This is a genomic window from Spongiibacter taiwanensis, from assembly GCF_023702635.1.
GTDB classification, from domain to species: domain Bacteria; phylum Pseudomonadota; class Gammaproteobacteria; order Pseudomonadales; family Spongiibacteraceae; genus Spongiibacter; species Spongiibacter taiwanensis.
Genome location: NZ_CP098455.1, coordinates 2,698,556 through 2,813,898, shown reverse-complemented (window position 1 = coordinate 2,813,898; position 115,343 = coordinate 2,698,556). Strand labels below are relative to the sequence as shown.

Here is a 115,343-nt window from a genome sequence, read left to right as displayed (position 1 = left end):
CCATTTCCCTTAGCGCAAAATGGGCGCCAATCTTACATAAAGTTATATGCACATACAAGACACTTTAGCCTTGCTCTGCAAGTCGACTAACGTGATCTGCAAGACGCTGGCAAAGCTGCTCAACCTGCTCGGCATGCTCGCCCTCGACCATGACGCGAACCAGAGGCTCAGTACCGGAAGGCCGTAGCAAAACACGGCCTTTTTCACCAAGCTCGGACTCCACTTCAGCCACTGCCGCGAGCAATTCATCGGACTGAAGATTCAGGCTTTGCGCAATGCGAACGTTCTTCATTATCTGGGGAAGTTTGGTAAGCCCGCTGCGCATTTCTGCCAGGCTCTGACCGCTGGTGGACAACGCTTGCAAGACCTTCAAAGCCGCCACGATACCATCGCCAGTCGTACTGACATCGGCACAAATGATATGCCCGGAGTTTTCACCGCCAAGCTGCCAACCCTGCTCGCACATTAGCTCTTTCACATAGCGGTCGCCAACCTTGGCCCGGCCAAAGGGAATACCCAGCTCTTTCAGTGCAAGCTCAAATCCCAGATTGGACATCAATGTGCCTGCCACGCCCTTGCAACCGCCAATCTGACGATGCTGCTCAGCAGCAATAATGTAGAGCAGCTCGTCGCCATCTACCAACTCACCGGAGGCGTCAACAAACAGCACCCGGTCGCCATCGCCATCAAAGGCGATACCCAGGTCGGCCTGGTCGGCTATCACGCGATTTTGTAATTCCTGCGGAGACGTCGACCCGCAACCCGCGTTTATATTCAGGCCATCTGGCCCGCCGCCAATCACCGTGACCTGCGCACCGAGCTCGGCAAACACCGAGGGAGCAACGTGGTAGGTGGCTCCATTGGCACAATCGAGCACAACGCGCATGCCCTCAAGACTGAAACCGCTGCTGACGGTGGACTTGCAGTATTCAATGTAGCGACCGGCAGCATCATCGATACGCCGCACCTTACCCAACAGAGCTGACTCTACGGTTTCCATGGGCTCGTCCAGCATCGCCTCAATGGCGAGCTCGACCTCGTCCGGCAGCTTGCTGCCCTCAGCCGAGAAAAACTTGATGCCGTTGTCGTAGTAAGGGTTATGACTCGCACTGATCACGATGCCCGCCCGCGCTTTAAAGGTACGGGTCAAGTAGGCGATGGCAGGGGTCGGCATTGGCCCCAACAATCGAACATCCACCCCGGCAGCTACTAGGCCAGCCTCCAACGCGGACTCAAACATATAACCGGAAATGCGCGTGTCCTTGCCGATAAGCACCGAGCTCCGCCCGCCCTCCTGGGCGAAAACCTTACCAACCGCCCAGCCCAGCTTCAGAACAAAGTCGGGTGTAATGGGCGCCTTCCCCACCCTGCCGCGCACACCGTCCGTACCAAAATATCGCCTTGTCATGGTCTCTCCATCAATCCGTTTAGCGCTGAGACGACTGCAAGGGCATCGGCCGTTTCAGCCACATCGTGGACTCGCACAATTTTTGCCCCCCGCTCCACCGCAAGCGCCGCCGCAACCACACTGGCGGGCATGCGGTCGCCGACTTCGCGGCCGGTTATCGCACCCAACATTGACTTTCGAGATACACCGACAAGCACGGGAAACCCAAGTTCAGCAAATTGTGACAATGACCGAAACAAGGTCAGGTTATGGTTTAGGCTCTTGCCAAAGCCAAATCCTGGATCCAGCAACACCTGGTCCCGAGCAATGCCTGCCGCCTCGCATGTCGCCGCCCGAGCTAACAGAAAATCGCGGACCTCAGCAACAATATCGCGATAGCGGGGGTCTGCCTGCATGGAGTCAGGCTCCCCCTGCATATGCATCAGACAGACGGGCAAGCCGGTTTGAGCCGCAGCAGCAAGTGCGCCGGGACGTTGCAAGGCACGGACATCATTGATGAGCCCTGCACCGAGGTCAGCCGATCCGCGAATGACCGCAGCCGTGCTGGTGTCGACCGAAATCACCACGTCAAATCGCGCCGCGATGGCCTCGACGGCAGGCAACACCCGATCGCACTCCTCTTGTTCGCTAACCGGTGCCGCGCCAGGGCGGGTGGACTCCCCGCCGATATCGATGAGCGTTGCGCCTTGTTCAATAAAGGCTTCAACCCTCTCGCACAGCACATCCAGAGCAATAGCGCCGCCCCAGTGCAGTTGGCCACCGTCGGAAAAGGAGTCGGGGGTGACATTGACCACCGCCATCACATGGGGATTACGAAGGTCTAAAACACGACCGCCACAGCGCAGCTGTGGCGGACATAGGGAAGTAGCAAGTGTCATGGGTTTAATTGTCGCGAACAGATCCCGCGAAAGGGTCTTCCGGACGGTTACCCTGATCCTCAGGTGACTCAGCCTGATCAGCATCACCATCACCGACGGGAGCAGAGTGCCCGCCATGACGACTATCGTCATCCCAGCCGGCCGGCTTGCGCGGTTTGCGACCCGCCATGATGTCATCGATCTGATGGGCATCAATGGTTTCGTAGGTCATCAACGCGCTGGCCATCATATCCAGCTTATCCCGGTTATCTTCCAGAATCTTGCTGGCGGTGGCGTAACATTCATTGATAATCCGGCGCACTTCTTCATCGATCTGGCGCGCCGTTTCACCCGACACCGACTTACCGCCTGTTGCTGCAGCGCGACCCAGGAAGACCTCTTCCTCGCCGTCGTCATACATCAGCGGCCCCATTTTTTCAGACAGCCCCCACTTGGTAACCATCTTCCGGGCAATATCGGTCGCCCGTTGAATATCGTTCGAGGCGCCGGTGGTGACCCCCTCCGCGCCCAGGGTCATTTCCTCAGCAATCCGCCCACCAAACAGCGAGCAAATCTGACTGGTGATATGGCGACGACTGAGGCTATAGCGATCCTCTTCAGGCAGGAACATGGTCACACCGAGTGCCCGGCCTCGCGGGATAATACTGACCTTGTAAACCGGATCATGCTCGGGCACCAAGCGGCCAACAATCGCATGCCCTGCCTCGTGATAAGCCGTATTTTGCTTTTCCTTGTCTGACATCACCATGGACTTGCGCTCGGCACCCATCATGATTTTGTCTTTCGCCAGATCGAACTGCTCCATCCCCACCAGGCGGGAATTGGCACGGGCGGCAAACAGGGCCGCTTCGTTGGCGAGGTTGGCAAGGTCGGCCCCAGAGAAACCGGGCGTACCACGGGCAATTACTGCGGGATCAACGTCATCGGCCAACGGCAGTTTGCGCATGTGCACTTTGATGATTTGTTCACGACCGCGAATATCCGGCAGTCCCACCACGACCTGGCGGTCAAAGCGGCCGGGGCGCAGTAGCGCCGGGTCAAGCACGTCAGGGCGGTTGGTGGCGGCGATTACAATCACGCCGTCATTCACTTCAAAACCGTCCATTTCCACCAGCAGCTGGTTCAGGGTCTGCTCACGCTCATCGTGACCACCGCCCATACCGGCACCGCGGTGGCGACCCACCGCATCAATTTCGTCGATAAAGATAATGCAGGGCGCCTGCTTCTTGGCCTGCTCGAACATGTCCCGCACCCGAGACGCGCCCACCCCAACAAACATCTCTACGAAATCTGAACCGGAGATGGAGAAGAACGGTACTTTCGCTTCGCCGGCAATCGCCTTGGCGAGCAGGGTTTTACCGGTACCCGGCGGCCCCACCATCAACACACCTCGGGGAATACGGCCACCGAGACGCTGGAATTTGCCCGGATCACGCAGAAACTCGACCAGTTCCTGCACGTCCTCTTTGGCTTCATCCACCCCCGCCACATCGGCAAAGGTGGTTTTAATCTGATCTTCGCTCAGCAGGCGGGCCTTGCTCTTGCCAAAGGCCATCGGGCCACCGCGACTACCGCCGCCACCGCCCTGCATCTGGCGCATAAAGAACATGAAAATGGCGAGAATGATCAGAATCGGGAAACTGGCTACAAGCAGCTGGGTCCAGAGGCTTTGCCGCTCTGGTTTCTTCCCTTCAATGACCACGTTGTGCTGGAGCAGGTCATCGATCAGCTTGGGATCGTCCACCATCGGCCGAACGGTCTCAAACTGGCTGTTATCCTTGCGCTGGCCACTGATCACCAGACCGTCGATCACCACCTTATTCACCCGCTCATTCTGAACCTCAGAAATAAACTGGGAATAATTCAGCTGCTCGGTTGGCGACTGAACACTGAAGTTGTTGAAGACGGTGAGCAGCACCGCAGCGATCACCAGCCACAACAATAAATTTTTAGCCATATCGTTCAAAAACCGATCCTCTCACTACACACAAATCAGGAATTGCAGCCAGTCCCGCGCGACAAAAACCCCTGCCACACTCTACACCAAACCTGCCCACCCTTCATGCAATTTAGCCCCGGTAGCCCCGGGCTACCAGATAGACCTCGCGGGAGCGCGGGCGAGACGCAGAGGGCTTGCGCGTCACCACCTTGTCAAAACTGTCACGAAGCAGTCTGAAGTAGTCATCAAAGCCCTCGCCCTGGAAAATTTTGGTCACAAAATCGCCACCGGGCCGCAATACTTGCCCGGCCATATCCAGCGCCAGCTCACACAGGTACATGGATTTGGGCTGATCTACATCCCTCATACCACTCATATTGGGGGCCATATCGGAAATAACAAGGTCCACCGGCTGCTCGGCGATCACTTCAAGTATCTGAGCGAGCACCTGGTCATCAGTGAAATCGCCGCAAACAAACTCGACACCGGCCAGGCTGTCCATCTCCAGAATATCCGAGGCAACCACTCGGCCGTGATGCCCCACCAGGTCCACCGCCACCTGGGACCAGCCACCGGGCGCCGCCCCCAGATCTACGACGCACATGCCCGGCTTGATCAGCCGATCCTTCTGCTGGATTTCCAACAATTTGTAACAGGCCCGGGAGCGATAGCCCTCCTTTTGCGCCAACTTCACATAATGATCGTCGAAGTGCTCCCTCAACCAGGCGCCACTCGAGGCAGAACGTTTAGCCAATGGATTCTCCTTTTCGAATTCGGGCGTTGGCACAAGTTGCCAGAATGCCGGAGGTCATCAAACCGACCAGCCGCCAGCATCTCCCCAACAGTATACCTTTCCCGTACAATACCGCCCCATTTTGCGAAAACGGTTCACCGACATGCCCCAGCTCAGCGCCAGCGACAAAAAACACCTTCGCGGTATCGGCCACAAACTCAACCCGGTGGTGATGATTGGCGACAAGGGAATCAGTGAGGGAGTCGAAGCAGAGCTCGAACGGGCGCTGAACGACCACGAGCTCATCAAAATCAAAGTGAATGCGGATGCGGACGTTCGTGGCGAGCTGATTGAGCAACTGTGTCAGTCGCATAGCGCGATGCTAGTACAGGCCGTTGGCAAAATCGCCCTGCTCTACCGCCCCGCCAAAAAGCCCAACCCCAAACTGTCCAACCTGCTCCGCTAGAATGCGAATAGGGCCGCTAACCGGCCTTATTCTGCGATGTGCTCTACTTTATCAATTTCGTATTCAATGCTGCCGCCGGGAGCGGCAACCACAACCACGTCGCCCTCTTCCTTGCCAATCAGTGCACGGGCAATAGGTGAGGTCACCGAGATCTTACCCACTTTGACATTGGCCTCATCTTCGCCAACGATCCGGTAGGTCAGCTCTTCGTCCGTGTCACAGTTGATCACCGTCACCGTGGCACCAAATACCACGCGCCCAGTGTAGGGAATCTGGGCGATATCAATCACCCGCACCACGGCCAGTTTGCCTTCGATCTCCTGAATGCGACCCTCGCAAAAGCCCTGCTGCTCGCGGGCAGCATGATATTCGGCATTTTCCTTCAGGTCGCCGTGCTCCCGGGCCTCAGCAATGGCCTTGGTAATGCGGGGACGCTCAACGCTTTTCAGGTGTTTGAGCTCTTCACGCAGGGCGCGCTCCCCTGCCACTGTCATCGGCACTTGACTCATTTTACCAACTCCTCATGCACGTCTTGCAGGCGACGTACCGTTTTTTCCTCACCAAAAGCCAGCGCAACGCAGATGGCCTCGGCACCCGCGAGGGTAGTGGTATAACTCACTTTATTGGCCAATGCGCTGCGGCGGATCAACGACGAATCCGCGATGGCTTGCTTGCCTTCAGTGGTGTTAATGATCAGATCAACTTCCCGGTTCTTCACCATATCAACAATATGGGGGCGACCCTCAAGCACTTTGTTGACGCGCTTACACTTCAGGCCGGCCGCCGTCAGAATACGGTGGGTACCGCGGGTAGCGCACAGCGAGAAGCCCAGATCGCTCAGCTGCTGGGCCACACCCACCACACCGTCTTTGTCCGGGTCACGCACACTCAAGAAGGCCATACCGCCGGTAGGGAACACTTCTCCCGCTCCACGGGCCGCCTTCGAGAACGCCTCGGCAAAGGTTTCACCCAAGCCCATGACTTCACCGGTAGATTTCATTTCAGGTCCCAAAATGGGATCCACGCCCGGGAACTTGTTGAAGGGGAATACCGCCTCCTTCACCGAGAAATACTCTGGCACCAGCTCACTGGTAAAGTTCTGCTCTGCCAGGCTGGTTCCGGCCATACACCGGGCCGCGATCTTCGCCAGCGACACACCGATACACTTGGAAACGAAGGGTACCGTTCGGGAGGCGCGGGGATTGACCTCGATAACGTAAATTTCGCCATCCTGAACCGCCAGCTGGACGTTCATCAGGCCAACCACACCCAACTCCAGGGCCATGCGCTTGACCATGTCCCGCATCTCGTCCTGGACTTTTTCATCCAGGGAGTATGGCGGCAGCGAACATGCCGAATCACCGGAGTGAACGCCAGCCTGCTCGATATGCTGCATGATTGCGCCGATCACCACATCTTTGCCGTCGGAGACCGCATCAAGATCCACCTCGACCGCCGCATTGAGGAAGTGATCCAGCAGCACCGGTGACTCATTGGACACCTTCACTGCCTCGCGCATGTAGCGCTCCAGCTCTTCCTCTTTGTAAACGATCTCCATGGCGCGACCACCGAGCACGTACGAGGGGCGCACCACCAGCGGGTAGCCAATTTTGTTGGCCGCCGCAATGGCGGCTTCTTCCGAGCGCACTGTGGTGTTGGGCGGCTGCTTCAGATTCAGCCGCTGAATCATTTGCTGGAAGCGCTCCCGGTCCTCGGCCCGGTCGATGGCCTCCGGGCTGGTGCCGATAATGGGCACGCCAGCCGCTTCCAGGTCCCGGGCGAGTTTCAGCGGGGTTTGACCACCAAACTGCACGATCACCCCTTTGGGTTTCTCTTTGCCGACGATTTCCAGCACATCCTCAAGGGTCACCGGCTCAAAGTAGAGGCGGTCGGAGGTGTCATAGTCCGTCGAGACCGTCTCGGGATTACAGTTAACCATAATGGTCTCGTAACCGTCTTCACGCATGGCCAGGGCCGCGTGCACACAGCAATAATCAAACTCGATGCCCTGACCAATCCGGTTGGGGCCACCGCCAATGACCAGAATCTTGTCACGCTCAGAGGGGCTTGCTTCGCACTCCTCCTCGTAAGTCGAGTACATATATGCGGTCGAGGTGGCGAACTCAGCCGCACAGGTATCCACGCGCTTGTAGACCGGGCGAATGCCAAGTTCATGACGGCGCTTGCGCAGCTGCCGCTCACTTACCGCCAGCAATACCGCCAGACGCTGATCGGAAAAGCCTTTGCGCTTCAGGCGCCACATATCGTCCCGGGTCAGGTCGGACAGGGCCACTTTCTTCAGGCCATTTTCCGCTTTGACGATGTCCTCGATTTGCACCAGGAACCAGGGGTCGATCCGGCAGTAATCGTAAACCTCCGCCACTGTCATGCCGTAGCGGAAGGCATCCGCCACATACCAGATGCGCTCGGGGCCGGGGTTGCTCAGCTCGGCAATCAAAATATCCTTGGCGCCGTCCCGGTCGGTATCGATTTTGTGCTCGAAACCTGCCGAACCCACCTCCAGACCGCGCAAGGCTTTCTGAACTGACTCCTGGAAGGTACGACCAATCGCCATGACCTCACCCACTGATTTCATCTGGGTGTGCAGGCGATCCTGAGCCTCGCCGAATTTCTCAAAGGTAAAGCGGGGAATTTTGGTGACAACGTAGTCAATGGCCGGCTCAAAGGAGGCCGGCGTTGCGCCACCGGTAATGTCGTTTTGCAACTCGTCCAGGGTATAACCCACCGCCAGCTTGGCCGCCACCTTGGCAATCGGGAAGCCGGTCGCCTTGGACGCCAGTGCCGACGAGCGGCTCACCCGGGGGTTCATCTCAATGACCACCAGGCGCCCGGTTTCGGGGTCCATACCAAACTGCACGTTAGAACCGCCGGTTTCAACACCGATTTCCCGCAGTACGGCGCAGGAGGCGTTACGCATGATCTGGTATTCTTTGTCGGTCAGGGTTTGCGCCGGCGCAACGGTGATGGAGTCGCCGGTGTGCACTCCCATCGGGTCAAAGTTCTCGATCGCGCAGATAATGATGCAGTTATCGTTCTTGTCCCGCACCACTTCCATTTCGAACTCTTTCCAGCCGATCAGGCTTTGATCGATCAGCAGTTCTTTAGTGGGCGACAAATCCAGGCCGCGGGTACAAATTTCGACAAATTCTTCTTTGTTGTACGCAATACCGCCACCGGAGCCACCCATGGTGAAGGAGGGCCGGATAATGGCGGGAAAGCCAATCGTGTCGAGAACCTGAAGCGCCTCTTCCATGCTGTGGGCAATCGCTGAATTCGGCGTTTCCAGGCCGATGCGTTTCATCGCCTGGTCAAACAGCTCCCGGTCCTCAGCTTTATCGATGGCTTCCTTGGTGGCGCCGATCATTTCGACACCAAATTTCTCCAACACCCCTTCGCGATCCAAGTCCAAGGCGCAGTTAAGCGCTGTCTGACCGCCCATCGTCGGCAACAGGGCATCGGGGCGCTCTTTCTCAATAATTTTGGCTACGGTCTGCCAGACCACCGGCTCAATGTAAGTTGCATCAGCCATGGACGGGTCGGTCATGATCGTCGCGGGGTTGGAATTCACCAGAATGACCCGGAAACCCTCCTCGCGCAGGGCTTTACAAGCCTGGGCACCGGAGTAGTCAAACTCACAAGCCTGGCCGATGACGATGGGGCCAGCGCCCAGGATGAGGATGGATTGGATGTCGGTTCTTTTAGGCATGGTGTCTCCGCGAGACGCTTGATGGGAGACCGGAGACGCTAACACTCCGCAGCTTGGCTGCGCCTGCTTTTGCGTCTCCGGTCTTCCGTCCAGCGTTAAGCATTCATCTCAACTTGTTTACAGCAATCCGGCAATCAGCCGCGCTTCCGAGCCTCAATCAGCTCGACAAAATGATCAAACAAAGGCGCAATGTCGTGGGGCCCTGGGCTTGCTTCAGGGTGACCCTGGAAGCTGAAAGCGGGCTTATCTGTCAGCTCAATGCCCTGCAGCGAGCCGTCGAACAGCGATTTGTGGGTCACCGCCACATTGGCAGGTAAACTCGCCTCATCCACCGCAAAGCCGTGGTTCTGGCTAGTAATATGCACAACCTTGCTGCGCAGATCCTGAACCGGGTGGTTGGCGCCGTGATGGCCAAATTTCATTTTCAGGGTCTTGGCGCCGGAGGCCAACGCCAACAACTGATGCCCCAGGCAAATGCCGAACACCGGCAGGCCCGAGGTCAAAATCTCGGCAATGGCGGCAATCGCGTAGTCACAGGGCTCCGGATCGCCGGGGCCATTCGACAGAAACACGCCGTCGGGATTCATCGCCAGAACCTCGGCAGCCGGTGTTTTGGCCGGCACCACGGTCAGTCGACAGCCCCGGTCAGCGAGCATCCGCAAAATATTGCGCTTCACGCCAAAATCATAGGCCACAATGTGGTGAGGCAGCTGCTCGTCATCGAGGTAACGATGCCCCTGTTCCAGTGACCAGGTGCTCTCGCGCCACTCGTAGGTCTCTGCGGTGGTCACTTCTTTGGCCAGGTCGAGCCCCTTCAGGCCACCAAATCCCCGAGCCAGCTCCAGCGCCTTGGCCTCGTCAATATCACCAGCCATCAGACAGCCATTCTGGGCGCCTTTGTCACGCAGAATACGTGTCAGGCGGCGGGTATCGATATCGGCAATACCGACCACGTTGCGCGATTTCAGATAGGAGGAAAGATCCTGTTCGCTGCGAAAGCTACTGGCGATCATGGGCAAGTCGCGGATCACCAGGCCGGCAGACCAGATTTCAGCGGCCTCCTCGTCCTCGGCATTCACACCGGTATTGCCAATATGGGGGTAAGTTAAGGTAACGATCTGCCGGGCGTAAGAGGGATCAGTCAAGATTTCCTGATACCCCGTCATCGCGGTGTTGAACACCACTTCACCGACAGAGTGCCCCTCCGCGCCAATTGCTAGGCCCCGAAAAATGCTGCCGTCTTCTAAGGCAAGTATGGCTGGAACGGTCAAAGACACCTCCTGGATCAGATTTGCGGCCGAGAGTCACCGCCGACAATAAGACCATCGGAGCGACGACTGAAAGACCACAGAGGAAAACACGCGTGCAAAAAAGCGAGATGAAGTTGCTTCACCTCGCTTGGTTGCCGATGGCGCGGCGAACATGACCGGCCACCCAAATCTGAGGCGGGATTTTACGCGAAAGTTTGACGGCAAGTCCACCGAAACGACCCGCAGAAGCCACAAACTACCGAAGGCAGCCCACTATCGCAAAGGATCGAAATAGCCTTCCGGCTCAGATACCGCCCGCCGCGTCTCTGAGCTGATCAATAAGTGGGCCGTTTTCGCTACGCTCACCAGGCGACCAGAGTCCCGCTCCTCGGTTTTATACACCAGATCAAAGCCGCAGCGATGGAAGGCCATCGCTGCCACCGAAATTCGCAGGGTGTCGCCATAAAAGGCCTCGGAGCGGTAGCTGACTGCCATATCGGCATTCACAAAGGCCAGGCCGCGGCGGGTATCGACTTCCCACAGCCCGCGGCTGATCAAAAACCGGGCACGGGCTTCATTGATCAGCTGCACCGCCGCATCATTACCGAAGTGACCACCGGCATTGATATGATCCATCAGCAAGGGAATCTCTGTGCTGAAGGCAAAGGCCGCTGGCAGGGCAATCTCTACTCGACTCATCTAAGGCCCTGCTATTTGAGTCCGAGGACGTCTTGCATATCGTATTTGCCGGGGTGTTGGCTCGCCAGCCAAACTGCGGCCCGCACTGCCCCTCTGGCAAAGGACATCCGCGAGCTGGCTTTGTGAGTGATCTCAACCCGCTCGCCCTCGGCACAAAACATCACCGTGTGATCGCCGACAATGTCACCGGCCCGCACCGTGGCGAAACCAATCGTCTGCCGGTCACGGGCGCCGGTCTGGCCTTCACGGCCGTATACCGCCACCTCGTCCAGGTCGCGACCCAGCGCATCGGCAACGACCTGCCCCATACTCAGGGCGGTGCCGGAGGGCGCATCCACCTTGTGGCGGTGATGGGCCTCATACACCTCGATATCCACATCGTCACCCAGTACCCGAGCTGCCATATCCAGCAACTTGAAGCACAGGTTCACCCCGGTAGAAAAATTACTGGCCTGACACACCGCAATGGAGCCAATGGCATCGGCCAAGACCTGCTTTTGGGTGGCATCAAAGCCGGTTGTACCAATCACCATGCCCTTGCCCGCACCGCCGCAGACTCTCGCATTGTTGAGCGTAGCGACCGGGGCGGTAAAATCGATCAGCACGTCAAAGTGGTCTGTAACATCGGCGATATCACCCACAATTGCGATGCCATTCTTACCAATACCGACCAGTTCGCCCGCGTCTGCGCCAACCAGCGAACTATCTGGCCGCTCTATCGCTGCACCCAGCTCACAACCCTCTGCCAATGCGACGGCTTCAATTAACGTTTTACCCATCCGACCGGCGGCGCCAGTCACTGCTACACGTACTGTCATTCATCCTTCCGTATTTCTGCTATCAACGTTCCGGCAGTGGTTGACCCACACCGGCCGACCTCAATTGTCTGCTGCTGCCGGTTTTTGCGGTGCCTCGGCGACCAGCTTCGGTGTCAGACCATCTATTGCCATGTCTTTAATGGAGATCGCCGAGAGGCTCAGATCGAGCGCCTCTTCAATGGCATCGCCAACTTCCGCCACGCCATGCACCGGTCTTCGCGGCACCCGCAGCGCCACCGGCGGCATACCGCCGTCGTCGCGAACCACGTCCAACACCCGCTTGATAGAAGTATTCTCCAGCGGCACATTGGGCAGATAGCGTGGCGGCTCTTCACTGTTTTCGGTAATCAATCCCGCCGTTTGCAGGGCCCTTAACACCCGGGTAACTCCCTGAATCTGAACCCGCAGGCGCAGGACAAAGTCGGTGGCACTAAAGGGCCGGTGAGAGGCGTAATAACGCTGGGCAATAATGGCCATCACTTCAAGCGCCAAGCGTTCCTGCTGCCGCAGGCTCATATTGCCGGTGCGGCGACTGGGGACGACATATTCGGGATGTTGTACATAAAAAGCAATACTGCTGCCGACCAGCAGGGTCAACCAGCTGATGTACATCCAGATCATAAACAGAATCACGATGGCGAAACCGGAATATATCGCGTAAGGCCCGCTGTCACTGGCAGACACCACCACACTGCCAAAGCCCCAGCCCAAACTTTGAAACAGCACACCCGAAACCACACCGGCGACCAGACCCGATTTCAATTTCACCCGGGTGTTGGGAATAAACATGTAAAAGAAGGTGAATGCGCCGATAATCATCACGTAAGGCATCGCTGCCGTCACAAAGGCCAGCAGCTCAGCGACAAAGGGAATGTAATTACTCAGGCTTTGCGCCACATCACCGCTCAGCACCTTGGCGGAAAGACCCAGCGCTGAAAATACCAGCAGCGGGCCAATCAACATCACACTGCCGTAGTCCGCAAAGCGGCGACCAATGGAGCGATGCTGCTCCAGCCGCCAAATGTAATTAAACGTCGCTTCGATTTTCTGGATTAGTGAGATGGCCGTGTAAAACAACAGCGCAATACCAAAGGTGCCAAGGACGCCGATTTTTACATTGTCGATAAACCCGATAATCTGATCGGTGATCTCCACCCCCTTTTCTCCCAGGGGCGCAAGAAATTGCAGCAGAATCGGCTCCAGCTGCTTATTGTGCATACCGAAGGCTTTGAGCACCGAAAAGCTCACCGCCATCAGCGGCACGAGCGACAGCAAGGTGGTGTACACCAGGCTCATGGCACGCAGCGTCAACTCACCCTTGGCCAGATCATCCACGACCACGTAGAGATAACGCAGGGCGCTAAAGCATTGCCGGTGCCAGTAGGGTTTGCTTTCGTGCTCATCCCGCCAAAGGTAGTCGGCGAGGAAGCGGTTGAGGGTTTTATCCATGCCAAGCGCTCATCGGTGATTCAATGGGGCAAAGCATGGAGAAAAAAGTGAGGCAAGTCGAGGGGAAAGGCCGCAAAGCGCCTTTCCCCTGAGCAATTTCGCCTAGAGCTTCATATCGTCGAAGAAGGATTTCACACCATCGAACCAGCTCTTTTTACGCGGTGACTGCTTGTCGTCCCCTTCCAGGCTGGCTTGTAATTCCTGAATCAATTCCTTCTGCCGTTTGGTCAACGACACCGGTGTCTCGATGATCACCTTGCAAATCAGGTCACCAGTGCTGCCACCGCGAACCGGCGCAATGCCCTTGCCACGCAAGCGGAAGGAGCGACCTGTTTGGGTTTCGGCGGGAATCTTCAACTTCACCCGACCATCGAGAGTGGGTACATCAAGCTCACCACCGAGGGCGGCATCGGCAAAACTGATCGGCACTTCGCAGAACAGGTTCTTGCCGTCGCGCTGGAAGATGGGGTGCGGCCGCACCGACATCTGCACGTACAGATCCCCGGCCGGACCGCCATCGGGGCTGGCCTCACCCTCGCCACTCAGGCGGATGCGATCGCCAGTATCCACGCCAGGGGGAACCTTCACCGACAGAGTTTTGGTCTCTTCCTTACGACCCTGGCCACCACAGCTATTACAGGGGTCGGAAATAACCTTGCCCGAGCCGCGGCAGGTAGGACAGGTCTGCTGCACAGCAAAAAAGCCCTGCTGCATCCGAACCTGCCCCATACCATTACAGGTACCGCAGGTCAGCGGCGTGCTGCCTTTCTTGGCGCCGCTGCCATCACAGGTGTCACAGCTGACCAGGGTGGGGATACGAATCTTGGCCGTGGTGCCTTTAACCGCCTGCTCCAGGTCAATTTCCAGGGTGTAACGCAAATCCGAACCGCGCTGGGGCCCACGCTGACGACCGCCGCCACCGAAGATATCGCCAAAAACATCACCAAAGATATCGCTGAAGCCCGCGCCACCACCGCCGCCAAAGCCGCCGGCTCCTGCGCCCACACCTTCGTGACCAAAACGATCATAGGCCTCGCGCTTTTCCTTATCAGAAAGCACTTCGTAGGCTTCGGTGGCTTCTTTGAAGATATCAATAGCCTTGGGGTCATCCGGATTACGGTCGGGATGATTCTTCATCGCAATCCGGCGATAGGCCTTTTTGATTTCCTTCTCGTCGGAATCTCGGGAAACACCGAGGATTTCGTAATAATCTCGTTTTGACATGGGCTCGCTACACGCTTGACGGGAGACGGGAAACGCTCAAGGACGCAACCTGCTCACCGGTAAAAATCCGCTTTTCCAACATGCCAAACGGGAGAACGCAAAACACACTGACCTCGGCCTTTGCGTCTTCCGTCTCCCGTCTAGCGTCTTGCCAAGCGGGGCAATACCCCGCTCAAGGTCTTACTTCTTGTCGTCGTCTTTAACTTCTTCAAACTCCGCATCAACGACGTCATCGCCAGCTTCCTTGGCGCCACCCTCGGCCTGAGCACCTTCCGCCTGGGCTGCCTGTTCGGCATACATTTTTTGGGCCAAGCTGCCGGAAGCTTCGGTCAACTTCTTGGTCGCCGCTTCAATGGCGTCCACATCGTCACCTTTGATGGCCTCGTCCACTTCAGCCAGCGCCGCCTCAATAGCAGACTTCTCTTCCTCAGTCGCTTTGTCGCCCGCTTCCTCAAGGGTTTTGCGAGTGGCATTAGCCAGACCTTCGGCAGTATTGCGCGCCGTGACCAGAGCTTCGAACTTCTTATCCGCTTCCGCATTGGCTTCCGCGTCGCGAACCATCTTCTCAATTTCGGCCTCGTCCAGGCCGCTGGAAGCGGTGATGCGAATCGACTGCTCTTTGCCGGTGGCCTTGTCTTTGGCAGACACATGCAGGATACCGTTGGCGTCGATATCAAAGGTAACCTCAATTTGCGGCAGACCGCGGGGCGCCGGCGGAATATCGGCCAAATCGAAACGACCCAGCGACTTGTTGCCGGAAGCCTGCTTGCGCTCACCCTGCACCACATGGATGGTCACGGCGGTCTGGTTGTCTTCGGCGGTGGAGAACACCTGCGACTTTTTGGTCGGAATGGTGGTGTTCTTCTCGATCAGCGGAGTGGCCACACCGCCCATGGTTTCAATACCCAGGGTCAGCGGGGTCACGTCCAACAGCAGCACGTCTTTCACGTCGCCAGACAGCACCGCACCCTGCAGGGCCGCACCCATGGCTACCGCTTCGTCAGGGTTCACGTCTTTGCGCGCATCTTTGCCGAAGAATTCAGATACCTTGGCCTGCACCAGCGGCATCCGGGTCTGACCACCGACCAGAATCACTTCGTCAACTTCACTGGCAGACAGACCAGCGTCTTTCAGGGCGATCTTCATCGGCTCCAGCGAACGCTTGACCAGATCCTCAACCAAAGACTCCAGCTTGGCCCGGCTCAGCTTGACCACCAAGTGCTTGGGACCAGTGGCATCGGCAGTGATGTAGGGCAGGTTCACTTCAGTCTGCTGACTGGAAGACAGCTCAATCTTGGCCTTTTCAGCGGCTTCTTTCAGGCGCTGCACAGCCAGGGAATCGCCTTTCAGGTCGATACCGTTTTCTTTCTTGAACTCTTCCGCCAGGTAATCAATCAGGCGCATGTCGAAATCTTCACCGCCCAGGAAGGTGTCGCCGTTGGTGGACAACACTTCGAACTGGTGCTCACCGTCGACTTCAGCAATTTCGATGATGGAAATATCGAAGGTACCGCCACCGAGGTCATATACCGCCACGGTGCGATCACCCTTGGCCTTGTCCATACCATAGGCCAGGGCCGCCGCAGTGGGCTCGTTGATGATCCGCTTCACTTCCAGGCCCGCGATGCGACCGGCATCTTTGGTCGCCTGACGCTGGGAGTCATTGAAGTAGGCCGGCACGGTGATAACCGCTTCGGTGATTTTCTCACCCAAGTAGTCTTCCGCGGTCTTCTTCATTTTCTTCAGCACTTCGGCAGAAATTTGCGGGGGCGCCATTTTCTCGCCCTTTACTTCTACCCAAGCGTCGCCATTGTCGGCCTTGGTGATGCCGTAGGGCACCATTTTGATGTCTTTCTGTACCACGTCATCTTCAAAACGACGGCCGATCAAACGCTTGACCGCGTACAGGGTGTTTTTAGGGTTGGTCACTGCCTGGCGCTTGGCGCTCTGTCCGACCAGAATCTCGTTGTCATCGGTGTAGGCAACGATGGACGGTGTGGTGCGCGCACCTTCAGAATTCTCGATGACCTTGACCTTGTCGCCATCCATCACGGCGACACAGGAGTTGGTTGTCCCCAAGTCGATACCAATGATTTTTCCCATGTTTGTTCTCCGCTATCTCTCGCTGCCCGCACAGGGCATGAAACTGACTTGCTGTTAGATATTGGCCCGATGGCGAAAACTTCAAGACCTGCCGGGCCACCAATTCAAAAAAATGTCAAACTCAGGCGCCCTTGGCCACCACCACCATCGCCGCCCGCAGCAAGCGACCGTTCAAGGTGTAACCCTTCTGCATCACATCAATAACGGTGTTGGGCTCCACATTGGGGTTGGGCACCATCGCCATTGCCTCGTGAAACTCGGGGTTGAAGGGCTCACCAGTGGGATCAATCTGTTCGACATTATGGCGCGCCAGGGCATCCACCATGGCTTTCAGAGTCAACTCGACCCCTTCCAGCACCGGCTTGAGGGTGTCGTTTTCCCGGTCAGCCGAGGCCAGTGCACGGTCCAGGTTATCCACTACGGCCAACATGTCACCGGCGAACTTCTCCAGGGCAAACTTACGCGCGTTCTCGGCATCCTTCTCCGCCCGGCGCCGGGCGTTTTGGGCCTCTGCCGCCGCCCGCAAGGCCTGCTCTTTGGCATCGGCCGCTTCTTGGCGCGCCGCTTCCAGCTGCGCCTCCAGGCTGGGCTCTGCCTCAGCCGCCTCAGGGGTCTCTACCGGGGCCTCTTGAGACACCTCCTCGGGCGCCTCCTGGTTTTGAGTTTTGTCTTGCTCTTCAGCCACCTTTCGCTCTCCAATACAGGGCAAAAAACTGCGACCTTGCGTCGCGATGCAGGGGATATGGGGCTGCCCGGCGCGATTTCAAGGCACCCGAAAAGATTTTTGCCTGCCACGCTTGGGGGCTATTGTCGGACGCCCCAGAAATACTGTATAAATATACAGACAAAAATCTTTTCGCAGGCACCTTATGCTGACCCATTTGAGTATTAGCAACTACGCCATTACTGAAAGCCTCGAGATCGAGCTGGAGCGCGGAATGACCGTGCTCACCGGCGAAACCGGCGCAGGTAAATCCATCATGCTCGACGCCCTCGGCCTGACCCTCGGCGACCGGGCCGATAGCAGCATCGTTCGCCAGGGCGCGGATCGAGCGGATATTCACGCCACCTTCGACCTGTCCAGCATTGATCAGGCCAAGGCCTGGCTGTCAGAACGGGAGCTGCTGGATGGCGACGACTGCCTGCTGCGCCGAGTCATTACCAGTGAGGGTCGCTCCCGGGGGTTTATCAATGGCCAACCCGCCACCCTGCAAGACCTGAGGGAGCTGGGCGGCCTGTTAATTGACATCCACAGCCAACATGCCCACCAATCGTTATTGAAGAAGCCGTATCAGCGACAATTGCTGGACGCCTTTGCCCAGGCCAGTGACTTGGCAGAGCAAACGCATCAGCACTATCTGGATTATCAATCGCTGAACAAAACCCTTCAGCGGCTGGAGAGCCAACAGGCTGAGCAACATGCTCAGGAGCAATTATTGCGCTATCAGCTCGAGGAACTGGAACGGCTCAACCTGCAGCCGGGCGAAGTGGAAGAATTAGAGGCATTGCAGGGGCAGCTCGCTAACGCCGAGCAGATATTGAGCGCCAACCACCATAGCCTTGCCCTGTGCAAAGAGGGTGAGGTCAATGCCCTCGGGGTAATTCACCAGGCCCTGTCATCGCTGCAGAGCGGCGATTACCAGCACCCCAGCCAAAACAATGCGATTCAATTACTGGAAACCGCAAAGATCCAGATAGACGAAGCCGCCCGAGAATTGCAGCAGGTGATCGATGCAACCGAAGTCGACCCTGAGCGGCTGCAACAGGTGGAAGAGCGCCTCGACACCATTTATCAGACCGCCCGTAAACACCGAGTGGCACCCGAGGAGCTCCCTCGACTAATGGACGAATTTGCAGCGCAACTGGAGGGCCTCGACGCAACCGATGAAAAACTCGATCAGTTACGCACGCAGCGAAACCAGCTGTGGCAGTCCTATCGAACAGCGGCCGACAAGCTGAGCGAAAAGCGCCGGAAAGGTGCCGCTACCATGAAAAAAGAAGTTGAGAAGCAACTCGCCACGCTGGCCATGAAACACTGTAAAGTGGAGCTGGCCCTCAACCCACTAAGCAGTGAAGACGCTCATCCCTACGGCCAGGAAGAGGTGGAACTGCTGATCAGCACCAACCCCGGTGCACCATTGGGCGCGCTATCTAAAATTGCATCGGGCGGTGAATTATCGCGGATCAGCCTGGCTATCCAGGTTGTCACCGCCCAGGTTGCCGCCGTGCCTACGGTGGTCTTTGACGAGATTGACGTCGGTATTGGCGGCGCCACTGCAGAAATTGTTGGTCAACTGCTCAGCACCCTGGGCCAACGCAGCCAGGTGCTCTGTGTGACTCACCAAGCGCAGGTTGCCAGCCAGGGCGACCACCATATTCGCGTGCAGAAGGTCGGCGACAACAAGCAGCTTCGCACCGAGCTGACCTTCCTGACCCAGGAAGAAAAAATTGATGAAATTGCACGGATGCTGGGCGGCATTGCCATCACCGAAAACACCCTGGCCCACGCCAAAGAGATGCTGAGCACACGACACTAAGCACTCGACCTAACCACTCGACACAAGGGGAGAAGCCCCCATCTCCCTCCTCACCAAGCCGCCACCCCCCGAAGGCGGGGTTAAATAGGCAAACAACGACGATAAAAAAAGGGACGCCGCAGCGTCCCTTCTCTTTGTTGCATTGCCTGATTTGCAGGGCTTAGCCGCCGAGACCGCCGAGCAGACCCGGCAACAGCGTGGTCAGCTCATCCAGCGCCGCAGTCGGATTTTCTGGGTCGAGAATTTCCGCCAAGGCATCAAGACCAGCGTCACCACCACCCAGCGCATCAACCAGGTCGGTCACAATCGCGGTGGGATCTCCACCCAGACCCTCCAAAGTCTCCGTCAATGTCTCAAGGGCCGCTGTGGGGTCACCGCCACCGCCAATACCACCAAGCAGATCGGTAATGGCCTGAGCCGGATCATCACCCAATGCGGCCAGCAATTCCTCCAATGCGGCTTGCGGATCATCACCCACCAACTCGGTCAGACCGGCCAGCAACTCTTCGAGGCCAGCCTGAGGGTCGCCGCCACCCAGGCTATCAACCAATTCGGTTAATGCCGCCTGAGGGTCTTCACTCAGCGCCGCCAGCAGCTCTTCCAAGCCGAGACCGGTCGGGTCGCCGCCATCGAGCAGGTCCAGCAGGGTCTGCAGACCTGCTGCAGGATCATCACCGCCGAGCATATCAATCAGCTCGCCCAGCTGCTCAGGGAAGAGCTCCTCGAGCATGCCGAGGTCGCCGCCTTCTTCCAGGAATTCAGCCAGTGATGCCGGATCAAAGCCTTCACCCAGCAGGGACTCAAGCAGTTCAGGATCAATAGTAGCCGGATCCTCGGGTTCACTCGGGTCCACCATCACCCGCTCGGCACCAGTACAGGTGTCGTACACATAGACCGCTTCGTTGAGATCCACCGTCAGAATTTCGGCGTCGATCACCAGCTCTACCCGATCAAAATCCTGTTGGGTAATAAAGCCCAGCAGATATTTGGCATTGGAGGAGTAGTCTTCCAACGCAGGGAAGCTGAACGCACCGGGATCCAGGCTGGTGGCCGGGTCATTAGGATCAAAGGCCGGGAACAGACCGGTGAAGCCACCCAGACCGGAATTGCTCTGCACAATCCCCTGACCGAGCAAGGCAATCGCCGTGTTTTGACCCACACCGGCGCCACCATTTTGCACACCGTTGAGGTAGGTTTTTACGGTAAAGCGACGCGCCAGACTCAGATCCACAGTGCCGCCGGGCACGCTCACAATAAAGCCTACAACTTGACCACCGGCAATCGCCTCGGGGAAGTTGACCTGCAAGGTTTGCGAGCCGGTCACATTCAGGCCGCCATCACCGAGCAGCGCATCGAGCAGACCAACGTTATAGTTAATGATCGCGAAGGATTCGAGATCATTGTCTATCGCGTTATCAGGCGAGGTGACATCACAACCTTCCACCAGCGGATCGGTCAGCAGATCGGTCAGCGTACACACCAGCCCTGACTCGACAGTCGCCACCGTTGTGCCCATCGGCGCACCGGCTGTGCACTGGAAGTTTTGAGCAATGGCCGCCACATCACATGCATCACCGATGCCGTCGCCGTCAGAATCCAACTGGTCTGCGTTCGGCAGTGGGCAATTGTCGACTCCATCGTCTACGCCGTCGCCGTCAGAGTCTGCATCACATGCATCACCAATGCCGTCGCCGTCATAATCGGTTTGTGCAGTGTTTGCGACAGTGGGGCAGTTATCGACATCGTCAAGCACGTTATCAGCGTCGTTATCCGCCTCACACGCATCACCAACGCCATTCCCGCCGGCATCGGCCTGATCAAAGTTCGCTACCGTCGGACAGTTATCGCTACCGTCCAGAATGCCGTCGGCATCATCGTCGATATCACAGGCATCACCCTGGGTGTCGCCATTGGCCGCGCCCGCATCAGAGTTCACCTGATCGGTATTCGCCACCAGCGGACAGTTGTCAGTGTCGTCATTAACACCATCGTTGTCGGAATCGTCACAGGCGTCACCAATTCCATCACCATCAACGGTGTCTTCCTGACCCGGGTTGGCAACATTCGGACAGTTGTCGGAATTGTCACCAAACAGGTCGCCATCCGCGTCGTCCTGACAGGCATCTCCTTCACCATCACCATCGGTGTCAGTTTGGTCAGGGTTAACCACCAGCGGGCAGTTGTCCGCATCGTTCAGCTCGCCGTCACCATCAATATCCTGGTCACAGGCATCACCGACATCATCACCATCGATATCGCTTTGGTTGGTGTTGGCTGTTGACGGGCAGTTATCGAAGGGATCAAGCACCCCGTCATTATCGGAATCGTCACAGGCGTTACCCACACCATCGCCGTCGGTGTCAGCCTGGTCGGTGTTGGGAACGGTGGGACAATTATCAAAGCCGTTGTTCACGCCGTCATTATCGCGGTCTGCCTGGCAGGCATCGCCCACGTTGTCGCCATCAGAATCTGCCTGATTGGGATTCGCGGTGAATGGGCAGTTATCAGCACCATCGGCAACACCATCGGCATCATCATCGGTATCGCAGGCATCACCCAGACCGTCGCCATCGGTGTCACGCTGATCGGGGTTCGCTGTCAGCGGACAATTATCGACCGCATCAACCAGGCCATCGCTGTCACCGTCGTCACAGGCATTGCCCACGCCGTCATTATCCGCGTCTGCCTGATCGGCATTGGCAACAAATGGGCAGTTATCAGCGGTATCCGCTACGCCGTCACCATCGAAGTCAGTTTCACAGGCATCACCCACTCCATCACCATCGGTGTCGGTTTGCAGGGGGTTAGCGACATTTGGACAGTTATCAGAGGCATCCTCTGCGCCGTCGCCATCGTCATCGGCATCACAGGCGTTACCGAGGCCATCACCATCGGAGTCGGTCTGAGCAGCATTCTGCACTGAGGGACAGTTATCGACATTGTCGTTTACACCATCATCATCAGTGTCATCGCAAACATCGCCAATACCGTCGTTATCAAAGTCGGCTTGATTAGTGTTCGCCGCCAGCGGGCAATTGTCTGCTGTGTCGTCCACACCGTCGCCATCATCGTCGGTGTCACAGGCATTACCGGCGCCATCGCTATCAGTGTCAGCCTGATTGGCGTTCGCAACCGAGGGGCAATTGTCGATGTCGTCGGCAATCCCGTCGCTGTCCGCGTCTTCAAAGTCACACGCATCACCAACACCGTCGCTGTCGGAATCGGCTTGGCTCGAGTTGGCTACGCTCGGACAATTGTCCTCAGCATCCACCACACCATCGTTATCGGCATCCTGCGTTGTTGACGGATTACCGGAGCTACCACCCTTGTTGTCGTCAGCGGAATTACAGCCTGCCAGTTGCAGGCTGAGGGCGCTGCACACAAAAAGCGTGGCAATCAGCTTACTAAGTTGCATTTTATGCTCCTCGAAAAACAGCTTTTCTTATCTTGGAATCAAACGAAGTTCGACGCGGCGGTTTGCTTCGCGCCCTGTTGCAGTAGCATTACTCGCAATCGGCGAACTCTCACCGTAACCGCGGGCGATCAGACGACCGGCAGCAATACCGTTACTGATAAAGTAGGCACGCACAGATTCAGCGCGGCGCTGCGACAACTGACGATTATACTCAGCCGCACCAACATTGTCAGTATGACCGGCAATTTCGGCACTTAAATTTGGCTGACTGCGCAAAAACGCGAGCGCGGAAGACAGAATATTTCTGGCATTCAAGCTCAGCTCAGCAGAGTTGGTGTCAAAGGTCACGTTATCGATGCTGATGGTCTGGCGTTCAATAATGCAGCCACGGGCATCCACGCGCGCGCCCGGCAGCGTGTTAGGGCAGTCATCCCGGTCATCATCTACGCCATCACCGTCGCTATCGACTCGGCGCACCGGCACATCCCGGTACACCACTTTTTCAACCACTGTCTGACGCGGTGCAGGACGACTCTCCCCACCGAGCGCAACCTCCAGACCAACGGCACCGCGAACATCATTCATGCCATCAAGATAATCGTCGTGAACGTAGCGCACTTCTGCACGATAGCGGAGCCATTTGAGATTGAACAAACGCCCGACAAAACCCACGCCGGCGTTCACATAGAAGGAATCTTCATCGAGAGAATCAGGCACCACATCATTGCTGACGCCGCCGATGCCACCAAGAATAAAGGGGGTGAACTGCTCCCGGTCACCAAAGCTGTAGTGCAGATCGAGACCACCACCGCGCTGGTAATAGTCGCTGCCCTGGTTTTCGCCGGTTTCAAATACGTTGTCGAAGTAGATGCCTTCAACGTACAGGGCATCAGTGAGCGGGTAGCCGATCCCGATTTGCCAGCCATTATTGGTGGAATCGGTATCTCGGGCAGAGTCAACCTTGGTCAAACTCCCCATAACGAAAAGGTGGGGGCGAGCCTGGTCTGCTGCCGATGCGAATGACGCCCACACGAGCGTCATGGCCGCAATGGCCAAAACGATAAATGCCCTCATTATGTACCCCGTCTTTAAGCTATGGATTTATTGTATCGATGGCGCTCTTTTGGCTCCTACCGATGCATCCTGCAACTTGGCATTCCAGCTTTTTCGAGCTCTATGTCTCGATTGCCACCCCATATACCATAGCGGGATACTAGCCCAATCCTCACTGGCACTCAACTAGACCGGTGAGCAATTGGGCGCAAGACTTGGTACTTACGTCATAATCTGAGCACTGCTACGCATCACGCAACATGAGTGAGTTGTTCTTGCTTGCTAAGATTCAGCTCGCGACACGCCTCGACCGCCTCCATAAATTCATCACCCCAATACTGAATATCGTAGTGACTGACCACATCGAAGGCTTCTTTCAATCGGCTGCGCGCCTCAGCCCGGCTCATATTTAGCGCCAGATAACAGGTGGCCGCTAACTCAGCAGGGTCGTGAGGGTTTGCCAATACAGCCCCCCGCAACTCCGCCGCCGCGCCGGCAAACTCGGATAACACCAAAACGCCACTGCCATCAGAAAGCCCCTGGGTGGCAATGAATTCTTTGGCAACCAGATTGAGACCATCGCGCAACGGCGTAATCCACATCACATCTGCCATGGCGTAATAAGCAACCAGCTGGTTAAAGGGAAAGCTGCGGAAGAAAAACTGCAAAGGCGTCCATCCCACTTTGGCAAAGCGGCCGTTGATCCGCCCAACGGCCTGCTCTATTTGCAATTGCAATTTGCGATAGACCGTCATTTCCTGGGCGGCCGGCACACACACCGTGATGAGGGTGACCTTCTCATGCAACTCGGGATGGGTGTCTAACAGGGTTTCAAATGCTTGCAGTTTTTCCAGAATGCCTTTGGTGTAATCCAGCCGCTCTACCGACAGCACCAGACGCATGCCATTGAGCTCGTTGCGCAGTCGCGCCATAAGCTGCTGGATATCCGTGTCAGCCAGTGCGGTTTCAACGCGGCTTATGTCGAGACCTACCGGATGGGCACCCAAGCCAATCCGCCGGCCATTGGCCAACACGGTGGTGGTCATCTCCTCCAGACCCACCGCGCACCCATAGGTGTAAAAACGCGGCGCACAGCCCTTGCGCTCAACCACCTCAAGCGGCATCACCCCACGGGCAACATCAACAAAGTTTTCCGCCTGCCGGGGAATATGAAAGCCGATGTAGTCGCACTGCATCAGGCTGCCGATAATATCGCGCCGCCAGGGAAGCACATTGAACACGTCCGCCGACGGAAAATACGTGTGGTGGAAAAAGGCGATGGTGACGTCAGGCCGTAATTCACGCAAAAATGCCGGCACCATCCACAGGTTGTAATCATGAATCCACACCACCGCATTGGCGGCGGCTTCGGCAGCGGCGCGCTCGGCAAACAAGCGGTTGACCTTGAGAAACACCTGCCAATGATCGTCGCGGAAACTGGCCCGCTCCCAAAAGGTATGCAGCGTTGGCCAGAAGGCCTCTTTGGAGAACTTCTTGTAAAACACATCGACATCTTTTTTGCTGAGCGGCACCCGGGAAGCAACCAGCTTGGGATACCGCTCGGCATCGACCTCCGTATGGGTTTCAAAGGCCCCCTGTTTGCTATCGTGCACCGACCAGGCCACCCAGGAGCCCGCCTTGCCATCACCAAAGAAGCTCAACAAGGTCGGGATAATTCCATTCGGTGATGCGGGTCGGCGGCGGATCAGCGCGCCGTCCTCAACCACTTCTTCATAAGGAAGCCGGTGATACACCATCACCAAATCAGCGCTGCCAGGCTCCAGCAGGTCTCGCGCTTCCGCATCAAGACCCGCCCGGCCTAAAAAACCAAAATGACTAATCGCCTCCAGAATCCCGCCACAGCCACTGCGCTCAGCATGAAATACCCGAGCGTCATTTCGGGTTGCCTCGAGTAGACCGGGTTCAGACTCGCCCACGCATACGCCAACGAATTCCTGCTGGTACATGGACAGGTCATTGAGGGTATCCCCGGCAACCAGCACATCCTCCTTGGCAATTCCCAGATGGGCTACCAACGCCGTCAGAGTGGAACCCTTGTTAACGCCCTTTGGCAGCACATCCAGGTACCAGCTCGCGGAATACAGCAGGTCGCAATCCAGCGCCGCGACGGCCTCCTCCAGCGGCTTGCGTACCGCCTCTACCGCCTCAGGCTTACAAAAATAAGAGCATCGACGTTCCTGGGGTACATCCTGGCGCTCCAGCCCATCCACGCCATCCAGGGCAGTTTCCAACGCCGCTTCCACGGCGTGCTCGCCAGGCCAACGCTTATCAATGGCCGCCTGCAGTGGCTGGATGGGCTGCTGGGTGTGTCCATCCACCACTGTGCAACCCACATCGCAAATAATGTAATCGGGCTGGGGAATGGTTGGGTCGGCCAGCAAGGGCAGTACTGACTCAAGACCGCGACCGGTAACGAAGGCCAGTTCTATTTCAGGGTGAGCCGCAATAATCTGATACAGGCGAAGGCGACTTTCGCTATCGCCGCCAAGAAACGTACCATCGAGATCTGTTGCTAACAGCATGCTATTTCTCCGTGGGTTTGCTCAGGCGTTGGGGCATCCCCCAAGCCGAAGCCTGACGTCTGGTCCACGGACCGATCTGAAACGGAGTATTAGCCACCGTTGAGCGGGCAATACTCCAGCGCTGTCGCGCGATGCATTCCTCTGTTTGCCTGACCAGTGTCAAGCCAGCCTGATCCGAAGACCTTTAAAAACCTGCGAGGCGCAAAGCTCATTTCGCCTTGCAACATAAAAATACTTAAAAACCATCAAGTTAACATGCAGATTCCATGCCGGAGGTCCTCATCCCCCCGCCCCTCGGGCCTTGGTGACCATTGTCCCAGAGGCGCTGTCATCCCAGCGCGCAACGACAGCGGCAAGCGCACCAACATGGCGCACCCGCAGTAACCAACAGAAAAATAATGAAACTTTTTAGCGACATCAAGCCCCAAATCTCTGGAGCCAGACGTGACACCATGCGCCGCCCCACACCGCTAACGATCAGAAAAAGCGGCAACTGGAACAGGTTTTGCCTGTCCTTAATTTGAGAAAAATCAAATGGCGCTTTTACAAGGACAATGAGGCGGACGAGTTTTGGCGAGCAAGGTGGCCAATGAGCGATACACTTGGCAGAATCCTGAGGTGTTGCTAACGCCGCGATGGGGTCTAGTATTGGACAAGCGAGGTGGTATCAAAGCGCACCGAGCCAACGCTTGCAAACCGGTAAGTTTTACGGCGGAAATGGGAAGACTAAAAATAGCCCGCAGCGGTTTCACCCAAAAAATTCCACCTGAAATAAAGGCTTCGCCCAAAGCGTTGGGCGACACACTGGAGCAAAACGCGACCATTTCTAGTCTACTATTACAAACACGACTCGGCTTATGGTGATACCCGTTTTTAGTCGTCGTTACTCGTAAGGGAGGATCATGTCCCCAGCTTGGAAAGACATCATGGCAACAGCGCAGGCATTTCGTCGGGACCTGCACCGTTACCCTGAGCTCGGTTGGCAAGAAAATCGCACCGCCGACGTCATTCGTCGGTCACTTAGCGAGCTGAACATTCCTTGGCGACCCTGCGCCAACACCGGCACTGTCGCCACCCTGAACCCTCACAGCGCGGGACACCACATTGCCCTCCGTGGTGATATGGATGCCCTTCCTATCGCCGAGCAGTCCGGCAAAGAATGGCACTCGGTGGTGGATGGCTGCATGCACGCCTGCGGCCACGACGGCCACAGCGCCACCTTAATGGCAACCGCTCACTGGCTAAAGCACCATGAGAACAGCCTTGCCGGCCCGGTGAGCCTGATTTTTCAGCCCGCCGAAGAAGGCGGCCACGGCGCCCGGGAAATGATTGCCGATGGCGCTCTTGAAGGGGTTGATGAGATATTCGGCTGGCACAACTGGCCAGCCATTCCCTTTGGCAAAATAGCCTGCCCCGACGGCATTATTATGAGCGGCAACGGCACCTTCCGCCTGATCGTTACCGGCAGAGGCGGGCACGCAAGCCAACCAGAGCTGTGCCGGGACCCAATCCTTGCCGCCAGCGCCATCACCCTGAATTTGCAACAGATCATTGCCCGCCGGCTGCCGCCCCAGCGCGCCGCGGTGGTCAGCGTCACCTCCATCGACGCCCCCAGTGGCGCCACCATCATTCCCCAAAAGGCCATCATTGGCGGAAGCATCCGGGTGCCAGACCAGGCCACCCGCGACCAGATCAACCAGTTAATAACAGAAATCAGCACGAGCACCGCTGCCAGCTATGGCGTGCAATGCGAAGTGGAGATTACCCCCCGCTACCACGCCACCATCAATCATGCCAGCCAGGCGCAACGACTGCGTCAGTGCTGGCAAGCCGACTTTGGCACCACCGCAATTGAAACTGAGTTGCCGGTGCCAATCATGGCGTCAGAGGATTTCAGCTACTACCTTAGAGAAATCCCCGGCGCATTCGCCCTGGTTGGGGCCGGCGAGAAAGGCGAACAGGCCTACCCTTGCCACAGCCCCCACTACGACTTTAACGACAACCTCATACCCCTGGTTACACAACTCTACGCGCGCCTAGTTGGCGCAACGTTACCTGAATCGTCGGCGGCCTGATTCAAGGGTCGTCCCCGGGCGCAGCCTCACCGCGCCAACCGCCATCCGGCGGCTGCCTTAACAGGAGGAAGCATGAGCATTTTTGAACAACGCGAATCGGATATCCGGGCCTACTGCCGGGTCTACCCTGTGGTGTTTGACAAGGCTGAGAATGCCCGACAGACCGACGAACACGGCAAGGAATACATCGACTTTTTCGCCGGTGCCGGGGTCCTCAATTTCGGCCACAACAACCCGAAAATGAAGCGCGCTGTGATCGACTACATCGAGAGCAACGGCGTCACCCACAGCCTCGATATGCACACCACGGCCAAGCGCCGGTTTATGGAGCGGTTCACGACCACCATCCTTGAGCCACGCAACATGCCCCATAAAATGCAGTTTATGGGGCCTACCGGCACCAACGCGGTGGAGGCCGCCCTGAAAATCGCCCGGCGGGCAACGGGCCGCCGCGAGATTGTCGCCTTCACCAGGGGCTTTCACGGCATGACCCTGGGCGCACTGGCTTGCACCGCCAACCAGGTCTTCAGAGGCGCTGCAGGAATCCCCCTTGAGCACGTCAGCCACCAGCCCTTCGGCTGCGAGCCCAAGTGTGGTGACTGTAGCCTTGGCTGCGGCATTGCCAACCTCGACGCCCTGAGAGCCCAGTACCAGGACGGCTCGAGCGGCCTCACCCCACCGGCAGCCTTTCTGGTTGAGCCGATTCAGGCCGAGGGCGGCGTCAACGTAGCCGACCCCAAATGGCTGGCGGCATTACAACAACTCGCCCGGGATATCGGCGCCCTGGTCATCTTCGACGAGATTCAGGTCGGCTGTGGCCGCACCGGTTCCTATTTCAGCTTCGACGGCATGGGCCTCGACCCCGACATCATCTGCCTGGCCAAGGGCATTGGCGGCATGGGCACCCCCATGGCCATGAACCTGGTCAAGCCCGAGATCGACAAACACTGGAATCCAGGCGAGCACACCGGCACGTTCCGGGGACAGTGCCTGTCCTTCGTCGCAGGCGGCGAAGCCCTGGGCTATTTCGAAGACGACAACCTGATGAAAGAGGTGGCCGAAAAAGCCGCCACCATGCGCGGCGCCGTGGACGATCTCGCCCAGCGCTACGACGCCGTGGAAGTTCGCGGCAAAGGCATGATCCTCGGCGTCGACGTGGGCAATGGCGCCAACGCCAAAGCCATTGTCGAGAAGTGCTTCGAGCAGGGCTTGCTGGTATCTGCCTGCGGTTCGGGCGGCCGTGTGATCAAACTGATTCCACCGCTGACCATCCCCGATGACGACCTCAAAACCGGTCTGGATATCCTGGTCCAGAATACCGCCCAGGTAATGGAGGCCGCCGCATGAAACAGCGCGACGATATGACCTTTCCAATCGAAGAGTATCAACGGCGGCTCAGTGGTTTGCGCCAGCGTATCGCCCAACGGCATCTCGATGCGGTGGTCATCACCGACCCCGAGAACATCATGTACCTGACCGACTACCAGACTACCGGCTATTCGTTCTTCCAGGCGCTGGTGGTTCCCGTCGATGACGACCCCTTCATGATCACCCGGGCGATGGAAGAGTCAAACATCCACGCCCGTACCTGGGTAGAGCGTACCCGCCCCTACCCAGACACCGGCGATGCGATCCAAATGCTGGTGGATGCCCTGCGCGAGTTTGGGCTGGACAAAAAGCGCATTGGATACGAGCGCAACAGTTATTTCTTCCCGGCGTATCAGCAGGACCGGATTCACACCACCCTGACCGATGCCAAATTGCTGGACTGTTTTGGCATTGTAGAACAGGGCCGGATATGTAAATCCCCGGTGGAAATCGAGTTGATGTACCGCGCCGCAGCGGCGACCGAGGCGGGCATGAAGGCCGGCATCGAAGCCTGTCAGGCCGGCGTGACCGAGAACGAAATTGGCGCCGCAATCAGCGCTGGCATGTTCAATGCGGGCGGAGAGCCGCCGGCAGTAATGCCCTACGTAACCTCCGGTCCCCGTTCGATGATCGGCCACGCTACCTGGGAAGGTCGCACGGTGCAGCCAGGCGAGCACGTCTTCCTGGAAGTGGGCGGCTGCTACCGGCGCTATCACACCGCCATGATGCGCACCATCGTTAACGGCACACTGACCGATTCCATGTACAAGGCCCAGGAGAAAATGAAGCACGCCCTGGATGCCGTGCACGAGAACTTCCAGCCGGGAATGACGGTTTCTGACGCTGACAATATGGTGCGAAATATTATTTCCGACAATGACGTTGGCGCCCGCCTCATTACCCGTTCGGGTTACTCCATTGGTATCGCCTTTCCCCCCAGTTGGGACGAGGGCTACATTGTCAGCCTGAAGCAAGGCGAATCGGTGGTGCTGGAGGAAGGCATGACCTTCCACATTATTCCGTGGATGTGGGGTGTGGATGGTGACAAAACCGTGGGCATCTCCGACACCATTTATATCACCGACGAGGGCTGCAAATCCTTTTTCTCGATGGACCGGGATTTCACGGTAAAGCCCTGCAAAGAAAGTGCAAAGCCCATCCCCCTGGACGAGGCCAGGGCCAAGGAAAAAAGCGCCGACAAGGCAAAAGAAAATGGCGTGAGTAAATCCACTCAGGCGTAGGAGGTCAAAATGTTAGTTGCACGCAATCCCTACACCGGCAATATTGTCGAAGAGTACCCAGCCCTCACCACCGAGCAATTTCACCAGCGGATCGGCGATGCATACCGCGCCTTTGACGGCTGGCAAGCGCTGACGTTTAGTGAGCGCGGCGCCGTCCTCAAGGCCGTGGCCGCAGAGCTGCGCGCCGACAAGGTTCGACTCGCCGAAACCATGGCGGTAGAGATGGGCAAGCCCGTAAAAGAGGGCGGCCCGGAAGTAGAAAAGGCAGCGTTCTGCGCGGAATACTACGCAGATAACGCCGAGGCGTTTCTCCAGCGAGAGGAACTCGCCTCCGATGCCTCTCTCAGTTACGTCTGTTACCAGCCGCTGGGCACATTACTCGGCATCCTGCCCTGGAACGCCCCCGCCTGGCTGGCGTTTCGCTACCTCGCCCCCGCGCTAATGGCGGGCAACACCTGTGTAATGAAACACGACCCCAATGTACCGGGCTCCGCCCGCCTGATTGCAGAGGCCTTCGTCCGCGCCGGCGCGCCAGAGAATATTGTGGTCAACCTGCCCATCGAGACCCCACAGGTGGAAGAGGCCATTCGCGATCCGCGCATCGCTGCCGTGTCCTTCACGGGCTCGGCGGTTGCCGGTGCCAAGGTGGCCGCCGTCGCGGGCTCCGAGATCAAGCGCACCGTGCTGGAGCTGGGCGGCTCCGACCCCTGTATTGTGATGGCGGATGCCGACCTCGATGCCGCAGCAGACGTGGCGGTGCTATCGCGCATTATCAACGCGGGGCAATCCTGTATTGCCGCTAAACGCATCATCATTGAAGAGCGCATCTACGAGGATTTCTGCCAGCGGCTGCAGTCCCGGTTGGAAAAGCTCAAACTGGGCGACCCTCTGGAAATGACCACTGACATTGGCCCCATCGCCAGAGCCGACCTGCGCGACAACTTGCATCGCCAGGTTAGCGAGACAGTGGCCGCGGGCGCCCAATGCCGCCAGGGTGGCAACATGCCCGAGGGTCCCGGCTTCTTTTATCCGGTCACCCTGCTCACCGAGGTCAAGGAACACATGTGCGCCTTCAAGGAGGAAACCTTCGGCCCGGTGATGTGCGCCATCAGCGCCAGCGATATCGAAGAAGCTGTGCAGTTGGCTAACGAAACCCCCTACGGCCTGGGTGCAGCCATTTGGACGGGCAATGCCGAACTCGCCCGCCAGGTAGCCGACCGGCTGGAGGCTGGCCAAGTCGCGGTGAACGGAATCGTAAAAACCGACCCTCGTCTGCCCAGTGGCGGCATCAAGCGCTCGGGCTATGGCCGGGAGCTCGGTCCCCACGGTATTCGCGAGTTTGTGAACGCCAAGCAGATCTGGATTAAATAACCCGCCGGTGACGATGGTAGCAACTCGGCCCAGGCCGCCGATGGTGCTACCATCGTCACCATGATCGCTAGCTCCCCTCCGCATATTTCCCCAGACGATCAGGTGCTGTTATTCGACGGTGTCTGCGCCCTATGTCGCGGCTGGGGACGGTTTATCATTCGGACCGACAAGCATTGCCGCATTCGGCTGTGCAGTGTGCAGTCTGATGCAGGCCAGGACCTGCTGCGCCACTTCGATTTACCCACTGACCAATTCGATACTCTGGTGTTTATCCGCAAGGGCCAACCCTTGCTGCGCAGCCGGGCCGTGCTCGCGGTACTGACCGAACTTGGCTGGCCCTGGAAGCTGGCCGGGGTGTTTCGCCTCATACCGGTCGGGTTGTCAGACTGGCTATACACTCGCCTCGCCCGCAACCGCTACCGGCTATTTGGCATGCTTAACGGCGGCGTGTACGACCAATGTCTGTTGCCAACCAGCCGCCACAGCCAACGTTTTGTCACCGCAGAACAAGCTACCGAAGGTTAAAAGGCGTATTGCCAGCCAAGCGTTAGCGTCGACTCCGCCTCCATTTGCGGACCATCAAGACGCTGGTACACCGGCTGACTGTATTCCAGGGCCAGGCGATGCCCTTTTAGCGCTCCCTTCTCAAACAGGTAATTCAGCCCCACCGACAAATCCCCACGCTGACCACCGTAGGCATTGGGGTCGGCCGTTGGCACCATCATCGGATTCAGATCGGCCCGCGCGCCATCAATTTCGTTCCAGTATTGATACTGCAGCCCCAGCGATACACTCAACGCGTGGCTCAGGCTGCGCGCCATCCAACCGGTCACGCCATAGCGGTTGCCCAACTGGTAGTCATTGTCGTTCTCACCGGTGGGCAAGGTCGCACGCGCTTGCAGGCCCCAACTGTAGTGATTGTCAAAGCCCCGATATGTCACCCCGGGCATCAAATCCACGCTGCCCGACCCCAGCTGCATCGAGTAAGGTAATTTGGCATTGGCCATCGCCGGTGTATCGTCCCGCTCGTCGATGGACCCCGTGGGCACACTGAGCCCCAGATTCAGATGCACTTTATGGCCGCCATCCGGCGACTGATAAACATTGACCAGACCACTGATCTTCACATCGCCCACCCCCTCGGTCTCGGTGGTGAACGCCGCGCCCATCCTGGTAACGTGATCCATCTCGGTGGACACCCAGGGCAGCATCACCATCAGGGTCAGATCGTCGCTGGGCGCGTACATGGCCCCTAACATATGCATGGTCATGGTCATTTTTTCAGGAGCGACCATGTATTTGCCCGGCGCCATCATGGTGCCCGTGATTTGCCGGGTAGAAATGCCGTCACTGCCGTCCAGATTGCCGTCCATGTTCATCTGCATGTACCGATAGGAAAGCATCCACTCACCCTGCTTGTGGGTATGATCGCCCATCACCGAAATGGGGGCGTGGGAACTGGCGCCGCTGGCAGTGGCAGGCCCCCCATGAGCCAACGCCAGACCGGGCACCAGGGCGAGACCTGCAAGCAGAATTTTCATGGATGACCTCGTTACTATCGCTATTTCAGTGGCCAGGAGCCACATCAATGCAGCGCCCGAAATCAGTCGACCACCCTAACAGCGACGCTTGGTGAAAGGATGTGACAAATTGTCGCGCTGCACCGGTGCACGACTCCACTCCCCACCGGCTATGGGTTACCATCCGCTGCACTAGCTACCAAACCCGACGCCCATGACGCCGACAACCAGCCCGAATCCCGCCACCGCAAACCTGCGCAGCCTCTGTGTCCTGCGCAGCCTGGTGCTGGCGGTGCAGATCGGCGCCGCTTATTTTGCCGGCGAAGTCCTCGGCTGGATGCTGCCCTTCACCACCCTCAACCTGCTGTTCATCGCCCTCACTGCTTTCTCCCTGTTCTGCTGGTGGCGCAGCTACCTGACCTGGCCGGTCACTCAAGCTGAGTTGTTTATTCATCTGTGCGTGGATGTTCTCGGTTTCAGCGCGGTGCTGTATTTCGCGGGCGGTGCCAACAACCCCTTTATTTCCTATCTGCTGGTGCCATTGTCAATTTCAGCGACCACCCTCGCCTGGCACCACACCTGGGCGCTGACTGCGCTGTGCGTCGCGGCTTACACCCTGCTGCTGTTCCACTTTGTTCCCCTGGCCGCGATCATGCCTTCCCATCACCACGAGGATGGCGGGCTCACCATTCACGTGCTGGGCATGTGGGCTAACTTTCTAGTGAGCGCCCTGCTCATTACCTTGTTTGTATTCAAGATGGCCAGCGCCCTGCGCCAGCGGGATGCCGAGCTGGCCCGCAGCCGGGAACGCAGTCTGCAAGATGAGCAGCTACTGGCCGTGGCCACCCTGGCGGCAGGGACCGCCCACGAACTGGGCACGCCACTGTCGACCATGAAGGTCATCGGCGAGGACTTGCTCGACATGAGCGAAGCGTCCGAAACCCGCCAGGAACTCACAGCCCTGAATCTGCAAATTGATCATTGCAAGGCCATCTTGCAAAAGTTGGTGGATACGGCGCGAAACCTAAGCAATCTGGAGGATGAGCAAGTCCTGCTCGGCGACTATATTCACGCCCTGATTGAGCGCTGGCAGTTGCTGCGCCCTGGCTTGACGCTGGACCTGACCCTGACACCACCATTGGAATCACTACAACTGCGCCTCGACGGCACCGTCAGCCAGGCCCTTCTCAACCTGCTCAATAACGCCGCAGACACCAGCCCGGAAGATATCGCCCTCAGCATTAGCAGGGCGCAGTCTGACCTGGTATTCACCATCGCCGACCGGGGCAGTGGTCGGCCCGATAACCTTAGCGAGGTGCGCAGCAGCAAAAAAGACGGCCTGGGCCTTGGGCTCAAACTCAGCCACGCCACCGCCAACCGCTACGGCGGCAGTCTGCAGTGGTTGCCGCGCGAGGGGGGTGGCAGTCTGTTGAATTTGCGCCTACCCCTTTCCAGGATCAGCCCATGACGCAAACCCTGCTATTGGTCGATGACGACCAGGATTTTGTCGATGTGCTGGCGCGCTCGCTACGGCGTCGCAACTACGATGTACTGACAGCAAACACGCTGACAGAGGCGCAAAACCTTTGTCAGCAGCAGCGTATTGACGGCGCGGTGGTAGACCTGAAACTGGCCCAGGAATCCGGACTCAGTCTCATCCCCACCCTTCGACAGGCGTTCCCGAAAGCCAGCATTTTGATGCTGACGGGATACTCCAGTATTGCCACTGCCGTGGATGCGATCAAACTCGGGGCCGACAACTATCTGCAAAAGCCGGCTAGCACCCGCGAGATTCTGGCCGCCCTGCAACACGTCCCCGCCTCACCTGCACCTGCCGCCACCGACATCGCGCCCCCCTCACTGGACCGACTGGAGTGGGAACATATTCAGCGCGTACTGCAGGAAAACGGCGGCAATATTTCTGCAACGGCCCGCGCGCTCGGCATGCACCGCCGCACGTTGCAGCGCAAATTGCAGAAGCGACCGGCGAAATCCTAGGAAACGAATCCTCTCACCGGCCAGCATCGCGCTGACCGGTGGAATCGCATTTTGACGAAGTACTGAGATTAACTGCTGGCGGTCGTGCTCAATTCAAACACACGTACCGTGCCGCTGCGGCGGTTCGAGACCAGAATATAGGCGGTGGTGCTGGTGGTAAACAGCGCGATTTCATCCGCGCCAACATCGCCGGTATCAAACTGGGGGTCACTGGCAAAGTTGCGGTTGTTCAGATACTGGACAAACTGCACACCGTAGGGAGAGGTCACGTTATACACCATGATGCCCCCACTATTCTCCAGAGTGATCAACGCATAGACCTGGGCACCGGTGGTGATCAGGCTCACCTTCTTCGCTTTTGCCCCCAAACCAACGCTGGCTTGATCCCGATCGTTGAAGTCGGCGCCATGGAAGGCCGCGGTGATACGGGCGAAATCATCGCCGGAGTCATACACCAGATTTCCCTGAGCGTCCCAAATAGAAAACGAGCGCCCACCGAAGGCCGAAATCAAATCGATATCACCATCACCATCGGTATCACCCGTTTCCCGGCTGACTTGCAGGGCACCGATTTCTTGCCGGCTGGATGCTGCGGAAATGCTGGGGTTATCCGAATCGATATTGGGACCATTGAAGCCGTCCAGGTCCTCGGCCGGAACCACCTCATTAAATCCACTGTACTGTCTCGGCGCACCGGTATTGGCCGTGACAATAAAATCATTGCTGCCAAACCGGTAACCTGCCACACCTGCCGGCTGATACAGGCCCACCACACCGGGACGCGGCAGGATTTCCACGCTGCCGTTATTGTTCGTATCCAGGCCAGCCACTGCTTCGCCAAAGTCCTTATTGCCAAGCGCCAGAATGCTCTCCACCGTCAGCGTGGCAATCTCAATCACCGCAACGGCATTATTTTCAGACAGACTGACATACAGCTCCGCGCCCGTTTGACTGATGGCCAATTGATCCGGCTCCAGATCCTGGGCAACGCTGGCCCCGGGACCGCTGAGAATCAAGCCCGCAGGCACCTCGGCGGCACGGCTACCGTCGCTGTTAAAATCCTGAAAATCAATGGTTTCAACCGTGGCATCCGCAACACCAGCGCGGAAATCAATCACCGAGACACTGCCTTCAGGATCAATGTTGTAGCCACTATTGGGGACGCCCTCGTTCGCCACAAACAGACGGTCAGCAGTGGGATCAAACATGAGGGACTTAGGCCCGGCCCCCACTTGAAAACTGCCTTGAATGCCCAGCGTGGTCAGGTCGTAAAACGCCACCAGGCCATTGGCTTGCAGGTCGGCGTTGGCAACGGATACCACCAGAAAGCTGCCGCGCACCGCCACATCGGTAATCTTGCCTGCCGTCAGACCGAGCCCGGCGGCCGCATCGGCCACATTAATCTGGCTGCTCAAGCTCGGGCTCAGCGGGCTGGTCAGATTGAACACATCGACTCGGGCAGCCGCATTGTTGGCCACAAAGCCGCGAGAGGTGGCCGAGTCGGTGGCAACCGCGTCGGCGCCACCGGCGTCAAATCCGGCTCCGGACTCAATCAGTCCAGAATCTTCATAACTCAACTGCACGCTCGACGGCCGCGGCAAGCCCCGCGTCAGGCTGACCAAAGGCACTAGCACCATCTTGGCGCTCCCACCACGGATGCCGTATTGATGATCGTTGGTCAACACAGCAAAATCCGAGCTCAACAGGGCCATGCCCTCGATTCGGGGACCCAGAGCAGACAGCCCCGAAGCCAGGGCGTTGACCATCGAATTAAAGACCGGTTGTTTAACCACAAAGGGGTAGTCAACCAAAGCGGCCCGCTCTTCGAGGCTCGGGCTGGTCGACGGGGAGTCGAATTCGCTGCCCTGAATACTGACCGCATCGCTGAGATCAATTCGGTACACCTTGCTGACGGTATCGGCCTGCTCAACCACCAGCAGGTAGTCTTCATCCAGCGCCGCAGCCTCGTTGATGGTCACCTCGCTCTGGTCAACAAAGTTGTCGCCGTCCAGGTCACCCTGACCACTGGCTTTAACGCCAAATTGACTGGCCGAGTCGAGGCGGTAGAGGTATTCGCCTTCCAGGGCATTCGCCGAGCCGTCACTGTTCAGTGACACTTTGCCAATGCGCACAATTCGCGCACCGTCCGCAGCCTGGCCGTTGGCCTTATTCAGCGGCGCACGCATGATGAAGTAAAGGAAGTCGTTGTTCGGGCTCAGCGCCAGCGCCGAAATACCATTATGCAGTTTGCGCCGGGCCAGAATGCCGGGCAGCACGTCTTCACGTACATCGTAGGTGGAGAACTCCAGGTCGTCGCGAATGCCCTGGGGCACCTGGCGCTGCAGGATCTCACCATCAGTGTCGACTAGCAGCAGGCTGGGGCCGTACTCTTCCGCAACCCAGAACTTACCGTTATCCAATCGCACCAGGGCAGAAGGGTCGATGCCGTTGGGATTGGTACCCAGATCGTTGCCGCTATTATCGAAGGCGCGCTCGTCCGCTGCCGACTGCAAGCCATTGGGCAAACCGCCCGCGGGATTGCGGAAGCTATCGCGCAAGGTAATGGTTTCTTCAAGGGACAAGGTCAAATTGTTGCCTGACTCATCCAACTTCCAACGCAGAATCCGTGGCGTAAAGTCCGGCAGCGCAAACACCGAGCCATTGCCGCTGCAGAAATTGGCCACCCCGATAACCTCAGCGGTCTCGCTGCAGGGAATCGTCGGCCCCCGGTCCGTCACGGTGTAAAACACGTCCTGGTCATCGTCGCCCACGTGAAAGGCACCGGCGCCCGGCGAAAGACTCAAATTCAAGCTGTTGCCACCGGCAAAGCTGACAGAACCCAGGGATTGATTGACCACAAACTGAGTGGAACGCAGCTCCGTGCCACGGTTTCCGGAACCACCCGAGCTGCCGCTGCCACCACCACCGCCACAGGCGGTCAGCGCGGCCACCAGTGCCACAACGGCACCGCGCGACAAATTGACGGATTGATTTCTCAGGTGAGATAACTTCATTAGCTGTGCCCCAATACTATCAGCCACCCCTGGCGGCAATGCGTGGTTATTAGAATTTGCAGCGGGGGCCAAGCCCCCGTGCATCAATTATGGGCGGGTGCAAACTCAGGACAGCGAAGAACGCCCCTTGTTCGCGGCAATCCGCATGCGCAGCGCGTTGAGTTTGATGAACCCTTCGGCATCCTTCTGGTTGTATGCGCCTGCATCATCCTCGAAGGTAGCGATGGCCTCATCAAATAGGGAATTGTCCGACTTGCGCCCCACTACGACTACATTGCCCTTGTAGAGTTTCAGTCTGACGACACCGTTTACAAAGGCCTGGGACTCATCAATGGCAGCCTGCAACATGCGCCGCTCTGGGCTAAACCAGTAGCCGTTGTAAATCAGCTTGGCATACCGGGGCATCAGCTCGTCCTTCAGGTGAGCGACTTCCCGGTCCAGCGTGATCGATTCAATGGCCCGGTGAGCCTTGAGCATAATGGTACCGCCGGGAGTTTCATAACAGCCCCGTGACTTCATCCCCACATAGCGGTTCTCAACCAGGTCAAGACGACCAATGCCGTTGTCACCGGCCAGCTTGTTCAAGGTCGCCAGCATGGTTGCCGGGCTCAGTGCTTCGCCATTCAGGGTGACGGGGTCGCCATTCTGGTAGCCCAGCTCAATGTAGGTGGCCTGATCTGGCGCGGCTTCCGGGCTAACGCTCCAGCGCCACATATCTTCTTCAGGCTCCCAGTAAGGGTCTTCCAAGCCGCCGCCCTCGTAGGAGATATGCAACAGGTTGGCATCCATGGAATAGGGTGACTTTTTCTTCTTGCTGGAGAAATCCACCGGAATCTGGTGCTGCTCGCAGTACTTCATCAGGGTTTCGCGGGAGGTCAGATCCCACTCCCGCCAGGGAGCAATCACCTTGATACCCGGCTTCAGCGCATAAGCGCCCAGCTCGAAGCGCACCTGGTCATTACCTTTGCCCGTGGCACCGTGGGAGATCGCATCGGCGCCAGTCTCGTTGGCAATTTCAATCAGACGCTTGGCAATCAGTGGCCGGGCGATGGAGGTGCCCAGCAGGTACTCGCCTTCGTAAATCGCGTTGGCGCGGAACATGGGGTACACAAAATCCCGGACATACTCTTCGCGCAGGTCATCGATATAGATTTCCTTAACTCCCAGCGCCTTGGCCTTGGCGCGGGCGGGCTCAACCTCTTCGCCCTGACCGATATCGGCGGTAAAGGTCACCACCTCGCACTGATAGGATTCTTGCAACCATTTGACGATAACCGAGGTGTCCAGGCCGCCTGAATAGGCCAAAACCACCTTTTTGATGTCCGACATTTGCTACTCCGCGTGTTCTCCGGCCCCACAACGCCACGCGTCGCCGGCACCGGCAAGAATAAAAAGACGGCTATTCTAGCGGTGTTTGGGGCCTTTCGCCATGTGAGCCGGGCCCAGCTCGGCCGCGCAGCGAACAAATGCGTAAAACTTGCATAATCAGGGGCCAAAATGGCCGCTCACCCCTATTGACGCAGGGCCGGGCTGGTCCAAGAATAGCGGCCAACGGCAACCCCCTGAGGAAGACCTTGGCGAAGTGTTGGAAATTATCGATGTATCCCGTCGGTTCGGCGATTTCACCGCCCTCAACCGCGTCAATCTTGAAATAAATTCGGGGGAATTCTTCACCCTCCTCGGCCCGTCGGGCTGTGGCAAAACCACCCTTCTGCGCATGATCGCCGGCTTTGACCAACCCGACGGTGGCGACATTCGTCTGGACGGCAAATCGCTGGTCGGCCTGGTGCCGGAAAAGCGGCCCATTCATACCGTGTTTCAGAGCTACGCCCTGTTTCCCCACATGACCGTGGCGCAGAACATCGGCTTTCCCCTGCGCATGGCCAAACTGTCCCAGAAGGAAATTGACTACCGGGTCGCCGAGGTACTCGACGACGTGCGCCTGCCCGACAAAGCCAGACACTACCCTGATGAACTCTCCGGCGGCCAAAAGCAGCGCATTGCCATCGCTCGGGCCCTGGTGAACCGCCCCCGCCTGCTGTTGCTTGACGAACCGCTGTCTGCCCTGGATGCCAAACTGAAGGAGCAGATGCAGATTGAACTGATCAACCTGCAGAAAGAAGTGGGCATCACCTTTGTCTACGTCACCCACGACCAGGGCGAAGCGCTGGCCCTGTCCCACCGAATTGCCGTGATGGACCACGGCCAGGTCAGCCAGGTCGACGAACCCACGGTGCTTTATAGCTACCCCGACAATCGCTTTGTGGCTGACTTTATTGGCACCTGCAACCTGCTTGATGCCAAAGTGACCGCGGTGGACGGCGACCAGCTGCGCATCGACCTGGGCCCCCTGGGCGACATTCCCGCGCTGGCTAACCCGGAACTTGAATTTCAGCCCGGCGACCCGTGCGCACTTACGCTGCGCCCCGAGAAAATCCGCCTGGCCAGTACTCTGGAGGCTGGCGATGACGAGGTTCACTTCAGTGGCACGGTGCACGACACCCTGTACCTGGGGGACGTTACCGTCTACATCGTCGAGTTGGCCGGCGGCGCCCGGGTGGAGGCCCTGCTGACCAATCACGGCTCGGGTCGAGGTCGCCCCTTTGGCGTCGGCGACGCCGTACAACTGGCCTGGCGCGTCGACGCTGGCCACCTCGTCGCCTAGGGCGCCCCGATGAGTCGCCTCGAACGCTGGAGCAAAGCCCTGATCTCGCTGCCTCCCGCGGCGTACCTGATCCTGTTTTTTGCCGTGCCCAGCCTGATGATGTTGCTGGCCTCCTTTCGCTATACCGGCGAGTACGGTGGTCTGGCGCCCTGGTATTACATTGAAGACGGCGGCATCACCCTCGACCTGACGTTGGAAAACTGGGCGCGGCTGTTCGAGAGCACCATTTATCTCAACCTGCTGGTCAAATCGCTCACCTATGCCCTGGCCACCACCTTGATCTGTGTACTGATGGCCTACCCGGTGGCGCTGATGATTGCCGGTGCCCATAAACGCCATCGGGATTTGTTACTGCTGCTGGTGATCCTGCCCTTCTGGAGTAATTTTCTGGTGCGCATCTACGCCTGGATGATTATTTTCAGTCCCCAGGGCGCGCTGACAATGGCCGCCAACAAGCTCACCGGCCTGCTGGGTTTGGAGCCGATCAGCTTCATGTTCAGCCCCATCGCGGTGATCGTTTGCCTGGTGTATGTCCACCTGCCCTTTATGATTTTGCCGCTGTACGCCAACCTGGAAAAACACGACACCCGCCTGCTCGACGCGGCCCAGGATCTGGGCGCGAATCGGCGCCAGCGCTTCTGGCTGATTACCTGGCCCCAGTCGCTGCCAGGCATCTACGCGGGTGCGGTACTGGTATTCATTCCATCGCTGGGGATTTTCGCCATTCCCGACCTGCTCGGCGGCACCAACGGCATCATGATCGGCAACGTGATCAAGCAGCAATTTGTTGAGGCCCGGGACTGGCCCTTTGGCAGCGTACTGTCGCTGGTACTCACCGCCATCACCGTTCTGCTGGTGTTACTGGCGGCCCGCTTTGGTCAACCCAAGGGGGCAGGCAATGCATAGAAGCAAAGCCCTTTACGGCGTCGCAGGGCTGGTCTACCTGTTTTTGTACCTGCCGCTGGTGGTGGTCGTCGTTTTCTCCTTCAACGACTCCAAACTCAATGCCGAGTGGGTGGGTTTTACCTGGAAGTGGTACGAAAAGCTGTTTAACAACCGTGAGATGCTGACCGCCGCCGCAAACTCGGTCATTATCGCCACGGCCAGCGCCCTGATCGCCACCGTGCTTGGCACCTTTGCCGGCGTGGCCTTGCATCGCTTTCGGCAAAAATGGCTCAGTACCCTGGTGCTGGGCCCCATTGCCATGCCCGACATTCTGATTGGTGTCAGCCTGCTGCTGATGTTCATTCTGTTCAATGTCACGCTGGGCACCGTCTCAATTATTCTGGCCCACGTGAGCTTTTGTATCGGCTTTGTCGCCCTGGCGGTGCAATCGCGCATGGCGGGCATGGACCAGAGCCTGATTGAGGCCGCCCGGGACCTGGGCGCCACCCCCTGGCAGGGCTTCTGCAAGATCACCCTGCCCCTGCTCATGCCGGGGATTATTGCCGGGGCGATGATGGCCTTTACCCTGTCGATTGACGATTTTGTCATTACCTTCTTTACTGCCGGTGTTGGCAGCTCAACCCTCCCGCTGGAGATCTACTCCATGGTGAAAATCGCTGTGACACCGGAAGTGAATGCGGTCTCGACCCTGCTGATGCTGTTGACGCTGGTGCTGATTACCGCCTTGTCCCGCTTCGCACCCAATGCATTGCGAAGCTAACCCCCCTCCCTCTCTGAAAGGAAAACACCGTGAAAAAATTGATGCGCTGTTTGGTGTTCTGCGGTCTGTCCGTGTCTATCTCGCAAATGGCCATGGCGGAAAAGGCGTTGCACCTGTTTAACTGGAACGACTACATTGCCGAAGATACCGTCGCCCGCTTTGAAGCGCAGTGCGGCTGTAAAGTGGTGCAGGATTACTTCTCCTCTACCGAGGAGATGATGGCCAAGCTGCTGGCGGGTGCCGGTGACTACGATGTTGCCATCCCCACCCAAAACGCCGTCGAAGCGCTGATCAAACAGGGCTTTTTGATGCCGTTGGACAAGAGCAAGCTGACCAACATCGGCAACATGTCACCCGGCTACATGGACAAAGCCTACGACAAGGGTAACCAGTTCTCCCTGCCCTATGCTTTCACCACCACCCTGATCGGTTACAACGAAAACAAGATCAAGGAACTGGGCCTGAACCCCGCCGACTGGTCGATTATTTTCGACCCCGCGGTACTGGCCAAAATCAAGGGCAAAGTGACCGTCATGGACGACTCTGAAGAGTTGTTTGCAGCGGCCCTCAAATATCTGGGCTACTCGATCAATGACACCGATGAAAAACACCTGAAAGAAGCCCAAGCGGTCATTCTGAAAGCCAAGCCCTACTGGGCTGCGTTCAACTCATCCAGCTACATTAAAGAACTGACCGTCGGCAACATCTGGGTTGCCCACGGCTATTCCAGTGATATGTTCCAGGCCCGGGTGGATGCCGCCGATGCCGGCCGCGACTTTAGCGTCAGCTTCGTGATGCCCAAGCAAGGCGGCGTGCTGGCACTGGATAACATGGTTATCCCCAAAAAGGCACGTGAGCCCGAGCTGGCCCATCAGTTCATCAACTTCATGATGATTCCGGAGAACGCCGCTGAGCTGACCAACGTGGTCGGCACCGGTAACCCCAATGTGGCGGCCATGCCAATGATCGACGAGTCGATTCTGGCCGTGCCGGCTATCTTCCCGGATGCCGAGCTGCAGACCAAACTGGAAACCATCGGCGCCCGCACCGCAAAAGAGCGCCGCTTTATCAATAAACTGTGGACCGATATCAAGGCCCGCTGAGCTTACGCGACTCCACGATCACAGCCCAGGCTCGCCCCGGGCTTTTTTTGACCGCTAGACGCAAAAGTATGATCGGCGCCGTGCTTCGGGCAAGGCATCTGCCGCAAAAACTGGCGCAATAACCAACCTTGAACTAGCTTTACATTGCGCACATGGAGTGCGCAGCTCTCTTTTCATCACCATAAGGACCATGACGATGAACATTCTCCTCGCATTAAAACCAATTCTGGCCTCATGCTTACTCCTGCTGAGCTTCACCACTCTCGCACCAGCGGCGCTCGCACTGGATATCAACACTGCCACCGCCGAAGAGCTGCAAACCCTCAAGGGTATTGGCCCCAAACGGGCCGAGGCAATTGTGAGCTACCGGGAGGCCAACGGCCCCTTTAAAAGCCCAGCAGAGCTGGTGGAGGTTCCGGGCATAGGACAAAGCATTGTCGAAGACAACCGCGAGGCGCTCGAGGTCGACGCTCCCGCGATGGCCAGCAGCAAATAGCCGCTTTCCCCGCCTGACCCGCCCGCAGGCACCGGGGCGGGCCTTTTTCTCCCGACGCTTAATCAACAACACCACCCAAAAAGCCGTGCTGGTGTCATTCGGCGTACACTGGCTAACTTCGCGCCGCACTGGCGCCACCGGGGTATCGCACAATGACGGCTACCACCACCCATCGCCGGCTCCACCCTCTCGCGCTGTCGCTGGCCTTTGCCGCAGCGGCGCCAGCCCTGGCCGATTTTCGCTGCGGCTCCCGCCTGGTCACCGAGGGCATGCGCGGCTTTGAGATCATTGAGCGCTGCGGTGACCCGGACTACTCCGCCAGCTATCCGCTGCGCGTGCTGGGCGACCATCGGCTCCCCTTTGAGGAGCATCACTGGTACTACAATCCCGGCAGCCAGTCCTTTGTCAGGCGCATGGTGCTGCGCAATGATGAAGTGATCGCCATCGAGCGGCTTGGCCGGGGAATGCCAGAAACCACCCTCACGCGCCAATGTCAGCCGGGTGATCTGGCCCTCGGACAATCGGAATTTGAGGTGCAGGCGCGCTGCGGCCAACCTTTGGCCCGGCGGTTTTTATGGCAGGGATACCTTCTCGACAACCAGCAAACCGTTGCCATCGCACCCGGCTATGCGCCGGCCCTGGAGTGGGTCTTTGAATTTGGCGCAGGGCAATTTCGGCGCGCGGTGATCTTGCGCAATGGCCAGGTCACCCACATTGAAGTACTGCAAAAGGCCCGCTAATGCCCGTTCTGGGCCCGCCGAAGATGAATTAGCCGCCCAAATGGGGTAGCATTCGCGGCAGACAAAATTAAGGCGCTCTATGCAAACCCTGACCCTTACCCGCCCCGACGATTGGCACGTACACCTTCGCGACGGCGACGTTCTTCCCCATACCACCAGCGACATCAGCCGATACTTTGCCCGGGCGATCATCATGCCCAACCTCACCCCGCCAGTGCGTAATCTGGCCGAGGCAGAGGGCTACCGGCAGCGCATTCTGCAATCCTTGCCCCAGCGCGCCCACACCTTTCAACCGTTGATGGTGCTCTACCTCACCGACAATACCTCTGCCGAGGACATTGCCGAGGCCGCCGCGTCCGAGGTGGTCTTTGCCGCCAAATTGTACCCGGCCGGAGCCACCACCAACTCCGACTCTGGGGTAACCAGCATCGAGAAGCTCTACCCAGTGCTGGCGGCAATGGAAGAGCATGGCCTGCCGTTGCTGGTGCACGGTGAGGTCACCGACAACCACATTGATATTTTCGATCGCGAAGCGCGTTTTCTGGATGAAAAACTAAGACCCATCGTCGAGGCCTTCCCCCAGTTGAAAGTCGTGCTTGAACATATCACCACCGCCGAGGCCGCCGATTTTGTCAACGGCGCCCCGGCCAATGTCGCAGCGACCATTACCGCCCACCACCTTTTGTACAACCGCAACCATATGCTGGCCGGCGGTATTCGGCCGCATTTTTACTGTCTGCCCATTCTCAAGCGCAACACCCACCAGGCCGCACTGATCAAGGCAGCCACCTCGGGCAGCCACAAATTCTTTTTGGGCACCGACTCGGCGCCCCACGCCAAAGGTCGCAAAGAGACCGACTGCGGTTGCGCCGGGTGTTACACCGCCTTCGCCGCCATTGAGCTTTACGCCGAGGCCTTTGAAGAAGCTGGCGCGCTGGACAAGCTGGAGGGCTTTGCCAGCCACTTCGGCCCGGATTTTTACGGCCTGCCGCGCAACAGCGACACCATTACTCTGGTGAAGCAGGACTGGACGGCGCCGCTGGAATTGCCTTTCGGCGGCGACATTATTCGCCCGCTGCGGGCAGGTGAAACCCTTCACTGGCAGGTGAGCCAATCCTGATGGATGAAGGCAAATCGATGATTGCACAGCGCTTCCGGGGTTTTCTTCCGGTCGTGGTGGATATCGAAACCGGCGGCTTCAACGCCAAGACCGACGGTATTCTGGAAATCGCCGCCACTCTGCTGCGGATGGACGACGCCGGTCAGATCGAGCCCGACGAAACGGTGAGCTATCATGTTGAACCGTTTCCGGGCGCAAATCTGGAGCAATCCGCCCTTGAATTCACCGGCATCGACCCCCACAACCCCCTAAGACAGGCGCAGAAAGAAGTGACCGTCATTGGCGAGCTGCTAAAGCGGATTCGCCAACAGGTAAAAGCCCATGACTGTACCCGGGCGGTGCTGGTTGGCCACAATGCTCATTTCGACCTCGGCTTTATGATGGCCGCCGTCGAACGATGCGGCATTAAGCGCAATCCGTTCCACCCCTTCTCGGTCATGGATACCGCCAGTCTGGCCGGCCTGGCCTTTGGTCACACCGTGCTGGCCAAGGCCTGCCAATTGGCAGATATCGAATTTGATAACAGCTCGGCACACAGCGCTGCCTACGATGCGGAGAAAACCGCCGAGTTGTTTTGTCAAATCGTCAACCGCTGGCAACAACTAGGCGGCTGGCGCTGGCCCTAGCGAGACGGAGACACTCGCATCGGGAAAGGCGCTGCATTACTCTTGCAAAACATCGCGACTTTTCACTAAAACCGAAGATCTAGGAGAGACACTCATGGCTTTTGAACTACCCGGCCTGCCGTATGACAAAACTGCGCTCGAGCCCCATATCTCAGCAGAAACTCTGGACTTCCACCACGGCAAACACCACAACGCCTACGTCACTAAGCTCAACGAGCTGGTGCCCGGCAGCGAGTACGAAGGCAAATCGCTGGAAGACATCATCAAGACCTCCAGTGGCGTCCTGTTCAATCAAGCTGCCCAAGTGTGGAACCACACTTTCTACTGGAACAGCCTGAGCCCCAACGGCGGCGGCGCGCCCACCGGTGACCTGGCAGCAGCCATCGACAAGACCTTTGGCTCCTTTGACGAGTTCAAAGCGGCGTTCAACGCCAAAGCCGTCGGCAACTTTGGCTCCGGCTGGACCTGGCTGGTGAAGAACAGCGATGGCAGCCTGGAAATCGTCAACACTGACGATGCCGACACCCCAATCGCGAAAGGCAGCGCCACGCCGCTGTTCACTTGCGATGTCTGGGAGCACGCCTACTACATTGACTACCGCAACGCTCGCCCCAAGTACCTGGAAGCGTTCTGGGCGCTGGTCAACTGGGAGTTTGCTGCGGCCAATTTCGCCTAAAGGCGGCCCATCGTTGGACGCCTGATGTCTGACGTAAAAACCCCGACGTACAACCGTGCGTTGGGGTTTTTTATCGCCAGCAAAATTTTGGTTTTTGCAGCGCGAAATCTTTTGCAACAAGCAGGGCAACAAGCATCGCCGGGACACGGCCAAAATAGCAAGAAACTATCGCGACCATTAGAAATTTCAATGGGCTCGATTGTAGGCCCCGTGTATGATTAATGCCCTGATTTATATTCTATAAATAGAGCATTTTGCTCATTATCTAAGACCGAAAATGGAGGTTACACATGGGAGTTTTAGTTGGTAAACCAGCACCAGATTTTACCTGCGCAGCCGTGCTGGGCAATGGCGAAATCGTCGACAGCTTTACTCTGAGCGAGGCCATTAAAGGCAAGTACGGTCTGCTGTTTTTCTACCCTCTGGACTTCACCTTTGTTTGCCCCTCGGAGCTGATCGCCCTGGATCACCGCATGGACAAATTCCGTGAACTGGGTGTGGAAGTGATTTCTGTTTCCATCGATTCTCAATTTACCCACAACGCCTGGCGCAACACTGCGGTTAAAGATGGCGGCATCGGTCCGGTGACTTACACCATGGCCGCTGACGTTCGTCACGACATCTGCCGCGCCTACGACGTAGAAGCCGATGGCGGCGTTGCCTTCCGCGGCGCATTCCTGATCGACAAAGAAGGCATGGTGCGCTCACAGCTGATCAACGACCTGCCCCTGGGCCGCAACGTTGACGAGCTGGTGCGTCTGGTTGAAGCGCTGCAATTCCACGAAGAGCACGGCGAAGTATGCCCTGCCGGCTGGAACAAGGGCGACAAAGGCATGAGCGCCACCCCCGACGGTGTGGCTGCTTACCTGTCTGAGAACTCCGACAAACTGTAAGGAATAGCCCGGGCGGCCCGCCGCCCAGCTTACTCCCGCAAAGGCCCGGCATGCCAAGCATGCCGGGCCTTTCTGCATTCTGGCCGCGTCATTTTCTGCGCAACAACAGCCCTGAATTCCACCGCCACCGAAACATGACAACAAAGTCACGCAATGCCAATTGACAAGCATTCTCATTTCTATTAACTTTTGAAACTCCAACGCAACTGGCGAGAGTTTCACCAAAAATGTACGTCTGTCTCTGCAAAGGCATCACTGACAAGCATATCCGCGACGCTGTAGATAACGGCGCCCAGAGCTTTCGCCAGCTCCGCCGTGAACTTGAACTCGCCAGCCAGTGCGGCAAATGCGGCGCCCTCGCTCGCCAGGTCTACAACGACCACCTGAGCAACTTTAATCCAGATCTTTGCTACGCGGTGGCCTAAACGCGATCGAAACCGCATTGAGAACGATTGGCTTTTTCTTTACATTTACTTTAAAAATCAAACACTTAGCTTGACCACTACCACAACTGGGTGCACACTGGCGTCTGTTGCGAACACAGACGAGAAGGACACCTATCATGAAAGGCGACTCCCAAGTCATCGCCCATCTCAACAAAGCCCTTGGCAATGAGCTGATTGCTATCAACCAGTACTTCCTGCACTCCCGCATGTTCAAGGACTGGGGCCTGAAAGAGCTGGCCGATATCGAATACCACGAATCCATCGACGAGATGAAGCACGCCGACAAGCTGATTGAGCGGATTTTGTTTCTGGAGGGAATACCCAACCTTCAGGATCTCGGAAAACTGCTCATCGGCGAAAACACCAAGGAAATGCTCGAGTGCGATCTGGCGCTGGAACTTAAGGCCGTGCCCGACCTTAAAGATGGCATCAAATACTGCGAAACCGTGGCCGATTACGGCAGTCGGGACTTGCTCGAGGAAATCCTGTCCTCAGAGGAAGAGCACATTGACTGGCTGGAAACCCAGTTGGGACTGATCGACAAAGTCGGCATCCAGAACTACCAGCAGTCAATGATCGGCAGCGTCGACAGCTAAGCGCCTGATTTCTCAGTCTCTGGCGCACTGAACCTGAGGGCGGCTGAGCCGCCCTGCTCTATTTTTTTGGCGCCGGCTTGGGCGAAATATGCATCTCGATGCATGCGTCAAACACCACCAACCCCGCCTGATCCTTCACCTCCACCATCACTGGCACCGCGCCCTTTTCGCCAACAATGATTTCGCGCATGGTCGCTTCGGCTACCATCTTGCCCTCCGCCCGCGCCAGATAGCGCACCGTCATCCCGGCCGGAATCCAGCGCATTCCCGGCGGCATTGAGGCTTCACTGACCACCCCTGCACAGAACTCGGCCAGATTGCACAGCGCAATGGCATGCACCGACCCAATGTGATTATGCACCGCCCGGCGATCTTTGATTTCCGCCACCGCCTTCCCCGTCTCAAGCACCGTCATCAAGGGTTTGATCGAGCCAAAATACGGCGCTTTGACACAAATAGCCCGGGAGAACAGGCGCTTGCCGCCGGGATAACGACTCAGGCGTTGCCACATTTTTAGGGTGGGATTCATAGCATGACCTCATCACTGGAAACCGCCAGACTAGCCCGGTCGCCAGGCCATTGCATTGACCCGAATGGTGCCGGCCACCAATATCGCAGCCAAACGGCGCGAACGGTATTGCTAACCATTCTTATTTTTGTTTAACTTCAGCACCGACTCTAAAGCAGTCTTACCAATTTCTACGCAGCGCCAAATCTACCCAGTTTAAAAAGCCATTTAGCTTATACAAGGATCAGCAATGCATAACGCCACCGACTTCTTCAAGAAAGCCACCCTGCCAGCTCTCATCCTGTTACTTTCCGCCTGCGGTGGCGGTGGCGGCGGCGGTAGCAGCGACGACGACGATAACGGCACACCCACTGCGCCCAGCACCTACACCTTTGAAAGCAAGATCACCGCTGGTGAAAGTGCCGTCAGCTACACTGGCCAAACTGCACGCCAGATTTTGATTGAAGACCTGGTCGCAAAGCTGGTTAGCCTCAGCGAAAATCCAGGCGGTTCGGCGAGCGACATCGAAGCAGACCTGAGCTTCTACGTCAGCGGCGACGTTGACAGCGTGAATTATGAATACAGCCTCGACGGCGAAACACTCATCCCCGGCCCAACCTACGGTGATATCTCCACGGGCAAAAATCTGTCCGACAAAATCGCTGGCGGCAACAGCACTGGCGGCGGTGAGGCCAACATGTTGATTGGCGGTGAATTCTTTGGTTGGGCAGAGCTGTCTTCGCCGTCACGGCCGATCGACCTGGTCGACCTGTTTATCGAGCGCGTTGCCGCCGAAGCGGTTGATGGCAATGATCCCAGCATCACCACTGCCGGGGCGGTTTCTGCCAACATTGGCACCGTCACCGTTGATGCCTTTGGCCGTGACTACCGCCAGCTCATTCAGAAATTCCTGCTCGGCGCGGTCACCTTTTCCCAGGGCACCAACGACTACCTGCAAACCGACTTCAGCGATGACGCCAACCACGAGCAGGATGGCGAGGCCCCCTATACCTTCGCTGAGCACAAGTGGGATGAAGCCTTTGGTTACTTCGGTGCCGCCCGCGACTACAACAGCTACACCGATGCCGAGATCGCGGGTACCGAGTTCTACAAAGACAGCGACGGTGACGGCAGCATCGATCTGCGCAGTGAGGTTAACTTTGCCAATTCCACCAACTGCGCCAAGCGCGACGCGGGCAGCACCACTGGCACCAACTTCACCAAAGAAGCTTTTGATGCCTTCGTTGCCGGTCGTTTCCTGATTAACCAGGCCTCTGCCAATGGCGGTTTGAGCGCGGCTGAACTCGAAGAGCTGAATGGCTACATCGAAACTGCCGCCAAAACCTGGGAAAAATGTATCGCCGCCACGGTGGTGCATTACATCAACGACGTTCGCGCCGATATGGCTAAGTTCAACAACGGTGAGTTCGCCGACGTCGCCAACTTCCTGGATTTGGCCAAGCACTGGGGCGAAATGAAAGGCTTCGCACTGGGCCTGCAGTTCAGCCCCAACTCGCCCTTCCGGGATGGCAGTGTCGACGGCATCGACCTGTCTGACCTGAAAGAACTGCTCGACACCATGGGTGTTGCGCCAGTACTGGCTGACGGCTCCCAAGCGGGTGTTGCGCCCAGCGGTACTGCCCAGGCCGCCATCGACGCCTACATTGCCGACCTGCTGGAGATCCGCGCCACCCTGCAGACCGCCTACGGCTTTGATAGCCAGGATGTCGCAAACTGGTAAACTGCAGCACCAACGAAACCCTCGTTACCCAATAAAAGGCGCGCACAGCGCCTTTTTTTACGTACAACAGAGATGAGCGCATGAAATCCTTCGCTTTCAGCCTGATTTTAGCGGCAACCCTTCCCCTGACGGCCTGTGTCAATAATGGTGGTGGCGGCAGCGGCGATGCTGTCAATGCCGAGAATTTTGACTTTGTTGGCATGCTGGCCAACTACGCCGACAACATCATCGTGCCCAACTACGAAACCCTGGCCAACGACACCGCCACCCTCGCGGCCGCGCAAGGCCCACTTGGGCTCTACTGTGATGCCATCGGCAGCGCCGGCGAAGCGGATGCTCGGGCATCAGCGCAGCAAGCCTGGAAAAGCACCATGGACGCCTGGCAAGCCACCACACTCCATGAGCTCGGCCCGATCCAGGCCAATAACAACGCCCTGCGCAATCGTATTTCCGCCTTCACCCGGGGCACGACATTGAGCACCTGCGGTGTGGACCAGGCGGTGGTCCTGGCCGACACCAACCCCAGCTTCAGCCTCAGCGGCCGCTCCGCCAATCAGCGTGGCCTGGGCGCGGTGGAATACCTGCTGTTCAATGATTCGCTGGCCCACACTTGCCCCAGCCAAATTACCGAAACCGCCGACTGGAACGAACGCCCTGAGCAGGAGCGCAAACAGTTACGCTGCGCCTACGCAGAGAAGTTAGCCACCGATATTGACCAGGCCGCACAGCGCGTGGTGGGTGCCTGGCAAATTGATGCCGACAACTATCGCTCCCAGTTTTTGAACCCGGCGGCACTGGACACCAATCTGAAAGCCCTGTCTGACGCCCTGTTCTTTCTCGATACCGATACCAAAGATGCCAAGCTCGGTATTCCCTTGGGTATTAGCGCCGCCTGCAGCCAGGTGAGCTGCCCCGAGGTGATCGAGTCCCCCTTCGCCCAGTACAGCCTCAACAACATCAGCATCAACGTGCAATCCTTTTTGCGCCTGCTCGAGGGCGGCAATGGCCTGGGGTTTGATGACATCATCGCCCAGGCCGGCGTACCCGAAGTGACCGAGTTGATGCGGGAAAACAGCAACGCGGCAATCGAAGAAATCGACACAATGACCCTGAGCTTGCGCCAACAGGTAGAGGGCATCGCCAATGAAGAAGATGCCCAGGCCTGCGTCGACGCGGCTAACACGCCCGACGGCGAGCGCAGCCGCCCCGCCTGCAACCTGTTCGGCTACATTCGCCGGGTGACCGATACCCTGAAAGTGGGCTTTGTTGCCGCAGTGGATGTTGACCTGCCGGACCGCGCTCAATCGGACAATGACTAATTCCAGGAATGACCGCACGATGAACTTGCTACGCAACCCCCTGATTTTTGGCGCGCTGCTATCCTCCACCGCTGCGCTGGCCCAATCCGACAAGCAGCCCGAAGAGGTGCTGGTGACGGGCGGTAAAGACGCCATATTGAGCCTGGGTGGCTCCGCCCAGTTGATCGACGAAACCATGCTGGATCAGTTCGATTTTTCCGATCTGAACCAAGTGATGTCGACCCTGCCCGGCGTCTATATCCGCGAGGAAGACGGCTACGGACTCCGCCCCAATATCGGCATTCGCGGCGCCACCTCCGAGCGCAGCCAGAAAATCACCATCATGGAAGACGGCATCCTCATTACCCCGGCGCCCTATGCCGCACCCGCGGCCTACTACATTCCCAACATCAGCCGCATGAGCGCCGTTGAGGTGGTGAAAGGCCCGGCAGCCATCGTGCACGGCCCACACACGGTGGGGGGCGCTATTAACTTTGCCAGCCGCCCCATCAGCGAGGAGCGGGAAAGTGAAATCGACCTAAGCTACGGCACCGACAACTACCAGAAAGCCCAGTTTTTCAGCAGCGAGACCGTCGGCGAGTTTGGCTACGCCATCGACCTGCTGCGTTTCAGCGGTGATGGCTTCAAGGAGCTGGACGGCGGTGGCGACACGGGCTTTGAACGCAATGACATCAACGTCAAACTGAGCTGGAAACCCCAGGGCGGCAGCGAAAAAAATCACGCCTTTACCCTGAAGTTGGGTTACGCCGATGAGGACGCCGATGAGACCTACCTCGGTCTCACCGAGGCTGACTTTGACGACGACCCCTACCGTCGCTATCGCGCCAGCCAACTTGACCACTTCACGTCAGAACACAGCCAACTCCATCTGGGCCACAGTTTCGATCTCAACGACAGCATCAGTGTGAGCAGCGCTGTTTATTGGCACCAGTTTGACCGCAGCTGGAACAAGCTCGACGGATTTATCGACGGCGTCGCCATCCGCGATGTGTTCGCCAACCCCGACATTTTCACCCGTGAACTGGGCATCCTGCGCGGCGAAATCAACAGTAACGGCAGTGATGCCGACATGCTGGACGTGACCAACAACGACCGGCAATACGGCTCTTACGGCGCACAAACCGCAATGAAAATGCAGTTTAGTCAGGGCGACATCGACCACAATCTCGATGTGGGCCTGCGAATTCACAGCGACTACGTGGAGCGGGATCACAGCATTCGCGGTTACCTGATGACCGATGGCGCCATGATCAACGATGGCCAACAGCGCGGCGACAAAGAGCTTAATGAAGCCAGTGCTGACGCCATTGCCCTGTATGTTAGCGACACCCTGTCCTGGCGTGATTTCAAACTGACGGTGGGGCTGCGCCACGAAGAAATCGACGGCGATGCCGACGACGACCTCGCGGGCACCAGTAACAGCAAGTCCCAATCCGAAACCCTGCCCGGCGTTTCGCTGTATTGGCAATACACTGAAAATCTCGGCTTGCTGGCCGGCGTCAACCGGGGCTTCTCCCCGGCGTCGCCCTCAGCCAGCAGTGGTGTTGATCCGGAGCTGAGCACCAACTACGAGTACGGCCTGCGTTACCAGAATCAAAACCTCAGCCTGGAAGCCATCGGCTTTTTCAGCGACTACGAGAACCTGCTTGGCCGCTGCCGGGCCAGCGACACCAACTGTAACGCCGGCGAGGAGTTTAACGGCGGCGAGGCAGAAATCGCCGGGGTTGAGGTTCTGGGGCAATGGTCACATCAGCTTAGCGATGCCCTCACCGGCGAAGTAATGCTGTCGTACACCTACACCGAAACCGCATTCCAGAGCGACTTCAGCAGCAGCTTTTCCCAGTGGGGCGAAGTCGAAGCTGGCGACGAGCTGCCCTACATCCCCGAGCAGATCGCCCGACTGCAGCTGGGCGCCAAGGCAACCCGCTGGGAGGCCTATGTCGCGTTCAGCTACCAAAGCGAGATGCGCGATGTGGCGGGTAGCGAACCCATCGGCCAGGTCACCCATACCGACGCTTACACCACCGTCGACGCGTCCGCCTCCTGGTTTGTCGATCAGAACTGGACGCTCCAGCTGAGCGTCGACAACCTGCTGGACGAAGAAGCCGTGGTGTCACTTCGCCCCTTCGGCGCGCGGCCTAACAAGCCCCGCACGCTGCGTCTGCGCGTGAAGTACGCCTTCTAACGTCGGGACGAACATTGGAAAGCCTGCTGACTGCCCTGACCTCACCCCTGTTGATCCCGACAGACCCGGGGCGGCGGCTGTTTTGGCTGTTCATCTTGTCGGCGCTGGTGATGGCATCGATCACGGTCAGTCTGCAGCAGCGCCGGTTCAGCCCGACAAGCCAGTGCCGCGCCTTGTTCAACTGGCGCTACTGGTTCAATCGTTCCACCGGCACCGATTACGCGCTGCTGGTGGGTAACACCCTGCTCAAAGGGCTGTTGCTGGTCCCGCTGCTTGGCAGCCACCTTGCCGGCACGATCGCCGTGGGCAGCTGGTTGCAGGCGTACTTTGGCGATGCACCCTCGCTACCGCTATCGCTGGCGGGCATTGCCATTGCCTATACCCTGATCTTCTTCGTGGTCGAAGACTTCAGCCGCTTTGCCCTACACATGGCCATGCACCGGGTTCCCGTGTTGTGGCGACTGCATCGCACCCACCACAGCGCCACCACCCTCACACCCATCACGCTGTTTCGGGTCCACCCCCTCGAAATGACCCTGTATACCCTGCGGGGCCTGGTGGTGTTCAGTGTGGTCAGCGGAACCTTTCTTTACTTCTTTAAAGGCAAGGTATCGGGCATCGATATTCTCGGGGTGGATTGCCTCGGCTTTCTGTTCAATGCCCTGGGCGCCAACCTGCGTCACTCGCCCATATTTCTCTCCTTTGGCCGGGCAGAAAAAGCCTTTATCAGCCCGGCCCAGCACCAGCTACATCATTCGGCCAGCCCGGAGCACCGCGACATCAATTTTGGCACCTGCCTGGCGGTCTGGGATCGCCTGCTGGGCAGCTGGCGGTCAGCGGGTAAACCCCGGCCGCTCACCTTCGGCTTGAGCGAACCCGCCCAGATCAATGAAGACCGCCGCTCTCCGGTGACACCTGCTCCCGTGACACCAGTGAGTATCAATTCGGCGGCATAAAAAAACCCGGCGCATAGCCGGGTTCTCGGAAATGACCTATCGCCGCTCACCGGCAACGGATTTATTCCTGACTTTGCGCCGCCGCAGTTTCTTTGATCAGCGTTTGCAGTTCGCCGCTTTCGTGCATTTCACAGATGATGTCGCAGCCACCCACCAGCTCGCCAGCCACCCACAATTGGGGGAAGGTGGGCCAGTTGCCAAACTCGGGCAGCTTGGCGCGAATGTCAGGGTTAGACAACACATCCACAAACGCAAAGCGCTCGCCACAACCCATTAGCGCCTGTGAGGCCTTGGCGGAGAAACCGCACTGGGGCTGATTGGGCGACCCTTTCATGTACAGAATGATCGGGTTGCTTTCGATTTGCTGCTTGATTGCCTCGAGAGTGTCCATTGAAACCTGCCTTGGGAAAACCGTAAATTCTGCGCCACCCAACATTGGGTCGCGGGCCGTTGCGGCCTCGCCATAGCGCTCTCAAGCGGGCATTTTACCTTGTTCGACGGTAAATGTAATGAGGCCGCCCGGCACAATTGCTGCGCTACTTGGCGCCCCAGCCGCCCCCGCCGGGGGTTTCAACGGTAAGGACATCCCCCGCCCGGGCCAGACCGGTGACTTTGCCACCCAGCGTTTGGCCATTTAACGTGTTGTGGCCGGGCAAACCCGCTGCGCCGCCAGCCGCGCCCCAGGGGCCGCGCCGTCGACGCTCGGTGAGCAGGGTGTAACGGGCCTCGGCCAGAAACTCAAACTCTCGCACCACACCCTCGCCGCCAGCGCCCCGGCCCTCGCCGCCGGAGCCGCGACGCAAACCATAGCGCCGAATACGCAGCGGGTAGTGCATTTCCAGACTCTCCACCGGCGTGTTCAGGGTATTGGTCATATGGGTTTGCACCCCGCTCAAGCCCCGGCCACGCTGGTGTCCACCCATGCCACCAGCGATGGTCTCGTAGTAATGCCAGGCGCCGTCCACACCGCCCATGGCCACATTGTTCATCGACCCCGCACTGGCCGCGGGGATGCGCTCGGGTATTGCTTGGGCCAGTGCGCCGAGCACGGCATCGGTAATGCGCATGGAGGTTTCGACATTGCCCGCCGCGACCGCCGCCGGCCGGCGGGCATTGAGCAGGCTGCCCTCGGGGGCAGAAAGGGAAATGGCACTGAACAGACCCGCGCAAACCGGCACGTCGTCAGGCATCAAACAACGAAACACGTAAAACACTGCAGCCGCCGCCACCGACAGCGGGCAATTGATATTGCCCTCCACCTGGTCTGCCGTGCCGGCGAAATCCGCCACAATACCGTCGTCGCTCAGGGTGATACTGACGCTGATCGGCAGATCCTGATGGCCAAAGCCATCGTCATCCATCAAATCGGTAAAGCGGAAAGTGCCCCGGGGAAGGCTGGCCCACTGGGCCTGGGCCAGCCGCGCAGCATACTGCTGCAACTGCGCCACGGCCTCGGCAAAGGCCACCGGCAGTGCCGCAACCACCTCACCGAGCCGGGTCAGGCCGCTGCGATTGGCGCTCACCTGAGCAATGAAGTCACCATGCTGCCCCGGGCCGAACCAGCGGTCCAATTGCTCCCGATCTAACTGGCCATTGCGCACCAAATAGGTCGGTGCAATCACCACCCCCTCTTCTTCCAGGCGGGTGGACAACGGCATGGAGCCCGGTGTGCTCGCGCCAATATCGGCGTGGTGGGCCCGGTTGGCGACAAAGGCCAACAACTGACCCGCGCCATCAAAACAGGGGGCAATCACCGTCACATCCGGCAGGTGGGTGCCGCCCAGATAGGGGTCGTTGACCACCACCATGTCACCGGGCCGCCACTCACAGGCGCCGACGATATCGGCCATTGCATAGGCCATGCTGCCCAAATGCACCGGAATGTGGGCCGCCTGGGCACACAGCTGTCCATTGGCGTCAAAAATGGCACAGGAGAAGTCTAGACGATCTTTGATATTGGGCGAAAAGGCGGCCCGTTGTAGCACCGCCCCCATCTCGTCACAGACCGCCTCCAGGCGACTAACAAATAGCCCTAGTTGCACAGCGTCCAGAGTCATCTGGGCGGTATCGGTCATGGTCAGACTCCGCGGGGTCTTGAGGAATTTTTGCCGGCGCCAAACGGGCCGCTGGAAAGCGCGCTACAGCGCTGGAATTTGCAATGCGTTCCTTATATTATTGCCTATCCGTCAGGGCAGCTCTAGCTGCCTTTTTGCGTTTTAAAATCCAAAGCTTTTGTTGATGGCGCCGAAAAAGGCGCGGAGTACCGTTAATGACACAGTCAGCCGTAATGAACACGTATGGACGTCAGCCCGTCACATTTGTGCGTGGCGAAGGCGTGCGACTGTTTGACGACCAAGGCAAAAGCTACCTGGACTCGATCAGCGGCATCGCCGTCAATGCCCTTGGCCACGCCCATCCGGCGGTTACCCAGGCCCTGGTCGAGCAGTCCGGCCAGCTGATTCATACCTCGAACCTGTACAACGTGCAGAAGCAGACCGAGCTGGCAGAGAAGCTGTGCGCCGTCAGTGGCATGGATAACGTGTTTTTCTGCAACTCCGGTGCCGAGGGCAACGAGGCCGCCATCAAGCTCGCGCGGATGCACGGTCACAACCGCAACATCGAAATCCCCCACATCATCGTCATGGAACAGGCCTTCCACGGCCGGACCCTGGCCACCATGACCGCCTCCGGTAACCGCAAAATTCAAGTGGGTTTTGAGCCCCTGGTGCGCGGCTTTACCCGGGCGCCCTATGGCGACATCAAGGCGCTGGAAACCATCGCCAAGAACAATGACAGCGTGGCGGCGGTGCTGGTCGAACCCGTTCAGGGCGAAGGCGGCGTGCACCCCATGCCAGAGGGTTTTCTTGAGCAGCTGCGCGATCTGTGCGACGCCAATGATTGGCTGCTGATGCTCGACGAAGTGCAAACCGGCAATGGCCGGACTGGCAAATACTTTGCCTTTCAGCACACCAACGTCATGCCCGATGTGGTGGTCACCGCGAAAGGCCTTGGCAACGGTGTGCCCATCGGCGCCTGCCTGGCCCACGGCAAAGCAGCCAGCCTGTTTAAGCCTGGCAACCACGGCTCCACCTTTGGCGGCAATCCGCTGGCCTGCGCCGCGGCCCTGGCCGTGGTCAACACGCTTACCGGCGGTGTTATGGATCAGGTCGCTGAAAACGGCCAATACCTGATCGACGGTCTCAAGGCGCAACTCGCCGGCAACAAACACGTGAAATCCGTGCGCGGTAAAGGTTTAATGGTAGGCATCGAGCTGGACGCCCCTTGTGGCGCATTGGTCGGCCTGGCCCTGGAACAGGGGCTGCTCATCAACGTCACCGCTGAAAAAGTCGTGCGCCTGCTCCCCCCGCTGATCATCAGCAAAACTGAAATTGACGAATTAATCGCCACGCTCTGCCCCCTTATCCAGCAATGGACAGCGCAGATAGATGCGGCATAGTTCATTGGGGATAGGCCCTGCCCGCGACGGCAGCGCCTGTCCCAGAAAAGGATAAGGTAACCGCCAGTATGGCTTTACGACACTTTCTCACCCTAACGGATTTGAGCCCGGCGGAGCTGGAGCAGATTATCCAGCGCGCGATCGCTCTGAAGGCAGAGCAAAAGGCACACCAGTGCAGCGCCCGTTTTCCTAACTACGTGCTGGGCATGGTGTTCGAGAAAGCGTCCACCCGAACCCGAATCTCCTTTGAAGCGGGCATGGCCCAAATGGGCGGCCACGCCATTTTCCTGTCGCCCCGGGATACCCAACTGGGCCGCGGCGAACCCATTGAAGACAGCGCCCGAGTCATTTCTTCGGTGTGCGATATCGTGATGATTCGCACCTTTGAGCACAGCATCATCGAGCGCTTTGCCCAGTACTCCTCGGTGCCGGTGATTAACGCCCTCACTGACGACTTCCACCCCTGCCAGCTGCTGGCCGACATTCAAACCTTTGTCGAGCACCGCGGCAGCATGAAGGGCAAGCAGGTGGCCTGGATTGGCGACGGCAACAACATGTGCCAGTCCTACATCAACGCGGCCATGATGCTGGACTTCAAACTGATGGTGGCCTGCCCCGAGGGCTTTGAACCCCGCGCCGACCTCCTCGCCGACGCCGGTGACCGGGTAGAAGTGGTACGCGACCCCGTCGACGCCGCCCGCGGCTCCGACCTGCTGGTGACCGATGTCTGGGCCTCCATGGGCCAGGAAGAAGAAAAAGCCGAGCGCCGCCGCAAACTGTCCGGCTACCAGGTCAATCGCACCTTGATGGATCTGGCCAATCCCGGTGCCCTGTACATGCACTGCCTGCCCGCCAAACGCGGTGAAGAAATCAGCGCCGAATTGATGGATGCCCCCGACACCGTGATCTGGGACGAAGCCGAGAACCGCCTGCATGCTCAGAAGGCGTTGATGGAATTTTTGCTGCTGGAAGCACAGCGCTGATGCCGGGCAGCTTAACGCTAGACGGGAGAGGGCCTGCCCCGCGAGCACAGCGAGTGCTTTGGGTACGGAAGACGCAAAAGCGGGCGCGGCTTCGCCGCGAGATGCTGCGAGAGCGGCAAAGCCGCAATGTCTTTGCGTCTCCGGAGCGCCGGCCGCCCGTCTCCCGTCCAGCGTCTCCCGCCTAACCCATGCTTGAAGTCTCCGCCATCCAATGCCAGTTCGACACCCAGACCGTTGTCGACAACGTCAGCTTTCATATCAACCCCGGCGACATCTGCTGCCTGCTCGGCCCCAGCGGTTGCGGTAAAACCACTATCCTGCGAGCCATTGCCGGGTTTCAGGCGATCAGTCAGGGCCAGATTGCCCTGAGCGGCAAAACCCTCAGCAGCCCCGGCTACAGCCTCAGCCCCGACCTGCGCCATATCGGCATGGTGTTTCAGGACTACGCCCTGTTTCCCCATTTGAACGTGTACGACAACATCCGCTTTGGACTGGGCAAGCGCAGCCCTGCCGAGCAGAAAGCCACCGTCGGCAAGCTGCTGGAGCTGGTGCGTCTGAACGGCGTGGAGCAGCGTTTTCCCCATGAATTGTCCGGCGGCCAGCAGCAACGTGTAGCCCTGGCCCGGGCCCTGGCCCCCAGCCCTGAGCTGCTGCTGATGGATGAACCCTTTTCCAATCTGGACGCCGATCTGCGCAAACGCCTCAGCCTGGAAGTCAGAGACATTCTCAAGGAACTGGGGATCAGTGCCATTCTGGTCACCCACGACCAACTCGAGGCCTTTGCCTTCAGTGATCATGTGGGGCTGCTGCACGGCGGCGCCCTGCAGCAGTGGGACACGCCCTTCAACCTCTACCACGAGCCGGTCAACCCCACCGTGGCCCGCTTTATTGGCGAGGGCAGCTTTCTGCCCGGCAGGGTGGGCCTTGAAGGCAATCAGGTAGAAACCGAGCTGGGGTTACTGGTGGGCAACCGCGCCTACCCCTGGCCACCGGGCTCGCCGGTTGAGGTACTGCTGCGCCCCGACGACATTGTGCTGGCGCCGGACACCGGCATCGAAGTCATTATTGAGCGCAAAATTTTTTCTGGCAGCGCAACCCTCTACACCCTGCGCCTACCCACCGGCAGCCAGGTGGAAGCCCTGCTGCCCAGCCACAACGATTACGAGATTGGCGGCCATGTGCGCATTGCCACCCGCCTGGAACACCTGATCGCCTTCCCACAAAAAACGGATGTGCTTAGCAGCGCGAGCGAACCGGTTTTATAAAACTGTCACATTATTCGAAATCAATCTAGCGGCCAGCACCGCCCCTTTCGGCAGGCGGCTGGCCGGAAAAGCCCGCCCCGTGCGGGCTCCCGAACACCCACAAGTTACCCCCAGATTTACCAACAAGTTATGCACAAGCTCTTCACAACATCTAGTGCTTGCACCCAAGAAAAAACCGCACTATCTTGTAGGCCTGTATTTGGCATACCCCATATATAGGGATGCCAAACATGAGGCAACACTAGTCGCGCCAGCCTCGATACTCAGTTATTCAGAAGCCAGTTGTTGAATAGACGCCCTCACGGGCCGCTGTAATTTTGCCCGCGATCCGCAATGGATCAGCGGCACCATAACAACCGTCCACATGTGCTTATCACAATAAGCAAGAGCCGGAGACATCATGCAAACCTACCAAGATACCGCCAGCAGCACCGCCAGCACACCGCCGCAACCCAACAAAGAAGAGCAGCTAAGCGCCACCGCCCCGGGCCAATTGCGCGTCATCAAACGCAACGGCTCAGTGGTGTCCTACACCGATGACAAAATCAGTGTGGCCATCACCAAGGCCTTTTTGGCCGTAGAAGGTGGTAACGCCGCCGCATCAACCCGGATTCACGAAACCGTGGCCAAACTGACCGACATGGTCAGCGCCACCTTCAAGCGGCGCATGCCCTCCGGCGGCACCATTCACATTGAAGAGATTCAGGATCAGGTTGAGCTGGCGCTGATGCGCAGCGGCGAGCACAAAATTGCCCGGGCCTACGTACTGTATCGCGCTGCCCGGGCTGAAGAACGCGCCCGCCAGCAGCCCCAGGCCGACAAAACCCACCCCAGCATCAACGTCAAACTGGCCGACGGCAGCGAGACGCCGCTAGACTTGGGCCGGTTGGAATTCATTGTTGCCGAAGCCTGCGAAGGCCTGACCGATGTGTCAGCCGAGGCGGTATTGAACGAAGCCCTGAAAAACCTCTACAACGGCGTACCCGAAAAAGAAGTGAACACCTCCCTGGTGATCACCGCCCGGGCCATGGTAGAGAAAGAACACAACTACAGCCTGGTCACCGCCCGCCTGCTGCTGGACAAACTCCGCGCCGAAGCGCTGAGTTTTTTGGGTGTGGCCGACAGCGCCACCCAGCACGACATGACCGTGTACTACCCCAAAGCCCTGCCGGTGTACCTGGAGAAAGGCATCGAGCTGGAGCTGCTCTCCCCCGAGCTGCGCGACTTCAACCTGGCTGAGCTGGGCGCGGCCATCAAGCCCGAGCGCGACCACCAGTTCCACTACCTCGGCCTGCAGACCCTGTACGACCGCTACTTTATTCACAGCAATGAAGTGCGCATTGAGCTGCCCCAGATTTTCTTTATGCGGGTCGCCATGGGCCTGGCCACCCGGGAAGAAAACAAAACCGAGCGCGCCATTGAGTTCTACGACCTGCTCAGCTCCTTTGACTACATGAGCTCAACCCCCACCCTGTTCAACGCCGGCACCCTGCGCCCGCAGCTGTCCAGCTGCTACCTGACCACCGTGCCCGACGACCTACATGGCATTTACGGCGCCATTCAAGACAACGCCATGCTGAGCAAGTTTGCCGGCGGCCTGGGCAACGACTGGACCCCGGTTCGCGGTCTGGGTGCCTACATCAAAGGCACTAACGGCAAGTCGCAAGGCGTGGTGCCCTTCCTGAAAGTGGTTAACGACACCGCTGTTGCCGTTAACCAGGGCGGCAAGCGCAAGGGCGCAGTCTGTGCCTACCTGGAAACCTGGCACATGGACATCGAGGAATTCCTCGAGCTGCGCAAGAACACCGGTGACGACCGCCGTCGTACCCACGACATGAACACCGCCAACTGGATTCCCGACCTGTTTATGAAGCGGGTCTTCCAGGACGGCGAGTGGACCCTGTTCTCGCCCAACAATGTGCCCGACCTCCACGACCTGGTAGGCCGCGCCTTTGAAGAGCGTTACAACCACTATGAAGCCATGACCCGCAGCGGCGAGCTGAAGCTGTTCAAGCGCGTTAAAGCGGCCGACCTGTGGCGCAAGATTCTGTCCATGCTGTTTGAAACCGGCCACCCCTGGATCACCTTTAAAGATCCCTGCAACCTGCGCAGCCCCCAGCAGCATGTTGGCGTAGTGCACAGCTCCAACCTGTGCACCGAGATCACCTTGAACACCAATAAGGACGAGATCGCCGTCTGTAACCTGGGCTCAGTCAACCTGGCCCAGCACATTGTTCATACCCAGGATGGAGAGCCCAAGCTGGACATGGCCAAGCTCGAGGGCACAGTAAAAACCGCCGTGCGGATGCTCGATAACGTTATCGACATCAACTACTACAGCGTGCCCCAGGCCCAAAACTCCAACTTCAAGCACCGCCCCGTGGGCCTCGGCCTGATGGGCTTCCAGGACGCGCTGTACAAGCAGCATATTGCCTACTCATCGGATGCGGCAGTGCAGTTTGCCGACACCTCTATGGAAGCCATCAGCTACTACGCCATCAAAGCTTCCAGCGACCTGGCAGTTGAGCGCGGCAGCTACGCAAGCTTCCAGGGCTCACTGTGGAGCAAAGGCGTACTACCGCTGGACTCCATCAAAATGCTGAAGGAAGAGCGCGGCGCTGAATACATTGAAGTAGACGAAAGCCAGACCCTGGACTGGGACAGCCTGCGCGAAACCGTCAAAACCCAGGGCATGCGCAACTCCAACGTAATGGCCATTGCCCCCACCGCCACCATTGCTAACATCACCGGTGTGTCGCAGTCCATCGAGCCCACGTACCAGAACCTGTACGTGAAATCGAACCTGTCTGGCGAGTTCACAGTCGTTAACCCCTACCTGGTTAAAGACCTGAAAGCCCGGGGCCTGTGGGACGCAGTGATGGTTAACGACCTGAAATACTACGAAGGCAGCGTGCAGAAGATCGACCGCATTCCCGACGATCTCAAAGCCCTCTACGCCACCGCCTTTGAGGTGGAACCCCGCTGGCTGGTAGACGCCGCCAGCCGCCGCCAAAAATGGATTGATCAGGCCCAGTCCCTGAACCTTTACATTGCTGGCGCCTCGGGCAAAAAGCTGGACATCACCTACCGCATGGCCTGGTTCCGTGGCTTGAAAACCACCTACTACCTCCGTGCGCTGGCCGCCAGCTCCACCGAGAAATCCACCGTTAACCAAGGCTCCATGAACAAGGTATCGGCCCAGGCCGCCCCTGCCATGGAAGCGGGCCCCGCCGAGGTGCCCAAGGCCTGCTCACTGGATGATCCAGATTGTGAAGCCTGCCAGTAAGTGTAAGAAGCGGCGGGACCTGTCGATTCGTCGGCGCTCCCGCACTTATCTGTGTACCAAGTCAGAGACCGGGCAAACCCAGCCCGGCACTGACAGCAAAGTGAAAATTGAGGTGAGTCAAAAATGCTGAGCTGGGACGATTTTGATAACGAAGAACCCATTGCACCTTCAAAGACAAGTGCACCTTCAAAAGCAAGTGCACCCGCAAAACAAGCACCCACAGCCGAAGCAGCCCCCGAAGCACCTGCACCGCAGGCCGCTGCCCCCGCCGCGCCCAAACCGGCCGTAGCAAGCCAAAACCCGCCGGCCCAGCCCCAAGCCAGCGGCTCAGTAGTCGACAAGGCCAACGCGTCACTGGAAAACCTGGACGTGGCCGCCGGCCTGGAAGAACTGGAAATGGGCGCCGCCCGCCTGCGGGTAGAAGACAAGCGCATCATCAACTGCCACCTGGACCTCAACCAACTGGTGCCCTTCAAATACGACTGGGCCTGGCAGAAATACCTGGACGGCTGTGCCAACCACTGGATGCCCCAGGAAGTAAACATGACCGCCGATATCGCCTGCTGGAAAAGCCAGGACGCGCTGACCGAGGACGAACGCCGCATCGTCATGCGCTCACTGGGCTACTTCTCCACCGCCGACTCCCTGGTGGCCAACAACCTGGTGCTGGCCGTGTACCGCCACATCACCAACCCCGAATGCCGCCAGTACCTGCTGCGCCAGGCCTTTGAAGAAGCCATCCACACCCACGCCTACCAATACTGCGTAGAGTCACTGGGCATGGACGAGGCCGAAGTGTTCAACATGTACCGGGAGCTGCCCTCCATCGCCAAAAAAGCGGCCTGGAGCCTCAAGCACACCCAAGCCCTGGGCGACCCCAACTTCAAAACCGGCACCCCCGAGGCAGATCAAGAACTGCTGCGTAACCTGATCGGTTTCTACGGCGTCACCGAAGGCATCTTCTTCTACTGCGGCTTCACCCAGATCCTAAGCATGGGCCGCCGCAACAAAATGACCGGTGTTGCCGAGCAGTTCCAGTACATTCTGCGGGACGAGTCCATGCACCTGAACTTTGGCATCGACATGATCAACCAGATCAAACTGGAAAACCCCCACCTGTGGAGCGCCCAGTTCCAGGAAGAAGTCAGCCAGATGATTGTGGAAGGCACCCAACTGGAAATCGAATACGCCAAAGACTCTATGCCAAGAGGCGTACTCGGCATGAACGCCGCCATGATGGAGGAATACCTGCACTTCATCGCCAACCGCCGCCTGAACCAGCTCGGCCTGAAAGAACAATTCCCCGGCGCGCAAAACCCCTTCCCGTGGATGAGCGAGATTATGGATTTGCGTAAGGAGAAGAATTTCTTTGAGACTCGGGTGATTGAGTATCAGACGGGTGGGGCGTTGAGTTGGTAGAAATGAATCCAACGTCTATAAAGCCAAGCAGAAGCTTGGCTTTAGCCTATCTCACATATACCGTCATCAATGTACTTTAATGAAGATTATTCGTTGCGAAATTATTAACTTTCGGGGGCTTCGGAATATCGAGCTTAACTTCCAAGAGTGCACTGCACTTATTGCAGGGCCAAATGCAGTAGGCAAATCAACCGTCTTGGAAGCAATCAGACTAAATAGATCAATTTTAATGCCACGCTTTCCAAGCGAAGGCCAATCAGTCCTCCACTCGTTGGGAGCATCTCAAAATCCAAATCAAATGATGTATCGAAGTAATTACTTCGACTTTTCAGCAGTTGCAGGCAACATCAAATCAAATGTTTCAATTAACCTCGACATTTTGCTTAGCAATGCAGAAATTGCACTTATCAATGGAAATCTACCCCAGCTGGCAATTGAATATTTGAGAGGTAAGCTAGGGTCACAAGGGCTCAATGACCAGTCCTCCCTAGCACAGTACCTATCGTCTGATGAGGGCCGCGCCAACTTAGACGAAGCTCAATCAAGGGTACGCTCGTATGTAGCGAGTTTGAGCGAAGATCAACCTCTCAAACTTTACCTAGAAATACTTCAGTCCGGCCAATTACGAGGCTCAGACGCAATAGCGCAGGTGACCTGTGGATTTCTGGAAAGATCATTGCCAACCAGCCAAGCAAAGTTCACATACTTTTCAGCAGACAGAGCACTACCTTCGGGAGAGGCAGCTATACAAATAGGATCTGGCGATGCAGACAACCAAATCAAGTCACACATAGCAGAACCACAGATAAAATATCAGCGGCTCAAAAACAACATCGCGACCTCGACACTGTTTCGTCAAAAAATAGAAAATGATTTCGAATTAATTTTTGAGAGAGTACTCCCAGGGAAAAAATTTGGTGGCGTAGAAATCGGAAAGTCTGGAAACTTTCGAGTAAAAATATTAGAAGCTGGAAGCGACAAGCCAATAGATATAGACAGCCTTAGCAGCGGGGAAAAGGGACTTATATTAACATTCCTAATGATACGACGCACACTATCGCCCGGCGGAATACTGCTGATAGATGAGCCAGAACTGCACCTAAACCCCAGCGTCTGCCGCCGACTACTCGACTTCCTGATAGACGAATGTGTCAAAGCCAACAACTTACAATCAATCATATGCACTCACTCTGCAGACATCTTAAACAATGCCTATGAAAGAGATGACTGCGATATACACCATTTAAAGTCAGCGACTAACGTTACACCAATATATAAGGGCGATTTTGATGAAATGTACAGCGCCTTGGGACGACTAGGAGTTAGTCCCGCAGAGTCTTTTTTCTATGAATCCAGGATTTTCGTTGAAGGCGATGACGACAAGGAAATTCTAGAGGACTGCTTCAGAGGGATTCTGGGAGATCGGTGTCAAATAAATTCACTAGGAGGCAGAAATACCGTAGAGATAGAGGTAAGGAATCTTCAGAAGTCCGAGACTGAAGGTAAACTAGACCGCCTCCATTGTTTCATTTTTGATCGAGATAGAAAGCCGACATCGCTACAAAGCACAAAACTAGTCAAGGTCATACAATGGGATAGATACTGCTTAGAAAATTACCTACTCAGCCCTCAGATACTCTACGACACAATAAAAAGTGAATCGAACGCAGCTTTACCAGATAGAGGAACCTTCCAAACGGATATAAAAGCGTTAGCAAATTCGCAGATCGACCGACTTGCAATAACCGCCGCATATTCGAAAATGCGACCAGACACTCCGGCACTAAAAAAGGATGACTTTCGCGAAAACATTGCAGAAACATCATCAAGAATGTTTGAAAAACTCCAAACTTTAGTACTTGAAACTCAAAAATCATTAACTGAAAACTGGAAAGAAAATTTTATTACCAATGCCTCCAAAATAAAGCGCGAACTGACCGAAGACTGGATTTTGTCATGGCAAGACGAATGCAGCGGAAAAGAACTTATTAATGAAATCTGCAAAAAATATAACGTAAACATCGACAGGAGAGAGTTTAAAAAGGCGGCTTTCAGGCGAATGAAAGAAAAGAATTCTCAAGAATGGCAAAAAATTAGCGATATGCTAATTCAGCATTTGGACAACAAACCATGTTGTTAAACTAAAAGATATTGCGGAATTCGGGAGCAGTTTACTTAATTCGCAAGGCGACGGGGGTCAGGCCTCATGCCATTCGGGTCAGGTCTGAATGGCACTTACTTAAGCATAAGCTAAAAGGCGACGAGGGTCAGGTCTTAAATTTTACACCCGTCCAAACTAAAACTCCGTGGACTGTACTAAATGCATCCGGTGAAAAATCAAAAAACTGTCCCAAGAATTCCATCCACGGTTAGCAAAGACACACTCCTTAATCGCAAACGACTATCCAGCCTCACCATTAATAGCCAATAACTCAACCTCAAATATCAGCAACGAGCCCGGCGGAATCGACCCTGCTCTCCGGTTGCCATAACCCAGCTCAGGGGGAATAAAGAGGCGGCGCTTTTCACCCACCGTCATCAATTGCAGGCCCTCTGTCCAGCCACTGATCACCCGATTCAAACCAAACTCGATGGGCTCCCCCCGTTGAATCGAGCTATCGAAGACCGTGCCGTTCATCAGACTGCCTTGGTAGTGCACCTTTACCGTGTCGGAGGCTACGGGCTTGCGCGTTCCAGTACCGGGTTGCAGTATTTCAAACTGAAGTCCGGAGGGCGTGGTCACCACGCCGTCCTTCTGCCGATTTTCTGCCAGAAAGGCGATCGCAGCCTCAACATTCGCCGCAGATGCCTCCCGGGACTCTCCGGAACGCTTGTAGAAAAAGACCGCCACAAGTGCGGCGCACAATACGATAATAATTTTTCCGACCGACACGCTAAATCTCCGATAACCCAGTTCACAGTTGCCGCAAACCATACCGCTGGATGGCACGCTCGTCGAGTGCCATTAACGCAGGGGGAATTAAAGGGGGCAGTGCCGAATGGTACTTACTTAAGCCTGTCATATCCGCGAACGCGCGGTATACAGTATGTTGCTAACGTAGCTGGGGCTATGGATGCCGGCTCGGGGCCGGCATGACGAGGGATGGAAGTGTTCCAGACAGTAGTGCGCCTTCGCGGGAACGACAATCTGGGCGATATTTGTCTAACGTCTGTTCGATTCGGGCCAGAGCCCTTTTCCGAATCAAAATTTTTCGACTAACTTTGAACCGGCCCTAACGATTCGACCAAACGGACAATTTCATCGGCAATATCTATTAGCTCTCTCAACAGCTGAGTGGATATTTCCAGATGGCCTTCATACTCGGCAAGATTGCGCGCATTGTGGCATTTGTCCAAAACCCGCCATTTGACCCTATCCAGGCCAACGGTGTGCTCTAAACACTGGAAAACCAAATAGCGATTATCCGACCGATATCCATGCCAGCGCATTGCAGCGACTGACACAGAATGGGCAGCGCCATAAGCCAATGAAAACCGCCCCTCGTCAGACAAACCCTCTAGCCTGGCGTCTTGCAAACGCCGCTTTGCCGACGCCACCAGGCCTTCGAATTCATCCTTGTCGGCGGGCTCTTTCTTAAGTTGATTGGTCTTGACTAAGTTGTCCAAATTTTTCAACGCCATACTCACCGTCCTTGATCAGTATTTTTGGCTGTTCCATGACCCGAGTCAGAAAGCTGTTGCCCCGCTTCAATTTGGCAATAAAGTCCGCTTTTTCATAAAGGCTCGGATTGATTGTGCGCTTCAATAACTCTTCTACCGGAAGCAAAGCTTCCACAACGTCACTATAGACCAAGTCTGTTCCAACGATCATCAAATCAATATCGCTCGCCGCCGTATCCAGTGATTTTGCGATTGAACCATAAATAAAGGCCAAGTCTATCTTGGCATCCAGCGCCACTAACGCGCGCTTGATTTCATCGGCAATACCAAAGGTTTTACGGACAATACCCAGCAGCTCCGCATAAATCGGGCAATCAGGGTTAGCCTGATAATGAACTTGGTTGCCTATGCGGGTCACGGTGACCACACCGGCAGACCGAAATTTCTCCAACTCGCGGTTAACTGCCCCTTTTCCCATTCCCGCCAAACGGACGAGCTCATTGAGATAAAAAGTTTTGTCAGGCCGACCATATAACAGCCCCAGCACCTTCTGCTGCGTTTTGGTAAACAGCGCATCACCGATAGAAGACATACTCAACCTTAAAGTCCCAACTTGGGTACTATAGGTCCCAAATTAGGTATTATCAAGGGCGACATGAAAGTATAAAAGGGGGCAGGCAGAGCCCTTTTCCGACTCAATAGCTCAGAATGGGCACCGGCTTAATTCTTTAATTTTGGATAAATCGCACCACAGCTGCCGCAGACCGAGTTTACGATTCCATATCACCCGCTCTTTCCTGCCATTGGCCTTTATCGGCATCCACTGGGAAGAATAACAGCTACCGGTGTGCTTCAATTAACTGACCGGTGGCAGCGTGTTTCTCAACTTGCCAGCAGCCTGATGGCCCGTCCCGGGACTGGGTTTTCCAGCACTCGTGCTGGCACAGGCTGGCTGTGAGCAGGCGGTTTGCGCCCTGCTCTTTAATCGCTCGGCGATAATGTCATTGTAATTGCGGATGCGTTGTACATAGCGCACGGGTTCCCAGCCGCGGGCATAGCCGTATTTCAGACCTTTGTAGTGACGCCGGTCGGCGAGCAGCGGCAGCACCTCGCGCATGTCTGCCCAACTATGGGGGTCTTTATTGAGCTTTCTCGCCAAGGCCTGGGCATCGTGCATATGAGCACGACCCACATTGTAGGCGGCCAGGGCCAAGTAGGTGCGATCTGGCTCGGGAATGTCGGCGCTGAAGCTATCGCGCATTTCAGCCAGGTAGGCCACTCCGGCCGGGATCGCCTGCTCGGGATCGAGGCGATCAGCCACACCCAGGTATGTTGCGGTTCTTTTGGTCAGCATCATTATCCCCCGGGTACCCGTCGGGCTTTTGGCTTTTGGGTCCCAGTGGGATTCCTGATAGGACTGCGCCGCGACCAGCACCGGGTCGAAGGCGTGCTGCATGGCCGCCTGCTGAAAGAGCGCATCGTACTTGGACAGGCGTTCATCAATCCGTTCGACCAGCGCCAGGGTGTCAACAAAATCAAAGGTATCGATAAAGTTGAAGTAGCGTGCGTGTACCCGCCGCCTCGCCTTTACGCCCGTCTCTGAAGCCATCCAGTCGTTAACCGCTTGCTGCAGATCGGTGCTGGCTTTCGCCAAGGCCCAGCCGTGGGGCTTGGCCGGCCCCAGGTCAAACATGACCAACAGCTCCGGTAAAAAGCGCCGATTGATGGCCACAATGTTGGAGTCGGCAACCGTGCAATCCAGGCTCCCTTGCCACACGTCCTGCAGTAAGGTTTCGGTACCGATGCCGTCCCGGGATGTCCAGCTCAGCGCTGGGTTGGTCTGCTGGAGTTGCTCCAGGGTTTCCTCATAACTACTGGCAGTGACGACCGCCAGCGACACCTCGGCCAGCCCAGCGGCAGATGTGGCGACCTTGCCCTCACGGCGACACACCACCTGCTCCGAGACGGTTTCAATGGCATTACTAAACAGGAAGCGGGCCTGACGGTTCGGGGTTTCAGTCAACCCCGCCGCCGCGATATCGCCCTTGTGGCGCTCGAGTCCGCGGAGAATATCGGCAACGCTGTCTTTAACGATAATGCGCAACCGTACACCCAGACTGTCAGCAAAGGCTTTGGCCAGATCGTACTCGGGTCCGGTCGGCTCGCCGTCGCCATCGAAAAAGTAGGTGGTGGGCGCATTGCGGCTAAGCACCCTCAGCTCGCCAGACTGCTTTATTTCCTCAAGGGTTCTGGCGCGGCCCCCTCCGCCCCATTCACAGGCGGTTAGCAGCAACAGCATCGTGGTGCCGAGAGCAAAGGCAATAGCTTTCATAGTGTTTCGATCTTTCGGAGTAACGGCCTTAGGCGACATCGCCGGGTCAAGATGACGGGACGGCGGCATACTACCCGCGCGCCGGGCAACAGTCAGCACCCCTTGACCAACCTGTTGACGACCATACAGCGCCCGATAGCCCCGGGAAGCAATCGCAATCACCCATCAAGTCATTGAATTTTCAGGTGGAACGGCAATTATCGGCGGGCAATTTTGGCGCGACCGACGGGGGCGAGTTTGCGGAATAATTACATCCCGAACGACATCGTATTATCAGGGATGGAATTCTCGAGGGAGACGGGTCGCAGAGAAGGGTTCAGGTCTGAATGGCGCTGACTTAAGCCCGTAATCCCCGCGATCCAGCAACGATCATACCCCGACAAACCTGGGTTCCCGCCTTTGCGGGAACGACAATCTGGACGGTATTTGTCTAAAGTCAGTGCCATTGGGGTCAGGTCCCCCATCTGCCATCCGCCCAAATCGAAACTCCGTGGACGGTGTGCCTAATTCATCGGAAATTCGACAAGTGAGCAATTAAGTACACTGTCCCCGCTCAATTCGTTCCCTCAATTCCAATCAGAAATGCTTCGCTGGCTTGCAGCTGGAAGGGTCAGTCCGGATAGCCTGACAAGCACTCTCGGAAGACTGATAGGCTTTTGCGTGCTCATCTCGGTCAGCCTCCGTTATGCCAGGGCAGCCATCATCAAACATCTGCATAGCGGTGTTGGATATCCACATTACCGTTTCCAGCGCACTACTGGGGGACGCATTCGCCGGTATCTGCACACTCTTGATTGCCAGCTCCCGCTCACTGCAATTCATCGCTGAGTAGTTGGCCGAATCGACTTGCCCCGCTATTTGTTGCTCTGGCAATACTGGCGTAAACGTCGGCACTTGTAGATTGGCCGGGGGAGTGGCGGGTGGTGCATAGTTGCTGCTTTTGTTTGCTGACGACGCGTTGCGAGAGTAAGTACTCGGCCCATTTCTCGCTTCGCACTGGGACTTATAAGGTTCGGAGAGCGGGCAAATTTCGCTTTCTCTCATGTCTCTAGCCGTCGCTTCCGTTGAGACAACACCGCCGGAAGGCGCATACTCACCCAGGCCGATGCTCCCCAGGATTTCCCTTCCTACTGAAGCCGCCTCCGGTGAATCATGCGCCACCTCGGCTTGCAGCACCTGCCCAGCCGCCGAAATCGCGCCGGTGATAGCGCCGATATTCCAGGCATGTTTGTCGATTTTTTCCTGGTTTAGCTCATCACTGACACCAGCGTATGGATCTTTGAAGCCGTTACTTTCCGCCGCCGGTTTGCCATTATCCTGATTGGAGCTGGCCGAGTTGGCGCGACTGGGGAGGCTATCCCACGGGTTTTGTAGGGGCGCTACCTTGGGTATCAAGGCGTTATCGATATCGCGCGTCACCGATACCCAGGCAATGGTTTTCGATTCAAGGAGTCCAAAACTGGCTTTGTATTCGGGGTCAGAATTCAATTCGTTGAACTGATTTCGCAACCGGGAAAAGTCCTCGCCAAATGAACTGGCAGAATACACGGTGCAATGAAGCTCCGGACGGTTGCAGTTCTGAACCAGATCCGAATACATCCTGTTGTCCATTTCTATCAGTCGATATCGTTCATCCTTCAATTGCTCGAGCTTACTTTTATTGCTCTTCGGGGCTCGCTGGTACGCCAACGCTTTTAGTTCGCTGTCCAGCAGATAGTCTTTTTCGCAAATGTCTCTGAATGTCTCACCCCGACGCGAAACACACTCCTCAACAAATTTTTTGCGATCTGCAGGGGTAATAGTCGCAAGGTATTCCCTAAACTCGGATTCCGTCATTGCTGGCGATTTTCCAAACCCGGCAAAGGCGCTTTTGATTCTGCCTGCCAAGCTCTCGCCAGCGACGTGAGCACTGGAAGACTGAACCGACTGGGTCATTTTGCACGGTAAAAAAGAATCACAATACGCATTCCAAACCGACGGTGGGTCGTCGGCGCTGGCTTCAGGGTCGCCACTGGCAAACACCTGCCCCGCCACAAGAAGGAAAAAAAACAATAGCGCCTGAGAAATTGACTTCATGGCTCTTCTTCCTAGTGAAAGCCTATTTGACAACCACCTTATTAAGCTCCTCGTCTAAGCGTTTCAGGCTTGTCAGACGAGTATTTTTTATATCATTCAAAAGCAACCGAATATTAGCCTCGGGACCTTTTCCAGGTCGCTTTGAAACATATGCATTTTTAATCTGGATATCTGGACCACCCTCCAGCCGCCTGTTTATGAACAAAACAGAAATATCTGCAACATGCTTCTCGACAATATCTGACGGCATCTCAAATATTCCAATTTCAGGCGTTAGATCCACAATTTCAAAACGCAAATCAATAACTGCCACATAATCTGCGCCTTTATTGAAGGCATCGCGCAAATCTTCCGCCTGAAAAGTTTCAGCGAACCTGGATGACAGCTGATTGACAATACTCGTCAGAAATATCTCGTCAGACAGGATAGTTTTTGCATCCGCTTTTAACGTTTGCTCTTCCCTAACGTAGGCTTCGATCATTCTGTCGAACTCGCCAGAAAAGCTTTGATACGACTGCATTTGTGGCAGGACATTGACAGAATTAACTACGGCCAGCTTCAAACTTGATGACCCCGTAATTCGATATTGAGATAGCTGGACCTGCCCTGGATGAGCTAACCCTTGAAGCCGATCTAACTGAGGTGGCGATACCGGGAGGGGCGAAAAGGTCGCGCAACTACTTATTAACACCAACAGCAAAACACCCACCAACCTCATCGCCATGGATGCGTCCTCAAATTTAGGTATTCAACGGAAATCACAAGAATGCTGCGCGGTTGCGAGGGCTCTTTCCCAAAACACTCGCAGGGCGCAGCTGATCATCTAAGGGCGTTGAGTTATTGTCAAGCTACGCCTTGCTCCAGACCACCGAAACCAAGCCCACCCCAATCCGCGGGGGTAAGGTCTTAAATTTGGAAAGCACCACGGGGCACTTCCTTAAGCCTCTCCTCCCCGCGAAGGCCCACTACTGTCCGGAATAATTTTTATGTCGTCATGCTCGCGAACGCGGGCATCCAGAACACCCAGCGACGTTAGCAATGATTGTCATACCCACGAAGGCGGGAATCCAGAAACAAGGTACTGGATACCCGTCTTCGCGGGTATGACGATATTTCAGGCTCTGGTAAATCAAGCCTCGCCCCCCGGCAATATCACCACCACAAATACCCATTGACGGCAAACGGCCTTCAGCACACACTTGGCCGTCATTTTTGAGATGGCGCCATGCGTCAATCAGTACCGCCCTTTCTTTGTTGTTCCGCTTACGCCACGATCTCCCGTTTCGGCATCTGGCTGCTGGCCTTTTTGCTGGCGGCAGGTTGTTGGGCTAGTCAGTCCGATAAACTCGCGCCAACTCATAAAGCGTTTTCTGCAATTGAACCGGCGCCAGTGCAAGCCCTTCAGCAAAGCGACGCGCTGTGTCTGCAGAAATCCCGCTCCGAGGATGATCAGGAGTCGCCGCCGCAGGACGGCTCGCTCAATAGCCTCGGCACGCAATTCAGCTCGGCTCGTGCGGCTAACCCATTGGTGGGTGGTGAGACGCCGCTGTCTTTGGCCTCCGCAGATTTCCTCCGCCCCGCTCCCAGGGCACCTCCCCTTGCCTTTCCTCAACACCCGGTCACCGCCGGTACGCTTTAACACTGCGTTTTCATTTTGAGGATTTGCCATGCTCAGCTTAACGTCTCGGGCTGTGGTGTACGGCCTGCTGATTCTGATCGGCCTGCTCAGTGCCCTGCCCAATTTACTGCCCCCTCAAGCCGCCAGTCGGCTGCCCGATTGGTATAGCGGCAATACCATTTCACTGGGGCTCGATCTGCGGGGCGGATCCCACCTGCTGCTGGAAGCGGATACCGCTTCGCTGATCAAGGACGAGTACCAAAACCTGGCCACCCAACTGGCTGATCGCCTGCATGAAGCAGGCATACCCGCCTCCCGCCCTAGAATGGAGGAGGGTCAGCTCGTTGTTGCGGTTCAGGAAGCCCAGCGGCGTGACGCCAGCGACATCGCCCGGGATATATCCAGAGACGACGGCGCGGGCCCGCAACGCTTCACGGTGCGGCACGAGGGGCCGCGCCTGTTACTCAGGCTCACTGCCCTCTGGCAGGAGCAGTTGATCGATGACGCATTGGCGCGCAGCCTGGAAGTGGTGCGGCGACGACTGGATGAAAGTGGCCTGGTGGAACCCAGCATTACCCGGCAGGGGCACAGCGGGATACTGGTGCAGATGCCCGGCGTCGCCGACCCGGCAGAAATTCGCAAATTGCTGGGCACCACCGCCAGAATGACCTTCCATTGGGCAGCCTCGAAGTCGTCTGAGCGAGCAGCGGTGTTCGACATTTTCGACGCTGGCACCGCCTCGCGATACCGTCTGGAGCGCGCCGTTGCTCTGCAAGGCAAGCATATCCGCGATGCCAGACTGACATTTCAAGCGGATACTGGCGAGCCGGTGGTGAGCTTCCGGCTGGACAAGGAAGGCGCCGATCAGTTTGCCGAACTCACCCGCGACAATGCCGGACGGGTGTTGGCGGTGGTGCTCGATGGCAGAGTGATTACCGCCCCGGTGATTCGCAGCCCGATTAGTGGCGGCAGCGGCGAAATCAGCGGCGCCTTTACCGCTGCCGAAGCGGGTGAGCTGGCGTTGTTGTTGCGTGCCGGTGCCCTGCCGGTGCCCTTGCAGGTGATCGAGGAACGCACGGTTGGCCCCGACCTGGGCAGTGATGCCATCTCGATGGGCCTGACCACCGGGCTGGCCGGCGCTGCGCTGGTAGTCGCCTTTATGCTGGTCTTGTATGGCGTGTGGGGCTTGATCGCCTGTGTTGGCCTGGCCATTAACATCGGCATGCTGTTCGGCATACTCAGCCTTTTCGGCGCTACCCTGACACTGCCGGGAATCGCGGGAATCATTTTAACCATTGGTATGGCAGTTGACGCCAATATTCTGATCAATGAGCGTATCCGCGAGGAGAGCCGCCGCGGCAAATCCGCGCGCATGGCACTCAAGGAAGGGTTTGACAAAGCCTACAGCACCATTCTCGATGCCAACCTGGCAACCCTGATTGCAGTGAGCCTGCTGTTCCTGTTTGGCAGCGGCCCGGTGCGAGGCTTTGCCGTCACCATCGGCATCGGCCTGCTGACCTCACTCTTCACCGCCATCTCGGTCACTCGCTTGTTGATGGAGTGGCAGGTGAAAGGCAAGCGACGTCAGTCACTGAAAATCGGTGGGATCAATGCACTGGACCGGGTTAGCGTCCGCGGGGTGAACGTTCTGCGGGGTCGCGTTGTAGGTTTAGCGGTTTCGGCTGTGCTCTCGGTGGCATCGATTCTGGCACTGTTTCATCCTGGCCTGCACTACGGTGTGGATTTTACCGGCGGTACGTTGATAGAGCTGCGCACTCCCGGTCTCTCAGCCGGCGAGCTGCGCGCTACGCTGGAAGAGCACGGTTTCGCCGATGCGGCGATTCAGGATGCCGGCGGCCCGGAACAATTCTTGGTGCGCGTTCCCGCAGCGGCCGAGCCCGACAAGACCAGTACCCAGGTAGATGACATCATGGCTGCCGTACGCGAGCTCCGGCCCGACAGCGAGTTTGCGAAAGTGGATATGGTCGGGCCCAGGGTCAGCGACGGCTTTGCCGACGCCACCATCCTCGCTATCTTGCTAGCCGGTGGCGGGATGCTGATGTACCTGTGGATTCGCTTCGAATCCCATTTTGCATTGGCCGCCACCCTGACCATCGCCCTGGACCTCACCAAGACCATCGGCTTTTTCGTTCTGGCCGGGGTAGAGTTCAATCTGACAGCGGTCACCGCTCTGCTGGCACTGATCGGCTATTCGGTGAACGATAAGGTCGTTGTATTCGACCGTATCCGCGAAAACCTGCGCCTGACTCCCGACCGGCCGATATTGGAACTACTTAACGAAAGTATTTCCTCCACTCTCACCAGAACGGTGTTCACCTCGGTGACCACTTTTCTGGCACTGTTGCCGATGGGGATTGCCGGTGGCAGCGCCGTGTCCAGCTTTGCCCAGCCAATGCTGTTCGGTGTGGCGATTGGCACAAGCTCATCCATCTTTGTCGCCTCGCCAATTTTGTATTTCCTGGGACGGCGCCGCTCGGCAAGAGGACTCTCGCAGTTGCGACCCAGCGCTGAGGCGCTTCGGCAAGAGCGGGAATTGATGCCCTAGGAAGCGCAGCCGTTAAACTTTCTCCGCACAGCCCGTAACATAGCGTGCGGGCTCTTTCGCACACACAAGGTCATGTCATGTTAACTGCTATCGCCTGTATTGTTGTTGGTTTGGTGCTACTACTGTGGAGCGCCAACCGCTTCGTGGAGGGCGCCGCCGCCAGCGCGCACCACTTTGGCATGCCAGCGTTGCTCATTGGTATGGTTGTGGTCGGCTTTGGTACTTCAGCGCCGGAGATGCTGGTGTCTGGGCTTTCCTCGTACCAGGGAAATCCCGGCATTGCGCTGGGCAATGCCTACGGCTCCAACATCACCAATATTGCCTTGATACTTGGCCTCACCGCCGTGCTCGCACCTATCACCGTGCACTCCCGAATTCTGCGCCGGGAACTCCCCATATTGCTGATAGTGAGCCTGCTGGCGGTGATACAACTGTGGGACGGCACGATCACTACGCTGGAAGCCGGCGTGCTGATCGGTGTGTTTGCACTAGTGATGATCTGGACGGTGTATCAGGGAATGAGCGATGCCAGAGACAACCTGAGCAACGAGTTCGAACAGGAGTTAGGCGGCAATACCCTGCCCCTGAGGCGTGCTCTTTTCTGGCTGTTTTTTGGATTGCTGCTGTTAATTGTCAGCTCCCGCATCCTGGTGTGGGGCGCGGTGGAAATTTCCATCGCCCTTGGCGTGAGTGATCTGGTGATCGGGCTGACCATCATCGCAGCGGGTACATCACTGCCGGAGCTGGCTTCGTCTGTGATTGCCGCCCGCAAGGGCGAGCACGACATCGCATTGGGTAATGTGCTGGGTTCCAACCTGTTCAACACCCTCGCCGTAGTGGGGATTGCTGGCCTTATCAACCCCATTGAGGTCGGACCCGAGGTGCTGCAACGGGATGTGCTGGTCATGGTCGCCCTGACCTTGTCCCTCTTCGTGGTGGGCTATGGCTTTCGCAGACCCGGACGCATCAACCGCGCTGAGGGCACGCTGCTGTTGCTGGCCTACTGTGCTTACACCGTGATGCTGATTGCCACCGCAATCAATCACTGACTATCAGTTTTCCCAGGGAATGAGAACGGGCAGCGTCCAATGAGAGCCGGTGGCCAGACCGGCCATTCAAGAGGCTGTACCCAACAAGCGAATTGATCCGGCAACCAAAGCGAGCTACTTTCACCTCACCAGACAGCTTCCGAGATTACAGGCGCCCATGAGTGACAAACGACAGCCACCCCACGGTCAGCGGTATATCACCCACTTCGAGCGCTTTGGTTTGCCTACCTTCGCCTTTTACAAACCCGATGAGAGCAAGCCCTGGCAACTCACGGTGAAAGGGACGACTGCTGCGAATCTGGATATCAAACCTCAATTAGCCGCCCTGCCCCGCCAGCATCAGACCGCTGATTTTCATTGCGTGACGTCTTGGTCCTACGCCGATGTTTCCTGGGCCGGTGTTGCCTTTGCCGATGTTTACAACCAGCTAATCAAGCCCCATCTACCCGAGGGCAACAGTCCGAATATTGTGGTGTTTCGCGGCGACGACAGCTACGTGACCAGCCTGCCCCTGGAGGATGCCCTGGCCGATGGCGTAATGATCGCCGATGAGATGAACGGTGCGCCCATCCATTTTGATCACGGCGCACCCTTGCGGCTGGTTGCGCCGAAGCACTACGGCTATAAAAACGTGAAACACCTGCGGACCATCGAGCTGGCCGACAGCGAAGGCGCGTATACCTTCCCCAAGCCCTGGCCCCGGCTGATGGAGCATCCCCGAGGCCGAGTTGATTACCAGGAACGAGGGCGGCATCTGCCACCCTGGTTATTTCGTTGGTTGTACCTTCCCATTGTCTGGCCAACGCGCTTGCTGTTCCGGCAGGTTGCCAAAGGTCGGCGCTCAGACTGACAAGCTTACCGGCTGATTTTCATCTGGCCGAGGTAATCGATTTTGCCCAAGGCCACGCCGCGTTTTCTCAACAGGTCGTAGCAGGTGGTGGAATGAAAGTAAAAGTTGGGCAGGGAGAAGCTCAGCACAAAATGCTCTGCCGTGAAGGGCATCTCGCGTTCACCAATTTTAAAGACGATGGTTTTACCGGCATAGCCATTCACGGTATCCGGGCTTATGGCTTTTAATTCGCTGAGCGCATTCTCGATGCGACCTTTTAAGGTGGCGTAGTCCAGATCGGGTTCGTTTGCCGGCGGCTGAAACAGGCCCGCCTCCAGCCCTTTAACGCAACCCAGGGAGTGATGAACAATGGAGCGCAGCTGAAACTCCAGCGGCAGCATGTCTTCGCACAGGCGGTCTTGCAGAATGTCGTCCGGTGACGCTCCGGTCTTTTTCAAATGCGCTTCCGCTTTGGCCAGCACTCCCAAATTCGCTTCAAGAATTTGCAAGTAACTGCCAACACTGACCTCATAAAGTGACATTGACATGGTAATACCTCCGCTTGGTTATTTTGCTGCCATGACAAAACCGGCATGGCAGCACGTCAAAATACATTTATCTGCCGAATCTAAAAACAAGGCCTGTTTACTGGGCCAACAACTCAGATGCGCCGCCCCGTTCTACGTGATCGCGCAGGGCTGCACCCTCTAACAATACTAACTTGCCGCGCCCCAAGCGCACCCAGCCCCGGCGCTCAAACTCCCGCAGTTCTTTGTTCACGCTTTGTCGGGTCACCCCCAACATGCGCGCCAGCTCTTCCTGCGAAAGGGTGATCTCAATCGGGCTGTTGGCATCACCAAAGCGATAGGCTTCGGCCAAATCCAGCACCCGCAAACCCACTCTCACCGAGATGGGTAGGATGGTGGTCTCAATATGCGCCAATGCCAGGCGCAGTTTGTTGCACAGCACCCGGGCAAAGTCCCGATACCAGATCGGGTTGCGGTCCAGTATGGCCCGCAACTTATCAGCGGGAACAACGCGCACCTCGGTTTGACCCACCGCATGAACGTCAGTCGGTCTTGGCCGCTCATCAAAACAGGTCACTTCACCAAACCAGGTGCCGGGGCCATAGAGGCCCACCAGGCTTTCGCTGCCATCGGCAGTGGTAATCGACAAGCGCAATCGGCCCGAGCTGACCCCGAATAATTCCCGACTTTGATCGCCGCGGCGATAGAGCATTTCCCCATCGACCAGCTTGCGCAGGGTGCTGGCCTCAAACAAGGCCTGGCTGAGTTCCGGCGACACCAGGCCGTCCCAGGTGCGGCTCCAGCTCCCCTTGGGCGATGACTCGTCAGGCGGTTTTGTCATTATTGTTTCCTGTGTGCTGCGATTGCGATTTTTGCGAGACCGCCAAGGGCTGTTTGCGGCGGCCTTGTGTCGCTTGGTTGACAGACGGTGGCAGCAAAACCACTACACTGTTTCAGTATCGCAAATAATTAAAATAAGACTCTATCATATGACTATGTCAATCCACGCTCGCCCCATTCGGCGACTCAGCCTTGCCCTGCCCCTGGTCATTTGCGTTGCCTGCGGCGGTGGCGGTTCCAGCAGCGGAGGGTCAGGCAACACGGACAACGGCGGCAGCGGCGAGCCCGGCCAGTCTGCGCTGACCCGAGCCGAGCAGTGCCTGCGCCAAAGCAATGCGCTAGCCGTGGGTGCCGGTCTCGACGCGCCGGGTCGCCTTGAAGTGGATCTGCCCGGCATCGGCCAGCCCGGTCAGTGCGCTGGCGACGGCGACTATCAGTTTGGTACCGGCATCTCGGATATTACCGGCCCCGCGGCTAACACCGGCGGTAGCGGTTGGGAATCCCCAACCCAGGTATTTAGCGGCATCCACAGCCGCCAGTTTTCCCGGGCCTTTGCCATCGCCTCGCCCTGCAGCGGTAAGCGGGTCATGTTTGTGTCCAACGATCAGGGCTTGATGTTCGGCTCGGTGCGCCAGGGCGTGTTGGCGGGCATTGCGGCCGATCCCCAGCTCGCACCCCACTATACTGCCGACAACCTGATGCTATCGGCTACCCACACCCACCAGGGGCCGGCGGGCTATTCCCACTATGAAGCGCCCAATGCGCTGCATTTTGGCTTTGACCAATTAGTGCTGGATACCTTGATTGAGGGCACCCTGACCGCGATTCGCCAGGCCCATGCCAACCTGCAGGCCAACCCCCAGCGCGAACGCATTGTGCTGGCCAGCGGCGAATTGCTGAACGCGAATATCCAGCGCTCGGCACCCGCCTTTGCCATGAACCCTGCCGACGAGCGGGCCGCGTTTTTGAATGAGCGAGGCGAAGAAATTCAGGTCAATAAACGAGTGCTGCAGTTAAATCTGCTGCGGGGCAATGGCGCAGCCGTAGGCATCATCAACTGGTTTGGCGTGCACCCCACCATCCTCGGGCCCGAGCTTAATCTGGTCAGCTCAGATCATAAGGGCTTTGCGTCACTGGCCTTTGAAACGGCCATGCAGACCGACTACCAGGCGCCCCTGGGTGAAGACCGTTTTGTGGCCGCCTTCGCCCAAATGGATGAGGGCGACTCGTCACCCAATATCGCCATTGCCGAGCATCCCTGGCCGGCGCCCCAGCGCGGCGGCGGTATTGACCCCTACGATTCCAACACCATTGCCGGTCGCAAGAGCCTGATAAAAGCCCTGGAGCTGTATCAGTCCGGCAGCGCCCTGAGCGGCCCGGTGGATTACCGCCTATTCCATGTACAGATGGATAGCGTCACCGTGAACGATCCTACGGTGCTGGCCAGCCTCAGCCACCCCGCATCCCTCGATAGCCCGGTAAAACGCACTTGTACCGCCGCACTGGGAGTGTCCTTCGCCGCTGGCGCGGAGGATGGCCCAGGCCCCGGCGACGAGGGCATCACCTGCGCCGCCAGCCCCGATGTGCTCGCTGCCGCGCAGGCGGATTTGGCCACGCTGTTTAACATTGATCCCGAAAACTTTCCCACGGGCGCCCTGCCAACCTCGCTGCTGTCTGCCGCCCTGCTTTGCCAAATTCAGAATGCGCCCCTGCCCGGGGCTGACTTCTCCTGCCAGGCGGAAAAGCCAGTGGCCATTCCCATTGGGACGATCGCCGCTGAGCCCGCCATCGTGCCTCTGCAACTGTTTCGCATTGGCAAACTAGCCATTCTGGGGCTGCCCTGGGAGGTGACCACCATGGCAGCCCGGCGGCTGCGCAGCAGCCTTTATGAAGTGCTGTCACCAGTCGGCATCGACACCATAGTCATTGCCGGGCTGGTCAACGATTACGTGCACTATCTTCCCACCCGGGAAGAATACGCCTCACAACAATACGAAGGCGCCTCCAGCCTGTTTGGCCCCTGGGCGTTGGCGGCGGTGCAACAGGAGTCTCGCCGGCTGGCGATATCCCTGCGGGACAATTTGCCGGCACCCTCCGGCCCGGACTATGTCGACACCGATCCGGTGCTGATCCGTCCGCCCTACGTCCCTTCCGATGTCGATCCCGGGCCTGGCTTTGGCGCCCTCATCAACGATGTGCCAGAGCGTGTCTTGCGGGGTGAAACCGTGCGCGCCGAATTTCAGTCCGCCCATCCTCGCAACGACCTGCAATTGAATCGAGGTTATGTGTTGGTGGAGCGCCAAGTAGATGACACTGACTGGGAAGTGGTTGCCACCGATAAAAGCCCGGCGCTGTTGTATGTATGGAAACCCTCGGCGCCCTCACCCCTGCCGCTGGATTCCCCCGTCACCGGCCCCTCTACCGCCGAGGCCGTGTGGACGGTGCCGGGCGACGCGCCCGCCGGTGTATATCGGCTGCGCCATCAGGGTGTTGCCCAAACCTTGGGTGGCGAGCCAAGCCCCTTTGAGGGCGTATCGAGCAGCTTCGAGATAGCGGGCGCGCCGGGCGAATGCCCCTAGCCAATAACCGCAAGGAATTTATCGTTTGTGTCGGCGCACTGACAGACCCGTCGCGCTTCGGGCGCCACAATAAAGACCATAACAGGCTCGTATTCAAGAGCCGACAGCGCAACACGAAACGCCGGAGAACGACTATGCCAACCGTTGAGCAATACCTGAAAGATTACGGGGTCAGCCACCAGAACCCCACCAACCAGATCATCCACATCATCTGTGTACCGGTGATATTCTTCGCCTGCATTGCCATGGCCTATGTAGTGCCATTAGCAAGCTGGACCGGACTGGTGTCCGAATCGTCGGCAAGCTGGTTTAACCTTGCCACCTTGCTGGCCATCCCCATGCTGGTGTTTTACGCCCTGCTGGGCTTGCGCAGCCTGATCGTCGGCGCGGCCTGGTTTGGCGTCTCGCTGGCCGCGTGTATCGCCCTTGAAGGCATCAATGCACCGCTGCTGGAAATCGCCATTGCCGTTTTCGTTATCGCCTGGATCGGCCAGTTTATTGGCCACAAAGTCGAAGGCGCCAAACCCTCCTTCTTCAAAGATATTTTCTTCCTATTGATTGGCCCGCTGTTTGTGCAGCAGGAATTCAATCACTGGGTGAAAACCGGCTCGCTGGGTGCGCAGTCGTGAAGGTCGGTGGGTATAATCCACCATCAATCAGCCCAATGATTTGCACCCAGCGCACGGTAGCCTGCCGAGCTAAACATCGCTCAGCGGCTACCTGAATTGGCAGCACAATTTTCGAGCTGAGCGAGGCTATCTGCCAATGCGGCATTATTGGAACCTCTACTCCTCGAAATAATCCTCCGACAGTCTCCACAATTCAATTACCCCATCACCCGAGGCCCATAACACAATAGACAGGTTGTTGGAATTCGCCGCGTTGACTTCATAAGTAGTGGTGCGGTCAGCCACTAGCTGCTGGCGACTATCGCCGTTTACACGGCGCGCCGAGGAGACAACATTTAAGTCTGCCGACGCTTCCACACCATACACTCCGGCAAGTGGTTTTGAGCTGAAAGGCACAGACCAAAAGAATCGGTACTGTCCATTATGGTATGAGAGCTTCAGGAACTCCTTGGTCTGGTCATCACCATCAATAACAACGTGGGGAACAATGGTTATGCCCGGATCTTCAGCATCACCTACCTTCAATTCTCCCGATACAAGCACCTTCTTAGCAAAGATTGCCGACTCTCCCGCGCCAATCAACCCATCGACCAACGCACCCTCAATCCAACTTAAAAGGTAATCTTGCCCATCATAAGCGAGCTGGACGTAGCGCGGAGTATCACCGTTATCGTCATGAAATTTCACGTCACTCGAAGATATCGGATCACCGCTCAAGCCTAGTGCACGGCCATATATCGGACGCGCAATATCATCCGCTGCATCATAGAAAAAATACGGCGTCCAAACAGCAAGGTAGCCATCGGCGCCGCCGACGACATGAGGTATCAAACTAACGGCATTGGAACCGAAATAGGATATTGGGGATTCGGAAAGCAATAACCGTTCTGAGACAGAACCATCTGAGAAAATCTTTGCGCCCCAAATTGAATGGACGGTATGGCCATTGAGATCAGAGCTTTCAACCCATACAGACAGCACTCCGCCTGCACCAACAGTCAGGTCCGACCTTCTCGGAAGCGCATTCGGGCCTGTCCGCGAAATATGGATGGGGTCGCTATCCAACATCGTTCCATCGACAGCAATCCGGCGACCAACCAGTTGAAATTCGACGTTATATGTCAGCAGATACTGCTCACCATCGAAAACGAGATGGTAATCGAGTCCGTCACAATCATAGTAGCTATCGATGGAGTCGATCTCGAATTCCGACAACACACGCTTATCACTTTGGTATAACGTGCCGACAATGCGCCAAATTCGCTCATTGGAAAAATCTGGAGGGCGACAAGACACCACCAAAAAATTCTCACCATCACTCGCGACCTCCGGACGGCCCGGTTCAGAAAGATCGGAATTGAGTTCAAGGTCTCTCAGCACAATCTGACCGAATCGCATCTGTTGGGAAAGGTGCCTGACGATCTCCTGATTCTTGGGAAACTTGTGTCGCTCGGCGGCGTACAAAGTACCGACGACCTCGTTGTCAATCTGTACAAAGGTTTCCATAAACCTAAAATCAAGGTCATCAATACCCTCGATATCCGCATCGAAGATCACCTCCCAGCCGTCAAAGCCATCTATCGTGACGCGCCGACTAGAAATCTCGACTATATTTTCCACGCCCTCTTCTTCGGTCGGGCTGCCACCCTCTGTAATCGGAAATCGATACAAAATTATCGTTTCAGCAAATCGATCCTTATCGTCTTCCTGAGGCTCATAAAAAACGCCAACCAAGTCCGGATCTGCGGTATTGACACTCCAATCTGAGGGATAGGACGCCGATACTCTCGAAGCTTGACCGTGAAAGGAGGTAAAACTGACTTCACTTGGGGCTATTGGCAAAACTTCCACCGGGCTTCCATCGCCGCCAGAACCACCGCCGCCACCACATCCTACAAGCAAGCCCATTACTAACAGACACAAAAATATCCCTCTCATACTACTGCTCTCATTCCATTCTAAGTTGTCTTATCAGCCGCCGTAGATGTTAGCGACGTTTTCCGCCAATAGGAACAAAATCGCTAATGGAGAGCGAGAAATATTCATGCGTATAACAAGCAAAAGCAGGCTCTCGCAAACCAATTTAATTCGGTTACCTTATTTTTATATCGCCGCACCACTCCAAGTAAAGATGATCACACCAGGCCGAAACGCACTCGGCACGCCCTCTATTTTTATAGTGCCGACTCAATCAAAGACTTGATACCAAGCATCTCACCCACCCTCCTCGCGAGAGCACAGCAATGACAAATAAACTATATTGCGATCAAAAGTTCATTGCCATACACTCTCACCGACTAAAACCACAACTAAATTTGCGCCAGCACCGACAGCCAATTCGCAGCTCAGATTTTTCATCAGTCGATTTCACACGCATGCCCCGCTAGCATGATGCTGACTGTGTGCATAAAGTTTCCAGGCTGCAACTGCATAAATTTAGTAGAGACTCTGTATTAAACACCACACTCCTGCCGTGAGGCGGCAAATTTGCGTTTTCATCGCGACGACTGATGAAAATGGAATTTCCGTGGAGTGCAAGGAAGGCACACAATGCGCAGTTCGATTTTTCCATTCGCTCTTCTCGTCCTATTCACCACCCTAATCGCTTCATGTGGTGGTGGTGGCGGTGGTGGCAGCGATGGCAGCCAAGTAAGCGAGAGAGAACCTGCCGCGCTAATGTCAGTGGCTGCGCAAAACAGCAGCAAAATTGCCAGCTCGTTACGGACAGAAATGTTCCAGCCGCTTTCGTTGTTCAGCCAGATCAGAGGGTACTACAGTAGACCAACACCAGAATTTCCCTTCGACAATGATGAAATCTCAGAGCCATGTGATAATGGCGGCAAAACCATTATCAAAATAGAGCAGCACGGCGCCAAACTAACTAACATCTACGACAACTGCTCTCCTTACGAGGGACTTCGCTATGATGGTCGAGTTACCGCTCATTTCACAAATGTTGATCGGCAAGCCAACAGCTATATTTTTACAATTGAATATGCAAATGCTGAACTAACACAGGGTGACCAAACGTTGACAGAAAATGGTCACGTCGTCTTTCACGTGACTATTGGAAGCGATGATCTGGTTGAAGCTCGCATCGTCAGCAACCGATCCCGCCAAGTGAGCCCCCTCGCCAAACCAGTATTTACCCATGATTTAGAATTTATCGCCTCCTTTACTAATCGAATTAGCAATCCCACTACGATCAAAAATACAAAAGGCCTACTCGAATTTATCGATGAGGGAAGCGTTGCCATCAGCTGGGCGGCGCCTGAATCCAAAATTAAGATTTCGGGATCTTCTGAAGATGTGGCTCATATCGAGCTCGGGCCAGATCACTATTCCCTGAAATTCATACCAGAATCCGGCCCTAAACCAGAGATTATTATCAACTCGCAGAATCGCCAAAAATTAGTTGATTGGCCCGCGGCACCTTTTAGCCCCACTTTCACCGAACGAACCAATGTAGAGCTGGTAGAGATTTTTCATACCGAGATACCGCTGAGCGACTATTTGTTTGACGCAAATTTCGATGTATTGACGGTGTCAATTTCGGCGCTAACCTCACCGGACGGGGCGAGCCCCGAGTGGCGTTACGAGCCCCCCTTTCATATTACCTTTTCAGGCGATGCTTACGGCGATTATCGCGCCTTGGTAACTGCTACTGACCCAACTGGCAGGCATGTTTCTGGTGAAATTGGTCTGAGCATCTTCCGCGATTTTGATGGCGACGGCATGCACGATGGTATCGATTGGGATGATGACGAGGATGGCTATGAGGACGACGACGATAGGTTCCCATTTGATCCAAATGAATGGCGGGACAATGACAGCGATGGCATTGGAGACAATGGCGACACTGACGACGATAACGATGGCGTAGCCGACGGCGACGACAGCTTCCCCTTTGACGAAATGTGCCAAGAGGATTTTCACAACGTCGATGGTGTGTGCGTTGCTGAAATCATCGACAATTCCAAAATCGTCTCTGATGGTCGTCAGACACTTTTCTTCCTGCCAAATGGCAGCAAATCGATTTATCCGTGGGATACCCCCTCACGCCGGTTTCTAAGACCAATAAATTTAGAGTCTGGTAGTGCGTACGCCCAAACCACGTCCTTTACTTACTCGGCTCCCCAACAGAAGATGTACATTGGTTACGATGACGGCGTCGTCACATCAGTCGATGCTAGTCAAGCGCAACCACCAGAGGTGGTATTCTACCGGCCTCCTGGCGAGGCGCCCCGCGGTGGCGGTCGAAATTATGGCCTCTCCCCTCTTGGTGACCACATCCTGATTCACCTTGCAGAGTCTCAATACCCTCCCTTTCACGGCCTAAGACTTTTCAATGAGCATGGTCAAGAGGTGGCGAGTAAATACAGTGCCAGCCTTAGCGGTAGCTATATCTGGAGCGACTTACACCAACGAGAGTATTTTATTTCCGAATCGGGCAGCCCTACTAAGTTACAGTACTACCCAGTAGACTTGGCAAACGGCATTATCGGCGATGCTGTCGATTCCCCCTATCATGACGAGTACCGCACATACGGACCGTTATTCTTATCGGCCGACCAACAATTAATACTTACCTCGCCGGGCAACGTCTATTACACAGATGATATGACCTGGGCGGCGTCCATTCCCAAAGGTATTTTCTCCGCGGTGTGGGCGGAAGACGGATTAATCACACTTAGAGGTGTAGGTAATATTGCGCTGCTAGAACGTCGCAACAACGCAATGGAAGTGGTAGAGACGGTAAAAGTGATCGGACAGCCATTGGCGTTGACAAAAACGCAAACCGGCTACCAAATCATCGTGTCAGATTATTTCCGCGCCCAAATTATCGACTATCTGCCGAGTGATGACACGGATAACGACGGTGTTGGCAACCTGCAAGACGATTTCCCGCAAGACGCCTCCGCGTCTGTCGACACCGACAATGATGGCCATCCTGATTCTTGGAACGCAGGGTACTCTGCGACTGACAGTACTTCAGGCCTGACACTTGATGCCTTCCCCGAGGACGCTGCATGCTTTGAAGCTTCACAGGCTGTCAACGGTATGTGCGAAATTCACGCGCCAACCGGTTACTTCGTCACCGATGCAATTTCCGATGGAAACGACACGCTTTATTTCCTGACAAGCTTTGACCTCTTGATGTACCGCTGGTCATTCGACTCAGAAACGTTCCTGCCCCCTATTGCCATTGGTGATCGAGCAGCCGATATCAAACCGAAAATTGCCGCTTATTCCGCGGAAACGAATCGGATGTACTTCGGATATACAAATGGCATGGTCACGGTCATGGACCTGGGTGATGCAAATCCAAGGGAAGAGCCTTTCGCAGCAGCGCCCGATACCGTCAATGGTTTAGCCATGATGGGAAACCACGTACTTGTGCAAAGCGGCACCGGCTACAGCGCAAAGTTTCACGTCTACACCCACGAAGGAAATCTAACTGACACAGACATGAACGGCTATTATTCGGTTAGCTATGCTTGGAACGAAAACCTAGACCGGCTGTATTACTTCCACAATGACTTTCACCCAGACGATTTGCTGTTTTCAGACATAGATACAGGCACTGGAAAGTTCATTGGCTCGGGCGAATCACCCTATCACGCGGAGCACTCCTTTTTTGGAGATATTTTGCTTTCACCGGATTCTTCACAGGTGGTTTCCGGTGAAGGTGTTGTCTTCAGCAGCAGCTCACTATTGGAGCTTTACCGCTTAAGTGATTCTTTCCAGTTTGGGGTCTGGCTCAATAACGGCAATATCTATGGCCTAAAAAACTCCTCCGAGCACGGTGATAGCACGCTTGTAAAATACGAAGGTGGTAGCAAAACTTCGCAACTGCATGACCTGACGGGAGATCCTATCGGCATTTTCTCTGGCAAAAACAAAGTGTTTGCCGTGACTGAAGTAGGAGAAGACCTGGCATTCACTGAAATCAGTTCGGCACCCTAAATGGCGAATACATTGGGCGCATTCACTACCTCAATCCAGCCGACCCTTTAACCCCGCTGAAAACGGAAGAGATTTCTCTATTTTGTAGCAACGATGCCTGCACTCTGGGAGAAAATGACTTGCTGTTATCGGAAACCAGCAGCAACACCTTTCGCACGAGCGGCAACGGTACAGAGTATTTACGCGGCGAGTTTGCCTCTGCGGACAATAGCCAAAGCTATACTTTTCTCGGCGGCGCCTCGTTTTTTGGGAATGTGATCGCCGGTTTTGCCCACATTGACCGTGATACCACGACTGCCTGCAGTACTGAAAAGGAATGCCTGCTGCTGGTATTCACCAAGAAAAACTAGTCCCTGTTAGCCCGCGCTACCGCCCGCCTTCCCGGCGGGCGGATCATCCCTCGCCTCAGCAAAAACCGCGGCCTGATCGCCTCCTCCTGACTCGCACCCAATCACCTGGAAGCCACTCTACGGTGATATTCACGCTGAATTTTGGCCCGGGTAAACGGTCGCAATAATTCAGAGAAGGACCACCAAAACGCGAGGAGGCCATGACCCACCAGGCAAATGCCGACGACAATCAACACCCGCGCCGGGGAGCCAACCAGTGGTGGCTACTGACCTGGGATATCGCCGTTATTACCCTGGTCAGCGCCAACCTGTTTCTCATCCTGTTCGACACCCTGTTTATCGTCGAGCCGATCCGGGCCGGGCTGGATAATGTCAGTCCCGGATTCACCGAGTGGTACGACCAGCGCATTCATAGCCGCTTTCAAGAGATCGATCTGGCCTTTGTGGGCTTGCTGCTCTGCGATGTTATCGCCGGCTGGATTTATGCTGCAGTACAGGGGCTCTACGCCCGCTGGTGGATTTATCCCTTTGCGCGCTGGTACGACGTACTGGGCTGCATCCCCCTGTCGGGTTTTCGCCTGCTTCGGGTTTTGCGGGTGATATCGATCCTGTTCCGGCTGCAGCGCATGGGCTTGATCGACATCCGCCGCTGGGGGGTGTACCGGGTGTTCATGCGCTATTACGGGATTGTGATGGAGGAGCTGTCTGACCGGGTGGTGGAGAACGTGCTCACCAGCGTGCAGGACGAGGTTCGCAGCGGCGCGTCGCAATTGCCCAAGCGCATCGTCAATGAGGTGGTCATTCCACGGCGACAAATGATCGCCGCCGCCATCGCCACCCGCTGGGGTGAAACCAGTGCGGAACTGTACGCCGACAATCGCGAGGCCTTGAGCGACTATCTGGATACGCTCATTACCGGCGCCCTGGAAAATCACCCTGCGGCAAAGCAGCTGGAGCGCATTCCTGGACTGGGCAACAGCATCACTGATGCGCTGGGCCGCACCATTGCCAATATCAATCAGGATGTGATGGATGAGCTGATTGCCGGCTTTCAGTCACCGCGTTTTGAGGCGCTGATCGATGACATGCTGGGCAGCATCCTTGAAGCCCAGTCCCACCACCAGCCCGAAGAAGCCGCCACCGGGCCGGTGATGATCGAAATCCTCGAGCTGCTCAAAGAGCAGGTGCGTCACAAACGCTGGCTTGAAGAGCGCTAATTATCGCGCCAGCTCGCCACCGCAGCACCCAAATGCGATGGCGAGGTGCGTCTTACCGTCATCCCTTACTACCCTGCCTTGGCAGCGGAGAGATTGGCCAGGGACGCCTCCACCAGATCCTGCAGCTCCCGTTCAATGACCGTAAATACCGACAAATCCTGGGTGGCGGTGGCGCGCAGAGAATTGGTCATGCTGAGGTAGCGCTCAATGCGCTGGCGGTTGGCGTCACGCCACTGGCTGAGAATATCCGCATTACAATGATCCGAATGTTGCTGCAGGCCAACAATCAACTTGCGCAATAGGATTTCCAGGTTATCGACATAGGACTCCCGGGCCAGGTCCTGCCACCGGCTATCGGGCTGCCATTCAATCAGTCTCTCCAGAATCCAATCCAAAGACAGGCTATCCACCACACTGAACAACAGCGCCGTCATCGACTCGGCATCGCAGTCGCTGTTTTTCGCGGCATCAATGGCGCCGGGCAGTAGAAAATAAGCGTCGAAAGCAGCAATGCGGCTGGCAAGATCGTCAGGGACTTTTGCCTGGGTCCACTGGGCCACCTGCAGGCGCCACAGCGCGCCCAGACCTTTGCCCTGAATTTCAGTAATCTTTGGCATCACCCGTTCAAAGTCGGGCTTCATCCGGCTGACAGACTGCTGGGGTGAAAAGTCGTGTTTGTTGCGCAGAAACCAGCGAGTGCTGCGCCGACCCAGCCGCATGATCTGATGAAACAGCTCGTACTGCACCGCTGAATCAACCTGGTAGTCCAGCCCCTCGACCTCACGCCACAGCGCGCCAAGATCAAACAGCTCCATCACCGTAACAAAAGCCATCGCGGTTTGCGCGGCGCTGGCTCCCACCGAAATATTCTGTCGCAGACTGTAAGAGAAGCCCATCATATTGACCATGTCATTGGCCAGCTGGGTCGCGATAATCTCCTTGGCCAGGCGGTGACCGCGAATATCGTTGCCGTAGGTTTTATGCAAGGCCGCGGGAAAGGCGTTGAATACCCGCTTGGCCACCCAGTCGTCGGCGCTCAGATCGGCTTCCAGCAACTGCTCCTTGAGCTCGACCTTGGCATAGGACACCAACACGGCCAGCTCCGGCCGGGTCCAGCTTTTGCCCTCGCCGTGGAGGTCCTTGATCGTGTCGTTATCCGGCAGGTATTCCAATGCCCGCTGCAAGCGACCGCTCTCTTCGAGGTGCTCGAGAAACCGCAGATAATCATAGTGATGCTTGCGACGGCGGAACTGGGCCAGACTGATTGCCAGGGTCTGACTGCTGTTGTTTTCCAGTACCAGCTCACCGACCGCATCGGTCATATTGGCCAGCAGTTTATTGCGCTGCTTGGCGGTCAGATCCTGACTTTCTACCTTGGTGTTGAGCAGAATTTTGATATTCACTTCATGGTCGGAACAGTCTACGCCGGCGGCATTGTCGACAAAGTCAGTATTGCAGATACCGCCGTGACGACAGTATTCCATCCGCCCCAGTTGGGTCAGGCCCAGGTTGCCACCCTCGCCAACTACCCGGCAGCGCAGGTCCCTGCCGTTAACCCGCAGCGCGTCGTTGCTGCGGTCGCCCACGTCACTGTTACTCTCACTGCTGGCCTTAACATAGGTGCCAATGCCGCCATTCCAGATCAGGTCGACCTCGGCCTTCAACAGCAGCTTAATCAACTCGTTTGGTGCCAGAGATTTGTGTTTACAATCCAGCAGTTTGCGCATGGCAGCGCTGAGGGGAATCTGCTTGGCACTGCGCTCAAACACACCGCCCCCTTTGGAAATCAAATCCGCATTGTAGTCGGCCCAGCTGGAGCGGGGCTGGTCAAACAGGCGCTTGCGCTCTTGCCATGCGGCCTCCGGGTCAGGTGTGGGATCGATAAAAATGTGCTGATGATTAAATGCGCCGACTAACTTGATATGCCGGGACAACAGCATGCCATTCCCAAACACGTCGCCGGCCATATCACCGATACCAACAACAGTGAAATCCTCCTCCTGAACATTCATGCCCAATTCGCGGAAGTGTCGCTGCACCGCCACCCAGGCACCCCGGGCGGTGATGCCCATGGCCTTGTGGTCGTAACCATTGCTGCCGCCAGAGGCAAAGGCATCCCCGAGCCAGAACTGATGCTGGGCAGCAATTTCATTGGCGGTGTCTGAGAAGGTGGCGGTGCCCTTGTCCGCTGCCACTACCAGATAGGGATCTTCGTCGTCCCGGCAAACCACCCCTTCAGGGCGCACAACCTTGTTCCCCACCCGGTTGTCGGTAATGTCCAAAAGACTGCCGATAAACAGGCGGTAACAGGCAATGCCCTCCGCCTGCAGTTCTTCCCGGGTGGCAAAGGATGCCGCCCGCCGGGCCACAAACCCGCCCTTGGCGCCAGTGGGCACAATCACCGCATTTTTTACCTGCTGGGCTTTGACCAGACCGAGAATTTCAGTGCGGAAGTCTTCCAGGCGGTCTGACCAGCGAATGCCGCCCCGGGCCACTTTGCCACCCCGCAAATGCACCCCTTCCACCCGGGGTGAGAACACGTAAATCTCAAATTCCGGCCGGGGTTCTGGCGCAAAGTCGAGCTTGCGGGTGTTGATTTTCAGGGCAATGCATTCGCGATAATTCCCGGCCTCGTCAGTCTGAAAATAGTTGGTGCGCAGGGTGGCATCGATGGCGGCCAGGTATTGCCGCAGCACCTGGTCCTCGTTGAGGTTTTGCACCTGATCGAGCCCATCAAGAATCCGCTGGCGGATTTTCTCAACCCGGTCGCCAGACTGTTTGGTCTCTCCCCGGCGCGGGTCAAACAGGCAACGGAACAGCGCCATTAAATCCCGACAGATTTCCACGTGGGCACACAGCACCGAGGCAACAAACTCCATGCTGAACAGGGAGCCGAGCTGTTTCAGGTAGCGGGCATAGGCGCGGATCAATGCCACCGCGCGCCAATCCAAGCGGGCACCAAATACCAGCCGGTTAAAGGTGTCGTTCTCGGCCTGCCCTCGCCAGATGGCCCGCAGCGCGTCCTGATAGGTTTCGCCCACTACCTCGATATTCGGCGCCATCCCCGAGCCGAGTTCGTGTTCCAGTGAAAAGTCGTGCATCCAGATATCGCTTTCACCCTGGGGGCTGATATGGAAGGGATGTTCCACCAGCACCCGGGAGCCCATGTTTTCCAGCACTGGCATCACATCGGACAACTGCAGCGACTCTTCCCGCTGAAACAGTTTGAGGCGCAGCCGCTTGTGGTCGGCACCCACCTCCTGAAACAGGCTGATGCTGATATCGCTGCGATCCCGCAACTGCTGGCACAACTCCATATCGTTTACCCCCAACATGGGGGTGAAGCGATCCTGATAAGCACTGGGGAAAGCTTGCCGATAGCGATGGGCCAACTGGCGGCCGCGCTCCTCGCCAAAGCGCTCCACACATATCTCGCCAAAGCGCTGCCGCCAGTCCCGGGTGAGCTCGCGAATCTCGTCTTCCAGGGCCTCGCGATCGAGCGTCTTAACGCCCCGCCCCGACACCCGGTAAATCAAATGGACCCGGGCCAGCACCGACTCGGCCATAAACTGGGTGGTGATATCGCAGTCGCTGCTTTGCAGGGCGCTGCCCAACACCTGTTCTATCTGGCTCTCCAGGCGCACCGCCTCACGGGGAAGGTAAACAATGCAGCTGACAAACTTCTCAAAGGCATCCACGCGAACAAACAAGCGCACCGCGCGGCGCTCGTAGATTTTCCAGATGCCCAGCAGGGTTTCCAGCAGCTCCTCATTGGTCGCCTGAATCATCTCATCCCGGGGATGGCGCTCTATGATCGCTTTAAAGGTTTTGCCGTTATGGCTGGCGTTGTCTAACTGGGAATGGGCTTCGAGCCATTGGGATTTGGCGCGGAGCAGCGGAATGCGGTCGATGCTCTGGAAATACATCCCCGAGGTGTACAGCCCGAGCACCCGGGTTTCGCCAATCACCGCGCCGTCAGTGCCATAGCGTTTGATAATGATGTAGTCGGCATACACCGCCCGGTGGACGGTCGACTTCTGGGCGGTTTTGGTAAACGCCAGGGCCGGCGCGGCGTGATAGAAATGCACAAAGCCGTCACCCAAGGCCGTGAGCAGTGCCGGCTCCAGGGGGGCACGCTTTTTCATCAAGCCAAGACGGGCGGCACCATCTTCGCTGATGATTGTGCCGCTCGAGCCCTCCTCCAGATTGAACGCCGCCATGCCCAAAAAGGTGAAGTTGCCATCGCGCAGCCAGCGCAGAAAGGCCACCTCCTCGGCGTGGTCATCGCCCAGACCCGCCACCTGTTCAATGCAGGTATCGAGGCGCTCCAGCATGGGTTGAAAGTCGCCCACAGTAAGCCCCACGTCGGTGAGGGAATCGCCGAGCACCCGGGCAATATCGGCGAGCTGGTCGGCATCGCTGCAGCGGTCGATCATGACGTAGCCAATGCTTTCCCGCTCGGCACCATCGCGTTGCTTACCGCCACAGGCCACCAGCTCACCGCTGTCGTCCCGCTCCGACCACAGTACCGAGCTTTCAAACAGGTAAATATTGATTCCCACTCGGTTCAAGGCCATGCGCAGTGAATCGACCAGGAAGGGCATATCGCGATGGCAGTAGTAGATCACGCTGTGCTTGCTCGACCAGCCGTCCCGCTCCACATTGGGGTTGAATACCCTCAGCAGCGGCTGGTCGTCAGCGCGACGACTGACGAAACGAAACAGGCCGTGAAGTACCCCAAAATTCGCCTCGGCTTCCCAGCCCAGCTGGTCATCATCCGGATGTACATGGACGACCTGTTCGACAAAGCGCTGGAAGGTTTCGGCGTCGCCTTTGGCTAACTGGGTCTCGCTGATGCGCCGAATACGTTTGATCAATTGCTGGCGGATACTCAAGGTTGTCATCGTTGCCCTACCGTCACTGCTGGTTGCCAAAATGGTGGTTGCCGGAAGCGATCCGCATGGTCAAGACCAGCACAGCGGCCGGCCCAGTCATCGCCCAAACAATCCAAAGTGTAGTTGAAGGAAATGACATTATTGTCGTTTCTGTCCCCATTCCTCGGCCGCTCATCTGTTTCACATTGTCTTGTCGGCGCCACCTTACGCCATCGCCGCACCGGACGCCTTCGGCCCGGTAAACTGGCTGGGACCTGCACACTGTGTCAGCATAGAAACAGCCCGGTTCCGTGCCGGAGGCTCCTTTACCCCCGACAATATCCGTTATGCTGTTGCCTACGTATCCGCCTCAACCCCTGTAAATCAGAGTTTCTCTATGACCCTCACAGTTTGGCAGCGCGGCCTCATTGCGACCGCACTCCTTGTCTCGACAGCCTCCGCCACCGCTGGCGACCCCGTTCCGGTAACCGCGGTCCAGCCGGAAAAAGCCCAGCTCGGTGAGACCCTGCGCTTGTCGGGTTCAGTCACCGCACTGCGCCGCGCAGCCCTGTCGGCCAGAGTCGACGGTCTGGTAAAAGACATTCTGGTTGAACCGGGCGCCGCCGTAACCCAGGGCCAGGCCCTCCTGCGCCAGGACGCCGCACTCGCCCAGCTCGACCACCAGCAAGCGCTGGCCGCCCGGGACGAAGCGGCGGCCGCCCAGCGCGAAGCCAGCCGTTTGTTGCGAGAAGCCGAGCGGCTGCGCGCTGACAACCACATTTCTGAAAATGAAGTGAATATTCGCCGGGCAAGTCTGGCCCAGGCCGACGCTGCCCTGGCCGCCGGCCAGGCCCGGGCCAACCTGACCAAAGAAGTGGTGGCGCGCCACGACCTGCTGGCGCCCTTTGATGGGGTCATCAGCCAACGCTTGGTGGACAGCGGCGAATGGCTCAGCCGGGGCAGCCCGGCCTTTGAGCTGGTATCGCTAGACCCGGTGCTGGTCGACGTGAGTGTGCCCCAAGAGCGCTACGCGGATATCCGCCCAGACACCGCCGTTCGCTTGTGCCCGGATACCCGTCCGGGCCAATGCTTGCCGGGCAAGGTGGCAGCCATCATTCCGCTGGGAGACAGCAGCGCCCGGGCCTTTCGTGTGCGACTGGCGGCCACCGGTGACAACGACGGGCTGCTGCCCGGCAGCTCTGCCGCCGTCGAGTTCACTCTGGGCGACACCGGCACGCCCCAGCTGGTGATTTCCCGCGATGCTTTGCTGCGCCACCCGGATGGCCGCTACAGCGTCTTTGTTGCCAACAACGGCACCGCCAGCCGCCGCAACGTCACTTTAGGCAGGGAATCGGCCGGCAAGGTCATTGTCCGCACCGGCCTGGCCGAGGGCGACCGGGTCATCGTGCGCGGCAACGAGCTGCTCAGCGAAGGCCAGGCCATTTCCATCACCAACGGGGCCGACTGAGATGCTGGAGTCCAGTGTTCGTCGCGGCACCCTGCTGGCAGTGATTGTGCTCATCGTCTGCGTGCTCGGTATTGCCGCGGCCTTTCGCATTCCGGTGCAGATGATCCCTGATTTGAGCGTGCGCACCATTACCGTTATTACCGGCTGGGCCGGGGCCACGCCCCAGGATGTGGAAAGTGAAATTCTGATCGAGCAGGAACGCTATCTGCGCACCCTGCCCAACCTGCAGCGGATGGAGTCGCTGGCGGAAACCGGCCGCGCCACCGTGGAGCTGGAATTCCCCTTTGGCGTGGACGTTAACGAAGCCCTGATTCGGGTTTCCAACGCCCTGAGCCAGGTGCCTAACTACCCGGAGAATGTGGATCAACCGCTGCTGATCAGCAGCTCATTTTCAGAAAACGCCTTTATGTATTTCAACATTCTGCCCAAGCCGGGAAATCCGTTGGGGCTGGATATCGACATGATTGGCGACTTTGTGGAGGACGATGTACGCCCGCGCATGGAGCGGGTCACCGGCGTGTCCCAGATTGAGGTGCGAGGCAGCACCGAGCGCCAGGTGAAGGTGCTGATCGACCCGGCCAAGCTGGCCCAGCGGGGCCTGACCCTGGTGGAGGTGCGCGACGCCATTCGCAACCGCAATCGGGACGTGTCTGGCGGCGACATCAACGATGGTAAACGGCGCTACCTGTTGCGCATGATCGGTCGCTTTCGCGACCTGTCCAGCTTGGAGAATATGATTGTCGCCCGCCGTAGCGGCAGCGATATATTGCTGAGCGACATCGCGCAAATCAGCATGGATCACTTTGAAGTGCGAGATGTGGCCTTTGTGGATGGCCGCCGCGCCATCAACCTGGCTGTGCGCCGGGAAGCGGGCTCCAACGTCATCCAGATCAAGCACGATATGCTAGAGACCGTGGCCGAAATGCGCCGGGACCTGCTCGACCCTAACGGCCTCGACATGGTGCTGCTGGGTGACGATGTTCGCTATGTGCAGGACTCGGTGCGCAATGTGGTGACCAACTTGAGTCTGGGCGCCTTACTGGCCACCTTGATTCTCTACGTCTTTCTGCGCTCGGCCCGGGCCACCCTGATCGGCCTCATGGGTATTCCCGTGTGCACCATTGCCGCCTTTCTCGGCTTAATGCTGTTTGACCGCACCATCAATGTGATCTCCCTGGCCGGGATTGCCTTTGCCATTGGTATGACCCTGGACAACACCATCGTGGTGCTGGAAAGCATCGAAAAAGCCAGGCGCCGAGGTCTGGACCGCATTGAAGGTGCCATCGCCGGCGTGAAGGAGGTGTGGCCCGCCGTGCTGGCCTCCAGCATGACCACGGTACTGGTGTTCGCGCCGGTGTTGTTCGTGCAGGAAGAGGCCGGGCAAATTTACTCCGACATTGCCATTGCCATTTCCAGCGCCATCATTGCCTCCATGTTGCTGGCGGTGCTGGTGGTCCCCGCCGCCTGCGCCCGCCTCGGGCGGGCAAGCTCCACCCTGGGCGATGAGCAGGACGACAACCCGCTGCTGCGCAGTGTGGCCTGGCTCACCGACGCGCCCGTACGGCGGCGCGGCTGCATCGCGGTCACCCTGATCCTTACCCTTGGCGCCGCCTGGTGGTTGCTGCCCCCCGCGGAGTACCTGCCCGAGGGGGAAGAGCCCAAGGCCTTTACCTCGATGATCGCGCCCCCCGGTTATAATCTGGAAGAAATGCAAAACATTGCCGACGATGTGCAGCAGCACCTGCTTGCGGCGGTGGATGCCGATCCCAATGCCTATCACCAGGGCGATGCGGTACTGCCCTCGCTTAAGTACTACCTGATGCGGGTATCGGCTTCTGGCCTCCGGGTCATTAGCGAGCCCACTGACACCGACGACATCCACGATATGATGCGCGCGCTGACCGACTTGTTTAGCCAGTACCCCGGCATGCGTGCCTTCTCCGGCCGGGGGTCGATCATCTCCAGCAGCCAGGGCGGCACCCGGGCGGTGAACCTGGATATTGCCGGCCCCGAATTGGAAGGGCTATACCGCACCGCGGCCCATGCCTTCAGCCGAGCCGAAGACTTGTTTGCCAACCCCCAGCTCGATTCCCGGCCCGCGTCCCTCAGCCTCGACCAACCGTTAGTGGAAGTGCAACCTCGATGGCACCGTATGTCGGAAACCGGCTTTAACAGCCAGGACTTCGGCTACGCCGTATCAGCACTGAGTGACGGCGCCTTTGTCGATGAATTTTTTGTCGACGACGACAAGGTCGACATCTTTCTCTACAGCGCTGCTGGGCGCGACCAGAAGCTTGATGCATTGGCGCTGCAACCAGTACTAACCCCTAACGGTCAGATACTGCCGCTAAATGCCCTAGCTGACATCACGCAAACCGTCGATAGCGATACCCTGCGACGGGTGAACGGCCGACGCACAGTGACGCTGCTGATTATCCCGCCCCGGGACGTCGCGCTGGAAACCGCCGTCGCCAAGGTCCGCAATGAAATGCTGCCCGCCATGCAGGCGGCGGGGGAAGTCGACCCGGAGGTGAGCATGACCATCTCCGGCGCCGCCGACCAGCTCGATGCGACCCAGGCCTCGTTGAGCCAGAACTTTATCGTCGCGGTGCTGCTCATCTATCTCTTGCTGGTAGCCATCTTTACCCACTGGGGCTATCCCTTGATTATTCTTGCCACCGTGCCCCTGGGCATTGCTGGCGGTATTGTCGGGCTGGTCACCATTAATGGCTTTGGCAGCGTGCTGGGCGGTTTTCATCAGCCTTTCGACATGATCACCATGTTAGGTTTCGTTATTTTGCTGGGGACCGTGGTCAACAACCCCATCCTGATTGTTGACCACGCCCGAGTGGGACTGGCCCGGGGCAAAGACACTGCAACTGCCGTTCGCGAGGCGGTCGCCGCCAGGCTACGCCCGATTTTGATGTCGACCTTCACCACCATTTTCGGTTTGGCCCCGCTGGTGTTTATTCCCGGCTCGGGTACCGAACTGTATCGGGGCGTGGGCATTGTGGTGCTGACCGGCATCCTGATATCAACCGCGATTACCCTGACGTTTTTGCCCTGCCTGTTGGTCAGCGTGCTGCAGTGGCGCGACCGCAAACACGCTGAACCACAATGCTAGTGTCCTGTCCGGTAAGTTCGTTGTCTATCAGCGTGCCAGCCAAGGCTCGTGGCAAGGCGCGACTTGCAGGCAATGGCCGTAGCCCTTGTCAAAAGGCGCAACGCAGCCAGGAGCATTGGCTGGCGCGCCCTCTGGGAGCCTACAGGATACGCTGTAACAGCGTTGCGACCCTTGGAAATACAACCAGTATTCCCTGCGGATCGCGCCTTGTTACAACGTATCCTGTAGGCTCTGATGTACAACGAACTTACCGGACAGGACACTAGAACCACATGCGCAGGCCCACTACGAACTGCAGGTCTTCGATGTCGTCGCCTTCGGCGGCGGCAAGGTCGGCGCTGTTGCCGTAGCGTTTTTGCCAGTTCAGCCCGATGTAGGGCGCAAACTCCCGGCGCATTTCATAGCGCAGCCGCAGCCCCGCCTGAACATCGGCCAGACCCGAACCGACACCGGTGTCCGGGTCATTGTGACCGTAGACATTAAGCTCCACTTCCGGGCTGAGAATGAGCCGTTGGGTCAGCAACATCTCGTACTCGCTGACCAGACGCAGCGCGGTGCGTCCGGACTCGCCCACAAACAACGAGGCCTCCACTTCAAACTGGTAGGGTGCCAGCCCTTGCAGGGTAAGCACCGCCCAGTTGCGGTCGGGCTCGGGTTTGATATCACGCCTAGCGCCAACCTGCAGATTCCAGAATGGGGTAACTGCCCGGCTGTAGAGCGCTTGTAATTCCAGCTCTTCGTAGTCGCCGTCGACCCGCTCGCTGTCGACTTTCAGCCACAGCTTGTTCAGGTCGTGGCCAGCCCACAGCTGACCTTCGAAGGCAACCGGATCATCGCCTTCAGTTTGCCGCAGCTCCAGTTGATCAACCTTACCCATCACCAGAAAGGGATCATCGTTGCCGCCGGCATACACCTGAGTGGCCCAAAGCAGCAACGCCGGCAGCACAACATAGCGATAGAAATGTTTCATACCCCACGCCCTCCCTGCTCTACCCTCACCTCTCGCATCATGCCGGGCATGTGGTACATCAGGTGGCAGTGATAGGCCCAGCGACCCAGCGCATCTGCGGTGACCAGGTAACTGATCTTGGTACCCGGCTGCACCAGCAAGGTGTGTTTGCGGGGAATCGCGGCGGGGTCGCCGGTCTCCAGCTCACTCCACAGGCCATGCAGGTGAATGGGGTGGGTCATCATGGTGTCGTTAACCAGAGTGATCCGCACCCGCTCGCCATAGGTCAGTCGTATGGGCTCGGCATCGGCAAAGCGGATACCATCTAACGACCACATATAGCGCGCCATATTGCCCGTCAGGTGAATCTGAATTTCGCGTTCGGGATCGCGCCGGTCCAGAGTGGGATACAAGTTGCGAATATCGCCATAGCGCAGCACTTTGCGACCGTATCGTTGGGCATGGTCTCGCAAACCCACCCCCGGATCATGCAGCCCGCTTTGGGGCGCCTCAGCGCGCATATCCACCTGGGGGCCAAACTCGCTTGGTGCGTGATGTATTTCGGCGCGGCTACCAAACCCGGCGGGACCCGGCTTGTCACTCACCGAGCTGGCATGCATGCCGTGCCGGCGGTGATCCATGCCCTTCATCGAATGCTTGCCATGATCCATGCCAGTCATCGAGTGATGCATACCGCCCATATTATGGCCGCTGTGATCGCCGCCGCTGGCAGCGTGCTGGGAGTGATTCCCATGACCCGCTGCCGATCCACCGTGGTCCATGCCCGCCATCGCCGCCATGCCCATATCGCCATGACTCAACAGTGGCCGGTAGTCCATGTCAGGAATTTCCGCCGTTAACGATGGGTCCGGTGTCAGGGTGCCTCGAGCATAGCCGCTGCGGTCCATGCTTTGGGCAAACACGGTGTAGGCCTGGTCACCGCTGGGCTCGACCACCACGTCGTAAGTCTCAGCCACGCCGATCCGAAACTCATCCACTGACACCGGCTCGATGTTCTGGCCGTCACTGGCCACCACCGTCATTTTCAAACCGGGAATGCGAATATCAAACAGAGTCATTGCCGCGCCGTTGATAAACCGCAGCCGCACCTTTTCGCCCCGCTTAAACACCCCAGTCCAGCCGCTATCCGGTGTTTCGCCGTTCATCAAAAAGGTATAGGTGTAGCCGGTTACATCGGCAATATCGCTTTGCTTCATGCGCATGGCATTCCACATCTGCCGCTCATTCCAGGTACGCGCCACCCCTTTCTCTTTGATGTCGCGCCACAGGTCAGCCACTGTGCGTTCCTGAAAGTTGTAGTAGTGGCTCATCTTTTTAAGCTTGGCGTAAACATCGCCGGGGTCTTCATCAGTCCAGTCGGAGAGAAGCACTACATAATCCCGGTCGTAGGCGACCGGATCGGGGTCTTTCGGCTCAATCACAATCGCGCCGTAGAGCCCGGTCTGTTCTTGCCAGCCCGAATGGGAGTGGTACCAGTAGGTCCCGTTTTGATTAACCTCGAATTGGTATTCGTAGGTTTCGCCGGGGGCAATACCCCTAAAACTCAACCCCGGCACACCGTCCATGTTGCTGGGCAAAATCATCCCGTGCCAGTGAATGGAGCTATCGTGAGCGAGGTGGTTTGTCACCCTCAGGGTGACCCGCTCCCCCTCCTTCCAACGCAATATCGGTGCCGGCACACTGCCATTAACCGCCGTGGCGCTGCGATCGGCACCCGTAAAATTCACTGGCAGGTAGCCAATGGATAAGTCGAATTGATTGCCGCTAAGCACCGGGGGCAGGGCCTTGGCTTGCGCTTTGGGACTGGTCAGGCTCAACCCCAGGCCCGCAAGAGCGAGCCCAGCACTTGCCCCAGTAACAAATCGGCGCCGCGAAAGTCGCGGAAACGCAGGTGTGTTCACGTGAAAATCCTCATTTTTAACCTAACGGTTCTGCGCAAAGCGCAGAGGGACTGATCCTGTGTCAGGCCAAAATGGGAGGACGAAAACGGTTCTGGGAGATGACTCGAGGAGCAGGGACAAACACCGCAAACTGCGGCTGATGGGACAAATACAAACTAACGGATGCGGGCACCACGGCAAGACTGGAATGGCAATGCCCCACACAGCATTGGCACTCCACCTGGCAGCACTCCTCACTACCCGGCGCGCCTTTCCCGGCCTGATGATCCGCGGGCGATTCGGTATCGCAGTGAGAAGCCATCTCAACTTGAATATCGGCCACCATCAACTGGTGATCGGCACCATCATGCAGGGCGAGGCCAGCGCTATGGGGAGCGTCATCAGCGCGATGCTGAGCATGGGAAGTGCCGTGCATTGCCGCCGACCACGCCACACCCACCTGTAACCCCAGGAAGATCAGCAGAACAAAAGTGGCAATGCGGCGACGTTTCATAGTTCAGATTGTAAAAAAACCACGGCCAGTTTGACAATCGCTCGGAAGAAAGCGTGCCGGGTTTCACCGCGACATCGACCTCAGTGAACCTTGCAGCACGGATATTTGTCAAAAGGCCTGTTACAACATCAAAGGAATCGACAGACACCCAGCAAACGAGAGGAGAAAGGAAATGCCAACCGCCGTTCTCTACCGCATGCAAACCGACTCACATATCTGTCCATTTGGTATCAAATCCAAGGATTTGCTGAAGCGCAAAGGCTACACCATCGAAGACCACCCCCTCAAAAACCGTGAGGAAACAGAGGCCTTCAAATCCAAACACGATGTCAGTACGACGCCGCAAACCTTTATCGGCGATGCGCGTATTGGCGGCTACGACGCGCTGCTCGACTATTTTAATGAGTCCACCCTGAAGCAGGAGGGCTTGACCTACCAGCCGGTCATTGCCGTATTTTCCACCACCTTTGCCATGGCGCTTGCTGGCAGCTGGGCAATGGCAGGAGGCATCGCCCAGGTCATTAGTCTGTTTATCGCCTTCAGTATGTGCGTGTTGGCCATCCTCAAACTACGGGACCTCTACGCCTTCTCGAATCAATTTGTCACCTACGACCTGCTGGCCATGCGCTGGGTTCGCTACGCCTATATCTATCCCTTTGCCGAGGCCTTCGCCGGGGTGGGGATGATCGCCGGGCTGCTGCCCTCACTGGTCGGCGCCGTGGCAGTGACTATTGGCGCGATTGGTGCTGTCTCGGTTTGCAAAGCAGTATATTTCGACAAGCGGGAGCTGAAGTGCGCCTGCGTGGGCGGCGACAGCAACGTACCCCTAGGGCTGATCTCGCTCACCGAAAACCTGATGATGCTCGGCATGGGCGCGTGGATGATTTTCTAACCCACCGAGCATCCGCGCCGGTGGCTGCCGCTGATGACACAAATTCCTTATACTTCGCCGACCTGTTAATACGGTGCTTATTCAGTGGCAAGCCCCTCTTCCCCCCGCTGGGATATCTTTTGTCGGGTCGTCGATAATTTCGGCGATATTGGCGTTTGCTGGCGGCTGGCCCGGCAACTGGTCGCCGAGTACGACCTCCGTGTCACCCTGTGGGTCGACGATTTGGCCGCCTTCTCCAAAATTTGCCCGGAAGCCCGTCTGGTCAACAACCGCAGTGACTATTGCGGCGTCAACGTTGCGCACTGGCCAGAGGCCTCGTCATCCCCCTGCGCCGATGTGGTGATTGAGGCCTTCGCCTGCGAGCTTCCCGACACTTACATCAACAGCATGATCGGGAACAGCGCACCGCCCCTATGGCTGAATCTGGAATATCTCAGCGCCGAGGACTGGGTAGGTGGCTGCCATACCCTGCCATCACCGCAGCCCGGCGCACTAACGAAGTACTTTTTCTTCCCCGGCTTTAGTGAGGCAACCGGCGGACTGCTGCGAGAGGCCGACCTGCTCGAACGGCGGGACGCCTTTCAGACCAGCACAAGTGCCAGGCAAGGCTTTCTGGCTGAGCTTGGTATTACCCTCCCTAACGAGGCGTTACTGGTCTCGCTATTTTGCTATGACCAGCCTGCTCTGGACGCCTGGCTGGATACGATTGCCGCGGGTGAGCAGCCCTGTGTTTTACTCGTTCCAGACGGACATATCACCAGCGCCGTGGCCAAGTATCTGGGGGTGGCGGAACTTAAGGCCGGTCAATGTTACCCACGCGGCAACCTTCAGGTTTGTCGATTACCCTTTCTCAGCCAGGATAACTACGACCGCCTGTTGTGGAGCTGCGATCTGAACCTGGTGCGCGGTGAGGACTCCTTTGTCCGCGCCCAGTGGGCCGGGCGACCAATGCTCTGGCATATTTACCCCCAAAGCGAGGGTAGTCATCTGGTCAAGCTGCAGGCCTTTCTAACACGCTACTCAGGCGCATTACCCCAAAATACGGCGACGGCGCTAAACGACATTTTCCTCGCCTGGAATCGCGGCGAGCCGCCGCCAAATAGTGAGTGGTTACTATCGCTCGTTAACCCCGTCATTTCAGCCCATGCAGACAAGTGGTGCCTGTTACTAAGTCAGCAAAAAAATCTTGCCGAGAACCTAGTGCGTTTTTCCAGAAACTGGTTATGATGCGCAGCCACCACGCGGCTGGCATCCCTATTTCCTTTTCTGGAATCGAACATGAAAACCGCTCAAGAAATGAAAGCCAACAGCGTGATGCTGATTGATAGTCAGCCGTGGATGGTGCAAAAAGCCGAGTTCACCAAATCCGGTCGCAACAGCGCCATTGTGAAAATGAAGCTGAAGAACCTGCTCAGCGGCTCAACCACCGAAACCGTATTCAAGGCCGACGATAAAGTCGAGCCGGTCATCCTCGAACGTCTCGAAGTCACCTACTCCTACTCGATGGACGATACCTACGTATTCATGGATGAAAACTACAACCAGTATGAGCTGAACGCCGACGATATCGAGAGCGTATTGCCCTATGTGGTAGACGGGATGAGCGATGTCTGTGAGGCGGTGTTCTTCGAAGGGAAAGTCATCTCCATCGATCTGCCGACCACTATTGTTCGCCAGATTACCTACACCGAGGGTTCTGCCCGGGGTGATACCTCTGGCAAGGTCATGAAGCCCGCCAAACTCAGCAACGGCACCGAGCTGAAGGTCGCAGATTTCTGCGAGATTGACGATTGGATCGAGATCGACACCCGTAGCGGTGAGTACAAGTGCCGCGCGAAAGCGCCTGCCTGAGCACCTATTCTTTCACGCCGTTGGCTGGGGCCAATGCCCCGGCAGGCAGCAGAGATAAATCCACGTAGATTGCAAAGCCGACGCGCGGAGATTGTCCCCCGCGCGCCGCTTGGTCAGTTCACTGTGAACTGGATCGTACCACTGATCTCGCCCTCGGCGGTGTAAACACCGACGGGGGGCTCCTCTCCGTTCTCGTTGCCGGGCGAGGCCACTACCAGCTCGGAAAAGTTACCGAGCAGCATTACCGTTGACCCCTCAGCCATCGCCGGCACCGTCCAGCGACGGCCCACCGGGGTTTGCCCGTCGCGGCAATCGGCAAAATGAATACTGGGGTCGGTCATTGGCAGCACATTCACTTCCTCATTTTTCTCATTGTAGGTATGCAGCGAGAAAGTCATGTTGCTGCTCACCGGCAAGCCCGGTATCGGTTTGGCCGAACAGGCGAGATCGAGATTCAGGTCATAATCCGCTTCGGATTGGTGCTCAAAAACCCAGGCCATGATGTAGAGCGCAGCAACAGACGAGGGTGCGCAATCGGTGACCAGCTCGCCCTCGGATTCCTCCTGTTTGTAACAATGCCCCTGGTTTTCATGGCGCGTGCCAAATCCAATGGTATTGTCGCCGAGGTTCTCCACGGCGCCCCGGCTCTCGGCAATCAGGCTGAAGGTTTGCGAGTGGCAATCCTCGCCGCGCTGATCAGAGAAAACCAGATTGTCGGAATCAGACTGGTCAAAGGTAAAGGGGCGCCCGACCGACAGGGAGGCAAACTTGTCGCGTACATTGCTGGGGTTGAGCCCCTCATAGTTTGGATCCACATCACCAAAATAGGTCTCCTGGGCGATGTCCTCCGGGTTACTTTCGGTGCACTCCTCCACCGGGCTTGCGGCGTCAGTTACCACCAAGGCATTCATAAAGACGTTGCCCGCACAATCCAGTGTATTGATGGTGACATTGGCGGAAATACTGTTGTCCTCATTGCTCGTGGCGGTGAGGACAAAGGTCCCGAGTTCTTCGGTGCTGAACCGCACCCCGTTATCAGGCAGTACCGTGAGGGTGCCGCCGTCGGCGCTCCAGGTGACCGAGTCATCGTTCTCAAAGCCGGTTACTTCGGCCCGATTTTCTTCAACGTAGACCTTCTCGTCACAACTGCCCGCCAGCGTCTCCTCAATTTCCACCTTCAGATCTTCGAGCTTCACCAGCACCGTTTTCGCTCGATCACCCTGCGGATCGAGGCTCTTTGAGGTCGACTTGAGCGTCAGGCTCAGTGGATATTTCTTGAGGTCCGGGGAGGTGCTTAACGTGAGATCAAGGACATTGCCCGAGCGGCTCTTCGCCACCGCCAGGTCCGCCGACGACGTCAGCTCATGTTTTTCTGGGAATACCGAGTTGAGGATGGAGACGACCACGTCGACGGTATCCCCCGCATTCTGAACCACGACGGGGTCAGAGGAAAACGAGAACTGCTTGCGAAGATTTTCCACTTCAACGGTGTCACGTTCGTCGGCGAGGGTATTGGTATAGGACGGGAATAGCTCAGACTTAAGCTTAACTTCCAACTCGGATACGCCGATGGCAACCGGCTTGATCTTGCGGCTGGTTTCACCTTCTAACTCAAAGGCAGAGCCGCTGAGAAAGGTGGCATCGGCGTAACTACCGTCAATATTGATATTACCCCAGGTGATGGGCGGCACGATCAGCTCGCAATCCTGCGCCCGGGCTTTGCCCGTCACCCGGCTGGCCACCTCGGTGGTGCCGAACATCAAATTGGGGTCCACTGGGCTATTGGGTGCGCCCAGCGCGGCAAAGCCGGTGTCGGCAACCAATTTTGAGAAATCGTATTCTTTGCTCCGCGCTTCGATTCTGAAAAGCCAGCTCGGGTCTGAGAATTTATCGGTGTAATCCTCCTCCAGTCGCGACTTGGGAATAATGGTCACATCGGCCTTGGTAATTTCGGAAGGTAACAGCGCCGCGACCATATCCACTTCCATGCTATCGGTAATACTGGTAACCGCCATGGCCGTTGCCAATACCCCAAGCGGTGACGCATAGGCGCCCTTGCTGACCTGGCTGCCCACTGTGAACAGCGTGTTGATAGCCGAGTTCTTTGCGTTGGTCGACGCCGCGTTCGCTGCCGCATTGCGCTGTTTGGTTTGGGCCTCGTAGGAGAGCTTCATGCCCCGCGACAGGGTCTCGCCGTTGTAAATATCCACCTTGTGTTTGCTGTTATCGGCATAGGTGCCGCTGCAAGTGGCACGGGTCACACTCGGCTCAATCAATTCGGCTCTGGCGACTACCGCGGGCTCCTGCTCCACAAATATTGGGCCATCAAACTGCGCGCCAAATTCGGAGAGCAGCGCAACCAGGTCGAGCTTTTCCATGAGCTGAGCGATGAACTGCTTGTCCTCGTCAGACAGCGTTGCAAACACATCACGCTGATAGGGCAGGCTGATCTCGCTGGTGGGATCATTAAAAATCTCGTGCACATAATGGGCAGTCAGCAGAATCGGATCACTCTGCAGGTTTTCGTCAGTAATGGTATCCGGGTCATAGCCAAAGGCGGATTCAAAATTGGCCAACGCCTGCTCAAGGTTGTTGAGCATCGACAAATAGACTTCGTCGTCTGCCGCAGCCGGCAGCGACTCAACCGTAACGCTACCAAGGTCGCAGCGCGCCCCATCGAGATCGGCGGCCAATTCGGCAACCCCGCCCTGGGCAGCCCAAATGGGTGTCACCGGTAGCGCGATCAGATACCCCATGTCGCTTGGGCTGCTGGCGAGCACAACTTCGTCGCCATCAATGAGCAGGTAGGCCTGTTCCAGCTGGCCGTTGGTTTTCAGCTCAACCGGGTCACCTGCCTGAGCGGTGTCCGAGAGTAAGGTTGCGCCCTGGCAGGCGCTCGGTGAACCATCGCCTCCTCCACCACCTCCACCACCTCCACCGCCGCCACAGGCAGCCAGCAAGGCAGAAAGAAAGAGCAGTCCGCAGGAAAGCAGTGTGCGGCGGCCGGAGAATTCCAGCCCGCCAGAAAATCGCTGATTAATAGGCATACCCAACAAATCCCTGTTTACTTTATCGATTAGAAAACACCGGATTTGGTCGAAAGGCGATAATGCGGAAAAACCCAAAAAGCCCACGTGATGACCTTGTCTGGAAGCCCACTCTCTTCTCAACCAATTCCTCGCGTTAGAGCAGGATACCCATCGATCCGGCGGATTACTACACCTTTTGCGCCCCGCAGGAATCAGTGCACTAGGCGGCCCGTTGCGCCACACCAACATCCGCAGCAAGTACAATTTGCAGATTTCTGTTCAGGGGAATACCGCGTGTTCTTTAAGGCACCCGCTCAAATATCAACAAGCTTTATCGCCGTATTCTCAATGACAGCCGCCACAGGCCAAGCTTCACAACACATCTTTGGGATCAAACCGACAGTCGGGAGCATGCTGCTCCCGGGCCACTCTCACGTCGCGCACACAACGCTGGGCATCAATTCGCCAGCGTAAGAAATCGACGGCGTTTAATGTAAACCCTTGGTCTATCAGCGCCAATGCAATTGCAGAACGCGCGGCCATGGCTTGGTCACGGCTCTCATAGGGCCCCTGCAATTTTTGACGCGGACACGTCTGCGGGCCAGCCTCGGAGGCACCGGATAAGGCCACCAGGGTCCAGGTGGGATCGTTATTGGCAAGCACGTAAATCTCCACCCGCCAACCACGGTCGTTGGCAAGTAGCACCCCCTCCCCATCAGGTATGTCACTCGAATACCGCAATCTCACCGCAGCAGCCCTTTTTTGACAGTCTGAACTGCAGCTTAGCAAAGCAGCGCCAGAAGAAAACCGCCCCGATGCCGGGAGTAAAAGCTGGCAGCAGACTTACTGACGAATATCTGCGAGCTGCTGAATCAAGGGCTGCTCGGTGGAAAAGCGCCAGGCACCTTCAGCGACTAAAGAAACGGACGCCCGATAACCTCTGCCATCGCACACCGCTCGAAAAGATTTTTCCTCAGCCATATCCGGTGCTTTGTGACGGGCATTAATGAAGTATTGAATGTTGCCATCAATCTGCCGGATGGTGCCTACCGTTTTATCAAAGGTGGTATAGCGCGCAACGCCGATTTCCTTTCTGATCTCCTTCGCGCAAATCGCAAGCGCCGATTCATCTACCGATGCACCCGCGTTCACAGCCACTGCCACCAAGCTCAACAGCAGGGCCGCAACAATCTGTATTTCCCCTCTCATCTGCTCGTCTCCTAATGAACGATACCTCCCCAGCCCACCGACATTTTTTGCTGTTATGAATGTCGCTACTCCGCTAACCGCGCGCGAATGACTGGGATGAGTTTACCGACTGGAAAGGGTGTGACTTAGACGAAGATAAAGAGGTAATCATCTTTAATATAAGCATCTAGAATTTGCACGCTAACAGGGCAAGAAAGACGCCATAAAAGTAGTCAATGACGACATTGACATGAAACAAAAACCACAGGAAAAACAGTGCGTTTCGTATTTACTCACATTTTATCCCGCGGCCGAATGCAGTCGTCGCGTCATACAACGGTCATCTTTTCAGGCCATGTTGACTCACTTATAACGTGCAACGTCATACTGCAAGCAAGCTTTAGGACAGGCTGATCATGTTTAGTGCAACGAGTGGCCACATCGACTCCAAACAGGGCGGAAAGCGCTACTGGCAAAGCTGGCCCGCCCCTCAAGCCCGAGCGGCGCTGGTGGTTGTCCACGGACTGGCAGAGCACAGCGGGCGCTATGGTCGCTTGGCAAGCTGCCTTCATGCCCTGAACGTCTCCACCTTCGCGCTGGATCATCGGGGCCACGGCCGCTCCGACGGCAAGCCGGGGGCAATCGGCCAGTTTGAGCACCTCACCGACGACCTGGCCCACTTTATCGGCGAAGTGGTGACCCCATTGGGACTGCCGCTATTTCTCTTCGGGAAAAACATAGGGGGCACGCTGGCAATCGATTACCTTCTGCAGCAGCGGTGTGAGGCGACAGGGCTGATTCTGTCGGCGCCATTTATTCACGCCGACTTCCTACCGCCCGACCTGGCCCTTGTGCTTGACGGTCTCAGCACCTTTCTGCCAAACCTGCCGGGGTACAAGCTATCACCTAGCTTGCTGACCCAGGACCGGCAGGAACTACAACAATACCGCGAAGACAAGCTGATTCTGCGTGATGCGGTTCCGGTCAAGAGTATCGCCGAAATTCTCGGCGCCATGGCCGGCCTTCGTGAACACCTGCAATCCATCACCACCCCGCTGCTCCTACTCCAGGGTTTAGCCGATCCACTGGTCGGAGCAGAGTCGAGTCAGCAGCTACATGCCACCTGGAGGGCTGCAGATAAAACCTATCTTACCTATCCTGACCTGCGCCACGATTTGCTCAATGAACACCGAGAGGGGCGCGCCGCCGTCACCAAGGCCATTTGCGACTGGCTGGCCACTCGCCTGCCTGACGCCTCCTGACCGAAGACCTCGGCACCTGACCTGACTTCGGCAACCCGCCTGAATCGCCAAGTGTGGCCTCCATCACGCAAACCGAAACTGGCATCGCGCAAACCGTGACTTGCATCGCGCAAGACGGGGCTTTCATCACGCCAAGCGGGGCTATGGCAACTTGGCTGTCATCTTCCGCTGCTATGTTGAGCCACGTTTAGCCATACCCACCGGACTGCCACGCACAATGAACGCCCGTCAGACTCGATATCTCACCGCGCTGCTAGTGACCCTGGCAGGCCTCGCCGGCGGTATCCGCAGCGGACATGCCGAAGCGCCACCAGTTGAGCTGGCCCCCTACATGACCGAATTGCAACAGCTGACCCATAAGCTGTCGCTGTCTGTCGCCGCCAAAAATCCCGCCCTCGCCGAGTTTTATCTGTACGAGTCACTGCAGGTGATCAACACCATTCAGGAACAAGTGCCTGAGTACCGGGGTATAGCCGTTGCAGTTTTGCTCGATCAAATTGCCCGGCCTCACTACGACGGCCTAACCCAGGCATTGGCGCAGCCCGACACGGCGCGTTGGCAGCCGAGCGTCAACGCACTAATAGACAGTTGCAATCAATGCCACCAGGCCACACAGCACGGCTTAATCAAGATTCGTCTGAACCCCAACAACCCTTATTTGCAGGACTTTCGGCCGTGAGCAAACCTGCTGCCACATTACTCGCGGGCGCGCTGAGCCTCTTTCCCGTTGGCCAAGCGCTGGCTGCTCGCCCGATGGGAGAAGTCGCCCAAGTCCAGCCCCAGCGTCCGGCGCCGGTTGACGCGATCGTGTCGATTAGGACCTTTCAAGGTAAGTCCACCGGCGAACCCCTCCAGCCCCTGGCCGACAGCATGGGCGTGATCGTTGAGGCCGAGGGCTTCATTCTGACCAGCTACACCGGGTTGCTGAATCCCCTGTCCGATCTGCTTGCCGATACGGTGTTTGTCAAACTCAAAGGGGAAGAGCGGCGCTGGCGGCAGGCGGATATTGTCAGCATCGAGCCCACCCTTAACTTTGCGATTCTGCGGATCGAAGCCAGTAAGCCCTTACCCGCCGTTGGCTTTGTACCCGCCGACGAACTGCATACCGGCCGGGCA

General features: G+C 57.2%; 87 protein-coding genes (1 of these 87 cut by a window edge). 49 read left to right on the top strand and 38 right to left on the bottom strand.

Annotated elements, in window-relative coordinates; translation table 11 throughout:
* Window positions 1-64: 64 nt before the first annotated feature.
* The 4 genes from glmM to rlmE all read right to left on the bottom strand — a co-directional run bounded on the left by glmM (window position 65) and on the right by rlmE (window position 4,979).
* Window positions 65-1,408 carry a phosphoglucosamine mutase gene (glmM, locus tag NCG89_RS12825; RefSeq protein WP_251086944.1) on the bottom strand — a complete coding sequence of 448 codons (1,344 nt, stop codon included), beginning with the start codon at window positions 1,406-1,408 and terminating at the stop codon, window positions 65-67.
* On the bottom strand, window positions 1,405-2,286 hold the full coding sequence (gene folP, locus NCG89_RS12820; protein ID WP_251086943.1) for a dihydropteroate synthase: 882 nt from the start codon (window positions 2,284-2,286) through the stop codon (window positions 1,405-1,407). Before folP ends, glmM begins: the two co-directional genes overlap by 4 nt.
* Window positions 2,287-2,290: 4 nt before the next feature.
* Window positions 2,291-4,243, bottom strand: coding sequence for an ATP-dependent zinc metalloprotease FtsH (ftsH, locus tag NCG89_RS12815; RefSeq protein ID WP_251086942.1), 1,953 nt, complete (start codon window positions 4,241-4,243; stop codon window positions 2,291-2,293).
* 112 nt (window positions 4,244-4,355) lie between these two features.
* A complete protein-coding gene (gene rlmE, locus NCG89_RS12810; RefSeq protein WP_251086941.1) occupies window positions 4,356-4,979 on the bottom strand; it encodes a 23S rRNA (uridine(2552)-2'-O)-methyltransferase RlmE in 624 nt (207 codons plus the stop codon).
* A 142-nt stretch (window positions 4,980-5,121) separates the two neighbouring features.
* Here rlmE and yhbY point away from each other — a divergent pair, with 142 nt between their 5' ends.
* Complete coding sequence (gene yhbY, locus NCG89_RS12805; protein ID WP_251086940.1) at window positions 5,122-5,424, top strand: ribosome assembly RNA-binding protein YhbY; 303 nt, start codon at window positions 5,122-5,124, stop codon at window positions 5,422-5,424.
* Between the two features lie 26 nt (window positions 5,425-5,450).
* Here the strand turns inward: yhbY and greA are convergent, their stop codons facing one another.
* The 9 genes from greA to grpE all read right to left on the bottom strand — a co-directional run bounded on the left by greA (window position 5,451) and on the right by grpE (window position 17,379).
* Complete coding sequence (gene greA / locus NCG89_RS12800) at window positions 5,451-5,933, bottom strand: transcription elongation factor GreA (RefSeq protein WP_251086939.1); 483 nt, start codon at window positions 5,931-5,933, stop codon at window positions 5,451-5,453.
* The gene (gene carB, locus NCG89_RS12795) at window positions 5,930-9,151 is read right to left on the bottom strand and encodes a carbamoyl-phosphate synthase large subunit (protein ID WP_251086938.1); all 3,222 of its coding nucleotides are present in this window, start codon (window positions 9,149-9,151) and stop codon (window positions 5,930-5,932) included. The genes greA and carB overlap by 4 nt, the downstream gene beginning before the upstream one ends.
* A 134-nt stretch (window positions 9,152-9,285) precedes the next feature.
* On the bottom strand, window positions 9,286-10,422 hold the full coding sequence (gene carA / locus NCG89_RS12790) for a glutamine-hydrolyzing carbamoyl-phosphate synthase small subunit (protein ID WP_251086937.1): 1,137 nt from the start codon (window positions 10,420-10,422) through the stop codon (window positions 9,286-9,288).
* A gap of 252 nt (window positions 10,423-10,674) precedes the next feature.
* The gene (locus NCG89_RS12785) at window positions 10,675-11,100 is read right to left on the bottom strand and encodes an acyl-CoA thioesterase (protein WP_251086936.1); all 426 of its coding nucleotides are present in this window, start codon (window positions 11,098-11,100) and stop codon (window positions 10,675-10,677) included.
* A gap of 11 nt (window positions 11,101-11,111) precedes the next feature.
* A complete protein-coding gene (dapB, locus tag NCG89_RS12780; protein WP_251086935.1) occupies window positions 11,112-11,918 on the bottom strand; it encodes a 4-hydroxy-tetrahydrodipicolinate reductase in 807 nt (268 codons plus the stop codon).
* A 60-nt stretch (window positions 11,919-11,978) separates the two neighbouring features.
* Window positions 11,979-13,367, bottom strand: coding sequence for a YihY/virulence factor BrkB family protein (locus tag NCG89_RS12775; protein WP_251086934.1), 1,389 nt, complete (start codon window positions 13,365-13,367; stop codon window positions 11,979-11,981).
* A 102-nt stretch (window positions 13,368-13,469) separates the two neighbouring features.
* Window positions 13,470-14,591 carry a molecular chaperone DnaJ gene (gene dnaJ / locus NCG89_RS12770; RefSeq protein WP_251086933.1) on the bottom strand — a complete coding sequence of 374 codons (1,122 nt, stop codon included), beginning with the start codon at window positions 14,589-14,591 and terminating at the stop codon, window positions 13,470-13,472.
* A 180-nt stretch (window positions 14,592-14,771) separates the two neighbouring features.
* Window positions 14,772-16,694 carry a molecular chaperone DnaK gene (gene dnaK, locus NCG89_RS12765; protein WP_251086932.1) on the bottom strand — a complete coding sequence of 641 codons (1,923 nt, stop codon included), beginning with the start codon at window positions 16,692-16,694 and terminating at the stop codon, window positions 14,772-14,774.
* Window positions 16,695-16,815: 121 nt separating this feature from the next.
* Complete coding sequence (grpE, locus tag NCG89_RS12760) at window positions 16,816-17,379, bottom strand: nucleotide exchange factor GrpE (protein WP_251086931.1); 564 nt, start codon at window positions 17,377-17,379, stop codon at window positions 16,816-16,818.
* Window positions 17,380-17,563: 184 nt separating this feature from the next.
* On the opposite strand from grpE, the gene recN reads away from it, so the two are divergent.
* Entirely contained in the window at window positions 17,564-19,231 is a 1,668-nt protein-coding gene (gene recN / locus NCG89_RS12755) for a DNA repair protein RecN (protein WP_251086930.1), read from the top strand.
* 160 nt (window positions 19,232-19,391) lie between these two features.
* Here recN and NCG89_RS12750 read toward each other — a convergent pair whose 3' ends face one another.
* From NCG89_RS12750 to ggpS, 3 genes are all read right to left on the bottom strand, one after another.
* Complete coding sequence (locus tag NCG89_RS12750; RefSeq protein ID WP_251086929.1) at window positions 19,392-22,646, bottom strand: thrombospondin type 3 repeat-containing protein; 3,255 nt, start codon at window positions 22,644-22,646, stop codon at window positions 19,392-19,394.
* 27 nt (window positions 22,647-22,673) lie between these two features.
* Window positions 22,674-23,720, bottom strand: coding sequence for an OmpA family protein (locus tag NCG89_RS12745; protein ID WP_251086928.1), 1,047 nt, complete (start codon window positions 23,718-23,720; stop codon window positions 22,674-22,676).
* Between the two features lie 230 nt (window positions 23,721-23,950).
* On the bottom strand, window positions 23,951-26,242 hold the full coding sequence (gene ggpS, locus NCG89_RS12740; RefSeq protein ID WP_251086927.1) for a glucosylglycerol-phosphate synthase: 2,292 nt from the start codon (window positions 26,240-26,242) through the stop codon (window positions 23,951-23,953).
* Window positions 26,243-27,168: 926 nt separating this feature from the next.
* On the opposite strand from ggpS, the gene doeB2 reads away from it, so the two are divergent.
* From doeB2 to NCG89_RS12715, 5 genes are all read left to right on the top strand, one after another.
* A complete protein-coding gene (doeB2, locus tag NCG89_RS12735; protein WP_251086926.1) occupies window positions 27,169-28,317 on the top strand; it encodes a N(2)-acetyl-L-2,4-diaminobutanoate deacetylase DoeB2 in 1,149 nt (382 codons plus the stop codon).
* 72 nt (window positions 28,318-28,389) lie between these two features.
* On the top strand, window positions 28,390-29,664 hold the full coding sequence (locus NCG89_RS12730) for an aspartate aminotransferase family protein (protein WP_251086925.1): 1,275 nt from the start codon (window positions 28,390-28,392) through the stop codon (window positions 29,662-29,664).
* Window positions 29,661-30,926: an ectoine hydrolase gene (gene doeA / locus NCG89_RS12725; protein ID WP_251086924.1), complete on the top strand. Its 1,266-nt coding sequence runs from the start codon at window positions 29,661-29,663 to the stop codon at window positions 30,924-30,926. The genes NCG89_RS12730 and doeA overlap by 4 nt, the downstream gene beginning before the upstream one ends.
* 9 nt (window positions 30,927-30,935) lie before the next feature.
* A complete protein-coding gene (locus tag NCG89_RS12720; RefSeq protein WP_251086923.1) occupies window positions 30,936-32,297 on the top strand; it encodes an NAD-dependent succinate-semialdehyde dehydrogenase in 1,362 nt (453 codons plus the stop codon).
* A gap of 60 nt (window positions 32,298-32,357) precedes the next feature.
* Complete coding sequence (locus NCG89_RS12715) at window positions 32,358-32,822, top strand: thiol-disulfide oxidoreductase DCC family protein (protein WP_251086922.1); 465 nt, start codon at window positions 32,358-32,360, stop codon at window positions 32,820-32,822.
* Here NCG89_RS12715 and NCG89_RS12710 read toward each other — a convergent pair.
* A complete protein-coding gene (locus tag NCG89_RS12710; RefSeq protein ID WP_251086921.1) occupies window positions 32,819-33,838 on the bottom strand; it encodes a transporter in 1,020 nt (339 codons plus the stop codon). The genes NCG89_RS12715 and NCG89_RS12710 overlap by 4 nt on opposite strands.
* A gap of 193 nt (window positions 33,839-34,031) precedes the next feature.
* Between NCG89_RS12710 and NCG89_RS12705 the strand changes: the two genes are divergently transcribed.
* Together NCG89_RS12705 and NCG89_RS12700 are read left to right on the top strand one after the other, a co-directional pair.
* The gene (locus NCG89_RS12705) at window positions 34,032-35,285 is read left to right on the top strand and encodes an ATP-binding protein (protein ID WP_251086920.1); all 1,254 of its coding nucleotides are present in this window, start codon (window positions 34,032-34,034) and stop codon (window positions 35,283-35,285) included.
* The gene (locus NCG89_RS12700; protein WP_251086919.1) at window positions 35,282-35,815 is read left to right on the top strand and encodes a response regulator transcription factor; all 534 of its coding nucleotides are present in this window, start codon (window positions 35,282-35,284) and stop codon (window positions 35,813-35,815) included. Before NCG89_RS12705 ends, NCG89_RS12700 begins: the two co-directional genes overlap by 4 nt.
* 68 nt (window positions 35,816-35,883) lie before the next feature.
* Here the strand turns inward: NCG89_RS12700 and NCG89_RS12695 are convergent, their stop codons facing one another.
* Entirely contained in the window at window positions 35,884-38,829 is a 2,946-nt protein-coding gene (locus NCG89_RS12695; RefSeq protein ID WP_251086918.1) for a choice-of-anchor I family protein, read from the bottom strand.
* A gap of 105 nt (window positions 38,830-38,934) precedes the next feature.
* The gene (locus tag NCG89_RS12690) at window positions 38,935-40,158 is read right to left on the bottom strand and encodes an argininosuccinate synthase (protein WP_251086917.1); all 1,224 of its coding nucleotides are present in this window, start codon (window positions 40,156-40,158) and stop codon (window positions 38,935-38,937) included.
* A 148-nt stretch (window positions 40,159-40,306) separates the two neighbouring features.
* Between NCG89_RS12690 and NCG89_RS12685 the strand changes: the two genes are divergently transcribed.
* From NCG89_RS12685 to bfr, 13 genes are all read left to right on the top strand, one after another.
* A complete protein-coding gene (locus tag NCG89_RS12685) occupies window positions 40,307-41,494 on the top strand; it encodes an ABC transporter ATP-binding protein (protein ID WP_251086916.1) in 1,188 nt (395 codons plus the stop codon).
* Between the two features lie 9 nt (window positions 41,495-41,503).
* A complete protein-coding gene (locus tag NCG89_RS12680; protein ID WP_251086915.1) occupies window positions 41,504-42,400 on the top strand; it encodes an ABC transporter permease in 897 nt (298 codons plus the stop codon).
* Window positions 42,393-43,160 carry an ABC transporter permease gene (locus NCG89_RS12675; protein ID WP_251086914.1) on the top strand — a complete coding sequence of 256 codons (768 nt, stop codon included), beginning with the start codon at window positions 42,393-42,395 and terminating at the stop codon, window positions 43,158-43,160. The genes NCG89_RS12680 and NCG89_RS12675 overlap by 8 nt, the downstream gene beginning before the upstream one ends.
* 29 nt (window positions 43,161-43,189) lie before the next feature.
* Window positions 43,190-44,263 (top strand): polyamine ABC transporter substrate-binding protein, encoded by a 1,074-nt coding sequence (locus NCG89_RS12670; protein WP_251086913.1) that lies wholly within the window; start codon window positions 43,190-43,192, stop codon window positions 44,261-44,263.
* A gap of 196 nt (window positions 44,264-44,459) precedes the next feature.
* Complete coding sequence (locus tag NCG89_RS12665) at window positions 44,460-44,759, top strand: ComEA family DNA-binding protein (protein ID WP_251086912.1); 300 nt, start codon at window positions 44,460-44,462, stop codon at window positions 44,757-44,759.
* Window positions 44,760-44,911: 152 nt separating this feature from the next.
* Window positions 44,912-45,499: a DUF2845 domain-containing protein gene (locus tag NCG89_RS12660; protein WP_251086911.1), complete on the top strand. Its 588-nt coding sequence runs from the start codon at window positions 44,912-44,914 to the stop codon at window positions 45,497-45,499.
* A 79-nt stretch (window positions 45,500-45,578) separates the two neighbouring features.
* Window positions 45,579-46,619: a dihydroorotase gene (gene pyrC, locus NCG89_RS12655; RefSeq protein WP_251086910.1), complete on the top strand. Its 1,041-nt coding sequence runs from the start codon at window positions 45,579-45,581 to the stop codon at window positions 46,617-46,619.
* Entirely contained in the window at window positions 46,619-47,245 is a 627-nt protein-coding gene (gene rnt / locus NCG89_RS12650; RefSeq protein ID WP_251086909.1) for a ribonuclease T, read from the top strand. Before pyrC ends, rnt begins: the two co-directional genes overlap by 1 nt.
* Before the next feature lie 94 nt (window positions 47,246-47,339).
* Entirely contained in the window at window positions 47,340-47,921 is a 582-nt protein-coding gene (locus tag NCG89_RS12645) for a superoxide dismutase (protein ID WP_251086908.1), read from the top strand.
* 24 nt (window positions 47,922-47,945) lie between these two features.
* The gene (locus NCG89_RS12640) at window positions 47,946-48,143 is read left to right on the top strand and encodes a hypothetical protein (RefSeq protein WP_251086907.1); all 198 of its coding nucleotides are present in this window, start codon (window positions 47,946-47,948) and stop codon (window positions 48,141-48,143) included.
* A 68-nt stretch (window positions 48,144-48,211) separates the two neighbouring features.
* Window positions 48,212-48,814 carry a peroxiredoxin gene (locus tag NCG89_RS12635; protein WP_251086906.1) on the top strand — a complete coding sequence of 201 codons (603 nt, stop codon included), beginning with the start codon at window positions 48,212-48,214 and terminating at the stop codon, window positions 48,812-48,814.
* Window positions 48,815-49,041: 227 nt separating this feature from the next.
* Window positions 49,042-49,239, top strand: coding sequence for a bacterioferritin-associated ferredoxin (locus NCG89_RS12630; RefSeq protein WP_251086905.1), 198 nt, complete (start codon window positions 49,042-49,044; stop codon window positions 49,237-49,239).
* A 137-nt stretch (window positions 49,240-49,376) separates the two neighbouring features.
* Window positions 49,377-49,856 carry a bacterioferritin gene (bfr, locus tag NCG89_RS12625; RefSeq protein WP_251086904.1) on the top strand — a complete coding sequence of 160 codons (480 nt, stop codon included), beginning with the start codon at window positions 49,377-49,379 and terminating at the stop codon, window positions 49,854-49,856.
* A gap of 58 nt (window positions 49,857-49,914) precedes the next feature.
* Here the strand turns inward: bfr and NCG89_RS12620 are convergent, their stop codons facing one another.
* The gene (locus NCG89_RS12620; RefSeq protein WP_251086903.1) at window positions 49,915-50,385 is read right to left on the bottom strand and encodes a hotdog fold domain-containing protein; all 471 of its coding nucleotides are present in this window, start codon (window positions 50,383-50,385) and stop codon (window positions 49,915-49,917) included.
* 229 nt (window positions 50,386-50,614) lie between these two features.
* Here NCG89_RS12620 and NCG89_RS12615 point away from each other — a divergent pair, with 229 nt between their 5' ends.
* From NCG89_RS12615 to NCG89_RS12600, 4 genes are all read left to right on the top strand, one after another.
* Window positions 50,615-52,105, top strand: a complete 1,491-nt coding sequence (locus NCG89_RS12615; protein WP_251086902.1) for a DUF4856 domain-containing protein — start codon at window positions 50,615-50,617, stop codon at window positions 52,103-52,105.
* Between the two features lie 80 nt (window positions 52,106-52,185).
* Window positions 52,186-53,424, top strand: coding sequence for an imelysin family protein (locus tag NCG89_RS12610; RefSeq protein WP_251086901.1), 1,239 nt, complete (start codon window positions 52,186-52,188; stop codon window positions 53,422-53,424).
* Window positions 53,425-53,443: 19 nt separating this feature from the next.
* Entirely contained in the window at window positions 53,444-55,609 is a 2,166-nt protein-coding gene (locus NCG89_RS12605; protein ID WP_251086900.1) for a TonB-dependent receptor family protein, read from the top strand.
* Window positions 55,610-55,623: 14 nt separating this feature from the next.
* Window positions 55,624-56,565 carry a sterol desaturase family protein gene (locus NCG89_RS12600; protein WP_251086899.1) on the top strand — a complete coding sequence of 314 codons (942 nt, stop codon included), beginning with the start codon at window positions 55,624-55,626 and terminating at the stop codon, window positions 56,563-56,565.
* 61 nt (window positions 56,566-56,626) lie between these two features.
* On the opposite strand, the gene grxD is transcribed toward NCG89_RS12600, so the two are convergent.
* Together grxD and NCG89_RS12590 are read right to left on the bottom strand one after the other, a co-directional pair.
* Complete coding sequence (gene grxD / locus NCG89_RS12595) at window positions 56,627-56,956, bottom strand: Grx4 family monothiol glutaredoxin (protein ID WP_251086898.1); 330 nt, start codon at window positions 56,954-56,956, stop codon at window positions 56,627-56,629.
* Window positions 56,957-57,101: 145 nt separating this feature from the next.
* Window positions 57,102-58,640, bottom strand: a complete 1,539-nt coding sequence (locus NCG89_RS12590) for a hydantoinase B/oxoprolinase family protein (protein ID WP_251086897.1) — start codon at window positions 58,638-58,640, stop codon at window positions 57,102-57,104.
* Window positions 58,641-58,834: 194 nt separating this feature from the next.
* Here NCG89_RS12590 and NCG89_RS12585 point away from each other — a divergent pair, with 194 nt between their 5' ends.
* The 6 genes from NCG89_RS12585 to NCG89_RS12560 all read left to right on the top strand — a co-directional run bounded on the left by NCG89_RS12585 (window position 58,835) and on the right by NCG89_RS12560 (window position 69,115).
* A complete protein-coding gene (locus NCG89_RS12585; protein ID WP_251086896.1) occupies window positions 58,835-60,022 on the top strand; it encodes an acetylornithine transaminase in 1,188 nt (395 codons plus the stop codon).
* Window positions 60,023-60,090: 68 nt separating this feature from the next.
* Entirely contained in the window at window positions 60,091-61,005 is a 915-nt protein-coding gene (gene argF / locus NCG89_RS12580) for an ornithine carbamoyltransferase (protein ID WP_251086895.1), read from the top strand.
* 188 nt (window positions 61,006-61,193) lie between these two features.
* Window positions 61,194-62,270: an ABC transporter ATP-binding protein gene (locus NCG89_RS12575; protein WP_251086894.1), complete on the top strand. Its 1,077-nt coding sequence runs from the start codon at window positions 61,194-61,196 to the stop codon at window positions 62,268-62,270.
* 400 nt (window positions 62,271-62,670) lie between these two features.
* Window positions 62,671-65,556, top strand: a complete 2,886-nt coding sequence (locus tag NCG89_RS12570; protein WP_251086893.1) for a ribonucleoside-diphosphate reductase subunit alpha — start codon at window positions 62,671-62,673, stop codon at window positions 65,554-65,556.
* 123 nt (window positions 65,557-65,679) lie between these two features.
* Window positions 65,680-66,975 (top strand): ribonucleotide-diphosphate reductase subunit beta, encoded by a 1,296-nt coding sequence (locus tag NCG89_RS12565; RefSeq protein WP_251086892.1) that lies wholly within the window; start codon window positions 65,680-65,682, stop codon window positions 66,973-66,975.
* A 79-nt stretch (window positions 66,976-67,054) separates the two neighbouring features.
* The gene (locus NCG89_RS12560) at window positions 67,055-69,115 is read left to right on the top strand and encodes an AAA family ATPase (RefSeq protein ID WP_251086891.1); all 2,061 of its coding nucleotides are present in this window, start codon (window positions 67,055-67,057) and stop codon (window positions 69,113-69,115) included.
* 261 nt (window positions 69,116-69,376) lie between these two features.
* On the opposite strand, the gene bamJ is transcribed toward NCG89_RS12560, so the two are convergent.
* The 6 genes from bamJ to NCG89_RS12530 form a co-directional block, all read right to left on the bottom strand.
* On the bottom strand, window positions 69,377-69,868 hold the full coding sequence (gene bamJ / locus NCG89_RS12555; RefSeq protein WP_251086890.1) for a BamJ family beta-barrel-assembly machinery protein: 492 nt from the start codon (window positions 69,866-69,868) through the stop codon (window positions 69,377-69,379).
* Window positions 69,869-70,191: 323 nt separating this feature from the next.
* Window positions 70,192-70,617: a hypothetical protein gene (locus NCG89_RS12550; protein ID WP_251086889.1), complete on the bottom strand. Its 426-nt coding sequence runs from the start codon at window positions 70,615-70,617 to the stop codon at window positions 70,192-70,194.
* A complete protein-coding gene (locus tag NCG89_RS12545) occupies window positions 70,571-71,188 on the bottom strand; it encodes a nucleotidyltransferase domain-containing protein (protein WP_251086888.1) in 618 nt (205 codons plus the stop codon). The genes NCG89_RS12550 and NCG89_RS12545 overlap by 47 nt, the downstream gene beginning before the upstream one ends.
* A 264-nt stretch (window positions 71,189-71,452) precedes the next feature.
* Window positions 71,453-72,928: a membrane-bound lytic murein transglycosylase MltF gene (mltF, locus tag NCG89_RS12540; RefSeq protein ID WP_251086887.1), complete on the bottom strand. Its 1,476-nt coding sequence runs from the start codon at window positions 72,926-72,928 to the stop codon at window positions 71,453-71,455.
* A gap of 576 nt (window positions 72,929-73,504) precedes the next feature.
* A complete protein-coding gene (locus tag NCG89_RS12535; RefSeq protein WP_251086886.1) occupies window positions 73,505-74,764 on the bottom strand; it encodes a hypothetical protein in 1,260 nt (419 codons plus the stop codon).
* Between the two features lie 262 nt (window positions 74,765-75,026).
* A complete protein-coding gene (locus NCG89_RS12530) occupies window positions 75,027-75,728 on the bottom strand; it encodes a hypothetical protein (protein WP_251086885.1) in 702 nt (233 codons plus the stop codon).
* A 501-nt stretch (window positions 75,729-76,229) separates the two neighbouring features.
* Here NCG89_RS12530 and NCG89_RS12525 point away from each other — a divergent pair.
* The 4 genes from NCG89_RS12525 to NCG89_RS12510 all read left to right on the top strand — a co-directional run bounded on the left by NCG89_RS12525 (window position 76,230) and on the right by NCG89_RS12510 (window position 81,087).
* Window positions 76,230-76,643 carry a hypothetical protein gene (locus tag NCG89_RS12525; RefSeq protein ID WP_251086884.1) on the top strand — a complete coding sequence of 138 codons (414 nt, stop codon included), beginning with the start codon at window positions 76,230-76,232 and terminating at the stop codon, window positions 76,641-76,643.
* A gap of 28 nt (window positions 76,644-76,671) precedes the next feature.
* Window positions 76,672-79,188: a protein translocase subunit SecD gene (secD, locus tag NCG89_RS12520; protein WP_251086883.1), complete on the top strand. Its 2,517-nt coding sequence runs from the start codon at window positions 76,672-76,674 to the stop codon at window positions 79,186-79,188.
* A 77-nt stretch (window positions 79,189-79,265) separates the two neighbouring features.
* Entirely contained in the window at window positions 79,266-80,237 is a 972-nt protein-coding gene (locus tag NCG89_RS12515; RefSeq protein ID WP_251086882.1) for a calcium/sodium antiporter, read from the top strand.
* Window positions 80,238-80,394: 157 nt separating this feature from the next.
* Window positions 80,395-81,087, top strand: coding sequence for a molybdopterin-dependent oxidoreductase (locus NCG89_RS12510; protein WP_251086881.1), 693 nt, complete (start codon window positions 80,395-80,397; stop codon window positions 81,085-81,087).
* A gap of 5 nt (window positions 81,088-81,092) precedes the next feature.
* Here the strand turns inward: NCG89_RS12510 and NCG89_RS12505 are convergent, their stop codons facing one another.
* Both NCG89_RS12505 and NCG89_RS12500 read right to left on the bottom strand, forming a co-directional pair.
* On the bottom strand, window positions 81,093-81,614 hold the full coding sequence (locus NCG89_RS12505) for a DUF1993 domain-containing protein (protein WP_251086880.1): 522 nt from the start codon (window positions 81,612-81,614) through the stop codon (window positions 81,093-81,095).
* 97 nt (window positions 81,615-81,711) lie between these two features.
* A complete protein-coding gene (locus NCG89_RS12500; protein ID WP_251086879.1) occupies window positions 81,712-82,434 on the bottom strand; it encodes a Crp/Fnr family transcriptional regulator in 723 nt (240 codons plus the stop codon).
* Window positions 82,435-82,582: 148 nt separating this feature from the next.
* Here NCG89_RS12500 and NCG89_RS12495 point away from each other — a divergent pair, with 148 nt between their 5' ends.
* Together NCG89_RS12495 and NCG89_RS12490 are read left to right on the top strand one after the other, a co-directional pair.
* On the top strand, window positions 82,583-85,012 hold the full coding sequence (locus NCG89_RS12495) for a neutral/alkaline non-lysosomal ceramidase N-terminal domain-containing protein (RefSeq protein WP_251086878.1): 2,430 nt from the start codon (window positions 82,583-82,585) through the stop codon (window positions 85,010-85,012).
* A 134-nt stretch (window positions 85,013-85,146) separates the two neighbouring features.
* Complete coding sequence (locus NCG89_RS12490) at window positions 85,147-85,641, top strand: Mpo1 family 2-hydroxy fatty acid dioxygenase (protein ID WP_251086877.1); 495 nt, start codon at window positions 85,147-85,149, stop codon at window positions 85,639-85,641.
* Between the two features lie 156 nt (window positions 85,642-85,797).
* Here NCG89_RS12490 and NCG89_RS12485 read toward each other — a convergent pair whose 3' ends face one another.
* Entirely contained in the window at window positions 85,798-87,579 is a 1,782-nt protein-coding gene (locus NCG89_RS12485) for a hypothetical protein (RefSeq protein WP_251086876.1), read from the bottom strand.
* 612 nt (window positions 87,580-88,191) lie between these two features.
* Between NCG89_RS12485 and NCG89_RS12480 the strand changes: the two genes are divergently transcribed.
* From NCG89_RS12480 to NCG89_RS12470, 3 genes are all read left to right on the top strand, one after another.
* On the top strand, window positions 88,192-91,608 hold the full coding sequence (locus NCG89_RS12480) for a hypothetical protein (RefSeq protein ID WP_251086875.1): 3,417 nt from the start codon (window positions 88,192-88,194) through the stop codon (window positions 91,606-91,608).
* A gap of 119 nt (window positions 91,609-91,727) precedes the next feature.
* Window positions 91,728-91,958: a hypothetical protein gene (locus NCG89_RS12475; protein WP_251086874.1), complete on the top strand. Its 231-nt coding sequence runs from the start codon at window positions 91,728-91,730 to the stop codon at window positions 91,956-91,958.
* Window positions 91,959-92,158: 200 nt separating this feature from the next.
* On the top strand, window positions 92,159-93,175 hold the full coding sequence (locus NCG89_RS12470; RefSeq protein WP_251086873.1) for a hypothetical protein: 1,017 nt from the start codon (window positions 92,159-92,161) through the stop codon (window positions 93,173-93,175).
* A 68-nt stretch (window positions 93,176-93,243) separates the two neighbouring features.
* Here the strand turns inward: NCG89_RS12470 and NCG89_RS12465 are convergent, their stop codons facing one another.
* Window positions 93,244-98,079, bottom strand: coding sequence for an NAD-glutamate dehydrogenase (locus NCG89_RS12465; RefSeq protein WP_251086872.1), 4,836 nt, complete (start codon window positions 98,077-98,079; stop codon window positions 93,244-93,246).
* Window positions 98,080-98,446: 367 nt separating this feature from the next.
* Between NCG89_RS12465 and NCG89_RS12460 the strand changes: the two genes are divergently transcribed.
* Together NCG89_RS12460 and NCG89_RS12455 are read left to right on the top strand one after the other, a co-directional pair.
* Window positions 98,447-99,517 (top strand): efflux RND transporter periplasmic adaptor subunit, encoded by a 1,071-nt coding sequence (locus NCG89_RS12460; RefSeq protein ID WP_251086871.1) that lies wholly within the window; start codon window positions 98,447-98,449, stop codon window positions 99,515-99,517.
* A gap of 1 nt (window position 99,518) precedes the next feature.
* Complete coding sequence (locus NCG89_RS12455; protein WP_251086870.1) at window positions 99,519-102,641, top strand: efflux RND transporter permease subunit; 3,123 nt, start codon at window positions 99,519-99,521, stop codon at window positions 102,639-102,641.
* 262 nt (window positions 102,642-102,903) lie between these two features.
* Here the strand turns inward: NCG89_RS12455 and NCG89_RS12450 are convergent, their stop codons facing one another.
* The 3 genes from NCG89_RS12450 to NCG89_RS12440 all read right to left on the bottom strand — a co-directional run bounded on the left by NCG89_RS12450 (window position 102,904) and on the right by NCG89_RS12440 (window position 106,005).
* Complete coding sequence (locus tag NCG89_RS12450; RefSeq protein WP_251086869.1) at window positions 102,904-103,611, bottom strand: copper resistance protein B; 708 nt, start codon at window positions 103,609-103,611, stop codon at window positions 102,904-102,906.
* On the bottom strand, window positions 103,608-105,512 hold the full coding sequence (locus tag NCG89_RS12445; RefSeq protein WP_251086868.1) for a copper resistance system multicopper oxidase: 1,905 nt from the start codon (window positions 105,510-105,512) through the stop codon (window positions 103,608-103,610). Before NCG89_RS12445 ends, NCG89_RS12450 begins: the two co-directional genes overlap by 4 nt.
* Window positions 105,513-105,573: 61 nt before the next feature.
* Complete coding sequence (locus NCG89_RS12440; protein WP_251086867.1) at window positions 105,574-106,005, bottom strand: hypothetical protein; 432 nt, start codon at window positions 106,003-106,005, stop codon at window positions 105,574-105,576.
* Between the two features lie 172 nt (window positions 106,006-106,177).
* On the opposite strand from NCG89_RS12440, the gene NCG89_RS12435 reads away from it, so the two are divergent.
* The 3 genes from NCG89_RS12435 to efp all read left to right on the top strand — a co-directional run bounded on the left by NCG89_RS12435 (window position 106,178) and on the right by efp (window position 108,748).
* A complete protein-coding gene (locus NCG89_RS12435; RefSeq protein ID WP_251086866.1) occupies window positions 106,178-106,897 on the top strand; it encodes a MauE/DoxX family redox-associated membrane protein in 720 nt (239 codons plus the stop codon).
* Between the two features lie 84 nt (window positions 106,898-106,981).
* Window positions 106,982-108,124: an elongation factor P maturation arginine rhamnosyltransferase EarP gene (gene earP, locus NCG89_RS12430; protein WP_251086865.1), complete on the top strand. Its 1,143-nt coding sequence runs from the start codon at window positions 106,982-106,984 to the stop codon at window positions 108,122-108,124.
* 51 nt (window positions 108,125-108,175) lie between these two features.
* Window positions 108,176-108,748, top strand: a complete 573-nt coding sequence (gene efp / locus NCG89_RS12425) for an elongation factor P (protein ID WP_251086864.1) — start codon at window positions 108,176-108,178, stop codon at window positions 108,746-108,748.
* A 113-nt stretch (window positions 108,749-108,861) separates the two neighbouring features.
* On the opposite strand, the gene NCG89_RS12420 is transcribed toward efp, so the two are convergent.
* From NCG89_RS12420 to NCG89_RS12410, 3 genes are all read right to left on the bottom strand, one after another.
* A complete protein-coding gene (locus NCG89_RS12420; protein ID WP_251086863.1) occupies window positions 108,862-111,795 on the bottom strand; it encodes a hypothetical protein in 2,934 nt (977 codons plus the stop codon).
* A 354-nt stretch (window positions 111,796-112,149) separates the two neighbouring features.
* The gene (locus tag NCG89_RS12415) at window positions 112,150-112,482 is read right to left on the bottom strand and encodes a PA4575 family protein (RefSeq protein ID WP_251086862.1); all 333 of its coding nucleotides are present in this window, start codon (window positions 112,480-112,482) and stop codon (window positions 112,150-112,152) included.
* Window positions 112,483-112,620: 138 nt separating this feature from the next.
* Window positions 112,621-112,986 carry a hypothetical protein gene (locus NCG89_RS12410; RefSeq protein WP_251086861.1) on the bottom strand — a complete coding sequence of 122 codons (366 nt, stop codon included), beginning with the start codon at window positions 112,984-112,986 and terminating at the stop codon, window positions 112,621-112,623.
* Window positions 112,987-113,381: 395 nt separating this feature from the next.
* On the opposite strand from NCG89_RS12410, the gene NCG89_RS12405 reads away from it, so the two are divergent.
* The 3 genes from NCG89_RS12405 to NCG89_RS12395 form a co-directional block, all read left to right on the top strand.
* Complete coding sequence (locus NCG89_RS12405; RefSeq protein WP_251086860.1) at window positions 113,382-114,227, top strand: alpha/beta hydrolase; 846 nt, start codon at window positions 113,382-113,384, stop codon at window positions 114,225-114,227.
* A 217-nt stretch (window positions 114,228-114,444) separates the two neighbouring features.
* Window positions 114,445-114,906: a hypothetical protein gene (locus NCG89_RS12400; protein WP_251086859.1), complete on the top strand. Its 462-nt coding sequence runs from the start codon at window positions 114,445-114,447 to the stop codon at window positions 114,904-114,906.
* Window positions 114,903-115,343, top strand: the 5' portion of a protein-coding gene (locus NCG89_RS12395) for a S1C family serine protease (protein WP_251086858.1). It continues 624 nt past the right edge of the window; only the first 441 of its 1,065 coding nucleotides appear in the window; it begins with the start codon at window positions 114,903-114,905; the stop codon falls past the right edge of the window. The genes NCG89_RS12400 and NCG89_RS12395 overlap by 4 nt, the downstream gene beginning before the upstream one ends.

Coding starts and splice junctions, on each gene's coding strand:
- NCG89_RS12500 (WP_251086879.1), bottom strand. CDS start 82,434: ATGACAAAACCGCCTGACGAGTCATCGCCCAAGGGGAGCTGGAGCCGC.
- NCG89_RS12675 (WP_251086914.1), top strand. CDS start 42,393: ATGCATAGAAGCAAAGCCCTTTACGGCGTCGCAGGGCTGGTCTACCTG.
- bfr (WP_251086904.1), top strand. CDS start 49,377: ATGAAAGGCGACTCCCAAGTCATCGCCCATCTCAACAAAGCCCTTGGC.
- NCG89_RS12590 (WP_251086897.1), bottom strand. CDS start 58,640: ATGACCGATACCGCCCAGATGACTCTGGACGCTGTGCAACTAGGGCTA.
- NCG89_RS12695 (WP_251086918.1), bottom strand. CDS start 38,829: ATGAAGTTATCTCACCTGAGAAATCAATCCGTCAATTTGTCGCGCGGT.
- dapB (WP_251086935.1), bottom strand. CDS start 11,918: ATGACAGTACGTGTAGCAGTGACTGGCGCCGCCGGTCGGATGGGTAAA.
- NCG89_RS12460 (WP_251086871.1), top strand. CDS start 98,447: ATGACCCTCACAGTTTGGCAGCGCGGCCTCATTGCGACCGCACTCCTT.
- NCG89_RS12745 (WP_251086928.1), bottom strand. CDS start 23,720: ATGAGGGCATTTATCGTTTTGGCCATTGCGGCCATGACGCTCGTGTGG.
- NCG89_RS12405 (WP_251086860.1), top strand. CDS start 113,382: ATGTTTAGTGCAACGAGTGGCCACATCGACTCCAAACAGGGCGGAAAG.
- NCG89_RS12550 (WP_251086889.1), bottom strand. CDS start 70,617: ATGGCGTTGAAAAATTTGGACAACTTAGTCAAGACCAATCAACTTAAG.
- NCG89_RS12400 (WP_251086859.1), top strand. CDS start 114,445: ATGAACGCCCGTCAGACTCGATATCTCACCGCGCTGCTAGTGACCCTG.
- NCG89_RS12570 (WP_251086893.1), top strand. CDS start 62,671: ATGCAAACCTACCAAGATACCGCCAGCAGCACCGCCAGCACACCGCCG.
- NCG89_RS12545 (WP_251086888.1), bottom strand. CDS start 71,188: ATGTCTTCTATCGGTGATGCGCTGTTTACCAAAACGCAGCAGAAGGTG.
- NCG89_RS12465 (WP_251086872.1), bottom strand. CDS start 98,079: ATGACAACCTTGAGTATCCGCCAGCAATTGATCAAACGTATTCGGCGC.
- NCG89_RS12525 (WP_251086884.1), top strand. CDS start 76,230: ATGCGTCAATCAGTACCGCCCTTTCTTTGTTGTTCCGCTTACGCCACG.
- NCG89_RS12485 (WP_251086876.1), bottom strand. CDS start 87,579: ATGAGAGGGATATTTTTGTGTCTGTTAGTAATGGGCTTGCTTGTAGGA.
- NCG89_RS12410 (WP_251086861.1), bottom strand. CDS start 112,986: ATGAGAGGGGAAATACAGATTGTTGCGGCCCTGCTGTTGAGCTTGGTG.
- NCG89_RS12645 (WP_251086908.1), top strand. CDS start 47,340: ATGGCTTTTGAACTACCCGGCCTGCCGTATGACAAAACTGCGCTCGAG.
- glmM (WP_251086944.1), bottom strand. CDS start 1,408: ATGACAAGGCGATATTTTGGTACGGACGGTGTGCGCGGCAGGGTGGGG.
- NCG89_RS12610 (WP_251086901.1), top strand. CDS start 52,186: ATGAAATCCTTCGCTTTCAGCCTGATTTTAGCGGCAACCCTTCCCCTG.
- efp (WP_251086864.1), top strand. CDS start 108,176: ATGAAAACCGCTCAAGAAATGAAAGCCAACAGCGTGATGCTGATTGAT.
- NCG89_RS12690 (WP_251086917.1), bottom strand. CDS start 40,158: ATGTCGGACATCAAAAAGGTGGTTTTGGCCTATTCAGGCGGCCTGGAC.
- dnaJ (WP_251086933.1), bottom strand. CDS start 14,591: ATGTCAAAACGAGATTATTACGAAATCCTCGGTGTTTCCCGAGATTCC.
- secD (WP_251086883.1), top strand. CDS start 76,672: ATGCTCAGCTTAACGTCTCGGGCTGTGGTGTACGGCCTGCTGATTCTG.
- NCG89_RS12455 (WP_251086870.1), top strand. CDS start 99,519: ATGCTGGAGTCCAGTGTTCGTCGCGGCACCCTGCTGGCAGTGATTGTG.
- NCG89_RS12440 (WP_251086867.1), bottom strand. CDS start 106,005: ATGAAACGTCGCCGCATTGCCACTTTTGTTCTGCTGATCTTCCTGGGG.
- NCG89_RS12680 (WP_251086915.1), top strand. CDS start 41,504: ATGAGTCGCCTCGAACGCTGGAGCAAAGCCCTGATCTCGCTGCCTCCC.
- NCG89_RS12635 (WP_251086906.1), top strand. CDS start 48,212: ATGGGAGTTTTAGTTGGTAAACCAGCACCAGATTTTACCTGCGCAGCC.
- NCG89_RS12775 (WP_251086934.1), bottom strand. CDS start 13,367: ATGGATAAAACCCTCAACCGCTTCCTCGCCGACTACCTTTGGCGGGAT.
- NCG89_RS12660 (WP_251086911.1), top strand. CDS start 44,912: ATGACGGCTACCACCACCCATCGCCGGCTCCACCCTCTCGCGCTGTCG.
- NCG89_RS12715 (WP_251086922.1), top strand. CDS start 32,358: ATGATCGCTAGCTCCCCTCCGCATATTTCCCCAGACGATCAGGTGCTG.
- rnt (WP_251086909.1), top strand. CDS start 46,619: ATGGATGAAGGCAAATCGATGATTGCACAGCGCTTCCGGGGTTTTCTT.
- yhbY (WP_251086940.1), top strand. CDS start 5,122: ATGCCCCAGCTCAGCGCCAGCGACAAAAAACACCTTCGCGGTATCGGC.
- grxD (WP_251086898.1), bottom strand. CDS start 56,956: ATGGACACTCTCGAGGCAATCAAGCAGCAAATCGAAAGCAACCCGATC.
- NCG89_RS12705 (WP_251086920.1), top strand. CDS start 34,032: ATGACGCCGACAACCAGCCCGAATCCCGCCACCGCAAACCTGCGCAGC.
- NCG89_RS12515 (WP_251086882.1), top strand. CDS start 79,266: ATGTTAACTGCTATCGCCTGTATTGTTGTTGGTTTGGTGCTACTACTG.
- dnaK (WP_251086932.1), bottom strand. CDS start 16,694: ATGGGAAAAATCATTGGTATCGACTTGGGGACAACCAACTCCTGTGTC.
- NCG89_RS12450 (WP_251086869.1), bottom strand. CDS start 103,611: ATGAAACATTTCTATCGCTATGTTGTGCTGCCGGCGTTGCTGCTTTGG.
- NCG89_RS12470 (WP_251086873.1), top strand. CDS start 92,159: ATGACCCACCAGGCAAATGCCGACGACAATCAACACCCGCGCCGGGGA.
- NCG89_RS12630 (WP_251086905.1), top strand. CDS start 49,042: ATGTACGTCTGTCTCTGCAAAGGCATCACTGACAAGCATATCCGCGAC.
- NCG89_RS12420 (WP_251086863.1), bottom strand. CDS start 111,795: ATGCCTATTAATCAGCGATTTTCTGGCGGGCTGGAATTCTCCGGCCGC.
- NCG89_RS12720 (WP_251086923.1), top strand. CDS start 30,936: ATGTTAGTTGCACGCAATCCCTACACCGGCAATATTGTCGAAGAGTAC.
- NCG89_RS12490 (WP_251086877.1), top strand. CDS start 85,147: ATGCCAACCGTTGAGCAATACCTGAAAGATTACGGGGTCAGCCACCAG.
- NCG89_RS12565 (WP_251086892.1), top strand. CDS start 65,680: ATGCTGAGCTGGGACGATTTTGATAACGAAGAACCCATTGCACCTTCA.
- NCG89_RS12710 (WP_251086921.1), bottom strand. CDS start 33,838: ATGAAAATTCTGCTTGCAGGTCTCGCCCTGGTGCCCGGTCTGGCGTTG.
- ftsH (WP_251086942.1), bottom strand. CDS start 4,243: ATGGCTAAAAATTTATTGTTGTGGCTGGTGATCGCTGCGGTGCTGCTC.
- NCG89_RS12495 (WP_251086878.1), top strand. CDS start 82,583: ATGACTATGTCAATCCACGCTCGCCCCATTCGGCGACTCAGCCTTGCC.
- NCG89_RS12640 (WP_251086907.1), top strand. CDS start 47,946: ATGTCTGACGTAAAAACCCCGACGTACAACCGTGCGTTGGGGTTTTTT.
- doeB2 (WP_251086926.1), top strand. CDS start 27,169: ATGGCAACAGCGCAGGCATTTCGTCGGGACCTGCACCGTTACCCTGAG.
- recN (WP_251086930.1), top strand. CDS start 17,564: ATGCTGACCCATTTGAGTATTAGCAACTACGCCATTACTGAAAGCCTC.
- NCG89_RS12510 (WP_251086881.1), top strand. CDS start 80,395: ATGAGTGACAAACGACAGCCACCCCACGGTCAGCGGTATATCACCCAC.
- NCG89_RS12730 (WP_251086925.1), top strand. CDS start 28,390: ATGAGCATTTTTGAACAACGCGAATCGGATATCCGGGCCTACTGCCGG.
- NCG89_RS12535 (WP_251086886.1), bottom strand. CDS start 74,764: ATGACGGAATCCGAGTTTAGGGAATACCTTGCGACTATTACCCCTGCA.
- greA (WP_251086939.1), bottom strand. CDS start 5,933: ATGAGTCAAGTGCCGATGACAGTGGCAGGGGAGCGCGCCCTGCGTGAA.
- NCG89_RS12575 (WP_251086894.1), top strand. CDS start 61,194: ATGCTTGAAGTCTCCGCCATCCAATGCCAGTTCGACACCCAGACCGTT.
- NCG89_RS12585 (WP_251086896.1), top strand. CDS start 58,835: ATGACACAGTCAGCCGTAATGAACACGTATGGACGTCAGCCCGTCACA.
- NCG89_RS12620 (WP_251086903.1), bottom strand. CDS start 50,385: ATGAATCCCACCCTAAAAATGTGGCAACGCCTGAGTCGTTATCCCGGC.
- argF (WP_251086895.1), top strand. CDS start 60,091: ATGGCTTTACGACACTTTCTCACCCTAACGGATTTGAGCCCGGCGGAG.
- NCG89_RS12480 (WP_251086875.1), top strand. CDS start 88,192: ATGCGCAGTTCGATTTTTCCATTCGCTCTTCTCGTCCTATTCACCACC.
- folP (WP_251086943.1), bottom strand. CDS start 2,286: ATGACACTTGCTACTTCCCTATGTCCGCCACAGCTGCGCTGTGGCGGT.
- NCG89_RS12615 (WP_251086902.1), top strand. CDS start 50,615: ATGCATAACGCCACCGACTTCTTCAAGAAAGCCACCCTGCCAGCTCTC.
- NCG89_RS12435 (WP_251086866.1), top strand. CDS start 106,178: ATGCCAACCGCCGTTCTCTACCGCATGCAAACCGACTCACATATCTGT.
- NCG89_RS12785 (WP_251086936.1), bottom strand. CDS start 11,100: ATGAGTCGAGTAGAGATTGCCCTGCCAGCGGCCTTTGCCTTCAGCACA.
- NCG89_RS12505 (WP_251086880.1), bottom strand. CDS start 81,614: ATGTCAATGTCACTTTATGAGGTCAGTGTTGGCAGTTACTTGCAAATT.
- NCG89_RS12605 (WP_251086900.1), top strand. CDS start 53,444: ATGAACTTGCTACGCAACCCCCTGATTTTTGGCGCGCTGCTATCCTCC.
- NCG89_RS12750 (WP_251086929.1), bottom strand. CDS start 22,646: ATGCAACTTAGTAAGCTGATTGCCACGCTTTTTGTGTGCAGCGCCCTC.
- carB (WP_251086938.1), bottom strand. CDS start 9,151: ATGCCTAAAAGAACCGACATCCAATCCATCCTCATCCTGGGCGCTGGC.
- NCG89_RS12665 (WP_251086912.1), top strand. CDS start 44,460: ATGAACATTCTCCTCGCATTAAAACCAATTCTGGCCTCATGCTTACTC.
- doeA (WP_251086924.1), top strand. CDS start 29,661: ATGAAACAGCGCGACGATATGACCTTTCCAATCGAAGAGTATCAACGG.
- NCG89_RS12530 (WP_251086885.1), bottom strand. CDS start 75,728: ATGGCGATGAGGTTGGTGGGTGTTTTGCTGTTGGTGTTAATAAGTAGT.
- NCG89_RS12560 (WP_251086891.1), top strand. CDS start 67,055: ATGAAGATTATTCGTTGCGAAATTATTAACTTTCGGGGGCTTCGGAAT.
- NCG89_RS12700 (WP_251086919.1), top strand. CDS start 35,282: ATGACGCAAACCCTGCTATTGGTCGATGACGACCAGGATTTTGTCGAT.
- ggpS (WP_251086927.1), bottom strand. CDS start 26,242: ATGCTGTTAGCAACAGATCTCGATGGTACGTTTCTTGGCGGCGATAGC.
- pyrC (WP_251086910.1), top strand. CDS start 45,579: ATGCAAACCCTGACCCTTACCCGCCCCGACGATTGGCACGTACACCTT.
- mltF (WP_251086887.1), bottom strand. CDS start 72,928: ATGAAAGCTATTGCCTTTGCTCTCGGCACCACGATGCTGTTGCTGCTA.